The sequence below is a fragment of the Pantoea dispersa genome (assembly GCF_014155765.1).
GTDB lineage: Bacteria > Pseudomonadota > Gammaproteobacteria > Enterobacterales > Enterobacteriaceae > Pantoea > Pantoea dispersa.
Window position 1 is genome coordinate 57,672 of record NZ_SCKT01000005.1, and the last position, 90,334, is coordinate 148,005.

General features: G+C 58.2%; 86 protein-coding genes, 1 other RNA gene and 1 pseudogene (1 of these 88 running past the window's edge). 50 read left to right on the forward strand and 38 right to left on the reverse strand.

Annotated features, from left to right (window positions below):
• The 5 genes from H7K56_RS15195 to H7K56_RS15215 form a co-directional block, all read left to right on the forward strand.
• Nucleotides 1–178 carry the final stretch of an adenylosuccinate synthase gene (locus H7K56_RS15195; protein ID WP_104188201.1) on the forward strand. Its footprint begins 1,121 nt before the window's first position, so only the last 178 of its 1,299 coding nucleotides appear in the window; the start codon falls outside the window, past its left edge; its stop codon occupies nt 176–178.
• 195 nt (nt 179–373) lie between these two features.
• Nucleotides 374–817, forward strand: coding sequence for a nitric oxide-sensing transcriptional repressor NsrR (nsrR, locus tag H7K56_RS15200; protein ID WP_150360360.1), 444 nt, complete (start codon nt 374–376; stop codon nt 815–817).
• Nucleotides 818–833: 16 nt separating this feature from the next.
• On the forward strand, nt 834–3,272 hold the full coding sequence (rnr, locus tag H7K56_RS15205) for a ribonuclease R (RefSeq protein WP_021509757.1): 2,439 nt from the start codon (nt 834–836) through the stop codon (nt 3,270–3,272).
• Nucleotides 3,273–3,409: 137 nt separating this feature from the next.
• Nucleotides 3,410–4,144: a 23S rRNA (guanosine(2251)-2'-O)-methyltransferase RlmB gene (gene rlmB / locus H7K56_RS15210; RefSeq protein ID WP_021509756.1), complete on the forward strand. Its 735-nt coding sequence runs from the start codon at nt 3,410–3,412 to the stop codon at nt 4,142–4,144.
• A 95-nt stretch (nt 4,145–4,239) separates the two neighbouring features.
• Nucleotides 4,240–5,868, forward strand: a complete 1,629-nt coding sequence (locus tag H7K56_RS15215) for an isovaleryl-CoA dehydrogenase (RefSeq protein ID WP_058781121.1) — start codon at nt 4,240–4,242, stop codon at nt 5,866–5,868.
• Here the strand turns inward: H7K56_RS15215 and bsmA are convergent.
• Nucleotides 5,842–6,168, reverse strand: coding sequence for a biofilm peroxide resistance protein BsmA (gene bsmA, locus H7K56_RS15220; RefSeq protein ID WP_058781122.1), 327 nt, complete (start codon nt 6,166–6,168; stop codon nt 5,842–5,844). The two genes, H7K56_RS15215 and bsmA, sit on opposite strands and share 27 nt — an antisense overlap.
• 55 nt (nt 6,169–6,223) lie before the next feature.
• The gene (locus H7K56_RS15225) at nt 6,224–8,155 is read right to left on the reverse strand and encodes a methyl-accepting chemotaxis protein (protein WP_058781123.1); all 1,932 of its coding nucleotides are present in this window, start codon (nt 8,153–8,155) and stop codon (nt 6,224–6,226) included.
• Between the two features lie 159 nt (nt 8,156–8,314).
• Here H7K56_RS15225 and yjfP point away from each other — a divergent pair, with 159 nt between their 5' ends.
• On the forward strand, nt 8,315–9,064 hold the full coding sequence (gene yjfP / locus H7K56_RS15230; RefSeq protein WP_021509752.1) for an esterase: 750 nt from the start codon (nt 8,315–8,317) through the stop codon (nt 9,062–9,064).
• 51 nt (nt 9,065–9,115) lie between these two features.
• On the opposite strand, the gene H7K56_RS15235 is transcribed toward yjfP, so the two are convergent.
• Nucleotides 9,116–9,322, reverse strand: a complete 207-nt coding sequence (locus H7K56_RS15235) for a hypothetical protein (RefSeq protein ID WP_021509751.1) — start codon at nt 9,320–9,322, stop codon at nt 9,116–9,118.
• A gap of 386 nt (nt 9,323–9,708) precedes the next feature.
• Between H7K56_RS15235 and rpsF the strand changes: the two genes are divergently transcribed.
• From rpsF to rplI, 4 genes are read left to right on the forward strand one after another with little or no spacing between them, the layout of a single operon-like run.
• Entirely contained in the window at nt 9,709–10,104 is a 396-nt protein-coding gene (gene rpsF, locus H7K56_RS15240; protein WP_021509750.1) for a 30S ribosomal protein S6, read from the forward strand.
• Between the two features lie 6 nt (nt 10,105–10,110).
• On the forward strand, nt 10,111–10,428 hold the full coding sequence (priB, locus tag H7K56_RS15245) for a primosomal replication protein N (RefSeq protein ID WP_031280155.1): 318 nt from the start codon (nt 10,111–10,113) through the stop codon (nt 10,426–10,428).
• A 4-nt stretch (nt 10,429–10,432) separates the two neighbouring features.
• A complete protein-coding gene (gene rpsR / locus H7K56_RS15250; protein WP_000135199.1) occupies nt 10,433–10,660 on the forward strand; it encodes a 30S ribosomal protein S18 in 228 nt (75 codons plus the stop codon).
• Between the two features lie 39 nt (nt 10,661–10,699).
• Entirely contained in the window at nt 10,700–11,149 is a 450-nt protein-coding gene (rplI, locus tag H7K56_RS15255) for a 50S ribosomal protein L9 (RefSeq protein WP_021509748.1), read from the forward strand.
• 55 nt (nt 11,150–11,204) lie between these two features.
• On the opposite strand, the gene H7K56_RS15260 is transcribed toward rplI, so the two are convergent.
• Complete coding sequence (locus H7K56_RS15260; RefSeq protein WP_150360361.1) at nt 11,205–11,864, reverse strand: OapA family protein; 660 nt, start codon at nt 11,862–11,864, stop codon at nt 11,205–11,207.
• A gap of 184 nt (nt 11,865–12,048) precedes the next feature.
• Here H7K56_RS15260 and bamJ point away from each other — a divergent pair, with 184 nt between their 5' ends.
• On the forward strand, nt 12,049–12,669 hold the full coding sequence (bamJ, locus tag H7K56_RS15265) for a BamJ family beta-barrel-assembly machinery protein (RefSeq protein ID WP_150360362.1): 621 nt from the start codon (nt 12,049–12,051) through the stop codon (nt 12,667–12,669).
• A 35-nt stretch (nt 12,670–12,704) separates the two neighbouring features.
• Here bamJ and H7K56_RS15270 read toward each other — a convergent pair whose 3' ends face one another.
• Nucleotides 12,705–14,663, reverse strand: coding sequence for a bifunctional 2',3'-cyclic-nucleotide 2'-phosphodiesterase/3'-nucleotidase (locus H7K56_RS15270; protein ID WP_150360363.1), 1,959 nt, complete (start codon nt 14,661–14,663; stop codon nt 12,705–12,707).
• Between the two features lie 280 nt (nt 14,664–14,943).
• Here H7K56_RS15270 and cysQ point away from each other — a divergent pair, with 280 nt between their 5' ends.
• The gene (gene cysQ / locus H7K56_RS15275; protein ID WP_021509744.1) at nt 14,944–15,690 is read left to right on the forward strand and encodes a 3'(2'),5'-bisphosphate nucleotidase CysQ; all 747 of its coding nucleotides are present in this window, start codon (nt 14,944–14,946) and stop codon (nt 15,688–15,690) included.
• A gap of 31 nt (nt 15,691–15,721) precedes the next feature.
• On the opposite strand, the gene H7K56_RS15280 is transcribed toward cysQ, so the two are convergent.
• A complete protein-coding gene (locus H7K56_RS15280; protein WP_021509743.1) occupies nt 15,722–16,279 on the reverse strand; it encodes a YtfJ family protein in 558 nt (185 codons plus the stop codon).
• A gap of 313 nt (nt 16,280–16,592) precedes the next feature.
• Between H7K56_RS15280 and H7K56_RS15285 the strand changes: the two genes are divergently transcribed.
• Nucleotides 16,593–16,799: a stringent response modulator YtfK gene (locus H7K56_RS15285; RefSeq protein WP_031280153.1), complete on the forward strand. Its 207-nt coding sequence runs from the start codon at nt 16,593–16,595 to the stop codon at nt 16,797–16,799.
• A gap of 56 nt (nt 16,800–16,855) precedes the next feature.
• Here the strand turns inward: H7K56_RS15285 and paeA are convergent, their stop codons facing one another.
• Nucleotides 16,856–18,199, reverse strand: a complete 1,344-nt coding sequence (gene paeA / locus H7K56_RS15290; RefSeq protein ID WP_150360364.1) for a polyamine export protein PaeA — start codon at nt 18,197–18,199, stop codon at nt 16,856–16,858.
• 454 nt (nt 18,200–18,653) lie between these two features.
• Between paeA and tamA the strand changes: the two genes are divergently transcribed.
• The 3 genes from tamA to H7K56_RS15305 are packed head-to-tail and all read left to right on the forward strand — an operon-like array spanning nt 18,654 to nt 24,516.
• Nucleotides 18,654–20,393, forward strand: a complete 1,740-nt coding sequence (tamA, locus tag H7K56_RS15295) for an autotransporter assembly complex protein TamA (protein ID WP_058781125.1) — start codon at nt 18,654–18,656, stop codon at nt 20,391–20,393.
• Nucleotides 20,390–24,160: an autotransporter assembly complex protein TamB gene (tamB, locus tag H7K56_RS15300; protein WP_150360365.1), complete on the forward strand. Its 3,771-nt coding sequence runs from the start codon at nt 20,390–20,392 to the stop codon at nt 24,158–24,160. Before tamA ends, tamB begins: the two co-directional genes overlap by 4 nt.
• Nucleotides 24,161–24,162: 2 nt before the next feature.
• Entirely contained in the window at nt 24,163–24,516 is a 354-nt protein-coding gene (locus H7K56_RS15305; RefSeq protein ID WP_031280151.1) for a gamma-glutamylcyclotransferase family protein, read from the forward strand.
• Nucleotides 24,517–24,596: 80 nt separating this feature from the next.
• Here H7K56_RS15305 and ppa read toward each other — a convergent pair whose 3' ends face one another.
• From ppa to H7K56_RS15320, 3 genes are all read right to left on the reverse strand, one after another.
• Complete coding sequence (gene ppa, locus H7K56_RS15310; RefSeq protein ID WP_021509737.1) at nt 24,597–25,127, reverse strand: inorganic diphosphatase; 531 nt, start codon at nt 25,125–25,127, stop codon at nt 24,597–24,599.
• A 100-nt stretch (nt 25,128–25,227) separates the two neighbouring features.
• A complete protein-coding gene (locus H7K56_RS15315; RefSeq protein ID WP_021509736.1) occupies nt 25,228–25,677 on the reverse strand; it encodes a DUF441 domain-containing protein in 450 nt (149 codons plus the stop codon).
• A 67-nt stretch (nt 25,678–25,744) separates the two neighbouring features.
• Nucleotides 25,745–26,158 carry a lysozyme inhibitor LprI family protein gene (locus tag H7K56_RS15320; RefSeq protein WP_021509735.1) on the reverse strand — a complete coding sequence of 138 codons (414 nt, stop codon included), beginning with the start codon at nt 26,156–26,158 and terminating at the stop codon, nt 25,745–25,747.
• 172 nt (nt 26,159–26,330) lie between these two features.
• Here H7K56_RS15320 and H7K56_RS15325 point away from each other — a divergent pair, with 172 nt between their 5' ends.
• Complete coding sequence (locus H7K56_RS15325) at nt 26,331–27,890, forward strand: methyl-accepting chemotaxis protein (RefSeq protein WP_059012338.1); 1,560 nt, start codon at nt 26,331–26,333, stop codon at nt 27,888–27,890.
• Nucleotides 27,891–27,987: 97 nt separating this feature from the next.
• On the opposite strand, the gene H7K56_RS15330 is transcribed toward H7K56_RS15325, so the two are convergent.
• Nucleotides 27,988–28,278 carry a helix-turn-helix domain-containing protein gene (locus tag H7K56_RS15330; RefSeq protein ID WP_104188208.1) on the reverse strand — a complete coding sequence of 97 codons (291 nt, stop codon included), beginning with the start codon at nt 28,276–28,278 and terminating at the stop codon, nt 27,988–27,990.
• A 91-nt stretch (nt 28,279–28,369) separates the two neighbouring features.
• Between H7K56_RS15330 and H7K56_RS15335 the strand changes: the two genes are divergently transcribed.
• Complete coding sequence (locus H7K56_RS15335) at nt 28,370–28,633, forward strand: helix-turn-helix domain-containing protein (RefSeq protein ID WP_021509732.1); 264 nt, start codon at nt 28,370–28,372, stop codon at nt 28,631–28,633.
• Nucleotides 28,634–28,809: 176 nt separating this feature from the next.
• On the opposite strand, the gene fbp is transcribed toward H7K56_RS15335, so the two are convergent.
• Entirely contained in the window at nt 28,810–29,817 is a 1,008-nt protein-coding gene (gene fbp / locus H7K56_RS15340) for a class 1 fructose-bisphosphatase (RefSeq protein ID WP_150360366.1), read from the reverse strand.
• A 168-nt stretch (nt 29,818–29,985) separates the two neighbouring features.
• On the opposite strand from fbp, the gene mpl reads away from it, so the two are divergent.
• Nucleotides 29,986–31,341 carry a UDP-N-acetylmuramate:L-alanyl-gamma-D-glutamyl-meso-diaminopimelate ligase gene (gene mpl / locus H7K56_RS15345; RefSeq protein ID WP_058771333.1) on the forward strand — a complete coding sequence of 452 codons (1,356 nt, stop codon included), beginning with the start codon at nt 29,986–29,988 and terminating at the stop codon, nt 31,339–31,341.
• 223 nt (nt 31,342–31,564) lie between these two features.
• Here the strand turns inward: mpl and yjgA are convergent, their stop codons facing one another.
• On the reverse strand, nt 31,565–32,107 hold the full coding sequence (gene yjgA, locus H7K56_RS15350; RefSeq protein ID WP_058759857.1) for a ribosome biogenesis factor YjgA: 543 nt from the start codon (nt 32,105–32,107) through the stop codon (nt 31,565–31,567).
• 115 nt (nt 32,108–32,222) lie between these two features.
• Between yjgA and pmbA the strand changes: the two genes are divergently transcribed.
• From pmbA to H7K56_RS15405, 11 genes are all read left to right on the forward strand, one after another.
• A complete protein-coding gene (pmbA, locus tag H7K56_RS15355) occupies nt 32,223–33,563 on the forward strand; it encodes a metalloprotease PmbA (RefSeq protein WP_150360367.1) in 1,341 nt (446 codons plus the stop codon).
• 72 nt (nt 33,564–33,635) lie between these two features.
• On the forward strand, nt 33,636–34,022 hold the full coding sequence (gene cybC / locus H7K56_RS15360; RefSeq protein WP_021509728.1) for a cytochrome b562: 387 nt from the start codon (nt 33,636–33,638) through the stop codon (nt 34,020–34,022).
• A gap of 263 nt (nt 34,023–34,285) precedes the next feature.
• On the forward strand, nt 34,286–34,624 hold the full coding sequence (locus H7K56_RS15365; protein WP_150360368.1) for a glycine dehydrogenase: 339 nt from the start codon (nt 34,286–34,288) through the stop codon (nt 34,622–34,624).
• Between the two features lie 19 nt (nt 34,625–34,643).
• Complete coding sequence (locus tag H7K56_RS15370) at nt 34,644–35,000, forward strand: SFCGS family glycine-rich protein (RefSeq protein ID WP_021509727.1); 357 nt, start codon at nt 34,644–34,646, stop codon at nt 34,998–35,000.
• Nucleotides 35,001–35,002: 2 nt separating this feature from the next.
• Entirely contained in the window at nt 35,003–35,299 is a 297-nt protein-coding gene (locus H7K56_RS15375; RefSeq protein WP_021509726.1) for a DUF4312 family protein, read from the forward strand.
• 25 nt (nt 35,300–35,324) lie between these two features.
• Nucleotides 35,325–36,101: a DUF4311 domain-containing protein gene (locus tag H7K56_RS15380; RefSeq protein WP_021509725.1), complete on the forward strand. Its 777-nt coding sequence runs from the start codon at nt 35,325–35,327 to the stop codon at nt 36,099–36,101.
• Between the two features lie 12 nt (nt 36,102–36,113).
• Complete coding sequence (locus H7K56_RS15385; protein ID WP_021509724.1) at nt 36,114–36,761, forward strand: DUF4310 family protein; 648 nt, start codon at nt 36,114–36,116, stop codon at nt 36,759–36,761.
• 92 nt (nt 36,762–36,853) lie between these two features.
• Nucleotides 36,854–37,987 (forward strand): amidohydrolase/deacetylase family metallohydrolase, encoded by a 1,134-nt coding sequence (locus tag H7K56_RS15390; protein WP_150360369.1) that lies wholly within the window; start codon nt 36,854–36,856, stop codon nt 37,985–37,987.
• Nucleotides 37,971–39,092: a DgaE family pyridoxal phosphate-dependent ammonia lyase gene (locus tag H7K56_RS15395; protein ID WP_150360370.1), complete on the forward strand. Its 1,122-nt coding sequence runs from the start codon at nt 37,971–37,973 to the stop codon at nt 39,090–39,092. The genes H7K56_RS15390 and H7K56_RS15395 overlap by 17 nt, the downstream gene beginning before the upstream one ends.
• On the forward strand, nt 39,089–39,826 hold the full coding sequence (gene dagF, locus H7K56_RS15400) for a 2-dehydro-3-deoxy-phosphogluconate aldolase (RefSeq protein ID WP_132464118.1): 738 nt from the start codon (nt 39,089–39,091) through the stop codon (nt 39,824–39,826). Before H7K56_RS15395 ends, dagF begins: the two co-directional genes overlap by 4 nt.
• 24 nt (nt 39,827–39,850) lie before the next feature.
• A complete protein-coding gene (locus H7K56_RS15405; protein WP_021509720.1) occupies nt 39,851–41,761 on the forward strand; it encodes a BglG family transcription antiterminator in 1,911 nt (636 codons plus the stop codon).
• 245 nt (nt 41,762–42,006) lie between these two features.
• Here the strand turns inward: H7K56_RS15405 and H7K56_RS15410 are convergent, their stop codons facing one another.
• Nucleotides 42,007–42,906 (reverse strand): LysR family transcriptional regulator, encoded by a 900-nt coding sequence (locus H7K56_RS15410; protein WP_021509719.1) that lies wholly within the window; start codon nt 42,904–42,906, stop codon nt 42,007–42,009.
• Between the two features lie 129 nt (nt 42,907–43,035).
• Between H7K56_RS15410 and H7K56_RS15415 the strand changes: the two genes are divergently transcribed.
• Nucleotides 43,036–43,737, forward strand: coding sequence for a pirin family protein (locus H7K56_RS15415; RefSeq protein ID WP_031280148.1), 702 nt, complete (start codon nt 43,036–43,038; stop codon nt 43,735–43,737).
• 29 nt (nt 43,738–43,766) lie between these two features.
• On the opposite strand, the gene dolP is transcribed toward H7K56_RS15415, so the two are convergent.
• Genes dolP through H7K56_RS15435 form a run of 4 tightly spaced genes read right to left on the reverse strand, consistent with a single transcriptional unit; the run spans nt 43,767 to nt 47,348 of the window.
• Nucleotides 43,767–44,339 carry a division/outer membrane stress-associated lipid-binding lipoprotein gene (dolP, locus tag H7K56_RS15420; RefSeq protein ID WP_021509717.1) on the reverse strand — a complete coding sequence of 191 codons (573 nt, stop codon included), beginning with the start codon at nt 44,337–44,339 and terminating at the stop codon, nt 43,767–43,769.
• Nucleotides 44,340–44,353: 14 nt separating this feature from the next.
• A complete protein-coding gene (gene diaA / locus H7K56_RS15425) occupies nt 44,354–44,941 on the reverse strand; it encodes a DnaA initiator-associating protein DiaA (protein ID WP_021509716.1) in 588 nt (195 codons plus the stop codon).
• A gap of 14 nt (nt 44,942–44,955) precedes the next feature.
• The gene (locus H7K56_RS15430) at nt 44,956–45,351 is read right to left on the reverse strand and encodes a YraN family protein (protein ID WP_021509715.1); all 396 of its coding nucleotides are present in this window, start codon (nt 45,349–45,351) and stop codon (nt 44,956–44,958) included.
• Nucleotides 45,309–47,348 (reverse strand): penicillin-binding protein activator, encoded by a 2,040-nt coding sequence (locus tag H7K56_RS15435; RefSeq protein WP_150360371.1) that lies wholly within the window; start codon nt 47,346–47,348, stop codon nt 45,309–45,311. Before H7K56_RS15435 ends, H7K56_RS15430 begins: the two co-directional genes overlap by 43 nt.
• A gap of 62 nt (nt 47,349–47,410) precedes the next feature.
• Between H7K56_RS15435 and rsmI the strand changes: the two genes are divergently transcribed.
• From rsmI to mdtI, 4 genes are all read left to right on the forward strand, one after another.
• Nucleotides 47,411–48,274, forward strand: a complete 864-nt coding sequence (gene rsmI / locus H7K56_RS15440) for a 16S rRNA (cytidine(1402)-2'-O)-methyltransferase (protein ID WP_127834631.1) — start codon at nt 47,411–47,413, stop codon at nt 48,272–48,274.
• Nucleotides 48,275–48,307: 33 nt separating this feature from the next.
• An RNA gene (gene rnpB, locus H7K56_RS15445) (RNase P RNA component class A) lies at nt 48,308–48,684 on the forward strand.
• Nucleotides 48,685–49,314: 630 nt separating this feature from the next.
• Entirely contained in the window at nt 49,315–49,668 is a 354-nt protein-coding gene (gene mdtJ, locus H7K56_RS15450; protein WP_501673423.1) for a multidrug/spermidine efflux SMR transporter subunit MdtJ, read from the forward strand.
• Entirely contained in the window at nt 49,655–49,984 is a 330-nt protein-coding gene (gene mdtI, locus H7K56_RS15455) for a multidrug/spermidine efflux SMR transporter subunit MdtI (protein ID WP_150360372.1), read from the forward strand. The genes mdtJ and mdtI overlap by 14 nt, the downstream gene beginning before the upstream one ends.
• 70 nt (nt 49,985–50,054) lie before the next feature.
• Here the strand turns inward: mdtI and H7K56_RS15460 are convergent, their stop codons facing one another.
• The 9 genes from H7K56_RS15460 to exuR form a co-directional block, all read right to left on the reverse strand.
• A complete protein-coding gene (locus H7K56_RS15460; protein WP_150360373.1) occupies nt 50,055–51,029 on the reverse strand; it encodes a glutathione S-transferase family protein in 975 nt (324 codons plus the stop codon).
• 81 nt (nt 51,030–51,110) lie between these two features.
• Complete coding sequence (locus H7K56_RS15465; RefSeq protein ID WP_010618799.1) at nt 51,111–51,521, reverse strand: DoxX family protein; 411 nt, start codon at nt 51,519–51,521, stop codon at nt 51,111–51,113.
• A 206-nt stretch (nt 51,522–51,727) separates the two neighbouring features.
• Nucleotides 51,728–52,012 carry a YqjK-like family protein gene (locus H7K56_RS15470; protein WP_010618800.1) on the reverse strand — a complete coding sequence of 95 codons (285 nt, stop codon included), beginning with the start codon at nt 52,010–52,012 and terminating at the stop codon, nt 51,728–51,730.
• A complete protein-coding gene (locus H7K56_RS15475; protein WP_021312955.1) occupies nt 52,009–52,404 on the reverse strand; it encodes a phage holin family protein in 396 nt (131 codons plus the stop codon). Before H7K56_RS15475 ends, H7K56_RS15470 begins: the two co-directional genes overlap by 4 nt.
• Before the next feature lies 1 nt (nt 52,405).
• Nucleotides 52,406–52,711, reverse strand: coding sequence for an ElaB/YgaM/YqjD family protein (locus tag H7K56_RS15480; protein WP_021509708.1), 306 nt, complete (start codon nt 52,709–52,711; stop codon nt 52,406–52,408).
• Between the two features lie 34 nt (nt 52,712–52,745).
• Complete coding sequence (locus H7K56_RS15485; RefSeq protein ID WP_150360374.1) at nt 52,746–53,120, reverse strand: DUF1090 domain-containing protein; 375 nt, start codon at nt 53,118–53,120, stop codon at nt 52,746–52,748.
• A gap of 173 nt (nt 53,121–53,293) precedes the next feature.
• Entirely contained in the window at nt 53,294–53,662 is a 369-nt protein-coding gene (mzrA, locus tag H7K56_RS15490; RefSeq protein ID WP_031280145.1) for an EnvZ/OmpR regulon moderator MzrA, read from the reverse strand.
• On the reverse strand, nt 53,662–54,336 hold the full coding sequence (locus H7K56_RS15495; protein ID WP_021509705.1) for a DedA family protein: 675 nt from the start codon (nt 54,334–54,336) through the stop codon (nt 53,662–53,664). Before H7K56_RS15495 ends, mzrA begins: the two co-directional genes overlap by 1 nt.
• Nucleotides 54,337–54,671: 335 nt before the next feature.
• The gene (exuR, locus tag H7K56_RS15500) at nt 54,672–55,424 is read right to left on the reverse strand and encodes a transcriptional regulator ExuR (protein ID WP_150360375.1); all 753 of its coding nucleotides are present in this window, start codon (nt 55,422–55,424) and stop codon (nt 54,672–54,674) included.
• A 298-nt stretch (nt 55,425–55,722) separates the two neighbouring features.
• Here exuR and H7K56_RS15505 point away from each other — a divergent pair, with 298 nt between their 5' ends.
• Complete coding sequence (locus tag H7K56_RS15505) at nt 55,723–57,171, forward strand: tagaturonate reductase (RefSeq protein ID WP_150360376.1); 1,449 nt, start codon at nt 55,723–55,725, stop codon at nt 57,169–57,171.
• Nucleotides 57,172–57,175: 4 nt separating this feature from the next.
• Nucleotides 57,176–58,666: a UxaA family hydrolase gene (locus H7K56_RS15510; protein WP_150360377.1), complete on the forward strand. Its 1,491-nt coding sequence runs from the start codon at nt 57,176–57,178 to the stop codon at nt 58,664–58,666.
• Between the two features lie 46 nt (nt 58,667–58,712).
• On the opposite strand, the gene sstT is transcribed toward H7K56_RS15510, so the two are convergent.
• From sstT to H7K56_RS15525, 3 genes are all read right to left on the reverse strand, one after another.
• The gene (gene sstT, locus H7K56_RS15515) at nt 58,713–59,948 is read right to left on the reverse strand and encodes a serine/threonine transporter SstT (RefSeq protein ID WP_031280144.1); all 1,236 of its coding nucleotides are present in this window, start codon (nt 59,946–59,948) and stop codon (nt 58,713–58,715) included.
• Nucleotides 59,949–60,176: 228 nt separating this feature from the next.
• The gene (locus tag H7K56_RS15520) at nt 60,177–61,148 is read right to left on the reverse strand and encodes a TerC family protein (RefSeq protein ID WP_021509700.1); all 972 of its coding nucleotides are present in this window, start codon (nt 61,146–61,148) and stop codon (nt 60,177–60,179) included.
• Between the two features lie 255 nt (nt 61,149–61,403).
• A complete protein-coding gene (locus tag H7K56_RS15525) occupies nt 61,404–62,390 on the reverse strand; it encodes a Gfo/Idh/MocA family protein (protein ID WP_150360378.1) in 987 nt (328 codons plus the stop codon).
• Between the two features lie 137 nt (nt 62,391–62,527).
• Here H7K56_RS15525 and H7K56_RS15530 point away from each other — a divergent pair, with 137 nt between their 5' ends.
• On the forward strand, nt 62,528–64,216 hold the full coding sequence (locus tag H7K56_RS15530) for a chloride channel protein (protein WP_150360379.1): 1,689 nt from the start codon (nt 62,528–62,530) through the stop codon (nt 64,214–64,216).
• Here H7K56_RS15530 and H7K56_RS15535 read toward each other — a convergent pair.
• Nucleotides 64,213–64,713, reverse strand: coding sequence for a M48 family metallopeptidase (locus tag H7K56_RS15535; RefSeq protein ID WP_021509697.1), 501 nt, complete (start codon nt 64,711–64,713; stop codon nt 64,213–64,215). The two genes, H7K56_RS15530 and H7K56_RS15535, sit on opposite strands and share 4 nt — an antisense overlap.
• Nucleotides 64,714–64,794: 81 nt before the next feature.
• On the opposite strand from H7K56_RS15535, the gene rlmG reads away from it, so the two are divergent.
• Nucleotides 64,795–65,913, forward strand: a complete 1,119-nt coding sequence (rlmG, locus tag H7K56_RS15540) for a 23S rRNA (guanine(1835)-N(2))-methyltransferase RlmG (protein ID WP_021509696.1) — start codon at nt 64,795–64,797, stop codon at nt 65,911–65,913.
• Here rlmG and H7K56_RS15545 read toward each other — a convergent pair whose 3' ends face one another.
• The 4 genes from H7K56_RS15545 to H7K56_RS15560 form a co-directional block, all read right to left on the reverse strand.
• Complete coding sequence (locus H7K56_RS15545) at nt 65,914–67,920, reverse strand: NADPH-dependent 2,4-dienoyl-CoA reductase (RefSeq protein WP_150360380.1); 2,007 nt, start codon at nt 67,918–67,920, stop codon at nt 65,914–65,916. It lies immediately after the preceding gene.
• A 318-nt stretch (nt 67,921–68,238) separates the two neighbouring features.
• Nucleotides 68,239–68,862 (reverse strand): response regulator transcription factor, encoded by a 624-nt coding sequence (locus H7K56_RS15550; protein WP_021509694.1) that lies wholly within the window; start codon nt 68,860–68,862, stop codon nt 68,239–68,241.
• 99 nt (nt 68,863–68,961) lie between these two features.
• The gene (locus tag H7K56_RS15555) at nt 68,962–72,639 is read right to left on the reverse strand and encodes an ATP-binding protein (protein WP_150360381.1); all 3,678 of its coding nucleotides are present in this window, start codon (nt 72,637–72,639) and stop codon (nt 68,962–68,964) included.
• Nucleotides 72,640–72,666: 27 nt separating this feature from the next.
• Entirely contained in the window at nt 72,667–72,840 is a 174-nt protein-coding gene (locus H7K56_RS15560; RefSeq protein WP_158251405.1) for a hypothetical protein, read from the reverse strand.
• A 299-nt stretch (nt 72,841–73,139) separates the two neighbouring features.
• On the opposite strand from H7K56_RS15560, the gene H7K56_RS15565 reads away from it, so the two are divergent.
• The 4 genes from H7K56_RS15565 to H7K56_RS15580 all read left to right on the forward strand — a co-directional run bounded on the left by H7K56_RS15565 (nt 73,140) and on the right by H7K56_RS15580 (nt 77,215).
• Nucleotides 73,140–73,841 (forward strand): response regulator, encoded by a 702-nt coding sequence (locus H7K56_RS15565; protein WP_058759838.1) that lies wholly within the window; start codon nt 73,140–73,142, stop codon nt 73,839–73,841.
• A 169-nt stretch (nt 73,842–74,010) separates the two neighbouring features.
• Nucleotides 74,011–75,042 carry an L-idonate 5-dehydrogenase gene (idnD, locus tag H7K56_RS15570; RefSeq protein WP_058759837.1) on the forward strand — a complete coding sequence of 344 codons (1,032 nt, stop codon included), beginning with the start codon at nt 74,011–74,013 and terminating at the stop codon, nt 75,040–75,042.
• A 9-nt stretch (nt 75,043–75,051) separates the two neighbouring features.
• Nucleotides 75,052–75,816, forward strand: coding sequence for a gluconate 5-dehydrogenase (gene idnO / locus H7K56_RS15575; RefSeq protein WP_150360382.1), 765 nt, complete (start codon nt 75,052–75,054; stop codon nt 75,814–75,816).
• Between the two features lie 79 nt (nt 75,817–75,895).
• Complete coding sequence (locus tag H7K56_RS15580; protein WP_058771315.1) at nt 75,896–77,215, forward strand: gluconate:H+ symporter; 1,320 nt, start codon at nt 75,896–75,898, stop codon at nt 77,213–77,215.
• A 31-nt stretch (nt 77,216–77,246) separates the two neighbouring features.
• On the opposite strand, the gene H7K56_RS15585 is transcribed toward H7K56_RS15580, so the two are convergent.
• Nucleotides 77,247–77,957: a purine nucleoside phosphorylase YfiH/LACC1 family protein gene (locus tag H7K56_RS15585; RefSeq protein ID WP_150360383.1), complete on the reverse strand. Its 711-nt coding sequence runs from the start codon at nt 77,955–77,957 to the stop codon at nt 77,247–77,249.
• Nucleotides 77,958–78,066: 109 nt separating this feature from the next.
• Between H7K56_RS15585 and H7K56_RS15590 the strand changes: the two genes are divergently transcribed.
• From H7K56_RS15590 to H7K56_RS15605, 4 genes are all read left to right on the forward strand, one after another.
• Entirely contained in the window at nt 78,067–78,876 is an 810-nt protein-coding gene (locus H7K56_RS15590) for a 5'-nucleotidase, lipoprotein e(P4) family (protein WP_058771313.1), read from the forward strand.
• Between the two features lie 580 nt (nt 78,877–79,456).
• Nucleotides 79,457–80,098 (forward strand): carbonic anhydrase, encoded by a 642-nt coding sequence (locus H7K56_RS15595; RefSeq protein ID WP_104188443.1) that lies wholly within the window; start codon nt 79,457–79,459, stop codon nt 80,096–80,098.
• Between the two features lie 2 nt (nt 80,099–80,100).
• Nucleotides 80,101–81,570, forward strand: a complete 1,470-nt coding sequence (locus H7K56_RS15600) for a SulP family inorganic anion transporter (protein ID WP_136545726.1) — start codon at nt 80,101–80,103, stop codon at nt 81,568–81,570.
• A 292-nt stretch (nt 81,571–81,862) separates the two neighbouring features.
• The gene (locus H7K56_RS15605; RefSeq protein WP_150360384.1) at nt 81,863–83,287 is read left to right on the forward strand and encodes a GGDEF domain-containing protein; all 1,425 of its coding nucleotides are present in this window, start codon (nt 81,863–81,865) and stop codon (nt 83,285–83,287) included.
• Nucleotides 83,288–83,303: 16 nt separating this feature from the next.
• On the opposite strand, the gene ddlA is transcribed toward H7K56_RS15605, so the two are convergent.
• The gene (gene ddlA, locus H7K56_RS15610; protein WP_150360385.1) at nt 83,304–84,398 is read right to left on the reverse strand and encodes a D-alanine--D-alanine ligase; all 1,095 of its coding nucleotides are present in this window, start codon (nt 84,396–84,398) and stop codon (nt 83,304–83,306) included.
• A 269-nt stretch (nt 84,399–84,667) separates the two neighbouring features.
• Here ddlA and H7K56_RS15615 point away from each other — a divergent pair, with 269 nt between their 5' ends.
• From H7K56_RS15615 to H7K56_RS15625, 3 genes are read left to right on the forward strand one after another with little or no spacing between them, the layout of a single operon-like run.
• On the forward strand, nt 84,668–86,980 hold the full coding sequence (locus H7K56_RS15615) for a type I secretion system permease/ATPase (RefSeq protein WP_021509682.1): 2,313 nt from the start codon (nt 84,668–84,670) through the stop codon (nt 86,978–86,980).
• Nucleotides 86,977–88,218, forward strand: coding sequence for an HlyD family type I secretion periplasmic adaptor subunit (locus H7K56_RS15620; protein WP_021509681.1), 1,242 nt, complete (start codon nt 86,977–86,979; stop codon nt 88,216–88,218). Before H7K56_RS15615 ends, H7K56_RS15620 begins: the two co-directional genes overlap by 4 nt.
• A gap of 5 nt (nt 88,219–88,223) precedes the next feature.
• Entirely contained in the window at nt 88,224–90,077 is a 1,854-nt protein-coding gene (locus tag H7K56_RS15625; protein WP_059009840.1) for a TolC family protein, read from the forward strand.
• Here the strand turns inward: H7K56_RS15625 and H7K56_RS23405 are convergent.
• A pseudogene (locus tag H7K56_RS23405) lies at nt 90,074–90,334 on the reverse strand (MFS transporter); the annotation flags it as partial. The gene H7K56_RS15625 and the pseudogene H7K56_RS23405 overlap by 4 nt on opposite strands.

Below are 90,334 nucleotides of genomic sequence, written 5' to 3' on the forward strand. Positions count from 1 at the left end.
AACTCTGCCGGGCTGGAGTGAAAACACCTTTGGTGTTAAAACACTGGAAGGCCTGCCGCAGGCAGCACGTGATTACATCAAACGTGTTGAAGAAGTGACTGGCGTGCCGATTGATATTATTTCAACCGGTCCCGACCGTAGTGAGACCATGATTCTGCGCGATCCGTTCGACGCTTAATCACGTTTTGCAGGCCGGACACTGTCCGGCCTTCGTTTATCTGCTCTTTGACTCCGCTCACTTCATTTTTTCCTGCTGGTTTCGGGAGTTGCAGGAAAAAAGCGCTCCGGGTTTTCCACACTGGTTTATCATCAATGTTAATCGAAGCGCTCACGGGCGTTATAACAACAATATCGATGATTCACTGAGGTACATGTGCAGCTAACAAGTTTTACCGATTTCGGTCTGCGCGCCCTGATTTACATGGCGACATTGCCGCAAGGTCAGCAGACCAACATTACCGAAGTCACCGATACCTACGGGGTATCGCGTAACCATATGGTTAAGATCATCAATCAACTGAGCCGGGCCGGCTTTGTTGCCGCGACACGCGGTAAAAACGGCGGAATTCGTTTAGGCATGGACCCGGATAAAATCGTCATTGGCGATGTCGTGAGAAAAATGGAGCCTTTGCAGCTGGTAAACTGTAAAGAGTGTGCGATAAATCCCGCCTGTCGCCTGCGTAGTGCGCTGAATAATGCGGTCCAGCTATTCCTGCAGGAACTGGATAAATATACGCTCGCCGACCTGGTGCAAAACAACGATTCGCTTTACCACATCTTATTGTCCGAACCGCCGGTGGCAATTCCACATAAATGACATCGGAGGAACCGTAATGTCAAAAGATCCCTTTCAGGATAGAGAAGCTGAAAAGTACGAAAATCCTATTCCCAGTCGGGAATTTATCCTCGCGCTATTAGAAAAGCGTGAAAAGCCGGCGAGTCGCGAAGAGATCGCCGAAGAGTTAAACATCACCAGCGAAGATCAGCTTGAAGCGCTGCGTCGCCGCCTGCGCGCCATGGAGCGTGACGGCCAGCTGGTGTTCACCCGTCGCCAGTGCTACGCCCTGCCGGAGCGTCTGGATTTACTGCGCGGCAAAGTGATTGGCCATCGCGATGGCTACGGCTTCCTGCGCGTTGATGGTCAGAAAGATGACTTCTACCTCTCGGCGGAGCAGATGAAGTTCTGCCTGCACGGTGATGTCATCCTCGCCCAGCCGGGCGGCTCCGACCGCAAAGGGCGGCGTGAAGCGCGCGTGGTACGCGTGCTGGAACCGCGCAACAGCCAGATTGTTGGCCGCTACTTCACCGATGCCGGCACCGGCTTCGTGGTACCGGACGACAGCCGTCTGAGTTTTGACATTCTGATCCCGGCGGAAGAGACGCTGAATGCGCGCATGGGATCGGTGGTCGTGGTGGAAATCGTGCAGCGCGCGACGCGCCGCAGCAAAGCCATTGGCAAAATTACTGAAATTCTCGGCGACAACATGGGCACCGGTCTGGCCGTGGATATGGCGCTGCGCACCCATGAAATTCCCCACTCATGGCCGGAAGAAGTCGAGAAAGAGATTTCCAGACTGAAAGAGCAGGTACCGGAATCGGCGAAAAAAGGCCGCGTCGACCTGCGTGAACTGCCGCTGGTGACCATCGACGGTGAAGACGCGCGTGACTTCGATGACGCCGTTTACTGCGAGAAAAAACGCGGCGGCGGCTGGCGCCTGTGGGTGGCGATTGCCGACGTCAGCTATTACGTGCGTCCCGGCACCGCGCTGGATAACGAAGCGCAGCAGCGCGGCACCTCGGTCTACTTCCCGTCGCAGGTGATACCGATGCTGCCGGAGATCCTCTCGAACGGCCTGTGCTCACTCAATCCACAGGTGGATCGCCTGTGCATGGTGTGCGAGATGACCATCTCGGCCAGCGGTAAACTCACCGGCTTCAAACATTACGAAGCGGTGATGAACTCACATGCGCGTCTGACCTACAACAAAGTGTGGAGCATTCTGCAGGGCAACCCGGAGCTGCGTGAACAGTATGCGGCGCAGGTGAAGCACCTCGAAGAGCTGCACCGCATGTATGAGGTGCTGGAAACCGCCCGTGAACAGCGCGGTGGCATCTCGTTTGAAACCGACGAAGCCAAATTCATCTTCAACGCTGAGCGTCGCATTGAGCGCGTGGAGCGCACCGTACGTAACGATGCGCACAAGCTGATTGAAGAGTGCATGATTCTGGCCAACATCGCCTCCGCGCGTTTCGTTGAGAAACATCAGGAGCCGGCGCTGTTCCGCGATCACGATCGCCCGAGCGAAGACAGCATCACCAGCTTCCGTACCGTGCTGGGCGAGCTGGGTCTCAGCCTGCCGGGTGGGTCGAAACCGCAGCCGATCGATTATGCCGATCTGCTGACGCAGATTGCCGACCGTCCGGATGCTGAAATGCTGCAAACCATGCTGCTGCGTTCGATGAAGCAGGCGGTGTACGATCCGGAAAACCGCGGTCACTTTGGCCTGGCGCTGGCGTCGTATGCGCACTTTACCTCGCCGATCCGTCGCTATCCGGATCTGCTGCTGCACCGTGCCATCAAGTATCTGCTGGCCAAAGAGCAGGGCACGGTAAAAGGCAACACCACGCCAACTGGTGGTTATCACTACGATATGCAGCAGATGCTGCAGCTGGGTCAGCACTGTTCGATGACCGAACGCCGTGCCGACGAAGCGACGCGCGATGTGGCCGACTGGCTGAAGTGTGACTTTATGCAGGATCAGGTGGGTAACGTATTCAACGGCGTGATCTCCAGCGTGACCGGCTTTGGCTTCTTTGTTCGCCTCAACGATCTGTTCATTGATGGTCTGGTGCACGTCTCCACGCTGGACAATGATTACTACCGCTTCGATCCGGTGGGCCAGCGTCTGATTGGCGAATCCGGCGGTCGCACTTACCGTCTGGGTGATGCGGTGGAAGTGCGCGTTGACGCGGTGCACATGGATGAGCGCAAGATCGATTTCGCGCTGATCTCCAGCAAACGCGTACCGCGCGGTGAAGGGAAAACCGCGCGCGAGCGTGAGAAGCGTGGCGGCAAGCCACCGGCGAAGCGGCGTCGCGACGCGGGTCGCAAGGGCAACTTTGAGCCGGACGCCGCTTTCCGCGGTGAGAAGCAGCCGGCTGCGGCGAATAAAAGCGAGAAAAAAAGCAAAAAAGTCTCCGAAAAAACCCGTAAAATCGCCGCCGCAACCAAGGCGAAGCGCGCAGTGAAGAAGAAGGCCAGCGAAGCCTGATGGCCTCTTCACCCGCCAGCGGCCAGGTGCGTCAGCGCTGACGCACCTGGCTCAACCTGTTTCGCAGGCTGCGCCCCAACGCGCAGCCTGATTAATGTTCTGTATTCAACGATATACATCCAACCTTGAGCAAAGTAATGAGTGAAATAATTTTTGGCATTCACGCCGTGCAGGCGCTGCTGGAGCGTGATCCCCAGCGTTTTCAGGAAGTCTTTATCCTTAAAGGCCGCGATGACCGCCGCCTGCAGCCGCTGATCGCCGCACTGGAAGCTCAGGGAATTGTGATTCAGCTGGCCAACCGCCAGTGGCTCGACGGCCAGGTCGAAGGCGGCGTGCACCAGGGTATCGTGGCGCGCGTTAAGCCGGGTAAAAACTATCAGGAAGGCGATCTGCCGGATTTGCTGGCTTCACTGGATCAGCCGTTCCTGCTGATTCTGGATGGCGTCACCGATCCGCATAACCTGGGTGCCTGCCTGCGCAGCGCCGATGCGGCGGGTGTGCATGCGGTGATCGTGCCGAAAGACCGTTCGGCACCGCTTAACGCCACGGCGAAAAAAGTCGCCAGCGGGGCGGCGGAAAACGTGCCGCTGATTCGCGTCACCAATCTGGCGCGCACCATGCGTCTGCTGCAGGAGTACAACGTCTGGATCGTCGGCACGGCCGGTGAAGCAGACCACACGCTGTATCAGAGCAAAATGACCGGCGCGATGGCGCTGGTGATGGGTGCGGAAGGAGAAGGCATGCGCCGCCTGACGCGCGAACACTGCGATGAGCTGATCAGCATCCCGATGGCCGGCAGCGTCTCTTCCCTCAACGTTTCGGTGGCCACCGGCGTTTGTCTGTTCGAAGCGGTGCGTCAGCGCCAGGCGTGATCGCCGCCGCAAAACCTCAGCTGTACCAGGCATAACTGCACATCCTCTCCATACTTATAGCCACATCAGTACGGGCAACAGGAGAGGAGAGTGCCATGGCCTGGACCACTCACAGCGTATTCAATCAACCATCTCCGCTCAGCAACAGCAATCTCTTCACCGGCGACAGCGCGCTGTGCGAGGCGGTGGTGCGTGAAGGGGCCGGCTGGGACCGCGAATGGCTGGCGTCCGTTGGCCTGCAGCTCGGCAGCGCGGAGTCACTGGAATTAGGTCGCCTGGCCAATGCACAGCCGCCGGAGCTGCTGCGTTACGACGCGCGCGGTGAGCGGCTCGACGAGGTGCGCTTCCATCCTGCCTGGCATCTGCTGATGCAGGGCGTGTGCGCCAGCCGGTTACATAACCTGAGCTGGCAGCCTGACGTGCAGGGCAGCGCCATGGTGGCGCGCGCGGCGCGTTTCATTCTGCATGCGCAGGTGGAAGCCGGTTCGCTCTGCCCGGTAACCATGACTCACGCCGCGATCCCGCTGCTGCAAACCCATCTGCCCGCTCCCTACGCCGACTGGCACGATCGACTGCTGAGCGATCGGTATGATGCGCATCATCTGCCCGGCAGCCAGAAGCGCGGCCTGCTGATTGGCATGGGCATGACGGAGAAGCAGGGCGGCACCGATGTGCTGAGCAACACCACACGCGCCGAACCGCCTGGCACGCGTGCGCCGGGCGAACCCTGGCGCATCACCGGGCACAAGTGGTTCTTCTCGGTGCCGCAAAGCGACGCGCACCTGATTCTGGCGCAGACCGCCGCCGGGCTGAGCTGCTTCTTTCTGCCGCGCCTGCTGCCGGACGGCACGCGCAACGCCATTCGTCTTGAACGCCTGAAAGACAAGCTGGGCAACCGCGCCAATGCCAGTGCCGAAGTGGAGTTTCAGGATGCCTTCGGCTGGTTGCTGGGTGAGGAGGGCGATGGTGTGCGGCTGATCCTGAAAATGGGCGGTTTGACGCGCTTTGACTGCGCGCTCGGCAGCCATGGCCAGATGCGACGCGCGCTGGCGATTGCGCTGCATCACGCCGGTCAGCGCCAGGTGATGGGCAAAAGCCTTAGCGATCAGCCGCTGATGCGCGCGGTTCTGGCGCAGCAGGCACTGCAGCTGGAAGGACAAACCGCGCTGCTGCTGCGTCTGGCGCGCGCCTGGTCAACGCCGGCCAGCGCGCATGAACGGCTGTATGCACGCCTGTTCACCCCGGCGGCCAAGTTCGTGATCTGCAAAGCCGGTATGCCATTTGTGGCTGAAGCCATGGAGGTGCTGGGCGGCATTGGCTACTGCGAAGAGAGTGAACTGCCGCGCCTGTATCGCGAGATGCCGGTGAACAGCATCTGGGAGGGCTCGGGTAACGTGATGTGCCTGGATGTGCTGCGTGTACTGGGACGGCATGCAGAGGTGCTTAGCATGCTGCAGGATGAGTTTGATGCGGTGAAGGGCAGCAATCGCCACTTCGATCGCTGCTGGCGTCAGCTGCGGCTACAGCTTGGCAACCTGCGCGAAGAGCAGGCACGGCAGGTCAGCGACATGCTGATTCGGCTGGCGAGTGCCGCGGTGCTGCTGAAGGCGGCAGAACCGCCGCTGGCGGATAGCTGGTGCGCGCGTTATCTCTCATCGCGCCCGGCACAGGCGCTGAGTGATGATCTGAGTGCACGCTTACTGCAGCGCGCTACTGCCGCCTGAGGGCGCGCCGTACAGAATGGCGGTGGCATACCAGAAGCCAGGCATGGTGGTCTCATCGACCATCAGGATCTGATAGTAAACCGCACCGCTCTGATTGGCGCGTGCAGCGATCGCGCGCTGCACATCATCCGGCGAGCCGCGTGAATGGGCGCTGACGGTGCCAAGCTTCGGCAGGCCATAGCTTTGCGCGCGGGTGATCTCCTGCGCCTGAGTGGTGGGCGCTGGCGGGGGTTGTGGCGTGGTGTGCAGTGCGGCACAGCCGCTCAGCAGCAGGCCCAGCAGCAGAATAAGCGTACGCATGGTGGCTCCGGAAAACAGGCAGATGACTCAAGTGTAAGCCATCTGCCCCGGCTCATCAGTCGTTGAGACGGAAAATACTCACCAGCTGGGTCAGATGATGGCCTTTCTGACTCAGGTGCTGCGCCGTGTGCTCGGACTGGTTAATCATGTCGCTGCTCTGATGGGTCGCATGGCTGATGTGGTTCATTGCCAGATTGACCTGACCAATACCCGCAGCCTGCTCCTGGGCGGCGATATTGATTTCCCCCATCAGGGTTTTCACCTGTTCGATATGGCTGACAATATGGCTCATGGCGTCACGCGTTTGTTCCGAGAGCGCATGGCCGGCGGCCACTTTGTCGATCGAACTGGCGATCAGCCCGTCAATCTCCTTCGCCGCATTGGCGCTGCGCTGCGCCAGTGCACGCACTTCCGCAGCGACGACCGCGAAGCCTTTGCCGTGCTCACCGGCGCGCGCCGCCTCAACCGCAGCGTTGAGCGCCAGAATATTGGTCTGGAAGGCAATCGACTCGATCACGTGGGTAATGTCGGCGATGCTCTGTGAGGCAATACGAATCTCCGCCATGGTCTCTACCGAGCGCGCCACGGTGCTGCCGCCCTGGCTGACGGTGCTGGCGGCTTCACCGACCAGCGCCATCGCCTGACGCACGTTAGCGGCGGTTTGCGCCACGGTTGCGCCAAACTGCTCCATGCTGGCCGAGGTCTCTTCGACGCTGCTCGCCTGGCGGCCAATCTGCTCGCTGATGCTGGAACTGCTGGCCGCAATGGTGTCGGTGCCATCGCTGATCTCACGCGCGGCGGCGCGTACCTGGCCTACCACTTTCTCCAGGCCGTCGCCAATGCCGTTAATCGCGCTCACCAGCTGGCCGATCTCGTCGCGGCGCGCTGAGTCGAGGTGCGCCTGCAGATTACCCGCCGCATATTGCTCGGCCAGATGGATCACCTGCTGCAGCGGCCGGGTAATGGCGCGCCGGCTATACAGCACAAAGCCAATGGCAAAGGCGAGCACCAGCGCCAGGCCAATCAGCATGAACAGATTGCGGCTGTGGGTGATCGGTGCCAGCAGGCTGGCGCGGCTGACTTCACCGGCGATAATCCAGTTCCAGCCCGGCAGTTGCTGCCATGCCAGCAGGCGGGTTTCGCCCTGATGCGCGATCTCCAGCAGGCCGTGCGGCTGCGTCAGCATCTGCTGCTGTACGCTGCGATCCCAGTCCGGCAGCTTGCCTTCTGACTGACGGGCAAACAGATACTGGCCCTGTGCGCTGCCCGGCGTGCCGTTCAGCACGAAGAAGCTGCCGCTGTCGCCGAGACGTCGCGCCAGCACTTTATCCCGCATCAGCGCGTACTGTTTATCAATCTGCACGCCAACAAACAGAATGGCGATGACTGCGCCGCTGTCGTCCTGCACCGGCTGGTATTGGGTGATGTAGCGATGGCCGAACAGCGTCGCCAGGCCGCGATACACTTCGCCCTTATTCACGCTGCGCCACGCCGCACTGCTGCGATCAAGCTGGGTGCCCACCGCGCGGCTGCCATCCTCTTTCTTCAGTGAGGTCGCGATGCGAATGTAATCCTCGCCGTCGCGCACAAAAATGGTGGAGACTGCACCGGTACGATCGAGAAAATCGTCCACGGCGATCTGATCGAGGTTGAGGGTTTTCAGCCCGGCACGCAGCGTCGGCGTGCTGAACGATCCCACCTGAATGCGTGAGCTGTCGTCACGGCTGAATCGCTTAGGTAAAAAGCTCTGAAACAGCCGGGTATAGTTCGCCACTTCTTCCGATAAGGTCGCGTTAAACATCGTGGCCATTTCATTAATGCCGAGCACCTGGTTTTGCATATCGTCGACAGCCAGCTGCTCCAGCTGGCGCGCGGCGTTATGGCTGAGCGTTAACGTCAGGGCAAACAGCACGATTGCCACACTGAAAGACGTCAATACAGACAGCTTAATTCCGAGACTCATGGCGCTGAGAGAGAGACGCTTCATAAAGTACCTTTAATAAATAACTGGAGGGGTACAGGATCAACGGCAAAATGCGGCAAATGTTTAGGGCAGAAATTAATCGAAATAAATGTGATGTGGCTCGCGTTTTGGCCGGCAGCACGTACACTGAGACCAGTGATAATCATTCTCAACGGAGACGGTATGATTGAGTTGGCAACGGAGAACCTGGCGGGCATTGAGTGTATTCACGCGGCACCGGCCGGACAGCGGCTGGCGCGCTTACCCACCATCCTGTTTTATCACGGATTTACCTCGTCGAAAGAGGTGTACAGCTACTTTGCCGTGGCGCTGGCGCAGGCCGGTTTCCGTGTGGTGATGCCGGATGCAGAGATGCACGGCGCACGCTACAACGGCGATACCGACGCGCGCATGACGCACTTCTGGGAGATTTTGCGCCAGAACATTGATGAAGTGCCGCTGCTGGAAGCGGCGCTGCGCGACAACGATTGGGTGGCGGACGAGCGTTTCGCCATTGCCGGCGCCTCAATGGGCGGGATGACCGCGCTGGGCGCGATGGCGCGCTATCCACACCTGCACAGCGTTGCCTGCCTGATGGGCTCCGGTTACTTCATGCAGCTCAGTCAGACGCTGTTCCCGCCGCTGGTGGCGCACACGCCAGAGCAAAAAGCGGCGTTACAGGCGCGGCTGGCCCCGCTGGCAGCCTACGATCCCTGTCAGCAGCTGGCGCAGCTGGCTAACCGGCCGCTGCTGTTATGGCACGGTGAAGCGGATGAAGTCGTACCGTTTGCCGAAACGGTACGACTGGAGAAGGCGTTGCGCGAGGCGCAGCTCGACAGCCGGCTCACTTTTCTGGCGGAAAAGCAGATCGGGCACAAAATCACGCCGCCAGCGCTCACCGCGCTGGTCAGTTTCTTTAAACATCATTTGTAAACGGAACGGGCTGGCGGCGCGGAGCACGCCAGCCCGGGATAACAGGCCGGACTACAGTTGTGACGACAAGCGGTCGGCGGCGCTGGTGTTCGCGCTGACCGGGTTACCGCCTGGCGCATCCAGCCGGTTAACGTACACATAGCCTGAAGCCGCTTTGCTGCTGTTACTTCTCATCTGCAGCGCCTGGTCAGCGGAGCTGGCAAGAGCGGGGGTAGACAGGAAGAGACCCAGTAAAGTGGCGATAATGACAGCTTTCATAATCGACTCCTCACTCCAGGGATTTCACTCTCAGGCGCGCTGATTAAGCCAAACCGTTGCGCCTGTAAATAGTTTAGTGCTTCACCCGTGCGATGCCAGATCGTCGTGCTGAACGCCTCGTTCAGGGATTTTGAACAATCTCTGACTAACCTGCTGAATCTCAATCCTTAGCACAAAAGGTGTCCCCGCCTGGCACGACAGCGACAATTTGATGAATTGTGCGCTTGAGTTTCCCCGGCGAGGTCAGTATGATTACGCGTCAATTTTTCAGCTGCATTCAGAGGTGTGTTTCATCTTTTGGGTGATTCGCAACCTATAACGTTCCTTGCTTCCGTGGGCCGCAGCTGACCCTGACAGGAGGCTGAATAATCCGTAAGGAGCTATCGATGCGTCATTACGAAATCGTATTTATGGTCCATCCTGACCAGAGCGAGCAGGTTCCGGGCATGATCGAGCGTTACACTGGTGCTATCACTGGTGCACAGGGCACGATCCACCGTCTGGAAGACTGGGGTCGCCGTCAGCTGGCTTACCCGATCAACAAACTGCACAAAGCACACTACGTTCTGCTGAACGTAGAAGCACCGCAGGAAGTGATCGACGAGCTGGAAACTAACTTCCGCTTCAACGACGCCGTTATCCGCAGCATGGTTATGCGCGTTAAGCACGCGGTAACTGAAGCTTCTCCGATGGTTAAAGCGAAAGACGAGCGTCGTGAGCGCCGCGAAGACTTCGCTAACGAATCGGCAGAAGACTCAGATGCTGGGGATTCTGAAGAGTAATCCACGATGACGGCCAATCGGCTGCGCCTGTCTGGCACCGTGTGCAAGACGCCAGTTCGAAAAGTCAGTCCGTCAGGGATTCCTCACTGCCAGTTCGTGCTTGAGCATCGTTCTGTGCAGGAGGAAGCCGGGTTTCACCGGCAAGCCTGGTGTCAGATGCCGGTGATTATCAGCGGCAGCGCCCATCAGGCGATTACTCAACATATAACGGTCGGCACGCAACTCACACTCGAAGGTTTTATTAGCTGCCATCAGGCACGCAATGGCCAGAGCAAACTTGTGTTACATGCCGAGCAGATTGAATTGATAGATTCTGGAGACTAGCCAAATGGCACGTTATTTCCGTCGTCGCAAGTTCTGCCGTTTCACCGCGGAAGGCGTTCAAGAGATCGATTATAAAGATATCGCAACGCTGAAAAACTACATCACTGAAAGCGGCAAGATTGTTCCAAGCCGTATCACCGGTACTCGTGCAAAATACCAGCGTCAGCTGGCTCGTGCTATCAAGCGCGCGCGTTACCTGTCTCTGCTGCCGTACACTGATCGTCATCAGTAATCGGCAACTGTCCATTAACGACTTTAAGAGGATAAGGTAATGCAAGTTATTCTGCTTGATAAAGTAGCAAACCTGGGCAGCCTGGGTGATCAGGTTAACGTTAAAGCGGGCTACGCTCGTAACTTCCTGGTTCCACAGGGTAAAGCTGTTCCTGCTACAAAGAAAAACGTTGAGTTCTTCGAAGCGCGTCGCGCTGAACTGGAAGCCAAACTGGCTGACGTTCTGGCTGCTGCTAACGCACGTGCAGAGAAAATCAATGCACTGGGCACCGTTACTCTCGCGTCTAAAGCAGGCGACGAAGGTAAACTGTTCGGTTCCATCGGTACCCGCGACATCGCTGATGCAGTTACTGCAGCTGGCGTTGAAGTGGCGAAGAGCGAAGTTCGCCTGCCAAACGGCGTTCTGCGCACCACCGGTGAGCACGAAGTTGACTTCCAGGTTCACAGCGAAGTATTCGCGAAACTGGTTGTGAATGTAGTAGCTGAGTAATTTTTTACTTAGTTTGAAAGCGCCGGCCTTGTGCCGGCGTTTTTGTTTCTGTTACTTACTGCGCGCGGATAAAGCTGCCGTCCGGCTGGCGGGTAAACAGCACCGGGCCGTTACTGCTCTCGACCGTTAAGCCGGTCACCACGCCCTGCGCGTTCTGACGAATCTTCACCTGCTGACCACTCTGCAGTGCGCTCAGCGGCTGCCCATCGCCTTCCACCCGCGCCATGGCAAACACATCATTGACCGGAAGATTGTTGTCACGGAACAGCTGTGCCAGCGTCTGGCCCGAGGCCACGGTATAGCTGTGCCATTCGCCCTGGGCATCACTCTTTGGCGTCGTATTCTGCGGCGGCTGCGCATTGTTATCGTAGATTTCCGCCTGCATCGGCACCTCTTTGCCGCTGCTCTCCGCCGGACGTTCCACCGGATACTGCGGTGTGCTGGCAGGCCAGAGAAACGCCAGCAGCATCACCAGCAGGGCAATAACGATACCGCGTCGGTGCAGCGGCGGCAGCGGATCCATCCAGCGTACGTTATCCAGCAGATGCCAGATGCGCTGCAGCACAGCGGGTATACGCGACGGGGTTTCAGAAGCCATTCTTTCCTCCTCCTCGCTGGCGGTCGTGACGCGCCTGTCAGGCAGCCAGCGTTGCAACCGGGAAAATAAGGTACGCGGTGCGCGCGTCCTGCGACGTCGTGGGGCGATTTGGCCCATGGATGCTCTCTTGTTCTATAGTATGGGCAAAGCGGGCGCGAAGTGCCTGCCAGCATTGAAAAATTTGACCTGCATATTGTTTCTCTTTCCCCGGGAAATGTCATCCGCGGCGCGCGAGATTTTACGCCAGCCGCCTGCGCTGTTATGCTGCCGGTTCTATTTTCTCCGGGATTAAGGAAACAAGATGACGACCCCTTCATTTGACAGCGTCGAATCACAAGCAAGTTACGGTATCGGTTTACAGGTTGGTCAGCAGCTGCAAGAGTCTGGACTGCAGGGTCTGCAGCCAGAAGCGCTGCTTGCGGGCCTGCGCGACGCGCTGGAAGGGAACTCACCGGCAGTTCCGGTTGACGTGGTACACCGTGCGCTGCGTGAAGTCCACGAGCGTGCCGAAGGCGTACGTCGTGAGCGCGTCGAAGCCATGGCGGCCGAAGGTCAGCAGTTCCTCGAGCAGAATGCACAGCGTGAAGGCGTGAGCAGCACCGAATCCGGCCTGCAGTTCAGCGTCATCACCCAGGGCGATGGTCCGATCCCATCACGTCAGGATCGCGTACGCGTGCACTACACCGGTAAGCTGATTGACGGCACCGTGTTTGATAGCTCCGTTGCCCGTGGCGAACCGGCTGAATTCCCGGTCAGCGGCGTGATTGCCGGCTGGATTGAAGCGCTGACCCTGATGCCGGTAGGCTCGAAGTGGGAGTTGGTCATTCCGCACAATCTCGCTTACGGCGAGCGCGGCGCGGGTGCCTCTATCCCACCATTCAGCACCCTGATTTTCGAAGTCGAGCTGCTGGAAATCCTGTAATAAACAGCGGGCGCCATATCTGGCGCCCGCGGTCACTACTTCTTCTCTGCCTGCTTCTGTAGATCTACCTGCCAGATTGCAAAGCCCGTTTCATCACTGCCGACGGCTTTCATCGGATAATCAGCATACTTCTCAATAAACTGCGTGGCTTTTGCGCCCGGCGCGGTCTCAAAGCGAATATCCAGCGGCGTTGCGCTGGCGATCGGTGCCAGCCGCCAGTTGTGATCGGCCTGTGGCTGCACCGCGCCGTGGGCGCGGGTTTCGCTGCTGATGTAGGCGGCCACCACCGAGCGGTTCTCATCCGGCGAAGCAAACGCGACATACTGCTCGCCGGTACCGGCAAATTTGCCGCCCCAGGCACGGTAATTATTGGTGGCAACGAGGAAGGTCGCTTTGGGATCGATCGGTTTGCCCTGCCAGCGCAGATCCTGGATGCGTGATGCCGCCGGGTTAATCAGCTGGCATTCGGCGTCGTAGCGCGCCGGTTGCGTCACATCGATCTGATACTGCACGCCGTCGATCACATCAAAATTGTAGGTGCGGAAATCCCAGTTGATCAGCGACTGCGGCTGACGACGATGCACGTCGATCTGATTAAACTGCGCTGCCGAGCACTCCAGCCACTCTTTCACCTGCGCACCGCTGACTTTCATCACCACCAGCGTATTCGGGTAGAGATAGAGATCGGCGGCATTACGGAAGGTGAGATCGCCTTTTTCCACTTCAACGTAGCTGGCCGGATCGTTCTTACGGCCGCCGGCTTTAAACGGTGCCGCTGCCGAGAGCACCGGTAAGCGGCCCAGATCGGGATCGCCCTGAATGAAGCGTTCGACGTAAGCACGCTGCGCATTATTGACGATCTGCACGGTGGGATCGTCCTGCACCAGCGACAGGTAGCTGTACATCACATCCGCCGACTTGCCGATCGGTTTTGCTACAAATTCACGCGTGGCGCGATGATCGTCGGCCAGCACTTTCACCAGATCGGCATCTTCCGCCGCCAGCGATTTTTTCGCCACCGCATCGTAAACTGGCCGCGCTTCGGCTTTACCCCGGGTCACCTGCCAGTTGCCGCCGTCATTTTTCAGCACCAGGTCAACCACGCCGAGATGATCGCCCCACATGCCGGGCATCACCGCCGGTACGCCGTTAAGCGTGCCCTGAGCGATATCCGCGCCTTTAATCGCCGCAAACTCTTTGCCGGGAAACACCGCGTGCGCGTGGCCGAACATGATGGCGTTGATACCTGGCACCTGACTGAGGTAATACACCGAGTTTTCCGCCATGGCATGGTACGGCTCACTGCTCAGACCGGAGTGCGGAATAGCGATGATTATTTCAGCACCTTTTGCGCGCATTTCCGGCACATAGCGCTTCGCTGTCTCGGTGATGTCATCAACGCGCACTTTACCCTGCAGATTGTTGCGATCCCACACCATAATCTGCGGTGGTACGAAGCCGATATAGCCGATTTTCAGCGTATGCGGCTTGCCGTCGCGGTCTTTTACCGCAGTTTCTTTAATTAAATAGGGGGTAAACAGCGGTTTGCCACTGGTTTCATCGATAACGTTGGCGTTGATGTAGGGAAAACGTGCCCCGGCAATCGCCTGCTGCAGATAGGGCAGGCCGTAGTTAAATTCGTGGTTGCCCAGATTGCCCACCGCGTAATCCAGCGTATTAAGGGCTTTATACACCGGATGGATTTCTCCCGGCTGCAGGCCTTTGGCCGCCATGTAATCACCCAGCGGGCTGCCCTGAATAATGTCGCCGTTATCCACCAGCACGCTGTTTGCTACTTCGCCGCGCGCCTGCTGGATGAGCGTAGCGGTGCGCACCAGACCAAACTTTTCGGTCGGCGTGTCTTTGTAGTAATCGAAATCCATCATGTTGCTGTGCAGATCGGTGGTTTCCAGAATGCGTAAATCCACCGTGGCAGCCTGCACCGTGGCGGCTGCAACGCACAGGGCCAGTAACGACATGCTCGCTTTGAACATGGCTTGCTCCTTGTTCGCTTTAATGGGCCTCTCAAAATAATGTAAAACCATGACGAATTATCATTTCAATTTGTGATGGGGCTCGGGATTTTGCCTCTTTCCTGCGTAAGCTGACGGAGTGCCTGCCATTCAGCATTGCGCCATAGCCGTCACGAGCGAACTATGATATTGATAATCAAAGCGAATACGCTTAGCTGCGGCTGTCACAGCGCACCTGCTAAAATATCTGGAGACGGGCTGCCGGGGTTCAGCGGCAGCATCAGCCGAAATGAGGTGAACAATGTTAGATAAAATTTGCCAGCTGGCGCGCAGCGCGGGCGATGCCATTATGCAGGTCTACGATGGCGCACAACCGCTGGACGTGACGCGTAAATCGGATGATTCACCGGTCACGGCGGCCGATCTGGCGGCACATCAGGTTATCGTGCAGGGCTTAGCGGCGCTGACGCCTGACGTGCCGGTGCTGTCGGAAGAGGATCCACCCGGCTGGGATGTGCGTCAGCACTGGCAGCAATACTGGCTGGTCGATCCGCTCGACGGCACCAAAGAGTTCATTAAGCGTAACGGCGAGTTCACGGTCAATATCGCGCTGATTGAGCACGGCAAACCGGTGCTGGGCGTGGTGTACGCGCCGGCGCTGGGGGTGATGTATTCTGCGGCCGAAGGCAAAGCGTGGAAAGAAGAGGGCGGCCACACCACGCAGATCCACGTACGTGAAGCGCGACCGCTGCTGGTGGTAGTGAGCCGTTCGCACGCTGATAAAGACGAAGAGCTGAAAGAGTATCTGACCCAACTGGGCGAGCATCAGACCACCGCTATCGGCTCCTCGCTCAAGTTCTGCCTGGTGGCAGAGGGCAAGGCGCAGCTCTATCCGCGCTTCGGGCCGACCAATATCTGGGATACCGGTGCCGGCCATGCGGTAGCCATTGCCGCTGGCGCGCACGTGCATGACTGGCAGGGCAAAACCCTCGACTACGCGCCGCGCGAGTCGTTCCTGAATCCGGGCTTCCGCGTCTCGCTGTTCTGATACGCTGTGCGCGCCACCCGCTGTGGCGCGATCACGCCTGCAGCAGCTGATGGATCAGTTTCATCGCCTGCTGCACTTCATCCTGCGTCAGCGGACCGTCTTTGGCGTAACGCACATGGCCGGTGTTATCCAGAATCACAATCGCCGAACCGCCTTTCTCCAGCTGCCACGCCTTGCGCGCGTTGCCGTTGCTGTCGACAATGAACTGCGACCACGGATACTGCTGTTTATTGCTCTCAATGCTGCTGCGCACAAACATCCCGGTGCCGGGAATGGCATCATCGGTATTAACCACCGTGGTGGTCTGGTAGCGGTCGTGCGGCAGCTGGGCGGCTTTGATGGCTTCAATCAGCGCGGCGTTCTGTTCTTTGGCTGACGAGCGTCCGGCAATATGCAGGATGACCCGCACTTTGCCACTCAGCTGGGCGCTGTTCCAGGGCTGGTAGCGAAACTTCTCCTGCTGATACAGCAGTTCTCCTTTGTCGTTAACGCCGACTGCCGGTACGCGCTCGCCAACCTTAAACGCGTGGGCTGAGGCAAGGCTGGGCAGCAGCAGCGCTAGGGCTATCACGGAATGTGCCAAACGCATGGTAATGCTCCTTAGTGATCCGACCAGTTATTCATGTTTTTGCAATATTAGGCGTGGATGATGCGCCTGTCGCGATGAGATAGCAGCTTTGTAACCCATGCCACAATTCCTTAACCAATGAAGGTTTATACTGGATTTTGTGATCGTTATGACAGAGTTCTCTGTAATGATGTGTCAATTCAGTAAAAAATCCATTTTTTCGGAACACCGGCAAGGAATCATGTTCTATAGTTATGCCTCATTTGCGCTTCAAGGGCTCGTACCGAATTTGGCAACGGCGAAGCGTATTACATCTGTTCAGGAGTTAAACAGCATGAAGATCTTCCAGCGCTATAATCCGCTGCAAATTGCGAAATATGTAAAGACGCTATTTAAAGGAAGGTTGTACATCAAGGATGTTGGCGCGTTTGAGTTCGACAAAGGCAAAGTCATGTTGCCGCGCGTCAAGGATAAACAGCACCTTAGCGTGATGTCAGAAATCAACCGCCAGGTGCTGCGGCTGCAAGCCGAGTACAACTAAGCAAAAGAAAGGGCGCCGCTGGCGCCCTGAATCTTTCTGTAACCGCACGATCACTGCTACGCGGCAGGCCCTTCAGACTCATCCAGCGTACTCTTCGACACATTCAGCACCGGCGGGCGGTCATCAATGCGCGTCACCAGCAGCTGGTCGATGCGGTAGCTGTCGATATCCACCACCTCGAATTTGTAGCCGGAGAATTTGACGAAATCGGTGCGTTTGGGGATCTTACGCAGCATATACATCATGAAGCCGCCGATGGTCTCGTAGTTGCCGGACTGCGGGAACTCGTCAATATCCAGCACGCGCATCACGTCATCAATCGGCGTACCGCCTTCCACCAGCCAGGAATTCTCGTCACGCGCCACAATCTGCTCTTCCAGCCCCTGACCGACCAGATCGCCCATCAGCGTGGTCATCACGTCGTTAAGCGTGATAATCCCGACCACCAGCGCATATTCGTTCATGATCACCGCGAAGTCTTCGCCGGCGGTTTTAAAACTCTCCAGCGCCTCTGATAGCGTCAGCGTATCCGGCACAATCAGCGCCGAACGAATCTGCACGCCGCTGTTAAGCGTCATACTCTGGTTACCCAGCACGCGCAGCAGCAGCTCTTTGGAGTCGACGTAGCCCACGATATGGTCGATATCGCCGTCGCACACCAGAAACTTCGAATGCGGGTGTTGCGCGATTTTGGTTTTCAGGCTGGTTTCGTCTTCGTGCAGATCGAACCACACGATATTTTCACGCGAGGTCATGGACGAAGGCACGGTGCGTGATTCCAGCTCAAACACGTTCTCGATCAGCTCGTGCTCCTGCTTGCGCAGCACGCCGGCCAGCGCGCCCGCTTCTACCACCGCGTAAATGTCATCCGAGGTGATGTCATCTTTACGCACCATCGGCAGCTTAAAGATGCGAAAGAACACGTTGGCCAGGCCATTGAACAGCCATACCAGCGGGCGGAAAACCAGCAGGCAGAAGCGCATCGGATTGATGATGCGCAGCGCGATGGCTTCCGGCGCGATCATGCCGACGCGTTTTGGCGTCAGGTCGGCAAACAGAATAAACAGGCTGGTGACGATGGTGAAGGAGCAGATAAAGCTGAGCTGATCCGCCAGTTCCGGCTCCATAAAGCGGTAGAACAGGCTGCTGAAGGCGGGCGAAAACGCCGCATCGCCGACGATACCGCCGAGAATCGCCACGGCGTTGAGGCCAATCTGTACCACGGTGAAGAACATGCCAGGCTGTTCCTGCATCTTCAGCACGCGCTGCGCGTTGATGTTGCCTTCATCGGCCAGCAGTTTCAGTTTGATCTTGCGGGCAGCCGCCAGCGAGATCTCCGACAGAGAAAAAAATGAACTGATTACGATCAGTAAAAGAATGACAAGCAGGCTATCAAGCATAAAAGATCCGTTGGGTTAATCACTTGTCATTTTTGGCCTGGGCAGCGCGAAGAGGCGTACATCCGGTACTTACCCGTCAAACAGGGCTATCCGTGCCAAAAATGTCTGCGCCAGTTCGACAAAGTCACGTTAACGTCGGGGCAGAAATGCGTGCAGGCGAGGCCTGCTGGTCGCTGATTATAGCAGCAGCGCTATTGCTGCCGCCAGCGGCGTGATTGGCCGGCTCGGATTAATCCGAGTGGCAGCTGGCGGTGCGCAGAAGCGCGGCTTCGTTGTTGTATCGGTACGCACATTTACCGACAATAGCAGTCGATTTGGCTTAGCGGCCGTTTTTACGCAGCCGCTCGCAAAAAAGAGCGGCTATACTGATGGGTATGCAAGGTGTGGTGATACCCTTTCCACCAGAGTTAACGCCCCTGCGGAATAGGGGCAGGCATTATTAACAGGAGTACGCGTGCCGCGATTTCATGCTTATTGCTTGGCCAGCCTGCTGCTTGCCGCACCTGCTGTTGAGGCAGCCAAAGTGCGACTGCAGCTGGAAGGCCTGACCGGGGAGTTACAGAAAAACGTCAGGGCGCGCTTGTCCACTATCGGCAGTGACGAGGTGTCGAACGACGGCCGTTTCCAGGCGCGCGTGGCTGCCGCGATCAAAGAAGGCCTGCGCGCGCTCGGCTATTACGAGCCGCAGATCGACTTTGAATCACGCCCGGCACCGCCGCAGGGTGGCCGTCCGGTGCTGATTGCCCGCGTCACCGCCGGTGAGCCGGTGAAGATTGGCGGCAGCACCATTGTGGTGGAAGGTGCCGCGAAAGACGATCCTGATTATCAGGCGTGGGTGAAGCAGGGCAGGCCGAAAGTCGGCAGCCAGCTCAATCACGGCGACTACGATAAATTCAAAAACGGCTTCTCCAGCCTGGCGCTGCGTAATGGTTACTTCGACGGTGACTTTAAGCAGAGCCAGCTTGGTGTCTCGGTCGAACGGCGCTTAGCGTTCTGGGATATCGACTACGACAGCGGCCCGCGCTATCGCTTCGGCGATGTCAGCTTTGAAGGCTCGCAAATCAATGAAGCCTATCTGCGCAATCTGGTGCCGTTCAAAAAGGGCGATCCCTACAGCTCACGCGATTTGGCCGAACTCAATCGTCGCCTCTCCGCCACCGGCTGGTTTAATTCTGTCGTCGTGGCACCCGAGTTCGATAAAGGACGCCAGACCAAAGTGCTGCCGCTCAGCGCCGCCGTGTCGCCGCGCGTGGAGAACACCATCGAAGCCGGCGTCGGTTACTCGACGGACGTCGGACCGCGGCTGAAAGGCACGTGGAAAAAGCCGTGGATCAACGACAGCGGCCACAGCCTGACCTCCAGCGCCTATATCTCCGCGCCGGAGCAGCAGCTTGATCTCAGCTATAAAGTGCCGCTGCTGAAAAGTCCGCTGGAGCAGTACTACACCTTCTCCGGCGGCCTGAAACGCACCGATCTCAACGACACCAAATCGGACACCACCACGCTGGCGATGTCGCGTAACTGGGACAGCAGCTCCGGCTGGCAGCGCGCGGTTAACCTGCGCTGGAGTCTCGACCACTTTACTCAGGGCAGCGTCACCAACACCACCATGCTGCTCTATCCGGGCGTCAGCCTGAACCGCACCCGTTCGCGCGGCGGCCTGATGCCGACCTGGGGCGATTCACAGCGCTACTCGGTAGACGTGTCGGACACCACCTGGGGCTCGGACGTCGACTTCCTGATCCTGCAGGCGCAGAACGTATGGATCCGCACGCTGGGCGAGAAGCATCGCTTTGTGGCGCGCGGTAACCTTGGCTGGATTGAAACCAACAATTTCGAAAAAGTGCCGCCCGATCTGCGCTTCTTCGCCGGCGGTGACCGCAGCATTCGCGGCTACAAATACAAAGATATCTCGCCGCGCGATGACGAAGGCAAACTCACCGGTGCCTCAAAGCTGGCCACCGGCTCGCTCGAGTATCAGTACAACGTCTCCGGCAAATGGTGGGGCGCGGTATTCGTCGACTCCGGCGAAGCGGTCAACGACATCAAGCAGAGTAATGTTAAAACCGGTGCAGGCTTCGGCGTGCGCTGGTCTTCTCCGGTAGGGCCGATCAAGTTTGATATCGCGCGCCCGATTGGTGACGACAAGGAGCATGGATTGCAATTTTATGTAGGACTGGGGCCTGAACTATGAAGCTGTGGAAAAAGGTCCTAATCGGTATCGGTATTTTCCTGCTGGTGCTGTTGGCCAGCGTGGCGTTTCTGGTGGGCACCACGCCCGGATTGCATCTGTTGTTTAAAGGTGCCGATCGCTGGGTGCCGGGCCTGTCGATTAACAAGGTGGAAGGCGGCTGGCGCGATCTGACGCTGAGCGGCGTGAAGTACCAGATGCCGGGCGTCAGCGTGGATGCCGGGCGCTTCCATCTGGCGCTCAACCTCAACTGCCTGCTGCACTCCTCGGTGTGCGTGAACGATATCGCGCTGCAGGACGTCAGCGTGGTGGTCGACAGCAAAAAAATGACGCCCGCCAGTGCGCCGCCGCCGGAAGAGGAGAGCGGCAGCAGCAATCTCAGCACGCCATACCCGATTACCCTGAGCCGGGTCAGCCTGCATAACATCAACGTCAAAGTCGATGACACCGCCATTTCGCTGCTCGACTTCACCAGTGGCCTGCAGTGGCAGGATCGCGCGCTGACGCTCAATCCCACCCATATCCAGAGCCTGCTGATCGCGCTGCCGAAGGCGGCGAAAGTGGCGGACGAACAGGTGGTGCAGCCTAAAGTGCAGCAGCCGCAGCCGGATGAGAAACCGCTGGGCGAAACGCTGCAGGCGATGTTTGCCGAGCCGCTGCTGCCGGCACTGCCGGATTTCCAGCTGCCGCTCGATATCAACGTGCAGCAGCTGTTGGGTGAGCAGTTGCGCATCACCGGCGATACGGATGTGGCGATTACGCGTCTGCTGCTGAAAGCCAAAACTACCGACCGGCATATGCAGCTGGAGACCTTTGACGTCGACTCGCCGCAGGGGCAGATCAACGCCAGCGGCGATGCCCGGCTGGCGGATAACTGGCCGGTCAATTTTGTGCTCAACGGCTCGCTGAATCTCGATCCGATTAAAGGCGAGAAGATCAAACTGAACCTCGCCGGGGCAATGCGCGACGAGCTGAAGCTGGGCCTGAATCTTTCGGGGCCGGTGCGTGCCCAGCTGGACGCCGCCGCACAGCCAGCGGTCGCCGGTCTGCCGCTGTCGCTCAAACTCACCAGCCCGCAGCTGCGCTGGCCGCTGACCGGTCCGGTGCAGTATCAGGCGGATAATCTCGACTACCAGTTCAGCGGTAAAGCCACCGACTACGTGATGTCGCTGCGCACCGCGGTGAAGGGCGAAGCGGTGCCGCCAGCCACCATTACGCTGGACGGTAAAGGCAACGTGCAGCAGTTCAGCCTGGATAAACTTCGCGTGGCGGCGCTGCAGGGCAACATTGACCTTAGCGCGCTGGTGGACTGGAGCAAAGCCATCAGCTGGCGCAGCGAACTGACGCTGGCGGGCATCAATACCGCTAAACAGTATCCTGACTGGCCGGCGAAGCTCGACGGTAAAATCACCACGCGCGGCAGCCTGTACGGCGGTAGCTGGCAGCTTAGCGTGCCGCAGCTGGCGCTGAAGGGCAATGTGAAACAGAACGCGGTGAGCGCCGAAGGCTCGCTGACCGGCAACAGTTACAATCAGTGGAAAATCCCCGGCATTGACATCGCGCTGGGGCGCAACCATCTCGACGTGAAGGGCGAACTGGGCGACGCGCTAAATCTGGATGCCAGTGTCGATGCACCGCATCTGGATAACGCGCTGCCGGGCCTCGGCGGCGTAGCCAAAGGCACCATCAAAGCGCGCGGTACGCTGCAGGCGCCCCAGCTTCTGGCCGATCTTACCGCCAGCGGCCTGCGCTGGCAGCAGTTGCAGATCCGCCGTGTCACGCTGCAGAGCGATGTGAAATCCAGCGATCAGGTCGCCGGTAAACTGCAGCTGCGCGTGGAGCAGCTACAGCAGGACGCGCTTAAGATCGGCCTGCTGACGCTCAACGCCGACGGTAACGAGAAGCAGCATCAGCTGAAACTCAACGTGCAGGGCGAGCCGGTCTCCGGCCAGCTGGCGCTCAACGGCAGCTTTGACCGCCAGACGCAGCGCTGGCAGGGTAATCTCAACAATACGCGTTTTGACACGCCGGTGGGCGAATGGCGCCTGACGCGCGCGATGACGATTGACTACCTGAACAGCAAACAGAGCGCCACCATCGGGCCGCACTGCTGGCAAAACCCCAACGCGCAGCTGTGCGTGCCGGAGCCGATCGAGGCCGGTGCCAGCGGCCATGCGCACGTGGTGCTGAACCGCTTCGATCTGGCGATGATCAAGCCGTTCCTCACCGATGCCACCCAGCTGAACGGCGTATTCAGCGGTGATGCACGCGTGAACTGGACCGCCGACGGCGCGCTGCCGACCGGCACGGTATCGCTTAAAGGAAACGGCGTAAAAGTGGTGCAGGATGTGCAGGGGAATAACCTGCCGATCGCCTTCGACACGCTCAACCTGAATGCGGCGCTGCGTAATGGACGCGCGCAGCTCGACTGGCTGATTCACATCGTGAATAACGGTCAGCTGAGCGGCAACGTGCAGATCGCCGATCCGGAGAATCGCCGCCAGCTGTCAGGCAACATCGGCATCAGCAACATTTCGCTGGCGATGCTCAACCCGGCGCTGATGCAGGGCGAGAAGATCAAAGGCAACCTCAACAGCAATCTGCGTCTCGGCGGCACGTTGCAGCAGCCGCAGATCTTTGGTCAGCTGGGACTGAGCGATGTTGATGTGGACGGCAGCTTTATGCCAGTCGATCTCACCTCGGCCAATCTCAACCTGGTGTTTAACGGCATGAGTTCCACGCTCAACGGCCTGATCCAGACGCAGCAGGGTAACCTCAATCTGGGTGGCAACGCGGACTGGAGCCAGCTGGATAACTGGCGCGCGCGCGTTACTGCGCAGGGCAGCCGTATTCGCGTTACCGTTCCGCCGATGGTGCGGATGGACGTTTCGCCGGACCTGGCGTTTGAAGCCACACCGGCGGCGTTCAATCTTGACGGCAAGGTTGATATTCCGTGGGCGCGCATCACGGTGCAGGAAGTGCCGGAGAGCGCTACCGGCGTGTCGTCGGATGAGGTGATGCTGGATGAGAACCTCAAGCCGATTCAGCCGAAAACTGCCGCAATCCCGATCAACAGCAATCTGGTGATCCACGTCGGCAACGATGTGCGTCTCTCGGCCTTTGGCCTGAAAGCGCGCCTCAACGGCGATCTCAAACTGGTGCAGGATAAAACCGGCCTGGGCTTAAACGGACAAATCAATATTCCTTCCGGCCGTTTCCACGCGTATGGTCAGGATCTGATTGTGCGTAAAGGCGAGCTGCAGTTCGCCGGTCCGCCGGATCAGCCGTACGTCAACCTGGAGGCGATTCGTAACCCGGAAGCCACCGAGGATGATGTGACAGCCGGTCTGCGCGTCACCGGACTGGCCGACGAGCCGAAGGTGGAGGTCTTCTCCGACCCGGCAATGTCGCAGCAGGAGGCGCTGTCTTACCTGTTACGCGGTCAGGGACTCAGCAGCGATGGCGACAGCAACGCCTTAACCTCGGCGCTGGTTGGACTGGGGGTTGCACAAAGTGGTCAGGTTATGGGTAAAATCGGCGAGACCTTCGGCGTCAGTAACCTTGCGCTTGATACCACCGGTGTCGGCGACAGCCAGCAGGTGCAGGTGAGTGGTTATGTGCTGCCGGGTCTGCAGGTAAAATACGGTGTTGGCATATTTGATTCACTGGCGACGCTCACTTTGCGTTATCGCCTGATGCCCAAACTCTATTTGGAAGCCGTGTCGGGTCTCGATCAGGCACTGGATTTGCTCTATCAGTTTGAGTTTTAGCAATGCGAATAATTGTCTACGGCAGTTTACGGCGCAAACAGGGAAATAGTCATTGGATGACCAATGCGCAATGGCTCGGCGACCATCAGATTGAAGGGTTTGCGCTCTACAATCTCGGTCACTATCCGGGCGTGGTTGAGGGGGACGGCACGGTGTACTGCGAAGTGTATCGCATCGACGCCAGTACCCTCGGCGAGCTGGATGCCTTGCGCAGCAAGAACGGCGAGTATAAGCGCCAGCTGATCCAGACGCCCTACGGCAGCGCCTGGCTGTACGTGTATCAGCGTTCGATTGCCGGTCGCACCCGCATCGCGAGTGGCGACTGGTTACGGCGCGATGACGCCGCAGAAGCGTAAATAAAAACACCGCCCAGTGGGCGGTGTTTTTTTATCTGCCGATCGCCGTATATAGCGATGCGACAGCGCTGACAGAAAACTTACTTCTTCTGTGCGCGCTCGAAAGAGGAGATGATTTCAGCTTTAGCCGCTTCCGCGTTGTCCCAGCCGTCAACCTTCACCCATTTGCCTTTTTCCAGATCTTTGTAGTGCTCGAAGAAGTGGGTGATCTGCGCTTTCAGCAGTTCTGGCAGGTCGTTCACATCTTTAATGTGATCGTACTCTTTGCTCAGCTTGGTGTGCGGAACCGCTACCAGTTTGGCATCTTCACCTGATTCGTCGGTCATCTTCAGCACGCCCACTGGACGGCAGCGGATCACTGAACCTGGCTGCAGCGGATACGGGGTTGGCACCAGTACGTCAACCGGGTCACCATCCAGAGACAGCGTGTGGTTGATGTAACCGTAGTTGCACGGATAGAACATGGCGGTAGACATGAAACGGTCTACAAACAGGGCGCCAGACTCTTTGTCCACTTCATATTTGATCGGATCGGCGTTGGCCGGGATCTCGATGACGACATAGATATCTTCTGGCAGATCTTTACCTGCAGGCACCTGGTTCAAACTCATCTGGCTTTCCTTCATTAGTCGTAAGTTGAGTGACGGCTATTATAGCCAACTGACTCTGAAAGTATGCCCCCTTTTTGGCGTTTCGGAATGGTCCAGCAGGCTACTTCGTGGTGACAAACAGCGACACAATCCCTGCGGCGATTAGCGGCCCGACCGGCACGCCGCGAAAGAACGCCACACCAATCACCGTGCCAATCAGCAACCCGCCAATCACCGACGGCTGCACGCTCATTAAACTGACGCCGCGACCGCCGAGCCAGGCAACAAATACGCCAACGATAATCGCCACAATGGATTGCCAGTTAGCAAAGGATTTCAGCAGCGACGAGGCCGGCAGCGTGCCGCTTGCCAGCGGTGCCATGACGGCCACGGTGAGAATAATGATACCAATCTGGATGCCTTGCTTTTCGACGTAGGGAAAGAACTGTGCCAGCGGCGTGAGCTTAATCACCAGCAGGATGAGAATCGAAATGGTAACGGCGCTGTTGTGGACGAAGTAGCTCAGGATGGCGAGGCAGATAAGAATGAGGGTCGAGGCGTAGGCAGCCATGGTTTCTCCGTGAATAATGGGCGCGCTGACCGTGGCCAGCGCTAAGCGTGTTTAACGCCCCCATTTATCAACAATCATCGGGATTGGCGCAACTGCCTTTGTTGATTGATTGCAGCATCAGCGCCTGGTTGCGCACCAGACTGACGCCCTGCGCGCCCACTGACAGCGCCGCCATGGAGCCCTGACTGCTGAGGAAATAGCTGCGGCTGGCATCGGTCCAGCTATCACGGTAGGCCAGCCAGGCGCGCTGCGCATTGCGCAGTTTGTCTTTGGGCTCACCGGTTAATTTCTTCATCAGCTGGCTATATTGCGCATTCATCTCTTTGTCCCACGCCTTATTGGCCGTGCTGTAGCATTGCGACATGCCGGCGGTGCTGGACTCTTTATTCAGGCATTGATTGAGCTGCTGATCGATAGGGTTTTGCTGTGCCATTGCCACGCTGGACGCGAACAGACAGGCAAGCGGAAGCCATTTTTTCATCGTTACATTCCTTGCTTTTAGCGCTACGAACTTCAGGAAATCTGAAGCGTAGATGATCGTAATCAGGTTGACCATCAATCAAGGATAAAGTTTCCGCCGGTCACTGCCGATAATCTCTCCGTTTTAGGGCTACTGGATTCTCCCTTTTTTAAAGCGCACGGGAATTATCATGATCACACAGCTATCTATACGCACGGCTTTACTCTCTCTTCTGGCCTTTATGACGCTGCTGCTGCTGGCAGTGAGCGCTATGGGCATCTACGCCATCAATTCCGGCAACCAGTCACTTGACGCCATCAACCGTATTCAGGGCATTGAACTCAACAGCCTGTATCAGAGCAACGCCGATTTGATGCGTGCCCGCGCCAGCGCCGCGCTGGCGGTGCGCAAAATCGAAATCGGCCTGCTGGACGAGGGCGCGACCGTCACCAAACAGGCGCAGGCGGATGTCGCCAGCTCGCAACGCCATCTCACCGCGTTTATTGATGCCGGTACCGTTACCGCGCAGGGCAAAAGCCTCGCCGATGCGGTCGCGGCCGCGTTCAGCGCGTATCAGAAAGGTGCCATGGCACCCATGATGGATGCGCTGCAAAAGCAGTATACCGATGAGTATTACCAGGTGCTGGAAGGCAACCTGTCGCAGCTGGCGGCTAACTATTCAAAGGCAGTGAACGACTTCAGCCTGTATGCCGACGAAGTCTCTGCCGCACGTCTGGCGGCAGCGGCGCACAATGAACTGCAGATGAAGATCATGATTGGCGTCGCCGTCGCGCTGACCCTGTTGCTGATTGCACTGGCCTGGCTGCTGCTGCGCCGCGCGCTACTGCGTCCGCTGGATGGGGCGATCCAGCATCTGGAGCAGATTGCAGCCGGCGATCTGTCGCAGCCGCTGCCGGCAGCGGCCAATAACGAAATTGGCCGTCTGAACCAGGCGCTGACGGGAATGCAGCTGGCGCTGCGCAACTCGGTCAGCCAGGTGCGTGAAGCCAGCCTGCAGATTGACGTCGGCAGCCGCGAGCTGTCCGCGGGCACGGTGCATCTGTCGCAGCGCACTGAAGAGTCGGCGGCCTCGCTGGAGCAGACTGCCGCCAGCATGGAGCAGCTCACAGCCACCGTCCGGCTTAACGCCAGCAACGCGCAGCAGGCCAACCAGCTAGCCAGTAGCGTGTCCGATACCGCCGACCGCGGCGCGGAAGTGGTGTGCTACGTGATGGAGAAGATGCGTGAGATCACCCACAGTTCCGATCGGATCGCCGATATTCTCAGCGTGATCGACGGCATTGCGTTCCAGACCAACATCCTGGCGCTCAACGCCTCGGTGGAAGCGGCGCGTGCCGGTGAGCAGGGGCGCGGTTTTGCCGTGGTTGCCAACGAAGTGCGCACCCTGGCCGGGCGCAGCGCCAGCGCCGCCAAAGAGATTCGTGAGTTGATCAGCGAATCACAGACGCGGGTCAAAGAGGGCAGCGACATGGCCACGCGCGCCGGCGAAACCATGGATGAGATCTCCAGTGAAGTGATGCGGGTGACCGCGCTAATGAAAGAGATCTCCATCGCCTCGGAAGAGCAGAGCCGCGGTATTGAACAGGTTAACCAGGCGGTAACGCAGATGGATGAAGCCGCACAGCAAAACGCCGCGCTGGTGGAACAGGCCAGCGCCGCTACGCAGTCGCTGGAAGCGCAGTCGCAGCAGTTGCAGGCATCCATGGCACAGTTCCGCGTGGCGACAGCATAATCAGGGTGGGGTCAGGGATGACCGGTAACGCTGCCTGCGTTCGCCCTGATGGATGGCGACGCGGGAGAAGATAACGCGGTAATTTACGCGGTGCGTGTTATTGTGCACCGCTGTTCAGACCGGCGGGAAACGCCAGAATCATGGCGGCCAGCCGATCATCTTCCGCCAGAAAATAGGCTGCCGGCACTTCCAGCACCTGCGCCAGTAATTGCAGCGTTAATAAGTCCGGTTTATGCACGCCCAGTTCATAGCGATTAATACGCGCGCTGGCAGAAAACTCTTCGATCCCTGCGGCAATACCCAATCCTTTCTGCGACAAACCTTTCGCCAGACGCGCTTGTTTCAGGCGTCGACAAAAAGTGTCTTGCAGCGAGGAGGTCGGTTTCATGACTACGAGAATCGTAGATTTAGCGCTTGTCAGATACTACGAGTAACGTAGTATCGTTACGGGAATGGATAAGCGAACTAAGGAGAGTTGCGTGAATAATGCGAAGTCAGACTGGCATCCGGCCGATATCATTGCGGCGCTGCGTAAAAAGGGAACCTCAATGGCGGCGTTATCCCGACAGGCGGGATTATGTTCCACCACGTTAGCCAACGCGCTGGCGCGTCCGTGGCCGAAAGGGGAATTAATTATTGCCGAAGCAATTGGTATTTCGCCGGCTGAGATCTGGCCGAGTCGTTATTATGCGGAGAATGGTGAATTAATTAATCGTCAGGCAAGAATCAGAAATAAAAAATAAGTAAGCCTGGGCGCCGGCGTAATGCCGATTAAGTGGCAATTAATTTCTGTATGCCGGTGCGCATAAATGCGCACCCAACATAAACCGTGCCATCAACCTGTAGGGTCGCCATTAATGGCGACCGAAAATCATTTACTGGCAAACATCACACGCAGGCATTTTAAATGCCCGCTTACTTACGCCTGATGTTCGTCCGGTAACTCACGCATAAAGCGTTCAACGTCGTCGACCATCGCATCATTACCGCAGAAGAACGGGCAGCGCTGGTGCAGCGTTTCCGGCTGAATATCGAGGATACGGTTTTTACCGTCGCTGGCTTTACCGCCCGCCTGTTCGGCGAGGAAGGCCATCGGGTTGCACTCATACAGCAGGCGCAGCTTGCCTTTCGGGTGGCTGGCGGTGCTGGGATAGAGATAAATGCCGCCCTTCAGCAGGTTGCGGTGGAAATCCGCCACCAGTGAACCGATGTAGCGCGAGGTGTAAGGGCGCTTCGTTGAAACATCTTCTTCCTGGCAGAACTTCAGGTACTTTTTCACGCCCTGCGGGAAGCGGATGTAATTCCCTTCGTTGATCGAGTAGGTGTAGCCTTTTTCCGGGAAGGTCATGCGTTCGTGGCTCAGGCAGAACACGCCGAGCGACGGATCGTAAGTGAAGGCATGAACGCCCACGCCGGTGGTGTATACCATCATGGTTGAGGAACCGTACACCACGTAACCTGCGGCAACCTGCTTGTGGCCCGGTTGCATGAAATCGGCTTCAGTGATTGGTGTGCCTGGCTCGCTAATACGATGATAAATCGAGAAAATGGTGCCGACGGAAACGTTAACGTCGATGTTCGAAGAACCATCCAGCGGGTCCATTAATACTACGTACTTACCGTTCTCCGAACCTTCAAAGATGACAAACTCATCTTCTTCTTCGGAAGCAATCCCCGCGACCACACCGCGCGCCTTCAGTGCCGCTTTCAGCTTTTCGTTAGCGAACAGATCCAGCTTCATCTGCTGCTCACCCTGCACGTTCTCTACGCCGCTGGCACCAAGAATATCCACCAGACCCGCTTTGTTGATGTCGCGGTGGATGATTTTTGCGCCCAGCTTGATGGAGGAAATCAGCGCCGTCAGTTCACCTGTGGCGTGAGGAAAGTCGTGTTGCTTCTCGACGATGAATTCGCCTAACGTTTTCATAACACATTCCCTGAATCTACGATGGAGTGGCAGCAGCTGTAACAAGCTACCAACGTATGCGTACGCAGTTTAGCCGATTGAACTTCAAAAACCATAGTCCTAATCCGTTTCTTCCCTCCGGACTCGGCGTTACACTGTGCGCCGAACTTTTGAGTAATGGATCTTTTTATGCGCATTCACATCCTTGGGATTTGTGGCACTTTTATGGGCGGACTGGCGATGCTGGCCCGCTCGCTCGGACATGAAGTGACCGGTTCAGATGCCAATGTCTATCCGCCGATGAGCACACTGCTGCAACAGCAAGGCATTGAATTAACTGAAGGTTACGATGCCTCGCAGCTGGACCCGGCACCGGATCTGGTGATCATTGGCAACGCCATGACGCGTGGCAACCCGTGCGTGGAAGCGGTGCTGGAACGCAACATTCCTTACCTTTCCGGACCGCAATGGCTGCACGATTTCGTGCTGCGCGATCGCTGGGTACTGGCGGTGGCCGGTACCCATGGCAAAACCACCACAGCCGGCATGGCAGCGTGGATTCTCGAGGCCTGCGGCCTGGAACCAGGCTTTATTATTGGTGGGGTGCCGGGTAACTTCGACGTATCGGCAAAATTAGGAAAAAGTCCATTCTTCGTCATCGAGGCGGATGAGTACGACTGCGCGTTTTTCGACAAGCGTTCCAAGTTTGTACACTACTGCCCGCGCACCCTGATCCTCAACAATCTTGAGTTCGATCATGCCGACATCTTCGACGATCTGCGGGCGATCCAGAAGCAGTTCCACCATCTGGTGCGCATCGTGCCGGGTCAGGGCAAGATCCTGCTGCCGGAACACGATCACAATATTAAGCAGGTGATGGCGATGGGCTGCTGGAGCGAGCAGGAGAGCGTGGGCGACAACGGCCGCTGGCAGGCGAAGAAGCTGGTGCCGGATGCCTCGCGCTGGGAAGCCTGGCTCGACGGTGAGAAAGTGGCGGAAGTGAACTGGGCGCTGGTCGGCGAACACAATATGCACAACGGCCTGATGGCGATTGCCGCCGCACGTCACGTTGGCGTGAAGCCGTGCGATGCCGGAGAGGCGCTGAACAGCTTCATTAACGCGCGTCGTCGCCTCGAGCTACGCGGCGAAGTGAACGCGATTAAGGTGTATGACGATTTTGCCCATCACCCAACGGCGATTCTCGCTACGCTGGCGGCGCTGCGCAGTAAAGTCGGCGGCACCGCACGCATTCTGGCGGTGCTTGAGCCGCGCTCTAATACCATGAAGATGGGCGTGAGCAAGAACGAACTGGCCCCTTCGTTAGGGCGTGCCGATGAGGTGTTCCTGTTCCAGCCGCACCACATTCCGTGGCAGGTCGCCGACGTTGCGGACGCCTGCATTCAGCCGGCACACTGGAGCGCGGACATTGATACGCTGGTGGAGATGGTGGCTAAAGCGGCGCAACCGGGTGATTCGATTCTGGTGATGAGCAACGGCGGCTTTGGCGGGATTCATCAGAAACTGCTGGAGCGGTTAGGTAAGTAATGCGTGGCCGGTTCAGGCCGGCCTCTGGCAGATAAGGGGGCTACCCTCATCCCAGCCTTCTCCCGCAAGCGGGAGAAGGGGCCGCCCGGTGCGGACGTCACATTCAGCGCTCGTCCTCAGCTACCTCAGCACTCTGCTTCTAACCCGGCACTGTACTTTATATCCCCTCTCCCGCTTGCGGGAGAGGGTTAGGGTGAGGGCAGGGCAACCGTCCGCAGCGGACTTACGCTTCAGCCAGCTCGCGCAGGTACTGGAAAATCTGGCGGGCGGCTTTTGGCGGCTTACTGGCGGCTTTCTCTTTCTGCGCGTTGCGGATCATACTGCGCAGCTGCTGGCGGTCGGCGTGCGGATAGAGATTCAGCACTTCCGCCACCGCGTCATCACCCTGTTCGATCAGCCGATCGCGCAGCTGCTCCAGCTTGTGGAACAGCGCAACCTGCTGGTTGTGGCGGTTCTTCAGCTTATCCAGCGCCAGGCGGATTGGCTCTTCGTCGCGCTGACGCAGCATTTTACCAATCAGCTGCAGCTGGCGGCGGCGGCCTTCCTTCTTAATGCGCTGCGCCAGTTCAATGGCGTCACGCAGCTGTTCATCAAGCGGGATCTTATCCAGGGAGTTTTTCCCTAAATCCACTAACTCGGCGCCCAGGCGTTTCAGCTCCTCGGCGTCGCGTTTAATTTCACTTTTACTGACCCAGATAATCTCTTCGTCTTCTTCTTCCTGATTATCCGGCACATCGTCGAGCCAGTCTTCGGGCTGCTTCGTCATCTGTTGGCTCCCTAAAAAAAGAGGCTAATCCTACCAGTTTATCGGGCGACTGCGAAATTGTTCTCTGAGTCTGATAGACTCAATAAATTCATACTTAAGATTAGACGGCAGGTCGATGAACGTATCTACTCAGGTTGCAGAACAACGTAAAGTGTTGGAACAGGCTGTCGCGCAGGCGCTGGAACTGGTGCAAGCCAGCACCGACGGAGCAGAAGTGGCGGTCACCAAAACCACCGGAATCGGTGTCAGTACCCGCTACGGCGAAGTGGAAAACGTCGAATTCAACAGCGATGGCGCGCTTGGCATCACCGTCTATCACCAAAACCGCAAAGGCAGTGCTTCCTCGACCGATCTCAGCCCGGACGCGATTAAACGCACCGTGCAGGCGGCGATCGATATCGCGCGCTACACCTCGCCCGATCCCTGTGCTGCGCCGGCCGAGCGCGATCTGCTGGCGTTTGAGGCGCCGGATCTCGATCTCTATCACCCGTGGGAGATCGACGCCGATCGCGCCATTGAGCTGGCCGCGCAGGCCGAGCAGGCCGCACTGCAGGCTGATAAACGCATCACCAATACCGAGGGTGGCAGCTTTAACAGCCACGTCGGCATCAAAGTCTTTGGTAACAGCCATGGCATGCTGCAGAGCTACTGCTCGAGCCGGCATTCGCTGTCGAGCTGCGTCATTGCCGAGCACAACGGTGACATGGAGCGCGACTACGCCTATACCATTGGCCGCGCGATGGGCGATCTGCAAAGCGCCGACTGGGTGGGCGCGGAGTGCGCGCGCCGCGTGCTGGCACGTCTTTCGCCACGTAAGCTGCCGACCATGAAAGCGCCGGTGCTGTTTGCGCCGGAAGTGGCTACCGGCCTGTTCGGCCATCTGGTGGGCATGATCAGCGGCAGCAGCGTTTACCGTAAATCCACCTTCCTGCTCGACGCGCTGGGCCAGCAGATTCTGCCGTCGTGGCTTACGATTGAAGAGAAGCCGCACCTGCTGAAAGGGCTGGCCTCGACGCCGTTCGACAGCGAAGGCGTACGCACCGAAGCGCGCGAAATCGTGAAAGATGGCGTGCTGCAGAACTGGCTGCTGACCAGCTATTCGGCGCGTAAGCTCGGCCTGCAAAGCACCGGCCACGCGGGCGGCATTCATAACTGGCGCATCGCCGGTCAGGGCCACAGCTTTGACGATCTGGTGAAGCAGATGGGACGCGGTTTGATCGTTACCGAGATGATGGGTTCCAGCGTCAGCGCCATGACCGGTGACTACTCGCGCGGTGCGGCTGGCTTCTGGGTTGAAAACGGTGAAATTCAATACCCTGTGAGCGAGATCACAATTGCGGGCAACCTCAAAGATATGTGGCTCAATATGGTAACGGTCGGTAACGACATTGAAACGCGCAGCAATATACAATGCGGATCGGTGCTGCTGCCGGAGATGAAAATCGCCGGACAATAAAGACATCGCTTGATGAAAGCAGCCCACAGCGGCTGCTTTTTTTTCGCCTGATAATAATTAAAGGAAAACGTTATGCGTAAGCATGTGATTGCTATGTTGTCTTTGTCGTTGCTGTTCTCTTCAGCCAGCCTGTTCGCGGCTGACCTGGAGCAGGATATGGATACTCTGAAAGACGGGCTGAGTGTCGTTAAGAAAACCTCTGACGCGCAGGAAATGCACGCTGCACTGGGCAAGATGCGTGCCGCTGCGCAGGATGCAAAAAAATCCACGCCGGAAAAACTGGAAGGTCAGGGCGCTGACAGCGCACAGATCAAGGATTACCACGCCGGTCTGGACTCACTGATTGCCCAGATCGACGTTGTCGACCAGCTGGCGCAGGCTAACAAGCTGGACGAGGCGAAAACCGAAGCGAAGAAACTGGAAGATATCCGTAACGCCAACCATAAGAAATTCCGCTGATAAACCGGGCCAGCCTGCAGGCTGGCCTTATTCCTGCCGCGGCTTCGCGTCACTCCACCGTTTTTATCCCGCTTTTTACCTCATTTCACGCATTTCGTGAGCGATCTCGCATAGTTCGTGCATCGTGCGATCTGGCGCACAGTCGCCCGTGGGATTTCCACTTTGAGGTGGAAATGTTGCGTCTCCACACCGCCAGGCGGACAGCGTAATTTCTTCTCAACGCGAATTATCTGACATTGTCCGCTGTAAACAGGAGTAACAAGGTGAGGAGTGATGCTGTCCCGCTGAAACCGAGCACGCCGGAGGCAATCCAGGCGCTGGCGGATAAGGTGATGAATCAAATCGCGGCGCTGTATGCCGCGCACCACATTGCAGCCAATGCGGTGCAACAGCAAATGCTGGCCTCACATGTCCGCGCCATGGCGGCTCGCTCTCTCACCGGAGAGGCGCTGCCGGACGTCGAAGCCGAACTGTTTGAGGACATCTCGCCTGAGACCATGGCGCTGGCGCAGCAGGTGGTGGATCTGTTTGGCAATTTGCCTGTCAAAGAAGCCTGGCTGCTGTCGGTGCATATCGAAGTGGCGAAATCGAACGAAGCATGAATTGAGAGAGGAACGGAATATGGTAACGGTAGTGATTGGCGATCGTCTGGGTAAAGGGCAGAAAGTGGCAGCTGGCGTGGAAAAAGCCGGCGGTCGGGCAGTAGTGGTGCCGGGCGTGGCGGCGGATATGAAACTGGGCGACGTGATGAAAGCGGAAAACGCTGATTTCGGCATCTCCTTCTGCGGCAGCGGCGGCGCGGGTGCCATCACCGCACAGAACAAGTACGGCTACAAAGCCAAACACGGCATGCGTTCGGTTGACGAAGGGGTAACCGCCATCAACGAAGGCGCCACCGTGCTCGGTTTTGGCTTCATGGATAAAGAAGAGCTGGGTGAGCGTCTGGTTCAGGCCTGGAATAAAAAACACGGCAGCTAAGCATGAAACAACAGTATGAGACGCAGGTCACGGTGCAGGGCAAAGGCGACAGCAAAGCAAAAGCCTTCGCCGATGCGCTCAGCAAGGTGCAGCAGCAGGTGCTGCGCACCAGCCAGAAAATTCTGTTGCGCATTGAACCGCTCGATGTGCGGGTGCTGCGCGCGCAGGAGAGCGTGCGGAAGGAGAAATTTCTGTTTTTCTTCCTCGCGCGTGAACGGCGGAATTACAGCGTGGAGCTGGAAATTACCGTCAGCGTCACTGTGATCGACACCGAGAGCGTGACCTTCACAGCAACGTAAGAATAACGACAACAAGGGTAACAATATGTTTTTAATCATTTTGTTTAAGTCGTTGATCATAGGTGGATTAGTCGGCGTGGGCGTTGGAGCGGGCGCGGCGCGCATGTTCCACGCGCCTGTCACGCAGGGGATGGGTGCCTTCCGTACGCTGGGCGAGCTCAACTCCTGCGAGGGCGATCCGGCTTCGCACTTCTCCTTTGGTCTCGGCTTCTTCTTTAACGCCTGGGCATCCTCCGTTGCCGCGGGCTCCTTCACGCAGGATGTGGATCACCGCATTCTGCCGAACTGGGGCGCGGCCGCACTGATGGTAAAGAACCGCAACGTCGCGGAAACGCTGCATAACCCGAAACGCATGGCGATTGCCTGCGGCATCATCGGCATGATCGTGGTGGCCTTCCTGAACAGTACTGCTTCCGCCGTACCGGCTGCGCTGCAGGTGACCGCGGTAAAGGTGCTGGTGCCGGCGGCGAATCTGCTGGTGAACACGGTGATGCCGGTGATCTTCTGGCTGGCGGCGATAGATGCCGGTAAGAAATCGGGCTTCTGGGCAACCATTTTTGGTGGTCTGGCGCAGTTGATCATGGGTAATGCCGTGCCGGGTCTGGTGCTGGGCATTCTGATCGGTAAAGGCGTGGAAGAGAGCGGCTGGAACAAAGTCACCAAAGTGATGATGGCTGCGATTGTCCTGCTGTTTGTGCTGAGCGGCTTCTTCCGTGGCTTCGATGTGAAACTGCTGCAATCCTTCCAGCTCGGCATCCCTGGCTGGCTCGACATGATCCACAACAGTCTGAGCGGCAAATAAGGAGCCTTCAGCATGAACGAGAACGAAAACAAAGGGTTCTGGTACGCCGACTGGTCTTTCCCGCTGTTTGTCGGCCTGCTCTCCTCCGGCGTATTCGCCGGGACGCACATGTACTACCTGTACGGCATCGGTGCTTTTAACGAAGTGGCATTCGTTTCGATGCTGCGCTCCGGCATGGAAACCGGCGTGTACGGCGCGGTGGCGGCGTTTGGTGCCAGCTTCCTGTTTGCCCGCATTATTGAAGGCTCGCTGGTAGGGATTCTGGATATCGGCGGCGCGATTCAGACCGGCGTCGGCCTCGGTGTGCCAGCGCTGCTGCTTGGAGCCGGTATCGTGTTTCCGGTGGCGAACTTTGCCGCCTCGCTGGCAACCGGGCTGGTGATTGGCGTGGCGATTGGCTACGTGATTATCCTCGCGCGTAAATTCACCATCAACCAGAGCGATTCCACCTACGGCGCGGACGTAATGATGGGCGCCGGGAATGCCTCCGGTCGCTTCCTTGGTCCACTGATTATTCTGTCTGCTATGGCGGCGTCGATTCCGATCGGCCTCGGTTCGCTGGTCGGTGCGCTGCTGTTTTACCTGTGGAACAAGCCAATTACCGGCGGCGCAATTCTCGGTGCCATGGTGCTCGGCGCTATCTTCCCGGTTTCGCTGTAAGCGCGAAATGGCTGCACAATCCCGTAGCGGCGCGATTTATCGCGCAATAAATTGCGCCGCTACGGCATGTGCGCTCTGTAAATGGGGGTTTTATGTTTGATCTGATTCTGCGCCGCGCGCGTCTGTGTGATGAACAGCTGGTGGATATCGCGATTCACGCCGGCAAAATCGCGGCGGTCGGTAAGGTGGACGGCGCCGCGCAACAGGAGCGCGATCTCGGCGGCTGCTACTACGTCAGCGCCGGCTGGATTGACAGCCACGTACACTGCTATCCCAAATCACCGATTTACCACGACGAAGCCGACGCGATTGGCGTGGCGCAGGGTGTCACCACCGTGGTGGATGCGGGCAGCACCGGTGCCGATCACATCGACGACTTTTATCAGCTGACGCGCAGCGCGAAGACCGAAGTGCGCGCGCTGATCAACATCTCGCGCACCGGCATCGTCACGCAGAACGAACTGGCCGACATGGCGCAGATCGACGGCGAAGCGGTGGTGCAGGCGGTACAGCGTCGCCCGGACTTTATCGTCGGCCTGAAGGCACGCATGAGCAGCAGCGTGGTCGGCGACAACGGCATTCAGCCGCTGGTGCGCGCCAAAGCCATTCAGCAGGCGGCGGGCAATCTGCCGCTGATGGTGCACATCGGTAACAACCCGCCGGTGCTGGAAGAGATCGCCACGCTGCTCACTTCCGGCGACATCATCACTCACTGCTTCAACGGCAAGCCGAACCGCATTCTGTCACCGCAGGGCGAGCTGAAAGCGGCGGTTAAGCAGGCGATCGCGCGCGGCGTGAAGCTGGATATCGGCCACGGCAGCGCCAGCTTCAGTTTTGCGGTGGCGCGCGAGGCGATTGCCCAGGGCATTCTGCCGGACACCATCAGCTCCGATATCTATTGTCGCAACCGCATCAACGGCCCGGTGCACAGCCTGGCGCACGTGATGTCGAAATTTTTCTCCATCGGCATGACGCTGCCGCAGGTGATCGCCTGCGTCACCGTTAATGCCGCAGCGGGTCTGCGTCTGGCCGGTAAAGGTCATCTGACCGCCGGTTATGACGCCGATCTGACCATTTTTACCGTCAAAGAGGAAGCCAGCCCGTTCGTCGATGCTGAAGGCGAACGGGTCACAGGTGAGCAACATTTGCTGCCGCTGGCCGTGGTGATCGCGGGCCAGTGGCATCTGACTGAGGAAGGGAAAGCGCATCATGTCTTCGATTTATGAGAAATATGACCTGAAACAGGTGATCAACGCCTCCGGCCGTATGACCATTCTCGGCGTGTCGACGCCGTCCGCCGACGTGGTGGATACCGTCAGCTACGGCCTTAATCACTACTTTGAGATCAAAGATCTGGTCAACAAAACCGGTGCCTACATCGCGCGCCTGCTGGAAGTCGAAAACGCGGTGGTGGTGTCCTGCGCCTCGGCCGGTATTGCCCAGTGCGTAGCGGCGGTGATCGTCAAAGATAACGACTGGTTGCTGAATAACCTGCACGCCGCGCCGCTCAGCGTGCCGCACGACATTGTGGTGCCGAAAGGCCATAACGTGAACTACGGCGCGCCGGTGGGTAGCATGGTGGCGCTGGGCGGCGGACGCCTGATTGAGGCCGGTTACAGCAATGAGTGCTCGCCAGAACAGCTGGCGGCGGCCATCACGCCGACCACCGCGGCGCTGCTGTACGTCAAGTCGCATCACTGTGTGCAGAAAAGCCATCTCAGCGTCGAACAGGCGGCAGTAGTCGCGCGCAAACACGGTATTCCGCTGATTGTCGATGCGGCGGCCGAAGAGGATTTGCAGTGCTATTACCAGATGGGCGCCGACCTGGTGATCTACAGCGGTGCCAAAGCCATTGAAGGGCCAACCAGCGGCCTGGTGATTGGCCGCAGCCAGTACGTCGAGTGGGTGAAACGCCAGAGCAACGGCATTGGCCGCGCGATGAAAGTCGGCAAAGAGGGCATTCTCGGTCTGACTCAGGCGATTGAAAACTACCTGCTGCAGAGCAAAACCAGCGGTGCCGACATGGTGGCGAAGATGACGCCCTTTATCGATAACCTCAACACGCTGAACGGCGTCAGCGCACGCGTGGTGTGGGATGCCGCCGGTCGTGATATCGCCCGCGCTGAGATCAAATTTGATGAAGCGGTGACGGGCTGGCCAACCGGCGAGCTGGTGCAGGCGCTGAAAAACGGCGACATCGCCATCTATTTCCGCGGCTATAAAGCCAACGAAGGCATTATCGAAGCGGATGTGCGCAGCGTCAGCGCGGAACAGCTGCACATTATCTTTAGCCGCATCCAGGCGCTGCTCAGCGGAGGAAAACGCGCATGAATCTCAACCCCAATTTCTATCAGGGCCGTCTGTGCCTCAACGTGCTGGCTGGTTCAAAGCAGAATGCGCAGGCGATCTGGCAGGCGGCAGAAGGGCATGTGCTGGTCGGCGTTCTGTCGAAAAACTACGCCTCGAATGAGGCCGCGATTGCCGATATGCGCGAGTACGCGGCGCTGATTGATAATGCGCTGTCGGTCGGGCTGGGTGCGGGCGACCCGAATCAGTCGGCGATGGTCAGTGAAATCTCGGCGGAACTGCAGCCGCAGCACGTTAATCAGGTCTTTACCGGCGTGGCCACCAGCCGCGCGCTGCTCGGACAGCCACACACCATCGTGAACGGTCTGGTTTCACCAACCGGCACGCCGGGCAAGGTGAAAATCTCCACCGGTCCGCGCAGTTCGCAGGCGGCGGACGGCATTGTGCCGATCGCCACGGCGATCGCCATGCTGCAGGATATGGGCGGCAGTTCGGTGAAGTATTTCCCGATGGGCGGCCTGAACGCGGTGGAGGAGTATCGCGCGGTGGCGGACGCCTGTGCGCGCCATGATTTCTGGCTGGAGCCGACCGGCGGTATCGATCTCAGTAATTTCGAAGAGATTGTGCGGATTGCTCTGGAGGCCGGGGTCAGTAAAGTCATCCCGCACGTTTACAGCTCAATTATTGATAGCGTCAGCGGCGACACGCGCATTGACGATGTGCGTCAGCTTCTGGCAACGTGCAAGAAACTGCTGTAACAAATGAGTAACAGGTGAGGCTCCGTGAGATTTCCCAATCAGCGTTTAGCTCAACTCTTCGCGGCGCTGCAAAGCGAAACGCTGCCACAGGATGAGCTGGCGCGGCGTTTTTCCGTTTCAACGCGCACGGTGCGCACCGACATCACCGCGCTCAATGCGCTGCTGGAACAGCACGGCGCTCAGTTCGTGCTGGCGCGCGGCGCGGGCTATCAGCTAAAAATCGACGACGCGGTGCGCTTCGGCCGCCTGCAGCAGGAGAGTGCGGCACCGCTGCGGGTGCCGCGCACCTCGCAGGATCGGGTGCGCTATTTGCTGAGCCGCTTTCTCACCGCCGCGTATTCGCTCAAGCTGGAAGATCTGTCGGAAGAGTGGTTCGTCAGCCGCGCCACGCTGCAGAGCGATATGGCGGAAGTGCGCGAGTGGCTGGGCCGCTATCATCTCAACATCGAAACCAAGCCGCGCTACGGTATGAAACTGTTTGGCAGCGAGGCGGCGATTCGCACCTGCCTGACCGATCTGCTGTGGCAAATCGACCAGCAGACGCCGGACAGTCCGCTGCTGACGGTCGAGGCGCTGCACAGCGGCATGCTGGCGCAGCTGCAGCCGCTGCTGGCGCAGTGCTTCACGCAGCATGCCATCCGGCTGAGCGATGAAGGCGAGCGCTATCTGCTGATTTACTGCGCGGTGGCGGTGCGCCGCATCAGCGAAGGCTTCCCACTCAGCGATCCCGGCGCGGAGGATGTCGGCGAGGAGATACGCGAGGCGGCGCACGATCTGGTTAATCTGATGCGTCCGCTGGTGGGTAAAGGCATCTCGCAGGCCGAAGAGAACTGGCTGCGCGTTAACATTGCGGCGCGGCAGATTCAGGCGCTGGCCCCCAGCACCATCAACGCCGATGACGCGGATGCGCTGGTGGATTACCTGCTTAACTACATCAACACCCATTACAACTACCGGCTGCAGCAGGATGAGCAGCTGCGCGCCGATCTGCTCACGCACATCAAAACCATGATCACCCGCGTGCGCTATCAGATCCACATCCCTAATCCGCTGCTGAGTAACATCAAGCAGCACTATCCGATGGCCTACGATGTAACGCTGGCGGCCGTCACCAGCTGGGGCAAATACACGCCGTATACCATCAGCGAAAACGAGATTGGCTTTCTGGTACTGCACATCGGCGTCGGGCTGGAGCGACATTACGATGTCGGCTACCAGCGACACCCGCAGGTGTTGCTGGTCTGCGACAGCGGCAACTCCACGCTGCGCATGATCGAGGCGCTGCTGCTGCGCAAATATCCGCAGCTGGTGGTGACGGCGCGGCTGTCGCAGCGCGACTACGAAGTGCGTGCGCACATTGATGAAGATTTTGTTATTTCAACCGCGCGGCTCAGCGAGAAGAACAAGCCGGTAGTGATGATGTCGCCGTTCCCTACGGAGTTTCAGCTGGAACAGCTCGGCAAGCTGGTGCTGGTGGATCGCACCCGGCCTTACATGCTGGAGAAGTACTTCGACGCGCAGCATTTCATGGTGCTCGACCGGCCAATGAGCCAGTCGGCGCTGTTCCGCCTGCTGTGCGATCGGCTCGAAGCGGAGGGCTATGTCGATGCTGATTTTTATCCTTCGGTTGAAGAGCGTGAAGCGATTGTCAGTACCATGCTGGGCGAAGGGATTGCGCTACCACACTCGCTGGGATTACTGGCTAAAAAAACCGTGGTTTATACCGTGCTGGCACCGCACGGCGTGAGCTGGGGCGATGAGACGGCTTCGGTAATTTTTCTGCTGGCGATCAGTAAGAGCGAATACGAAGAGGCGATGGCGATTTACGATCTGTTTGTCACCTTCCTGCGCGAAAGGGCGGTGACAAGACTGCGCGACTGCGCTGATTTCGTCAGCTTTAAAGCGGTGGCGATGGATTGTCTGAGCCGGTTGTGATGGGGATGGGTGCGGTTTGTCCCTCACCCTAACCCTCTCCCGCAAGCGGGCGAGGGGACCGATCCAGCGGTGTGTGAGTTCAGGCGCTGATCCTCAGCGCCCGGTGGATTGACTGAATTCTGGCCCTCAAACCACGCCCGGACGACTCCTTCTTAGATTCCCTCTTAAAACCACGTTCGGACGGCTCCCTCTCCCGCGTGCGGGAGAGGGCTGGGGTGAGGGCGAAACGCCGCCAGCCCCCACAATCAGCCGCGTTTCGCCAGCAGTTTCGGAATCTCACGCAGGCACCAGGCTTTGGCTTCACCCATGCTATCGCGGCGCCACGCCATAATAATATCCACCTCACGGGTATACTCGGCGCTGACGACGCGCAGGCGGCCTTCGGCGATATCTTTCTCTACCATCGGATAGGGCATGGTCGCTACGCCGAGACCGGCCAGCAGCGCGCGGCGTTTATCATCCATGCTGCTTACCGTCAGGCGCTGCTGTTTGTCCAGCAGCTGCACCGTCAATACCGGACGTTCGCGCGCGGTGTCCGCCACGGCGATGCCGCGATACTTAACGCGCGTGACCTCGGACAGCGGCTCGGCTTCCTGATGAATCGGGTGATCCGGACTGGCAACATACACGCTCATAATGCTGTACAGCTTGCGCGTGTTGATTTCGGTGGAGGCGCGAAAATGCAAATCCGGCGCGATCACGATGTCGGCGCGCCCCTGTTCCAGTCGCTCCCACGCGCCCGCCAGCACTTCGGTGACCAGCGAAATCTGCGTATTGGCTTTTTCGGCCAGCTTCTCTACCAGCGGGAACAGCAGCTCGGTCGGGATCAGTGCTTCGGCCACGATGGTCAGATGGGTTTCCCAGCCGCGCGCCAGCGCTTCGGCATCGGTGGTGAGTTTATCGGCGGCTTCCAGCAGCACGCGGCCGCGTTCCAGCAGCATTCGCCCGACGTTGGTGAATTTGGTGCGATGGCCGGAGCGGTCAAACAGCACCACATCCAGCTCCTCTTCCAGCTTCTGCATGGTGTAGCTCAGCGCCGATGGCACGCGTCCCAGCTCGTCGGCCGCAGCGGCGAAGCTGCCGCGACGGTCAATAGCATCCATCACACGTAAAGCTTCCAGGGTTAACGCGCGCTCTTTAGCCATGCCGACTCTCTGTCAGTAAATTTGAATATGCCAGGCAGATTAACTGGCTAACAATCCGGCGTCCAGCCTTTTACCATTGACGTATAAAGCCTGTGGTGGATTCTCACCGCAGTGCGTCGGAGGTAAAGCATGATGACAACCCGCTGCGCGTCCGCATGTGGCCAGGCCGATTTCGGTTGGTTGCAGGCGCGCTATAGCTTCTCATTTGGCCACTATTTTGATCCCCAGCTGATGGGCTACGCCTCGCTGCGCGTGCTGAATCAGGAAGTGCTGGCACCTGGTGCGGCTTTTCAGCCGCGCACCTATCCGCAGGTGGATGTGCTCAACCTGGTGCTGCAGGGTGAAGCCGAATACCGCGACAGCGAAGGCAATCACCTGGTGGCGCGCGAGGGCGAAGCGATGCTGCTGTCGGCCCGCCAGGGCGTCAATTACAGCGAACACAATATCAGCAAGGATCGCCCACTGACGCGCATGCAGCTGTGGCTGGCCGCCTGTCCGGAACGGGAAAATCCGCTGCTGCAAAAACGCGCGCTGCCGCAGCAAACCCATGTGCTGATTGCGTCACCGGATGGCGCGGACGGCAGTTTGCAGCTGCGCCAGCAGGTGTGGGTACATCAGGTCACGCTGGCACCGGGCGAGCAGTACAGTCTGGCGCTGCACGGACCGCGCGCCTATTTACAGTCGATTCACGGTGCGCTTGAGGTACGGGCCAGCAGTGCGCATCAGGAACAGCTGCGCTGTGGTGATGGGGCGTTTGTCAGTGAAGAGGCGCAGATTACGCTGCAGGCGGAAACGCCGCTGCGCGCGCTGGTGATTGATATTCCGGTATAAAAAAGGCGGCCTGCTGGCCGCCTGTGGCATTATTTCAGAATGGTAAAGGCGGTGGTGACGTGCTTCACGCCGCTGACACGGCTGGCGATATCCGCTGCTGCCTTCGCTTCTTCCTGCGTTACCAGACCCAGCAGGAACACTTCCCCGTTCTCAGTGGTGACTTTCACGTTGGACGATTTCACCTGATCGCTGCCCAGCAGCTGCGAGCGGATTTTGGTGGTGATCCACGTATCCGATGAAGACGTGCCAAGGCTCACTTTCTGCCCGGTGCGAATCTCGTTATACACCTCTGTCGCGCCATCAACGCCCATGGCGATCTGTTTCGCCCGGCTGGCGAGATCGGCTGACGGTGCCTGACCGGTCAGCAGTACTTTGCCCTGATACGCGGTCACGACCACGCGCGCCTGATTTTTGATCTGCTCATCTTTTGCCAGCGCGTTAGTGACGCGCAGCTCCAGCGTGCCGTCATCAACCTGCGTGCCCACGGTACGCGGGTCGGTGGCGGTTTTGGTGGCGACCGCAGCGCCGCCGGCGACAACCGCCACGCAGCCCTGCAGCAGCATGGCGGTTAACAGAATGGCGATAGCGTTCAATGCTTTCATTTGAGCTCCTTCAGTCATTCCTGGTGTGGGAACAAGGTGTTATCAATCAAATCGCACAGGCAGTTCAGCGTCAGCATATGCATCTCCTGAATGCGTGCGCTGCGATGTGACGGAATGCGAATTTCCACATCGTGCGGACCGAGCAGGCCCGCCAGCTCACCGCCGTCATGGCCGGTCAGCGCGACGATAGTCATATCGCGGGTAACCGCAGCTTCCACCGCTTTAACAATATCGCGGGTGTTGCCACGGGTGGAGATGGCCAGCAGAACGTCGCCGGCCTGTCCAAGCGCACGAACCTGCTTGGCATAAATTTCGTCGTGCAGACGGTCGTTACCGATTGCCGTCAGCATCACATTGTCCGCACTCAGCGCCAGCGCCGGCAGGCTGGGACGCTCGGTCTCAAAACGGTTAATCATGCTGGCGGCAAAATGCTGGGCGTTAGCCGCGGAGGCGCCGTTACCGCAGCTGAGGATTTTGTTGCCGTTCAGCAGTGACTGCACCAGCGTCATCGCGGCGCGGGAAATCGCATCTGGCAGCGCTTCGGCTGCGGCGATTTGCGTCTGAATACTTTCGGTAAAACACGCTTTAATTCTGTCCTGCACAAGACCACCTGGTTCTATCCATCCGCACGAAAGGCATCGGCCAGCCACACCAGTTCGCGCCCGGTGATGGCGATGATGTCAAAACGGCAATTCACCGTATCAAAACTGCCGCCGCGTGCCAGCAACCACAGCGCAGCGGTACGCAGCAGCTTTTGTTGTTTCTGGCGCGTCACGCTGGCAGCCGCGCCGCCAAAACGTGCATCGCGCCGATAGCGCACTTCAACAAACACCCAGCAATCCGCGTCGCGCATAATCAGGTCGATTTCCCCGCTGCGGCAGCGCACATTGCTGGCTTCCCACTGCAGTCCGGCGCGCTCAAGGTAGCGACGCGCCTGCTGCTCCTGCTCAGCGCCGAGGCGCTGGCGGTTTACTGCACCGGAACGATTTGTCCCTGACGATACTGGTTCCATGCCAACTTCCTGTTGATCACGCAATCCGTGTCGGCGCTCAGCTTGCCGGTATTGCCATCAATGGCGAAGCCCGGTACCTGACGCATCTGGTTAAACTGGTTCGCCAGCGTCCAGGCATCAATGCCCATCGCATAGAGGCGTACCAGCGAATAGTCGTTGTTGAAACTGCGCGCCGCCTGCTGCATCAGGCCAGGATTGGCGCCGGACAGCAGCGGAATATCGCTGAACTGCAGGCCATCCATCTCCAGCCGGAAGTCCGGACCGGCACCGGCCTGCGCGCTGCGCGAGCTGGCATACAGGGCGATGTTATTGCGGCTGCTGGTGCGCATGGCAATCATCGGCTTGATCAGCTGCAGTTCGTCCTGAGTGGCAATAATGTAAACCGCATCAACGCTGCCGCTGCTGCTCTCAGGTGCCGGAGTGCTGGTCTGCGGTGCCGGAATCGTCAGACCGGCAACCGCCACGCCCTGCGGCTGGTCCGGCTGTACCGTCAGCGGCGTGCCGCTCAGTGCAATACCGGCGCCGCTGTTGATGCCCTGTTTCAGCTCGCCCACGCCGCCGAAACGCTGCTGCAGCACGGTTGTGCCGCCCAACTTCTGCCACTCCTGCGCAAACGCTTTGCCCACGCGGTCGCCATAGCTGCTGCGCGGCATCAGCAGCAACGGCTGGCGTTTGCCCTGATCCCAGATATGGTGCGCGGCATCGCGCGCTTCGTCTTCAGGAGAAAGCGCAAAATAGCAAATATTCGGATGGTTCTGGATCTGCTCTGGTTCGTTGAGCGCCAGCACGTTCAGCGGTGTCTGGCTGTTGGCGACCTGTTCCACGTTATTTTTCAGCAGCGGACCAACCACCAGGGTGGCACCATCCTGCTGCGCCTGCTGCATCACCTGAGCAATCGGGTGGCTGCTGGTGTCATACACTTTCACCTGGGCGCTGCTGGCAGGCTGCGCGACGGCTGGCTGTGCGGCGGGCTGCTGCGGCTGTGCGCTGTCTGACGGCGTGATGGCCGCGGCCGACGGACTGACCACCGCGTTGGCATCGCCATTGGCTGGCGTTGCCGTGCTGGCGGGCTGTTGCGTGGAGGCGCTGGCATCGCTGCTGGCCGGTGCGGCAGGGGCTGCCGGCGCAGTCAGCACACCGTTTTTCGCATCGTTAAAGCCTTTCTGGATGGCACTGGCGAACACCTGCGCCTGACCATTAAGCGGCAGCAGCAGCGCGATTGTGCTGGTCGAGGCTTTAGTGAAGTTCTGCACCTGGCTGAGCTGGGTCGGCAGGGTTTTCGCGCCGGGGTTTTGCGGATAGCGCGTCTGCCAGTCGCTAATGGCGGCTTTCAGCATCTGGGCATCCTGGCTGTTGGCGTGCCAGGTATTCAGCAGGTCAAGCCAGCCCTGCAGCGTATTTTCGTCGGCGTTGATCACCACGCTGTTGAGCTGATCCTGGGTAAGCTGGGTCAGCGCCTGCCAGGTGGCGTCAATATTGCTCTGGTGATCGGCGCCTTTCAGCAGCGGTTCCTGAGCAATATAGGCGCGCAGCAGCGCGAGCGACGGACGATTTTGCGCAGCGGCAATCTGCAGCGCGTAGTAGCGCACCTGCTGATCCTGCGACAGGTCAGCGGCTTTTATCTGTCCCAGCAACTGCTGAGCACCGTTGAAATCCTGCTGGGCAATTTGCAGCTGGGCGCGCAGCAGCAGCAGTTCCTGCTGTTGCACGTCAGAGAGCTGCTGTGGCAGCTGGCCGAGCTGATTTTGCGCCTGCGGATACTTTCCTTCCTTCAGCAGGGCACGGATGGCAAGTAATTGCCAGTCGGTCTTGCTATCATCGCTGCTTTGCTGCACCTGTTGCAGATAATAGTCAGAGCGGCCCGTGGCAGGACCCTGCACGTTTACGCTTGAGGTTTGCTGCGGTCCCTGGCCGCTACAGGCGGCCAGAATCAGGCCCGCGAGCAAAACAGGGACCAGGCGTCCTGCTTTATGACGTACGACTTTCGAAGGAAGCATACTGTATCCAGTGATGTTTTTTTCAAGATGCTCAATATTAAATCGGCAATTCGGATGAAACAATGAAACAACTCGATCGGGCAGAGATTTCTGCCAGCACGCTCTATATCGTTCCTACCCCGATCGGTAACCTGGGTGATATCACGCAGCGTGCGCTGACGGTGCTTGCGAGCGTCGATCTGGTCGCTGCGGAAGATACACGTCATACCGGGCTGTTGCTACAACATTTCGCCATCAATGCGCGACTGTTCGCACTTCACGACCATAACGAACAGCAGAAGGCCGACGTGCTGTTAGCGAAGCTGCAGGAGGGCCAGAGCATTGCGCTGGTTTCCGATGCGGGCACGCCGTTAATCAACGATCCGGGCTACCATCTGGTGCGTCGTTGCCGCGAGGCCGGGGTGCGCGTGGTGCCGTTGCCCGGTGCCTGCGCGGCGATCACAGCATTGAGCGCGGCGGGATTACCGTCCGATCGTTTCTGTTACGAAGGGTTTCTGCCGGCCAAAAGTAAAGGGCGTTGCGATGCGCTGCGTGCCCTGAGTGATGAGCCGCGCACGCTGATTTTCTACGAATCGACCCATCGCGTGCTGGATACGCTACAGGATATGGTCAGCGTATGGGGCGCGACGCGCTACGTGGTGCTGGCACGTGAGCTGACCAAAACCTGGGAGTCATTGTACGGTGCGCCGGTGGGTGAATTGCTGGCATGGGTGCAGGCGGATGAGAATCGCCGCAAGGGCGAGATGGTGCTGATTGTCGAAGGCCATAAAGCGGATGAAGAGACGCTGCCGGCAGAGGCGCTGCGCACGCTGGCGCTGCTGCAGGCTGAGCTGCCGCTGAAAAAGGCGGCAGCGCTGACGGCGGAAATTCATGGGGTTAAGAAAAACGCCCTGTACAAGTATGCGCTGGAGCAGCAAGAGGCGTGACAAACGCGGGCGGATCGCCTATTATCCCGCGCCGAAGCTGACCAGACAGTCGCCGCTTTGTCGTCGTCCCTTTCGGGGGAGACGGGCAGAGGGGAGGAAAGTCCGGGCTCCATAGGGCAGGGTGCCAGGTAACGCCTGGGGGGCGCAAGCCTACGACCAGTGCAACAGAGAGCAAACCGCCGATGGCCCAGTAATGGGATCAGGTAAGGGTGAAAGGGTGCGGTAAGAGCGCACCGCGCGGCTGGCAACAGTCCGTGGCACGGTAAACTCCACCCGGAGCAAGGCCAAATAGGGGTTCACATGGTACGGCCCGTACTGAACCCGGGTAGGCTGCTTGAGCCAGTGAGCGATTGCTGGCCTAGATGAATGACTGTCCACGACAGAACCCGGCTTATCGGTCAGTTTCGACTTTTTTATAAAGACGCCCGCAGGTGAGAATCTGCGGGCGTCTTGTTTTTGGGGGAGGGTGCGTGCTGCCCCTCATCCTAACCTTCTCCCGCAAGCGGGAGAAGGGACCGATTGTGCGTGGGATGAGTTGAGTATTCGGCCTCCAACACCACACTTAACTATTCCCTCTCCCCGTGGGAGAGGGTTAGGGTGAGGGCAGAAAACCGCACGTAGCCAGAAAATCGCACCTAACTATTCCCTCTCCCCGTGGGAGAGGGTTAGGGTGAGGGCAGAAAACCGCACGTAGCCAGATAAAACAGCACAAAACCCCCATTTCTCTGCGTAAAGAAACGCAAATCCGCAAAAACATTCTTTTCCCTGTGCCAGAATAGGCGCGTGTTCAACTACTGAGGACAATTTTTCATCCACACCGGGAAAAGCAACAACGTGGATAAGTTGTAAAATTATGGATAACCATTTCGTTACACTTTACGTATTAACCTCTTCACCCACCTGCGTTTTCTCCTGCTCACTAAGCGATCGGCACTGGCGCTTCGCGCTGTAGTTTTTTCTCTCCTTGTTAGCTTTTTATCTTTTTCAGCTATCACGCTGCTGTTTGCGCGTGGATGGCGTTTATTTCTCACAGGAGAGAAATCATGCTGTACTGGATTTTATTAGCGTTAGCGATTGCTGCCGAAATTACAGGCACCGTGTCAATGAAATGGGCCAGCGTCAATGGCGGCAGCGCCGGCTATATTTTTATGCTGTTGATGATCGCCCTGTCATACATCTTCCTCACCTTTGCCGTTAAACGTATTGCCCTTGGCGTGGCTTATGCCATGTGGGAAGGCGTCGGTATTCTGTTTATCACCCTGTTCAGCGTGATGCTGTTTGACGAGGCGCTGTCAGTGATGAAGGCGGCGGGTTTGATCACGCTGATCGCGGGTATCGCGCTGATCAAAGCAGGGACATTCAGCCGTAAGGAGCTGCGTCATGACCACGCTTAACGTCGTGCATCTGGCCTGGCTGGCACTGGCCATCGTGCTGGAAATTGTGGCGAACATCGCGCTGAAATACGCCAACGGCTTCCGCCGTCCGCTGTATGGCGTGATATCGCTGGTGGCTGTCCTGGCGGCATTCAGTGCCCTGTCGCAGGCAGTGAAGGGGATCGATCTCTCGGTGGCCTACGCTTTATGGGGCGGTTTCGGTCTGGTGGCGACCGTAGCGGCAGGCTGGATCCTGTTCGGACAACGCCTGAACACCCGCGGCTGGCTGGGCGTGGCACTGCTGCTGGCCGGGATGGTGTTGATCAAATTTGCCTGAGGCAGCGCAATACTGCCTGCCTTCCTTTCCCAATGGTGGGAGAGAAGGGCAGGCATGTGTAAGCCAGCCGTTAACCGCGGCCGTGCGGCTCATCCCAGTCAAAAGCCGGTCCCAGCGAAATAACGCCGTTCGGATTGATGGTCTTGTGGCTGCAGTAGTAGTGATGGCGGATGTGCGGCAGGTTTACCGTATCGGCAATGCCCGGCATCTGATAAATATCGCGCAGGAAGCCGTTCAGGTTACGGTAATCGCTGATGCGATGACGATCGCACTTAAAGTGGGTCACGTAGACCGGGTCAAAGCGCACCAGCGTGGTCCACAGGCGCAGATCGGCTTCGGTGAGGCGATCGCCGGTCAGATAGCGATGCTGACCCAGAATCTGCTCCAGCCGTGCCAGCGCATGGAACAGCGCGGTTACGGCTTCATCATAAGCCGACTGTGACGTGGCAAATCCGCTTTTGTAGACGCCGTTATTGACGGTGTCATAAATCCAGCCGTTGAGTTCGTCGATCTTGTCACGCAGCTCGGGCGGGTAGTAATCGCCGGCGCGAGCGCCCTGCGCGTCGAAGGCGCTGTTGAACATACGGATGATATCGGCGGATTCATTACTGACGATAGTGTGCTGCTTTTTATCCCACAGCACCGGCACGGTCACGCGCCCGCTGTACTGCGGATCGGCATGCAGATAGAGCTGATAGAGGAATTCGTTCTGATACAGCGAATCGCCGGTCGCGGCGGGGAAATCATCGTCGAAGGTCCAGCCGTTCTCCAGCATCAGCGGGTGCACCACTGATACCGAAATCATCTCTTCTAACCCCTTCAGCTGACGCATCAGCAGGGTGCGATGCGCCCACGGGCAGGCCAGCGAAACGTATAAATGATAACGATCGCGCTCGGCGGCAAAGCCGGCTTTCCCGGTTGGCCCGGCGCTGCCGTCTGCCGTGATCCAGTTACGCCAGACTGCTTCTGTGCGTTTGAAGCGGCCACCGGTTGACTTCGTATCGTACCAGGTGTCATGCCAGACACCGTCAATCAGTTGTCCCATAAGCCCCCCATAAAAAAAACGGGGCGAGGAAAATCCCCGCCCCTGCTATTCAGTATATGTGCTGTTGCACGGCTTGCGTGCTTAGCGTGCGGTTGCTGGCATAAAGCGCTGACGAATCAGGCGGTCAATGCTGTAGGCGCCCGGACCCACCAGACCCAGCACCAGGAAACCACCGGCGATGGACAGGTTTTTCATGAACATCAGCTGGTTAACGCCTTCCGCAAAGTTGCTGTGGAACAGGAACGCGGTCAGCAGCGTGAAGCCGGCGGTGAACAGCGCGGTGAAGCGCGTCAGGAAGCCGAACAGAATCGCCAGGCCGCCGCCCAGTTCCAGCAGAATCACCAGCGGCAGCAGGAAGCCGGGCACGCCCATCGCCTGCATGTACTGTGCGGTGCCCGCATAGGCGGTGATTTTGCCCCAGCCGGCAGTAATAAACAGGATGGTCATTAATACGCGTGCCAGCAGCAGGCCTGAGTCTTCGAATTTTTTCATCATTTACTCCAACAAGGTTTTTGGCGCAGGTTGTTGGCCTGCGGGGTTATTTTCCCTTTAAACCGCGTTAAACAGTTCGTCGGGCTGATGGAGGGAGATGATAGTCGCGCGCAGCAATAGTTGTAAGCGAGATAAACTGTCGATGTTATTCAGGAATTCTGAAGGAGGAAAACCGAACCTTTTCGATCCGGTTTAAAGTGGGGAAGTTAGCGTGGCGGCATCGCCGATTTGATCATGCGCCAGGTGCTCCACAGGCCGAGTCCGCGTTTGGCCCAGCGCATGATGCGGTTGGGGCTGCGGATCGACCAGATGGCGAGCGCGCTGCTGCCAATCGCCAGATAGCGGCGCAGGCTGAGAAACGTCAGCCAGCCGCGATCGTACTGCGCGGTGCTTTCCAGCCAGTCGCGGCGCGCAGCGCTGAGATCCAGCCGTTGCTGCTGTACCTGATTAAGCAATTCATGAATGCGTGCTTCACGTTCACGCTGACTCATGAGCGATGCTCCTCGAGTAAGGTGCGATCGGTGTCCAGCTCTTTGCGCGTATGGCGCAACAGCGTGGACTGCCGGGATTTACGCAACGTCCACAAACCAAAAATCAGCGCCAGCGCGAATAGCACGCCGGTGGTGATGGCAATCGCCATCAGCCGGTACTGCGCATCCACCGCCCAGATAATCAGCACCATCAGGCTCATCAATCCGAAAGCGGTAAACAGCATGGTCAGGCCTATCATGATCAGCATCTGGATCAGATTGGCTTTTTCCTCTTCCAGCTCGGCAACGGCCAGCCGCACGCGTGTCTCGACCATGCCAACCAGCGTTGTCACCACGCGCTGACCTACATTGAAGACCCCTTTGCCTGGGCCGTGGCTCTGATTCTCGCTCATATCAACGACGTGAAATCAGGATGCCGATCAGCACGCCGACTGCTGCGCCGATACCCACGCCGTGCCACGGATTTTCACGCACGTAGACGTCCGCTTTCTCCGCCGCTTCACGCGTGGTCTGCGCGATGCGTTCGCCGGATTCGCCCAGCCGCTCGCGTGAACTCTCAATGGCACCGCGTGCTTTGTGACGCAGTTTATCCAGCTCGCTTTTCGACTTATCAGCCGAGCTGCTCAGCACTTCTTCCAGGGTGTCGGCAAGGTTTTTCAGTTCCGCACGCAGATGTTCAGATGTGGTGTCTTTAGCCATGGTGTTCTCCATTACATCATTTATTTAAGTCCGATTAATAAGGCTCGGCCTGCAGCTTTTTCAGCTCCTGGCGTGCCTCTTCCAGCTTCCGTTCGCGCTTACCGATCTTCTCCTGGTCTTTGCCTTCCTGGCGATCATGCTGCAGTTCGCGCTCGCGCTCAGCCACTTTATGCTGCTGGGCTTCAATGCGTTCAGCGTGGGCGGATTTCAGTTTCTCGTCAGTGCAGTTGGCGCGGACTTCAGTCAGCGCGCGTTCCAGTCCGGTGACCCGGCGCTGGTTGTCGTGCTGTTTCGCCATCTCAATTTCGCGCTGAATATCCTGCTGTTTTTGCTGACACAGCGATTCCGCTGCCAGCAGTGAACCCGAGAGAGAGAAAAGAATCGCACCCAGCAGTAGTTGTTGTTTCATCAGGTTTTTACCTTCCATTGTTGACGACCTGTCGCAAACCGGACAGGAGGGGCATCCCAGCTTGTCGTCTGCTCGCGCTTACTTAAGAATAGACAGCAGACGAAAAAATTCAAAAAACACGCGGGGATAGCGAGGATTGAGGTGCCGCCGGGCGGTGAACCCGACGGCGGGGATCAGCTATAGGTGGGGCGATTAGCGTCCACCACCTGCTGTGACGCCTGCGGACCCGCCGCCACGACAAAGCCCTGTGGCAGCAGGCGGCGCAGTACTTTCTGCGCGGCCAGGCTCTGCTCTTCATTCTCAAAATGAATGACCAGCGCATCGCCTGCCGAGGTAATACTTTTAATCCGCACGCCCTGCGCCGAAAGCTGCTGATAGAGATAAAAGCCGTCCGGCAGATTGGTGCCACTGTGTGCCACGCGGATCTTCACCACCGTTTCATGCTGCATCAGTTTGGGCACAATGCCGATAGCCAGCAGCGCCAGCACACCAGCGCACAGCCAGGGGAGTAAACGCCTGGGGAAATTACGCAACCCTGTCATTACTGTGACTTCCCGTTCTGACCCGCCTGACGTTTACGCCACAGCACTACCAGTGAACCCACCAGACCGATGACCAGTAGCACCAGCGGCAACAGCATCAGGCAGAACATCAGCTCATCTTCATAGCGGCGGAAAATGGGTGTTTTCCCCAGCGCAAAGCCGAGCACGGTAAGAATCAGCACCCACAGGAAGCCACTCATCCAGTTAAAGAACTGGAAGCGGGCATTGCTCAGGCCGGAAAGGCCGGCAATGGTCGGCAGCAGGGTACGGACAAAGGCGATAAAGCGGCCAATCAGCAGCGCAGACAAGCCGTGGCGATGGAACAGACTGTGGGCGCGCTGATGATACTGCGCGGGCAGATGGGAGAGCCATTTCTGCACCGTCGGCGTATTGCCAAGCCAGCGGCCCTGAATGTAACTGACCCAGCAGCCAAGGCTGGCGCCGGTGGTCAGCACCAGCAGGGTGAGCGGGAAGCTCATGGTGCCTTTCGCGATCAGCACGCCGACCAGAATCAGCAGACTATCACCGGGCAGAAACGCGGCGGGCAGCAGGCCATTTTCGAGAAACAGAATCATGAACAACACGCCATAAATCGCCCACACCAGCGTGGGGTCGGAGAGCATTTCGTAATCCTGCTGCCACAGGGCATGCAGCAATGCTTGCAAAATATCCATCAATCATTCCTGAACATCATTGTTAAACGTGCCCGTGAGGGGCTTAGGCGCAGGCGGGTTAAGTTATACATTTTAGGTATGCCACCTGAGCAGGATTTCCGGATCCATCCAGAATTGATTGTTAAATCAGCGACTTTTTATAGCCCTGTCGCAAAGGGTAAGAAAAGGGCGATAACTGTAACAAAAATCGCGGGATTCAGACAGTGTAAAGTCGCGGTCGCACAGGAGTTTTACCTTTTGACGCAGATGGTCAAAAGGAGCTTTACACGAGCTGACACTATTGCAGATTAACTGACTTTTTAGCCTGAAAATGCAGCGTTTCTGCCATTGCGGCTTCAGGGCAGGATCACCGGATTTTCTGCGAACATGTAGCGGTCGACGTTGAATTCGAAATCATCGGCGGTGGCGTCGAACAGCATCTGTTTAGTATTTTCCAGATGCTGCCACATCGCCAGTTTGCTGGCGGCGGGATCTTTGCGCATCAGCGCTTTTAAAATCTGGTCGTGATCGTCGCACCAGCTGGTGATATGGCGCGCGTCAATGTGCTCGTGCAGCTTAAGCCAGTAAGGATTATGCAGCCGGTGCCGCCACATTTTCTCTACGATGGCGGCCAGCGCGCTGTTTTGGGTGGCCTGGGCAATGCGCACGTGAAACTCCATATCCCACGTTGAGTCGCGCGCGTAATCTTCCTGCCGGGCTTTTTCCTGAATCGCCAGCAGCGCCACGATGTCCTGTGGACGGATCTGCGTGGCGGCAAATTCGGCGACATTGCTCTCAATCAGCTGGCGCGCCTGCAGCAGTTCAAAGGGGCCATAGCTGGCAAACTCCAGCTGATCGGTGGCGCTGTCGCGCGGTTGTGGCTGGTCGCTGATCACATGAATGCCGGACCCTTTGCGCACCTCGACGTAGCCTTCCACCTCCAGCATGATGATCGCTTCCCGTACCACGGTGCGGCTCACCTGGTGCGCCTCCGCAATCATCCGCTCTGCCGGTAACTTTGCCCCCACGGCATAACTGCCCGCTTCGATGCGCTGCTTGAGTTCGCTGGCGAGTTGCTGGTAGAGGCGGCGGGATTCGTTCAGGTCCATGATTTTTCGGTTCTGTGAAAGACGGTAAGTTGTTATACCACTTACCCTGCGATGTCGCAAAGCGCTGAAGCTGTTATACCATCTGGCAAGTTAAGAACCTGCGCGCCTGCTCAGGTTTGATGTTTAATTGATAGAATATACATATGCTTAAGTCGATGAAAATAAGAGGCACGCCGGCTTTCGCCGTATGGCAATGATGGATAATGTGACGCAGTTGGCAAACAAATCTCCCTGTCGCTGAAATTGGTATGATAACTTTTGCGCATTAGCTGACCGATTTCATCTTCAAGGAAGCGACATGTTGCGACTCAACCGCCGCGATTTCCCCGGCGCACGCTATAGCGAACGCGTGATCCAGTTCGGCGAAGGCAACTTTTTACGTGCCTTTATCGACTGGCAGCTCGACTGGCTCAATGAACATCAGGGCACCGATGCCGGCGTGGTGGTGGTGCGACCGCGCAACCGGATGCAGACGGAGACGCTCAATCAGCAGGATGGCCTCTACACCACGCTGCTGCGCGGGCTGAATGACGCCGGGGAGCCGCTCAGCGAAACCCGGCTGATCCGCAGCCTTAATCGTGAAATCCAGCCTTATCAGCAGTTCGATGAATTCCTGGCTCTGGCACGCGCGCCGCAGATGCGTTTTGTGTTCTCCAACACCACCGAGGCCGGCATCGCGTATGCCGAACAGGATCGGCTGGAGGATCAACCCGCGTCGTCGTTTCCCGGCAAACTGACGCAGCTCTTGTGGGCGCGTTATCAGCACTTTGCCGGTGCCGCCGATAAAGGCTGGCTGATCGTGCCGTGTGAGCTGATCGACCATAACGGCGACACGCTGCGCGCGCTAGTGCTGCGTTATTGCCAGCAGTGGCAGCTGCCAGCGGCCTTTATGCAATGGGTGGCGCAGCACTGCGCCTTTTACAACACGCTGGTGGATCGCATTGTCAGCGGCTATCCGCCGGATGGGGCACAGATTGCAGCCCAACTGGGCTATGACGACCGCTATCTGGTGGCCGGGGAGCGCGACTACCAGCTGGTGCTTCAGGGACCAGATGCGCTGATGCACGAGCTGCAGCTGACGGCGCTGGCGCCAGCCGTCAGGCGGGTGGATGACATCACGCCCTACAAAGCGCAGAAGGTGGCGCTCCTCAACGGGGCGCACACTGCGCTGGTGCCGGTAGCGTTTCAGGCCGGGCTGGCGAGCGTGGGCGAGGCAATGAACGATGCGCAGCTGGCCGCTTTTGTCGACGCCCTGCTGCGCGAAGAGGTGATCCCGACGCTGGATTTGCCGCGCGCCGAGCTGCACGCCTATGCGGATGCGGTGCAACGCCGCTTTCGCAATCCGTTTATTCACCATGCGCTGCTGGCGATTGCGCTCAACGGCATGACCAAATTCCGTACGCGCCTGCTGCCGGCGCTGTTGCAGGCGCAGCAGCAGCGTGGCGACTGGCCGCCGCGCCTCACCTTTGCCTTTGCCGCGCTGCTGGCGTTTTATCGCGGCCAGCAGGATGACCGGCAGTGGCCGCTGCAGGATGACGCGCACTGGCTGCAGCGTTTTGCCCGGCTGTGGCCGGCGGTCCTCACCGATCAACTCACCCCGCAGCAGCTGGTGAGCGACGTACTGAGCGACGCGCAGCACTGGGGCGAAGATTTAACCCAGCGGCCCGGTCTGGTTACGGCGGTCAGCCAGCAGCTGCACAACATTCTCGTCCATGGCATGCGGACGGCCCTTAGCCAACTGAGATAACGCGATGCAACAGGCAATCAAAATACATTCACGCGACAACGTCGCCGTCGCGCTGCAGGATCTGGCGGCCGGCACCGAGGTTATCGTCGCAGAACAGCGGATTACGCTGCAGCAGGATATCGGACGCGGCCACAAGTTTGCGCTGCAACCGCTCAACAGTGGCGAGCAGGTGATTAAATATGGGTTGCCGATTGCCCATGCCACTCAGCCGATCGCCGTCGGCGAGCTGATTCACTCCAGCAACGCGCGCACCAATCTGAGCGATGTCGATGACTATCACTATCAGCCGGAACACCTTACGCTGCCACCGCAGGCGGCGGATCGTGAGGTACAGATCTATCGTCGCGCCACGGGTGAGGTTGGCATTCGTAACGAGCTGTGGATTTTGCCGACCGTCGGCTGCGTGAACGGCATCGCCCGGCAGATTGTGTCACGCTTCCTCCGGGAGAGTGACGACGCGGCCGGCATCGACGGCGTGCACCTGTTCAGCCATCCCTTCGGCTGTTCACAGCTGGGGCAGGATCACGAAAATACCCGCACCATGCTGCAAAATATGGTGCGTCATCCCAATGCCGGCGCGGTGCTGGTGATTGGACTCGGCTGCGAAAACAATCAGGTCGATATCTTTCGCGACACGCTGGGCAGCTTTGACAGCGAACGTGTGCAGTTTATGGAGTGTCAGCAGCAGGATGATGAAGTGGAAGCCGGCCTGCAGCGGTTGCATGCGCTGTACAACGTGATGCGTCACGACCGTCGCCAGCCGGGCAAACTGAGCGAGCTGAAGTTTGGTCTCGAATGCGGTGGCTCGGACGGCTTTTCCGGCATCACCGCCAATCCGCTGCTCGGCTGTTTCTCTGACCAGATGATCGCCAACGGCGGCACCACGGTGCTGACCGAAGTGCCGGAGATGTTTGGTGCCGAGCGCATCCTGATGAGCCGCTGCCATGATGCGGCGATTTTCGACAAAACGGTGGCGATGATTAACGACTTCAAGCGCTACTTTATCGATCATCAGCAGCCGATTTATGAAAATCCATCGCCGGGCAACAAGGCGGGCGGCATCACCACGCTGGAGGAGAAGTCGCTGGGCTGTACGCAAAAAGCCGGGCAGAGTCAGGTGGTGGATGTGCTGAAATACGGTGAGCGGCTGCGCACGCCGGGGCTCAATTTGCTCAGCGCGCCCGGTAACGATGCGGTCGCCACCAGCGCGCTGGCCGGAGCCGGCTGCCATATGGTGCTGTTTACCACCGGGCGCGGCACGCCGTACGGCGGCTTCGTGCCCACCGTGAAAATCGCCACCAACACGCCGCTGGCGGAGAAAAAGCCGCACTGGATTGATTTCAATGCCGGACGACTGCTGGAGGGTACCAGCATGGAGACGCTGCTGGCGGAGTTTGTTGAGACTATTGTGGCGATTGCGAACGGCCAGCCGGCGCGCAATGAAGCTAATGATTTCCGCGAGCTGGCAATCTTTAAGAGTGGCGTGACGCTTTAAAGCGGCAGCGGTTAAAGCGCGGCACCGGTGGGTGCCGCGGCACGGGTTAACCGGCGGTACGCGGCTGACGTTCCGCTTCCGCCTGACATACGGCGGCGGTAAACAGAATGTCGGTCGAGGAGTTGAGTGCGGTTTCGGCGGAATCCTGCAGTACGCCGATGATAAAACCGACCGCAACCACCTGCATCGCCAGATCGTTAGGAATGCCAAACATGTTGCAGGCAACCGGAATCAGCAGCAGTGAACCGCCCGCCACGCCGGACGCGCCACAGGCACACAGCGAGGCGACAAGGCTCAGCAGAATAGCGGTGGGCACGTCCACGGCAATACCCAGCGTGTGCACCGCAGCCAGCGTCAGTACGGTAATGGTGATTGACGCGCCCGCCATGCTGATGGTCGCGCCCAGCGGAATCGATACCGAATAGGTGTCTTCATCCAGATTCAGGCGTTTGGCCAGCGCCATGTTGACCGGAATATTCGCGGCCGAGCTGCGGGTAAAGAATGCCGTTACGCCGCTTTCGCGCAGGCAGGTAAACACCAGCGGATAAGGATTGCGGCGGATTTTCTGAAACACCAGCATCGGGTTGACCACCAGCGCCATAATCAGCATGCAGCCAATCAGCAACGTCAGCAGGTGGGCATATTGCCACAGCGCGCCGAAGCCGGTTGAGGCCAGAATCGATGCCACCAAACCAAAAATGCCCAGCGGCGCGCAGCGAATCACACAGCGCACCACCCAGGTCGCGGCATTCGACGCGTCATTCAGGAAGGCTTTGCTGCTCGGGCTGGCATGACGAAACGCCAGGCCAAGACCAATCGCCCACACCAGAATGCCAATGTAGTTGGCGTTCATCAGCGCTTCAATCGGATTAGCGACCATGCTCATCAGCAGGCCGTGCAGTACTTCGGTGATGCCGGACGGCGGGGTAATTTCGGTCGCGCCGACGTCCATCGACAGCGTCTGCGGGAACAGATGGCTGAAAATCACCGCGACCACCGCCGCGAAGAAGGTACTGAGCAGGTACAGCATGATGATCGGGCGAATATTGGTTTTTTGCCCCTGCTGATGGTTGGCAATGGAAGAGATCACCAGCACCAGTACCAGCAGCGGTGCCACGGCTTTCAGCGCGCGCACGAACAGTTCACCCAGCAGGCCCACGGCCAGCGCGGCATCGCGTGAAAGCCACGCCAGCGCCACGCCGGCAATCAGGCCGATCATGATTTGTTTTACCAGGCTTCCTGAGAACAGCGCACCCAGCGGTCGAAGAAGATTATTTAGCATATTACGGTCTTTTTATCGCGGTATGAGTGTTGTGCGCGGTTGCTCCGCGCCAAACGGTTTGCCCGGCGGAGTATAAGGAAAAGAGCCGACGAGAAAAGAGATAATTCTGCCGGTGCGCGCCAGATCGGTTTTTTGATCTGCTGATGACAGGAAGTGTGACAGAGATATGAAACGCGAAGGTTGGCGCTGGCGAAACAAAGCAGGGGCGATTAGCGCCCCTGCAGAAGATTATCGTGAGATGCCTTTCTGGTCGTTTCTGTGGTTTACCCAGGCGTTAATTAGCAGCGTACCGCCGAGAATTACGCCGACCACCGTCAGCGAGATCGCCACCGGAATGTGATAGAACTCGACGATCAGCATCTTGATACCGATAAACACCAGCACGATCGCCAGACCGTACTTCAGCATCGAGAAGCGCTCTGCCACGTTGGCCAGCAGGAAGTACATAGCGCGCAGGCCAAGGATGGCGAACAGGTTAGAGGTCAGCACGATGAACGGGTCGGTAGTGACGGCAAAAATAGCCGGAATACTGTCGACAGCGAAAATAACATCGCTCAGCTCCACCATAATCAGCACCAGCAGCAGCGGTGTGGCAAACAGCACGCCGTTTTTGCGGGTGAAGAACTTTTCGCCGTGCAGTTCATCGGTCATGCGCAGATGCTTACGCAGCCAGCGCACCACCGGCTTATCGCCGACGGCAGCGTCATCGCCCTCTTTCGCGAAGGCCATTTTGATGCCGGTAAACAGCAGGAAAGCGCCGAAGATATAGAGGATCCAGCTGAACTGTGTGACCAGCCAGCTGCCGGCAAAGATCATGATGGTACGCAGCACAATCGCGCCCAGCACGCCGTAAATCAGCACGCGGCGCTGAAGATTAGACGGAATGGCGAAGTAGCTGAACAGCATCAGCCAGACGAAGACGTTATCGACCGCCAGCGCTTTTTCCAGTACGTAACCCGTCAGGAAAGCCAGGGTTTGCGCGGTTGCGACTTCGCGCCCGGCGCTACCGTCGAGATACCACCAGAACGCGGCGGCAAACAGCAAAGAAACGGAGATCCACACCAGCGACCAGACGGCAGCCTGTTTGAATGACATGGTTTGTGCGCCGCGTCGTCCCTGTAAGAAGAGATCGATCGCCAGCATGATGAGCACGACGACAGCGAAGCTGCCCCAGAGTAACGGTGTGCCTACAGAGTGCATAGTCGTATCCTGTCCTGAAAATGAAAAAACGGCTGAGTCAGAAGACGTCAGCCGCTTTATAGAGCTGCAAGCAAACCTCGCCTTCCGGCAAGGTCTCACTTACAACACAGAATCAATTCCGGGTTGCCTGACGACCGGATGCGCTACGCATCGTAATGACGATCGGTCAGCTTACAAGTTACTCCCCTTTGCTGCCGCCAACATACGTGCAAGCGCGAGCAGATTCAATGGGGGAGCTGTAATATTTTGCAATATTTACACTTCTTTCCGATCCGCCGGAAACACCACGCCGGTCTGGCGACGAATCTCTGTCAGCAACCGAGCGGTAATGCGTGACACCTCCAGCGCAGGGTGCTCCACCTGGCGTGTTTCCACCAGCCGGGCAAAGGTCTCTGCTTCATACAGCATAGTATTGATGTGCTGTGGCTGCGTCAGGTTCTGGCTCTCGCCGCCGCGCGGAATCAGACGCAGCTGCTGGCACTCAGAAATTTTCTCTATCACCAGCGAGCCGGCTTCGCCCTGGATTTCGCTGGGAATCAGGGAATCACTGACTTTTGAGTGCAGCAGCGTGACGTCGAAATCGCCGTAGTCCATCACTACCACGCCGTGCGCATCGACGCCGCTTGCCAGCAGCGACGCCTCAGCTTTCACCTGCTGCGGCGCGCCCCACAGGGTAACGGCAGCGGCGAGACAGTAGTAGCCAATATCCATGATCGAACCGTTGGACCAGCGCGGGTTAAAGGTATTCGGGTTCTCACCGTCGAGATAGCGCTGATAGCGTGACGAGTACTGACAGTAGTTGAACAGCGCTTTGCGCAGTGTGCCCAGCTGCGGCAATGCCTGTTGCAGGCGCAGGAACGTCGGCAGACTGGCGGTTTTGAACGCCTCAAACAGCACCACCTGATGCTGACGCGCACAGGCAATCATCGCCTCAGCTTCACGCAGGTTAGAGGCCAGCGGTTTTTCGCAGATGACGTGTTTGCCGTGCGACATGAACAGCAGCGACTGCTCACAGTGCAGCGCATTGGGGCTGGCGATATACACCGCGTCGATTTCCGCACTTGCCGCCAGCGCCTCCAGTGAGGTAAAGGTCAGCGGACAGGGATAATCCGCGACAAAGGCGTCGGCCTGCTGCTGGCTGCGTGAATAGACGGCGCTCAGTTTCATTTTGCCGCTCTCGTGCGCGGCGTCGATAAACTGGCGGGTGATCCAGTTGGTTCCCACAATGGCAAAACGTATCACGGCTGGTTCTCCTGCACTCTGAAAGCGGCAGAGTAGCATGTTCCCTGGCGGCGCAGGCAGGCGAAATTTGATCCTGCGATCCGCATTCCAATATGATGATGCTAAACCCTTTTTTAACCGACATGCGGGGACGCCGGGTGAGCGGAAGCAAACACGCACTGAACTGGACCACACTGCTGATCGCCATTCCGGTGGGCCTGGTGGCCTCGCTGGTCACGCTGGCGTTTCGCGGCATCATCGATCTCATCAATCATCTGCTGTTTCACAGCGACAGCGAAATCACGGTCGCGATGCACGTCTGGCCGTGGATCTTCTGGCCGATGCTGGTGGGGGCGGGCGGGCTGCTGGCCGGCTGGTTCCTGCGCTACGCGGTGGCGATTGAGCAGCAGGAGACGGTGAAAACCGATTACCTTGAAGTGATTAACGCGCGGCTGGATGCGGTGCCCACCAAAACCTCGCTGTTTCGCGCGCTGTCGTCGATTGCCAGTATCGGCAGCGGGGCGTCGATTGGTAAAGAGGGGCCCATGGTGCAGCTGTCGGCGCTGAGCGGCAGCCTGCTGGGGCGCTGGCTGCCAGCGTCCCTCAATATGCGCAACAGCGACATCGTCGCGATGGCGGCCGCCGCCGGTCTGTCGTCGGTGTATCACGCCCCGCTGGCGTCGGCGATTTTTGTCGCGGAAATTGCGTTTGGTATCTCTGCGCTACAGCGGCTGATTCCGCTGATTATCGCCTCGGCTGTGGCGGTAATGACCATGTGGTCACTGGGCTTTCGCAGCGCGCTCTATCCGCTCTCCGACACGCTGTTTCAAATGGATCTCACCAGCCTGCTGATGACGGTAATCATTGGGTTTGCTGCGGGCGTGGCGGGCTGGCTATTGATCAAGCTGATTGCGCGCAGCAAAGCGTTGTTCAGCCACGTGCGCTCGCTGCCGCTCAGGCTGGGCGCAGGCGGCTTTGCGGTTGGCTTACTGGCGCTGATCTCCACCGATATTCTTGGTAACGGCTATGAAGTGATCGTGAAAATCATTGAAGGCAACTATCTGCTGGCCGGTTTGCTCGGCCTGCTGGTGCTGAAAATGCTGGCGACCACGCTCTCGGTTGGCTCAAACGCGGTAGGCGGCCTGTTCACGCCCTCATTATTGATTGGTGCGCTGCTCGGCGTGGCGCTGGCGCAGACTGGCGTGCTGCTGCATCTGCCGGTGGGCAATACGCTGCTGTATGCGGCGGTGGGCATGGCGGCGGTGCTGGCGGCGGTCAGTCAGGCGCCGCTGATGGCGATGCTGATGGTGCTGGAGATGACGCTCAACAGCAGCCTGCTGTTCCCTCTGATGATTGCCTCGGTGCTGGCGTCAATGCTGGTCTACCGGCTGCAGTCCGCCAGCACCTATCCGGTGGTAAGCCATCACCTTAATCGTTCAGAAGCGAAATATGATTTTGATAATATGCGGGTTGATCAGCTGATCATCCCCGGCGCGGCGCTGCAGCCGGCGGAATCGGTCGGGCAGGCGCTGGCGGTGAGTTCACTCAAGCGCGAGCGCTACGTCTACGTCATTAATCAGGCCGGTCAGTTTCTTGGCGTAGTATCAATTCATGATATTTCGCGCAAAGTGCTGGCACAGGAGATCACGCTGGATTCGCCGGTCAGCAGCGTGATGGATGATAATTTCCCCTGCATTTACCAGCACCAGAGCATGCGTGAAGGCTGGGAGGCATTTGCACGCGTGACGCTGGAGCGTTTACCGGTGCTGAATAATGCGCAGGAGCGTCGCTTCCTCGGCGCATTGACCAAAACCAGTCTGATTCAGAAAGCGCAGGAGTTTCTTTAGGCTGCGTTGCCGCGCAGCGCCTGTTCGGTCATCCACAGGCGCGCGTCGAACTCCAGCTGGTGGTAGTCCGGTTCCATGTGGCAGCACAGCTGATAAAAGGCTTTGCTGTGATCTTTCTCTTTCAGGTGCGCCAGTTCGTGCACCACGATCATGCGCAGAAAGGGTTCCGGCGCGAGGCGGAAAAAGGTCGAGATGCGAATTTCGGCCTTGGCTTTCAGGTTACCGCCCTGTACGCGGGAAATGGCGGTATGCAGGCCAAGTGCATGCTTCATCACTTTGATTTTATTATCCCAGATGACCTTGCTCACCGGCGGTGCGCTGCGCATATAGCGGTTTTTCAGCGCCTGCGTGTAGTCATAAAGCGCGCGGTCGCTGACGACGTCGTGCGTATCGGGATAGCGCTGCTGCAAAAAGGCGGCTAATCGCTGATTATCAATCAGCACTTGCACCTGTTCGAGGATGTTTTCAGGGTAACCCTGCAGATAGATTAATGACATTGGGATTCCCGACGAAAGACAGTATACTGCGCCCCCTTTTCAGGGCGAAAATCGCGCAAAGTGTACCACGCCGGAGATTCCATGAGCCAACTTGAACTGACCGATCGCACGCTGACGCTTCAGCGCTTCCCGCCGATGCGCGAAGAGAGCCCGCTACAGGCGTGGGACGCCGCAGATGAATATTTGCTGCAGCAGGCGCTGCCGGCAGGCCCGGTGCTGGTATTCAATGACAGCTTTGGCGCGCTGACCTGCGGGCTGAACAATCGGGAAATCTGGCACGTCAGCGACTCGTGGCTCAGCCAGCAGGCCGCCCGGCAGAATCTGCGTCTCAACGGTCTGGATGAAGCGTCGGTACACTTTCTTGATAGCCTGGCGCCGTTGCCGGCTGCCCCGGCGGCGGTACTGATTAAGCTGCCCAAAGCGCTGGCGCTGCTTGAGCACCAGCTGCGCGCGCTGCGGACGGTCGTCACGCCGGATACCCTGATTCTGGCGGCCGGTAAAGCCAAAGATATCCATAATTCCACGCTGCAGCTGTTTGAACGCATTCTTGGTGAGAGCAAAACCTCGCTGGCGTGGAAAAAAGCGCGTCTGATTTACAGCCATTTCAGCGCCCCGGCGCTGGCGGACGTGCCGGCGACCACCGTGTGGCCGCTCGACGAGACGCCGTATCACATCCACAATCACGCCAATGTGTTCGCCCGCGCCGCGCTGGATATTGGCGCGCGCTTCTTTCTGCAACACCTGCCGCACGATATTGAAGGCGAAATCGTCGATCTCGGCTGCGGTAACGGCGTGATCGGCCTGCAGGCACTGGAACAGAATCCGCAGGCCGAGGTGCTGTTCGTCGATGAATCTTACATGGCGGTGGCTTCCAGCCAGCTTAACGTTGAGCTGAACCGGCCACAGGATCTGGCACGCTGCCAGTTTCGGGTTAACAACGTGCTGAGCGGTTTTCCGTCGGACCGGCTGCACGCAGTGTTGTGTAATCCGCCGTTCCATCAGCAGCACGCGGTGACCGACCACCTGGCGTGGCAGATGCTGCGTGACGCCAAACGCTGCCTGCAGTATGGCGGCGAGCTGCGCATCGTCGGCAACCGCCACCTTGGCTATCATCAGAAAATGAAGAAGCTGTTTGGCAACTGCGAACTGGTGGCCTCTAACGCCAAATTTGTGGTACTGCGTTCGGTCAAGCTGCGTTAATCACAGGCTGAGCGCCAGTTCGGTGGCCTGAGCAATGGCGCGCCGTGCATCCAGCTCCTGCGCGACGTCGGCACCGCCGATCAGCCGCACGGCTTTGCCGCGTGCGGCCAGCGCCTGCGCCAGCGTACGCAGCGGTTCCTGACCGGCGCAAATCACGATGTTATCTACCGCCAGCGTCAGCGCTTCCCCCTGATGGCGCAGGTGCAGCCCGTCATCATCAATCTTCAGATACTCGACATCGCCCCACATCTGCACGCCGTGCGCCTGCAGGCTGGCGCGATGGATCCAGCCGGTGGTTTTCGCCAGTCCGGCGCCCGGTTTGCCGGATTTACGCTGCAGCAGCCAGATCTGGCGGTCGGCAGGAGCTGGCTGTGGACGCACTAAACCGCCGCGCGCCTGCAGGCTGCGATCGATGCCCCAGCTTTGGTAGAAGTCTTCCTCGCGATCGGCGTGCTGCAGCAGAAACTCCGCGGTGTCGAAACCAATGCCTCCGGCACCGATAATCGCCACGCGCTGGCCAACCGGTTTTTTGTCGCGTATCACCTCGAGATAGCTCAGTACGCTGGGGTGATCGATGCCCGGAATCGCCAGCTGGCGCGGTGTGATGCCGGTCGCGATGATAACTTCATCCGCCTGTTCCAGTTCGTCGGCGCTGACGCGATGATTCAGGCACAGCTCAACGCCTGCGGCTGCCAGCTGATGGCGGAAATAGCGCAGCGTTTCGCTGAACTCCGCCTTGCCGGGGATCTGACGGGCGATATTAAACTGGCCGCCAATCTGCGCATCGGCTTCGTACAGGGTGACGTGATGGCCGCGCTGCGCCGCCTGCAGCGCGAATGCCATACCGGCCGGACCGGCACCTACCACCGCCAGGCGTTTTGGCTGCGCGGCGGCGATGACCGGCATCAGCGTTTCATGACAGGCGCGCGGATTGACCAGGCAGGAAGTGACCTTGCCGGCAAAGATTTGATCGAGACAGGCCTGATTACAGGCGATGCAGGTATTGATGGCGTCGGGCTGGCCCGCCTGCGCTTTGCTGACAAACGCGGCATCGGCAAGAAATGGCCGCGCCATCGACACCATGTCGGCAATACCGTCGCGCACAATCTCTTCCGCCACCTGGGGATGATTAATACGGTTGGTGGCGATAACCGGTACGCTGACGTGCTGGCGCAGATGCTGCGTGACCCAGGCGAAACCGGCGCGCGGTACGCAGGTGGCAATGGTGGGAATGCGGGCTTCATGCCAGCCAATGCCGCTGTTGAACAGCGTCACGCCGCGCTGCTCCAGCGCCGTGGCAAGCTGCAGCGTCTCCTGCAGCGAGCTGCCGTTATTCACCAGGTCGAGCATCGACAGGCGAAAAATAATAATAAAGGCATCACCGACAGCGGCGCGCACCGCCTGCGTCACTTCCAGTGCAAAGCGCTGCCGCCGCGCCACATCACCGCCCCAGCCGTCGTCGCGCTGATTGGTATGGGCGACCAGAAACTGATTAATCAGGTAGCCTTCCGAACCCATGATTTCGACGCCGTCGTAACCGGCCTGCTGCGCCAGCCGGGCGCAGCGCGCGAAATCCGCGATGGTTTGTTCAATCTGCGCTTCGCTCAGTGCCTGCGGTGTAAACGGGTTGATGGGCGCCTGTAACGCCGAGGGCGCCACCAGATCGCGCTGATAGCTGTAACGTCCGGCGTGCAGGATCTGCAGCGCAATTTTGCCCCCCTGAGCATGTACCGCATCGGTTATCTGGCGGTGCCAGCCGCACTGGGTTTCGTCTGTGAGCATGGCTCCTCCCTGCGCCACCACACCCTGCGCATTGGGCGCGATGCCGCCGGTCACAATCAGCGCAACGCCTTCCCGGGCGCGCTCGGCGTAAAAGGCGGCGAGGCGCTGTGCGCCATCGGCATGCTCTTCCAGACCGGTGTGCATTGAGCCCATCAGGAAACGATTTTTCAGTTGCGTAAAGCCCAGATCCAGCGGGGCAAACAGATGCGGATAACGCTCAGTCATGATCACTTACTCAGTGAGTGGTCGGATGAGTGAACTCTAGCGGGAAAAGTGCGGGCTGGAAATTTGCGGCGCTCAGCCTGTGAGAAACATCAAAAAAAAGCAGGGCGGCAAGTCGCAGACGAAAGTATCGGACCACTTTCGCCAGGCACGGGAAGAAACCTGCGCGCCCTGTAATGGCATGAAGATTGGGCTAATAAATTAGCTCTGTGGTTATAAATTCCTGTATGACTCAATCTCTATAACAATCCCGGGTGAGGACGAGGTGATGATGCCATGCCTCAGTCGAATTAATCCGCAAGACTGGTCTTGATTTTGGCTTCAGCAGGCACCATTTCGCCGTGCCAGTTCGATAATATCGACCAGATTCTTTGATTCGAGCTTTTGAAAAATCTTAGTTTTATAAGTACTGATGGTTTTGTTATTTAATCCTAATTCACAGGCAATGATTTTATTGGATTTTCCCTGCGCCAGCTGACGTAAAATAAGCGTTTCCCGCTCGGTCAGGCGCGACAGCATATCCTGTTCATTAACATAGCGCTGGCGCCGGTCAAGAATATCGCCGGGCAAATAATTTACATTATTAAATACGCAGCCAATGGCGGCGATCAACGTCTGAATCGGATCGTATTTCGACACGAAGCCGTTAGCGCCCTGACTAAGCGATTGTATAAGCAGGTGATTGTTACTGCTCTGACTGAGCAGAATGACTTTCATCCAGGTTTTAGATTTTACGATATCGCGTAAAAAGGCGATGCCGTTTTTCTCTTTGAAATCAGGATCTAAAATCAGGATGTCGATGTGCTGATGAATAACATCGTCAATACCATCATTAATTGTGTTTGCTGTAGTGACACAATTAAAGCCATTCATTAATAATAAAGCCTGCACCCCAGCCGCAACAAGGCGATGCTCATCAACGATGAGAATTTTTGCATTAAACATAGATCTCCCTTTTACGACACCGATATGATGGCGCTGGCGGACATTATGTCTGGCGGCTTATCCCGGCGAACCGAGAAATGTCTTGATAAGATTATGTTTTTATAAAACCTGCTGATTTTTCAGCCGATATTGTTCAAAGATAATTAATGTTTCATTGACGGCGTTAATTTCGCACGCGATGGCGGCAATCAGCTGCGCGACATCGTGTCCTTCCTGCTGGTGTTTCTCCAGCTTGCGCCCCAGCTCCATCAGCGCGCTGGCATTAAGAATACTGGCACCGCCTTTCAGCTTATGGCCAAGCTGTGACAGCGCGTGAGTATCAGTGGTTTGCTGCAGTGCTGCCAGTAATTCATCGTGGCTGGTGCGAATGCTCTCCAGCAGGGTGATGCAGCTGGCGGGATCGCGCTCAGCCAGCTGCATCAGCAGCGGCGCAAAAGTCGGAACCGCCACAGGGGCCGGCAGCGCGGCGACGGGGATGTCAGCAGCAGGTTGCCCGGTCAAGCCGGCTGCAGCCTCGCTGTCAGGCACGTTTGGCGTGCGGCGCGGACAGTGGGTGATTTGCGCCAGCAACGTATCCAGATTCAGCGGTTTGAACAGACAGTCGTTCATGCCAGCCTGCAGGCAGCGCTGCATGATGTGCTGCTCGGCGGAGGCGGTCAGGCCGTATAGCGTGATCGGCGGCAGATGATGGTGGCGTTCATGCTGGCGCAGCGCCTGGGCAAATTCAAACCCGTTCATGCCGGGCATATTGCAGTCGGTAATGATTAAGTCAAAGCGCAGCGGATCCTGCTGCCACAGCTTCAGCGCTTCGACGGCGCTTTCGCTCACCACCACCTGATGGCCCGCCAGCTCCAGCTGTTTACCCAGCAGCAGGCGATTAGGCGCATGATCATCAATCACCAGCACCGACAGCTTGTCGGTGACCAGCGGCTGTGACAAATGCGGTTGGGTTTGATCGCGCGGTTCGCCGGCCGGCGCGCGGAAGTAGAAGGAGAACACCGATCCTTCACCTGGCGTACTCTCCACAATCAGTTCGCCATCCAGCAGCTCTGCCAGATTGCGGCAGATGCTCAGGCCAAGACCGGTGCCAATCTGCTGCTGCTGACGTTCACCGACCTGGACAAACGGCTCAAAGATAGCCTGCTGCTGCTCCTCAGTCATGCCGCAGCCGTCATCGCTCACTTCTATGACGAACTCACAACCTTCCTCTTCCTGGCCAATCCCCTGCATCAGCACCACGGTTACGCTGCCGCGATCGGTAAATTTAATGGCGTTACTCAACAGGTTAGACAGGATCTGGTTGATCATCAGCGGATCGGTCTGTACCCAGTAGGCCGCGATGTCCATTTCTACGCGCAGATCGATCCCTTTGCTTTCGGCCTTGTTGCGAAACAGCGTCACCGCCTGATCGATCACATCCGGCAGGTAGACGGTTTCCGGCGTGGGTTGATACTGACCAGATTCGATCTTCGACAGATCGAGAATATCGCCGATCAGCGACAGCAGCGCGCGCGCCGAGCTGTAGGCGACGCGAATATTCTCTGACAGCGTCTCACACGGCTGCGAGCGGGTTTCCAGCTCCAGCAAACCAATGATGGCGTGCAGCGGCGTGCGGATCTCATGGCTCATGCTGGCGAGAAACTCACTTTTGGAGCGGTTGGCTTTGTCTGCGGTGTCCTTGGCCAGCTGCAGCTCCTGCAACAGCGCGTTACGTTCGGTGACATCGACCCAGCCGCCGATCACCCCGGCAACTTCCCCCAGCCGATCGCGAAACGGCAGCGTCCAGTGGTACAGATGGAAGGCCTGCTGGCCAAACATCAGCTGGACGTCGCGCATTACCGCTTCACCATCCTGCAGCGTCTGCTGGTAACCATCTTCAATGGTATGAATGCTGGCGTTATTGGTGTTGAACACGTCCGACAGTCGTTTACCGATTACCTCGTCGCGTTTGATGTGCAAAAAGCGCAGATAGGCATTGTTACAGTCCACCAGCCGCGTTTGCTTATCGCGGATGTACATTGCCACCGGCGAGTCATTAAACAGCGTGTGGGTAAAATTGAGCTGATTTTTCAGCGCATTCTCTGCCTGCATACGCTGCTGAATCACTTTGCGCAGATGGTGGTTCCACAGCAGGATCAACAGAATCAATCCCAGCGATACCGAAACGATCAGCAGAATCGTTTGCTTGTAATTCTGCCACGAGCTGCTGAGAAACGGCGGTTCCGCCTGACGCCACTGCGCCATCAGCTTAAACAGGGTTTCCGGCGGGATGGCCAGCAGCGCTTTATCGAGAATGCTGATCAGCGTCTCATTGCCTGGCTCTACGCGCATCACAAAGCGCGCGGGGTCGGCGCCCAGCGTACCCTCGACGATCAGCCCGCTGCCAAAATGGTTGCGCAGATGGTAGTCGGCAAAAATTTTCGGCACGATCACCGCATCGACCTTGCGCGCCAGCAGCTGGCGCAGCGCATCCAGCGGACGATCGGTATCGCTCACCGACAGGTGCGGATAGTGCTCCTGCAGCCAGCTTTTCATCAGCGGATTTTTTAGCATCAGCGCCGAACCAAACGGAAAGGTGTCACGTGCCATGATGTTTCCCGGCTGCTGATTGCGGATGATCACCCAATGCGAAACCAGCCACGGACGTGTAATCAGAGCCGGTTGTGCTTCGAACTGTGGCTCCAGAATTTCCAGTGGAAACAGCTTTGGCAAAGGACGTCCGCCGGGGTGTTCATGACTGGCGTGCGCCACAAAATTCAGGCCGGTCTGGCTGGTGATCAGCTCCAGCACGTCCGGCGCCATGCCGCGAAACTGCTCTGCCGGCGTCCGGCTGCTGAGCGGTGCCTGCGCCAGCGGCAAGGTGGTCTCGATGTGAATGTTGTTTTGCAGCCACTGCTCTTCGTCGGCGGTGAGCGCCAGCGGATTGCGTTGCAGTACATGATGGGGATCGAGCTGCCAGCGTTTGGCAATCTGCATGCGGATAGACAGCGGAATCTGCGGCAGCGCCTGGTTGATGGCGTCGGCCAGCGCAGGATACAGCGGACTGATGCCGAAACCGACGTTGAGCGGAATCGTATGCTCATCGGCCAGAATAGTAAGCGCGTTGGCAAACAGATAGCGGTTGAGGTGCGTCAGCGTCGCCGCATTTCCCCAGACGCGCGCCGTCTGACCATAAACGGTGGCGGCAACGGCATCATAGTAGCCCGGGAAACGCACCAGCTGCGCGTTTTCGTATGTCTCTTCCAGGTACTGGCGCTGTAGCGGCGTGCCTGACCAGGCGACTTGCTCGGGCATGCCGTTATTGAGAAAAAGGTCGCTGTCGGTCTTTAGTCCCATCACGCTGTAATCCAGCATCCACGGGGCGCTGGCCAGCAGCGGCTGCGACTGTGACGACGGCTGGGCGACGTAAATCGCCAGCATATGCATTTCGCCTTTCAGCACCGCCTGCTGCGCGGCGCTATGGCTGGGGAAGTGATAAAGCTCAATGCTGGTCTCCAGCATGCTTTGTATCAGCGACAGGTAATCGGCGCTCAGGCCTTCGAAGCGGCGCGTATCGGTATCCATATATATCGGTGGCTGTGATTTACCGGCCACCGCGACTTTAATCACTTTATTTCGAAAGGCTGAAGAGATGGGCTCCGCCAGCTGCAGCGCGGGCTGTGCGGTATCGTAACGCGCTAAAAGCTGCAACGGTTTGATCTGCGCCTGCAGCGCGCCGCAAAAAAAAATAAACAGGACCACGCCCGCCAGACGGATGAAATTAACAGGATTAAACACCGTGCGTTCCTGAAGAAAATAAAGTCATTAATGCCGATAAGGGAAAAGGAGTATAAAGAGATTTTTCCCGCCTGCCTGATCTAATGCCGCATTAAGGATATTTTGCGACCATTCTCGAATGTTTAACTCATTATTAACATTTGCAGTTTTTTTTAGATATTGCTTTTGCTTTGATTTCAAAAATTTCAACGGTTTATCCATAAAATGACCTTTCAAGACAATTCTTATGTGGTCCTTTCGCAGAGTTACGTCAGAATTTTCGCAGTTTTTCCGGGGCCGCTAACCGCTGCTGGCCATTCATCCGGTAACACTACCTTTTAAATAGCGGTAATAAGTTAAACGCGTAAGCAAGATTCTAATTTTTGTTAACCTGGTGACGTTTGGTTTAAACCGTTGCAGGCGATTTTCTCTGCAGCGGTCAGCGCATACTTTCAGGTCATTTTCACTGGTGTGGTTATCAGTACTGGACAAAATTGAGACTGTAATAAAGGAATAAAAGAATGGTATATGCACATAATAAACAGGTGCGTGTCGCTGTCCTTGATGATCACCCGATGGTTCGTACCGTTTTCGAGTTATGCCTGAAACACGAACCCGATATTCATCTGGTCGGGACCTGGTCTTCAAGTAATGAATTGTTTAGTCAGCTGCGCAGCACTACGGTGGATGTGCTGGTGCTGGACTTTTTGCTGGGCGAGCGTGAACTGGATGGCCTGGCCCTGGTGAAACAGCTGCGAAATCACTATCCGCAGCAAAAGATTTTGATCTCATCGTCCATGGAGAGTCCGGCGATTGTCAAAATGGTGCTGAGCGCCGGCGTTAAAGGCTTTATTGGAAAAAGCCACAATATGCAGGAGATCGTCCAGGCGATTCGTCAGGTGGCGCAGGGGCGGCTATTCCTGTCGCAGGAAGTGGCGTACGAGGTGGAAAACCTCTACGTGATGAATGAAGACGCCATCAACGAAAACCTCGATCTCTCCAGCAAAGGCAATATGTACGAGAAGGTCAAAACCCTTAGTCCGCGCGAAGTAGAAGTGGTGCGCTGTTTTCTGGATGGGCTCAGCGTGTCGCAAATTGCCGTGAAGTTTAAACGCAGCCGCAAAACCGTGAGCGGACAAAAGCAGTCGGCGCTGAAAAAGCTCGGCCTGCGCTCGGATTCGGAATTGTTTAAATACAGCCACGACCTGATGTCGGGCAGCTAATCCCTGTTTAAGGCGGTCAGGAATGGCCGCCGTCTGTTTTTCCGCCTCTCTGCATCACGTTCCCGGTAACAGCCGTTTTGTAACATCGCTTTGAGTGATGTTCGTCACAGTTTCGCCGGCCGTATCCCGCTGTGATAGCCCCCATTGCTACAGCACTGAAGGGGCTACGATGAACATTGAAACGCAATCCTGCGTCATTACCGGCAAAAAACAGGTCAGCGTCGCACAGCAGCAGGTGCAGTGGGACGGCACCGGCACGCTGGTGCGCATCACGCGCGGCGGCATCTGCGGGTCCGATCTGCACTACTATCAGGAAGGTAAAGTCGGCAGCTTCGAAGTGAAGATGCCGATGATCCTCGGCCATGAAGTGATCGGCTACGTGGTGGAGAGCGACGATCCGCAGCTCCAGCCCAACCAGAAAGTGGCGGTCAATCCCTCAAAGCCGTGCGGCAGTTGTAAATACTGCCTGCGCGAGCAGCAAAATCAGTGCACCTCAATGCGCTTTTTCGGCAGCGCCATGTATCTGCCGCATGTGGATGGTGGCTTCACGCAATACAAAGTGGTCGATAGCGCGCAGTGCGTGCCGTTTCCGCAGGAAGCTGATGACAGCGTGATGGTGTTTGCTGAACCGCTGGCCGTGTGCATCCACGCCACGCAGCAGGCGGGCGATCTGAGCGGCAAAACCGTGTTCATTTCCGGCGTCGGGCCGATTGGCTGTCTGATTGCCGCCGCTGCCAAAGCCCGCGGAGCCGCGGAGATTATTTGCAGCGATATCAGCGAACGCTCGCTCAGCCTGGCGCAGCAAATGGGCGCGACCGGGGTGATCCACGCTGCTGACGGTGATTTCACGCCTTACCTTGCAGATAAAGGCTTCTTCGATGTCGCTTTCGAGGCTTCCGGCCATCCGTCTTCGCTGCAGCGCTGTCTCGACGTGGTATGCGCCAAAGGCACGCTGGTGCAGGTTGGCATGGGCGGTACCATTCCGGATTTTCCGCTGATGACGCTGATCGCCAAAGAGATCAATCTGGTCGGTTCTTTCCGTTTCACCCACGAATTCAACACGGCGGTTGACTGGCTGGCACGCGGCGTGGTCAATCCGCTGCCGCTGTTCAGCGGAGAATATGACTTACAGGATATCGACGCGGCGCTGCAGTTTGCCGGTGATAAAACCCGGGCGGCGAAAGTCCAGTTAACGTTTTAAGGAGTCAGTATGAGTCAGTTATTTTCCCTCGCGGGCAAGCGCGTGCTGCTCACCGGTTCGGCGCGCGGCATCGGTTTCCTGCTGGCGCGCGGTCTGGCCGAAGCGGGCGCGGAAGTGATCATCAACGCCACCACCGGGGACGGCGCAGAGCAGGGCGCAGCGAAACTGCGCGAGCTGGGTTATCACGCGCGGGCGAAGGCCTTCGACGTCACGCAGTCGGCGCAGGTTCAGCAGGCGGTGGAGGAGATTGAAAGTCAGTGGGGCGCGATTGATATCCTGGTGAACAATGCCGGCATTCAGCGCCGCCGGCCGTTTCTTGAGTTTCCCGAGCAGGACTGGAACGACGTGATTGCCGTCAACCAGACAGCAGTGTTTCTGGTGTCACAAACCGTGGCGAAAAGAATGGTGCAGCGTCAGCGCGGAAAAATCATCAACATCGGCTCAATGCAGAGCGAACTGGGGCGCGACACCATCACGCCGTATGCCGCCTCCAAGGGCGCGGTCACCATGCTGACGCGCGGCATGTGCGTGGAGCTGGCGCGCCACAATATTCAGGTTAACGCCATTGCGCCGGGCTATTTCGTCACCGAGATGACCCAGACGCTGGCTGACGATCCGGCCTTCACCGGCTGGCTGACTAAACGTACACCGGCCGCACGCTGGGGCAAGCCGGAAGAGCTGATTGGCGCGGCGGTGTTCCTGGCGTCGGGCGCATCTGATTTCGTCAATGGCCATCTGCTGTTTGTTGATGGTGGTATGCGCGTCGCCGTGTAATGCCGTGGCGCGGCTGGCGTAATTGCCGGCGCGCGCCTAAACCTTAAACACCCCTCTGTCTTCCTAAGGATAATAAAAAATGCCAATAACCATAATTGTGCTGGGTGTGATACTGCTGCTGGTTCTGATGATTGTCTTCAAGGTCAACGGCTTCATTGCGTTGGTGTTTGTCTCGGCGGTGGTAGGTATCGCCGAAGGCATGACGCCACTCAATGTGATGGCCTCGATTCAGAAAGGCATTGGTTCCACGCTTGGTGGCCTGGCGATGATCCTCGGCTTTGGTGCCATGCTCGGGCGGCTGGTGTCCGATACCGGCGCTGCCCAGCGGGTGGCCACCACGCTGATTGCCGCGTTCGGTAAACAGCGGCTGCAGTGGGCACTGGTGGTCACCGGACTGATCGTCGGTCTGGCGATGTTCTATGAAGTCGGTTTTGTGCTGCTGCTGCCGCTGGTGTTCACCATCGTGGCGGCAGCCGGACTGCCGCTGCTGTACGTCGGCGTGCCGATGGTGGCAGCGCTGTCGGTGACGCACTGCTTCCTGCCACCGCATCCCGGTCCAACCGCCATTGCCACCATCTTTGGTGCCAATCTCGGCACCACGCTGCTGTACGGCTTAATCATTACCATCCCGACGGTGATCATTGCCGGTCCGATCTTCTCAAAATTCCTCAAAAGCTTCGAAAAGTCGCCACCGGAAGGGCTGTATAACCCGAAAATTTTCACCGAAGAGGAGATGCCGGGCTTCTTTATCAGCATCTTTGCCGCGGTGATTCCGGTAGTACTGATGGCGATTGCGGCAGTCTGCGAACTGACGATGCCGAAAGAGAATGCGCTGCGCCAGTTCTTTGAATTTATCGGCAACCCGGCGGTGGCGCTGTTTATCGCCGTGGTAATTGCGGTATTTACCCTCGGTCTGCGCAACGGGCGCAAAATGGAGCAGGTGATGGATATGTGTGGCGATTCGATTGCCGCCATCGCCATGATCGTCTTTATCATTGCCGGCGGCGGCGCCTTTAAGCAGGTGCTGGTAGATAGCGGTGTCGGTAATTACATTGCCGATCTGATGAAAGGATCGTCGCTGTCACCGCTGCTGATGTGCTGGACGGTGGCGGCAATGCTGCGCATCGCGCTGGGATCGGCCACCGTCGCGGCGATCACCACCGCCGGCATCGTGACGCCGATCATTGCCGCCACCCATACCGATCCGGCGCTGATGGTGCTGGCCGTTGGTTCGGGTAGCGTGATCGCCTCGCACGTGAACGATCCGGGTTTCTGGCTGTTCAAAGGCTATTTCAACCTGAGCGTGGTTGAAACGCTGAAAACCTGGACGGTAATGGAAACGCTGATCTCCATCCTCGGCCTCGCCGGTGTGCTGGCGCTCAACGCCATCATTCACTAAGGCCCGCGCTTCACAGGGAGGTGAAGCGTGCTTACGCGCGGCGGCGAATCCACGAGAAACGTGACTGATAGCCGCTGTCAAAATGGGTGTTATAACGATAGCTCGATCCCGCCTCCGCCATGCAATAAGTACACACCGCCACGCGATCAATCTGCGCCGCCGGGATGCCGCGCTGTAACAGCAGGTCCTGCGCCAGCTGAGGCAAATCAAACCATACTCCCTGATGATGCCCCCGCGCCTGAGGTCGGATTGCCTGCGGATTATGCGGCTGTTGCTGTGACCAGCTTAGCGCCGGCAGGTCCGGGCGCTGCTGCATCTGTGCGATGCGATCAACGCCCAGCTCATAGCAGCACGGGCCGATTGCCGGACCGATCGCCACCAGCAGGGATGCCGGCGTCGCGCCACCCGCCAGCAGCTGATCGAGGGCACTGCTCAGCACGCCGCCGAGCGTACCCTGCAAGCCGGCATGTACCGCCGCCACCTGATGCGTTTTCACATCGGCAAACAGCACCGGCAGACAGTCAGCGGTGTAAACCGCAACCGGCTGATGATCGTCACTGATCACCCCATCGGATTCACAACTTTTCGGCGGCCGGTTTTGCCCGGCCAGCATCACTTTTGCGCTGTGCCGCTGCTGTCCGTACGCCGCAGCGGCCGGTGCCGGCTGACCGGCAGGCTGAAAGGCATACTCCAGCCAGCGTTGACTCTCCAGCAGCGCCGAGCGCGGCCCGCGATTATCCATAAGTGTCTCCTGTGACCTGACCCCGGTTTTCCTCTGCCCACAGCTTACGTTAACTGCTACATTTTTAAAGCTTTACAAAAACTGACCATAATCACTTAAGGACGACATGATGAAAAACACCTCCTGGCTGGCCGCGGCAGGCTTGATTGCCCTGACGCTCACCGGCTGTGCCCAACCGCAAAAGCAGCAGGCTCAGCAGCAACTTGGTCAGCAGTCGGTGCTGGCAGTCAACTGGTTCCAGCAGTCTGGCGAGTATCAGGCGCTGAGCTGGCAGGCGTTCAATACGGCACGCATGGCGTTTGATAACGCTCCTTCGCTCACCGGCAAACCCAAAGCGGTGATTGTTGATCTGGATGAAACCATGATCGATAACAGCGCCTACAGCGCGTGGCAGGCAAAAAACGGCCAGCCGTTCTCCGGTAAAACCTGGTCAGCGTGGACGCAGGCGCGCCAGGCGACCGCGGTGCCCGGTGCCGTCGAATTTGCCAACTATGTGAATAGCCACGGCGGCACCATGTTCTACGTCTCGAACCGCGATCAGAAAGACTACGCGGCTACGGTCGATAATCTCAACAAGCTGGGCTTCAGCGGCGTAAGCGACAAAACCGTGCGTCTCAGCACCGGTAACTCCAATAAACAGGCGCGTTTCGACGCAATTAAAAATGCCGGCTACAACGTGGTGCTGTATATCGGCGATAACCTGAATGACTTCGGCGGCGCCACCTGGCATCAGGGTAACGCGCAGCGCCAGCAGTTTGTCACGCTCAACCATCAGCGTTTTGGCACCCAGTTCATTGTGCTGCCAAATCCACTGTACGGCGACTGGGAGAGCGGCATGGCTGAAAACTACAATAAGTTAACCCCGGAACAGCAGCTGCAGGTGCGTGAATCCCGCATGAAAGCCTGGAACGGTAAATAATTCGTCAAGCGAAATAGCGCCTGCCCTGGCGGGCGCTTATCGCAGGCGGTTAGCGCCAGTGATATTTACGTTTCTTTGTAATTATTATTCTGCTTATCATTTTCCCGATCTCTTACTTAATCCTTCCGCCGTCTTCAGTGAAATATCATCGCGAATAACGTTAAAACCAGCGAATATCACTATTCATAAATTTAGTAATTAGGATTTTTCTCAGCGAGCAGAGTGTAATCCACCATACCAGCGTAAAGGCGCAAAAGTTTTACGTGTATATATTTGTCAGTTCATCCGAAATGCGTTTTAAAAACTAATTTTAATAAGCTGATTATATTGATTTTTAATCGAACCCTCCCTGATTGCGTCACTTGCATTAACTTACTTTACCATGACATTTGCTGACACTTATTTTACATAAGGTCGCTGCTTCTGCCTGACTGAAATATTCCTGGTGCAAATAAATTCATAAGCGTCTATAACCAATTTCTGTGAGAAAGCGCCGTATACACCTGCCACAGAACGCTAAAACCGTGCTGCGCCATGCATTTATTTGCCCGGAAGCGCTATTTGCGGATACAGAGAGAAGATAATTGTGACGACCCTTAAACCCTTATTAGCGAAAAATCGCAGTTGGGCACTCCAGCGCCGCGAGCGTAATCCAGATTACTTTGAACAATATCTGCATCAGCAGAAACCCCACTCCCTGTGGATTGGCTGTTCCGACAGTCGCGTACCGGCAGAAGTGCTGACCGGCTCGCATCCGGGCGAGCTATTCGTGCACCGCAATATCGCCAATATGGTACTACCCGATGATGACAACTTTATCAGCGTGCTGCAGTACGCGATTTTTTATCTCGGCGTCGAGCGCATTGTGCTGTGCGGTCACTACGGCTGCGGCGGCGTGCAGGCGGCGCTGGGTCTGCCTGCCAGCCCGTTAGCGCAGGAGGATTCGGCGCTCGCCAGGCGCATTGCCGCGCTGCGCCGCGCATTGCAGCACGGGCTGGTGGCCTATCACGCCAGTCCCGCGCAGGAAGAGGAGAGCAGCAAGCTTAACCGGCTGATTGAAGCCAATGTCATCGCCCAGTTTAGCCAGCTGGTGCGCTGCGAGCCGGTGCAACAGGCCTGGCAGGCCGGACAGCAACTGGATGTATTTGGCTGCGTTTATGACCTGCAGTCCGGCCATCTGAAAGAGTTAATCCAGCAATCGTCAGAGGAACCCTCATCATGAATCTGCAAACGCTTCGTCAGGATATTCCTGCTGGTCTGGTGGTGTTTCTGGTGGCGCTGCCACTGTGTCTGGGCATCGCGCAGGCCAGCGGTCTGCCGCCCTTTGCCGGTCTGCTCACCGGGGTGATCGGCGGTCTGCTGGTTACCGCGCTCAGTCCCTCGCGCTTTGCCGTGAGCGGCCCGGCGGCGGGGCTGGTGACTATTGTTGTGGCCTCAATCCAGACGCTCGGCAGCTTTTCCGCATTTCTTACCGCGCTGATTCTGGCTGGCGTGCTGCAGTGCATGCTCGGCCTGCTGCGCGCCGGTCGTTTTATCTCGCTGGTGCCGGGCAGCGTCATCAAAGGGATGCTGGCGGCAATTGGCCTGCTGTTGATTATGCAGCAGATTCCGGTGGCGCTGGGCGCAGCGAGCGATGCCGGTCTGCAGTCGCTGGTCAGCGGTGAGTTTTCGTTTTCGCTCAGCGCGATGCTGGTGGCCGGTAGCGGGCTGCTGATTCTGTGGCTGTGGACCACGCCCGCGATCAAGGCAGTTAAAGCGCTGAGCTGGATCCCCGGCCCGCTGGTGGCGGTGCTGTTTGGCTGCCTCGCCACGGTGTTGGGCGATCGCCTGTTTCCCAGCCTCGGCGAAGGCCTGCCGCGTATCGTACTGCCGGCGTTTGACAGTATGTCGGCGCTGGTGGCGGAGCTGGAAACCCCAGACTGGCTGGCGTGGCAGAATCCGTCGGTGTGGGTGGTAGCGATTACGCTGGCGCTGGTGGCCAGCCTTGAAACGCTGCTCAGCCAGGAGGCGCTGAAAAAACTGCGTCCGCAGCATCCGGCGCCGTCACCGAATAAAGAGATGTTCGCGCAGGGCATCGGTAACCTGACCGCTGGCTTGCTCGGCGCGATGCCCATTACCGCGGTGATTGTGCGCAGTTCGGTCAACGTCAGCGTGGGTGCCCAAACCAAACTGTCGATTCTGCTGCACGGCGTGCTGCTGCTGATTTGTGGCTTGTGGTTCAGCGCCCTGCTTAACGCGATTCCGCTCGCCAGCCTGGCGGCGGTGCTGCTGTATACCGGCTATAAGCTGGCAACGCCGCGCCTGTTCGTCGAACAGATTCGCATGGGCGCGCAGCAGTACGTGCCGTTTCTTGCCACCATCGGCGGCATCATTGTGTTTGGCATGCTGGCCGGGATTGGTATCGGTATCGCGACGCAGATTCTGTGCAGCATCTACCAAAGCCACCGCAACGCGCTGCAGCTTACCCGCTATGACGACCATTACGTGCTGCGCTTTCAGCAAAACCTGACCTTTATGCACAACCCGAAGTTGCAGGGGCTGCTGGCGGAGATCCCGGAAAATAGCGTGGTGATTGTCGATCACGATAACGCCGAGTATATGGATCCGGACGTGAAAGCGGTGCTGCAGGATTTCGGGGATAGCGCCGGTGAGCGCGGCATCCGGCTGAGCCAGTGGCCGGTGGCGGTGAAATAACGTTCCCGCGCGCACTCATGCAGTTTTTTTCGCCAGAATCGGATATCCCGGATATCCGATTTTTTTATTTATACGGCATAATTGCCGCTCACTGCGCCTGCCTGTTTCACATGCTGCCGGCGGGGCTGGTAGCTCGTCTCTGGCTTTCATGGCAGAGTGAGCGCCGCTCAGTCGCAGAGCAGGGCGACGAATACCGGGTTAATTAGCGAATTATCGCACGGATTTTTCAGGTTAAATGATTGCTGATGCCAGCGACGGATGGCAGCGATTTCAGGTTACAGGGTTCAGACGTATGCGCGTTAAGCTGTTTGAAGAGAATAATGTTAAAAAGAATGCTCTTTCGCTGTGTCTTATTACGCTGTTCTTCTGCTTTGTTGGCAGCCACCTGCGTATTCCCGAAGAGTTTTCCCTGTTCTGGCCGGTGAATGCTCTCATCGCCGGGTTGATGGTGCGCAACCCGTTTTTACACACCACCTCCAGTTATCTGGTGTGTTTTGCCGCCATGATTTTCAACGATACGGTTTTTTCCGGCTGGGCACTGCCAGCGGTGACGATTAATTTTGCCAATATCCTGTTTATTCTGGTGTCGGTCAGCATGCTGATTAAGCATCTGCAATCGCCGACCGCAAACAGCCAGGTGTTCAATGCCATGCGCATCTTTCCGGCGTGCCTGCTCGGCGCGGCAGCCTGCGCCACCTGGGGCGCATGGGCGCAGGATATCGATTTCAACGCGCGCTTTGTGGTGGCGTGGGCCGACTGGTTCAGCGAGCAGTTCTCTACCTCGCTGATGCTGCTCCCGGTGATGCTGACGCGTCCGCTGCGCAGCGTGCCGCTGCGGACGCTGGTACACCCGGCCAGGCTGCTGCCGCTGCTCGCCGTGGCGCTGTCGCTCACGGTGGGGGCGCTGATTGGTGGCGCGGGCAGTCTGACCTTCCCGGTACCGGCGCTGATCTGGTGTGCCATTGTTCTGCCGATTCCGATCACCAGCCTGGTGATTCTGTTCACCGGCATCACCGAGATCGTGCTGGTCTCGCACGGCGTGATGAATATTCAGGGCGATGATTCGCTGCTGCCCATCAGCCATCTCACTTCTGCACGGCTCGGCGTGGCCACCGTAGCGCTCAGCCCGCTGCTGGTGGCGGTGAGCATGGACGCCATTCGGCAGCTTAACCATCGCCTGGCATTGCGCGCCAATTATGATTTCCTCACCCAGCTACTTTCGCGCTCCGGCCTGTATGAGAACCTGCGCCAGCAGCCGTTTTCCCTGCAGCGTGAAGCCGGCGTGATTATGCTGGATGTCGACTACTTCAAAGCCATTAATGACAATTTCGGCCATGATGCCGGCGATGGCGTGCTGGAGGAAATTGCGCGCCGTATTCAGCACGTGGTCCGCAGTCGCGGCCTGGTGTGCCGCTTTGGCGGCGAAGAGTTCGTGGTGGTGGTATTTGATTACACCCACAGCCAGCTGTTTCAGCTGGCCGAAGTGATTCGTCAGGCAATGGTGAAAGAGAAGTTCTGGATTCAGGGCAACACCGTGACCGTGACGGTCAGCCTCGGCCTGGCGCGCGGCGGTGCGGTTAACGAACGTGAATGGCCGGGGGTGATCAACCGGCTGGTGTCAGCGGCGGATAAACACCTTTACGTTGCCAAGCGCAATGGCCGCAATCAGACCTCACCGGCAATCGCGCCGCGCAGCATGGCGCATGACGTGGCCTGAGCCACGCCATCGCAGGTTACACGCTGCTTTTCAGCTGGCTGGATTGCTGATGACGCTGCTGCGCCAGTTCAATCAGGCGGGTAATCAGATCGCTGTAACTCAGGCCGGCCGCCTGCCACAGTTTGGGATACATGCTGATGTTGGTGAAGCCGGGTAAGGTATTCACTTCGTTGACAATAATGTCGCCCGTTTCGGTGAGGAACACATCGACGCGCGCCATGCCAAAGCACTCCAGCGCCTGGAACGCGGTAATCGCTACAGCCCGAATGGCCTCGCTGGCTTCCGCACTGATGTCAGCCGGTACCACCACCTGCGCGCCGCTCTCGCTGATATATTTGGTGTCATACGAGTAGAAGGCGTCGTGCACCACAATTTCACCGCACGGGCTGGCTTCTGGCGCCTCGTTACCCAGCACCGCGCACTCAATCTCACGGCCACTGATGCCCTGTTCAATCAGGACCTTGCGGTCAAAGCGGAACGCCAGATCCAGCGCCGCGTCGAATTCATCCGGCTGCGTCACTTTGCTCACCCCAACGGATGATCCCTGATTGGCTGGCTTGATAAACAGCGGCAGGCCAAAGCGCGCAATCACCGCCTGCAGATCCAGCGCCGCGCGCTGCGTCTGGGTGACGCTCAGCCACGGCGCCACTTTCAGGCCGGCATCGCGCAGCAGGCGTTTGGTGAAATCTTTGTCCATGCTGACCGCGGAGCCCAGCACATCCGACCCGACAAACGGCAGATTGGCCATGCGCAGCAGCCCCTGCAGCGAGCCATCTTCGCCCAGCGTGCCGTGCACAATCGGGAAGATGACATCCAGCTGCGACAGCGGCTGCGCCTGCTGACGCGTAATCAGCTGTTCCGCGCGGCTGCCGGGCACCAGCGCTACATTTTCACCGGAGCGGTTCAGGGCAATCAGCGCCGGATTGTCGGCGTTGAGCAGAAAGCCTGAAGCGTCATTGAGATGCCACTCGCCCTGTTTGTCGATCCCCAGCAGCACCACGTCGTATTTGTTTTTATCGATCGCCTCAAGAATATTTTTGGCCGACTGTAACGACACTTCATGTTCGGCCGACTTGCCGCCAAATACGATACCTACCCGCTGTTTTGCCATTGCTCTTTGTCCGGTTGCAGTAAAGCGAGCAGCTAAGATAACACGCCCAGGACAGCGCTCAACAGCGCCGCGATTATTCTGCAATCGATCGGTCGCCAGACCGCATTCAGTCGGGCTTTCTCCGCTTTATTCACAAATATTCTCCACCGTTTGAGACAAGTCTTGGACGGCCTGAAAGCTGCCTTCTGTCAGAATTTTCCCAATTCAAAGAAAAGTCTGCGGTGGACGATGCGTCCACCGTTTTTTGTCAGGTTTACAGGAGTCGGGAAATGATGGACCAGAAGCAGAATGCCGTGGAGCAGGATGCGCGTTCTGTTGCTCGTATCGAAACCACCGTGGATGACACGCTGTTAAAAAGCGTGGCGTGGATTTGCAAACACTACAAACGCGAGAAGAGTGAAGAGGCGCTGGTCGCCGGCCTGCCGAAAGCGACGCTGCTGTCGCCGTCGCAGGCAATGACCGCTCTGGAGAACGCTGGCATTACTGGCGGCATGGTTGAACGCCGCCTGCAGGATCTGCCGGAGCAGCTGATGCCGATGATTCTGCTGCGGCAGAACGGCGGCGGCTGCATTGTGCTGTCGCGGCGCATTCACACCAATGAGGAGAATCAGCGCGAGCTGCGCTTCCAGCTGATTATGCCGGAGGTGAGTGATAAAGCGGTGGAGATGAGCCTGGCGGAGCTCAACGAGATTTACGCCGGCTTTGCGGTGATGGCGAAACCGGCGGCGGTACTGGATGAGCGCGCCAGCGAAATGCTGCCGGAGGTCAAAGGTCACTGGCTGTTCAGCACCCTGTGGCGCTACCGCCGTTACTACCGCAGCGCCGCCATTGCCGCCGTGCTGATCAACGTGCTGGCACTCTCCAGCATCTTCTTCACCATGAACGTCTACGATCGCGTGGTGCCGAACCAGGCGTTTGTTACGCTGTGGTCGCTGGCGATTGGCGTCACCATCGCCATGATCTTCGAAGCCATTACCCGCTTTGTGCGGGCGCATCTGCTGGACATGGCGGGCAAAAAGGCCGACCTGGTGCTGGGCAGCATGCTGTTCCGTCAGGCGTTGTCGATCCAGATGGAGCACAAACCGGCCTCATCAGGCACTTTCGCCAACCAGATCCGTGAATACGAATCGGTGCGCGATTTTGTTGCCTCGGCGACGCTGGCGGCGATTTCGGATCTGCCGTTTATCCTGATGTTCGTCGGCGTGATCTTCTTTATCAGCGGTCCGCTGGCGATTATTCCGTTGATGATGATCCCGCTGATCATCATCGTCAGCGCCGCGATTCAGTGGCCGCTGGCGCGCATCATGAAGGAGAACCTGCGCGATGCGTCGCTGAAACAGGGCGTGCTGATTGAGTCGGTTGAAGGCATGGAAACGCTGAAAGCCGTGGGTGGTGAGGCGCATATGCAGCGCCGCTGGGAGAACTTCAGCGCGCTGCAGTCGGCTAACTCAATGAAGTCAAAACGCTATTCGACGCTGGCAACCGGCGTGGTGACCTTTCTGCAGCAGTTTCAGACCGTGATGCTGGTGGTGGCCGGGGTTTATCTGATCAACGCCGGCACCTTCACCATGGGTGCGATGATCGCCACCGTGATGCTGGCCAGCCGCGCCACCGGCCCGCTGGGTCAGGTGATTGGTCTGGCGGTGCGTTATCAGCAGGCCAAAGCGGCGCTGACCTCGCTGAATAAGCTGATGGAGATGCCGGTCGATCGCGACAGCAGCAAAACTTATCTGACCGATCCGCCGCTGACCGGCGAGATCTCGCTGAGCAATGTCAGCTTCTCTTATCCGGCACCGCCGATGAAGCCCAATCCGGAAATCCTCAAAGACATCTCGCTGACTATCAAGGCCGGTGAGCGCGTGGCGATTCTTGGCCGCATCGGCAGTGGTAAATCGACGCTGTTACGCGTGATGGCGCGTCTGTATCAGCCGGTGAAAGGGCAGATCTCCGCCGACGGACTCGATGTTAACCAGATCGATCCGGCGGACTGGCGCAAAGCGGTGGGTTTCGTCAGCCAGGATGCGCGCCTGTTCTACGGCACGCTGCGCGAAAACGTGATGATTGGCCGACCGGATGCCACCGCGAACGAACTGCTGCGCGTGCTGAACCTCACCGGTCTCGATCACGTGGCGGCGCGCCATCCGAGCGGCATTAATCTGTCGGTCGGCGAGGGCGGTGAAGGGCTGTCGGGCGGCCAGCGCCAGCTGGTGTCATTAGCGCGAACTCTGCTGACGCGGCCCAAAGTGCTGCTGATGGATGAGCCGACCAGTGCGATGGACAGCATGACCGAAAGCCAGTTCCTTGCCCATCTGCGTCGCGCCAGCGAAGGCCACACGCTGATCGTCGTGACGCATCGTCCGTCAATTCTGGCGCTGGTCGACCGCATCATCGTGGTTGAGGAAGGAAAAATTGTCGCGGATGGCCCGAAAGAGCAGGTGCTGGCCGCGCTGGAAGGTAAAGGTAAAACCCGCCAGCCGCCGCGTCAGGCGGTAGAGCAGGCGGCGCGCGCACCCGCGCCGGCTAACGATGCTTCGGCAACGTCAGAGCCCGCCGTCGCCGCGGCAGAGGAGGCCGCAGTATGATCAAGTTAATGCCATGGCGCAGCCGCAGCAAAAATCTCTCCGCTGCGGATGCCGAATTCATGAATGATGTGCAGGCGTCCCTGCTGTCGCAAACCACGCCGGGATCGAAACTGGTGATGTGGATCATCATCGCGGTGATTGGCATCGGTCTCACCTGGGCAAACTATGCGCGGGTGGAGGAGATCACCAAAGGCGACGGAAAAGTGATTTCCCGCAGCCGCGAGCAGGTGATTCAGAGTCTGGAAGGCGGCATTCTCGCCGAAATGAACGTGCGTGAAGGCACGGTGGTCAACCGGGGCGACGTCCTGCTGAAAATCGATCCGACGCGTGCGCAATCAAGCTATCGCGAGGCGCTGAGCAAAGTGATTGGCCTGAAGGGCAGCATTGCGCGTCTGCGTGCCGAAGCCTACGCGCAGCCGCTGACGTTTGACGAGCAGGTGCAGAGCGATCCCGCCGTGGTTGCGCAGGAGACCAAAGCCTATGAATCACGCAAGCGCGCGCTGAACGACAGCATTAACTCACTGCAGCGCAGCTATGCCCTGTCGATGCGTGAAATTCGTCTGGCGGAGCCGCTGGCGGCGAAAGGATTGCTGTCTGAGGTTGAACTGCTGCGCATGCAGCGCCAGGCGAACGACATCCAGGCGCAGATTGTTGAGCGGCGTAACCGCTATCAGTCTGATGCCAACACCGAACTGGCGCGGCTGGAGCTGGAACTCAGCCAGGTAAGCGAAAACCTGATTGGCCGCGCGGACGTGGTCGAGCGCACCACCATTACCGCACCGGTGCGCGGCACGGTGAAAAACGTGCGCGTCAACACCATCGGCGGCGTGATTCAGCCCGGTGAGCACATCCTGGAAATTGTGCCGCTGGAAGAGCAACTGCTGGTGGAGGGGAAAATCCGTCCTTCTGATGTCGCCTTCCTGCGTCCGGGGCTGCCGGCCAAAGTGAAAATCACCGCCTACGACTTCGCCATCTACGGCGGACTGGATGGCCACGTGGAATACATCAGTCCGGATACGCTGAAAGACGATCAGAAAGCCGCTTCCGGCCGCCCGGATGACACCTATTACCGCGTGTTGATCCTCACTGATAAAAGCACGCTGCACGCAGGCAATAAAGATCTGCCGATCATTCCCGGCATGGTGGCCACGGTGGAAATCCGCACCGGCGAGAAAACCATCCTTGATTACCTGCTGAAGCCGGTACTTAAGGCGAAAGAAGCCTTCCGCGAGCGTTAATAACCATGAAAAATAATAATATGCACCGTCGCGCAGCGGCGCGACGCCTCTCTTTGCTTGCCGGTTGCATTACGGTCATGATGGCCCCGGCCATCAGCGTAATGGCCGATTCGACCAGTGAACTGATGATGTTTGCCGAGATGAGCGGACATCGCCCGGCCGCCCCCGCTGCGGCACCGGTACGCAGCGCGCCGGTACAGCGCGTGCCCGTTGCGCCAGTCCAGCGCTTTGCAACCGCGCCGGCACCGCAACCGATGTTTACGCAACCTCAGGCCGCGCCGGTTGCACCACCGGTCGCCGCGCCACGCGCTCAGCCGGCACCAGCGCCGGCACCTTCACCGGCCCCAGCGCCAGCAGCGCCGATTGCACCACCGCCGGTGCAGCCGGTACAGGGCGGCGGTTTTCTGACGGAGGAGCAGCGCCAGCCGGAACCCAGGCAGACGAATCCGCTGCTGAAATCGGTACGCACTTTCAACCCACAGCAGCCTGCGCCGGTGCCGGTGAATGAAGCAGAAGTAAAAGCACAGAGCGAGTTCAGTTATGTCAGTCCGCCAGTAGCGGAAACCAGAACCACTGCCGCCGATGCCGCCGTGGCGCGTTCACCGGTCAGCCTGAGCGGCGCAGTGGATGAAACCGTGGCTGAATCCGAGCTGCGGCAGAAATTCCTCTCGGCCGCGCGCATCACCTGGCGCATCAGCCCGGCGCTGAAATCGTCCGTGGCGCAGACCGATGCCGCCGCCGCCAGCGTGGATGAGGCGAAAGGGCAGCGCTGGCCGCAGCTGGATGTCAGCGCCAGCTCGGCGACCAAAGAGTTTGGTGGCGGGGTAAAAAGCGACGGTAGTCAGAGCAACGTGCCGGCGCTCGGCGTGTCGATGGCGACCAACCTGATTGATTTCGGTCAGACCAGCCGCACTATTGAAAGCCGCGAAGAGCGCGTGACCTCGGCGCAACAGGCGGCGCAGGCGCAGCGAGAAGAGCTGGCGATGCAGGTCAGCAACGCGCTGATTGAGTGGAACAAGCAGCAGCGGATCATTGCCATTAGCCAGCAGTACGTGGCGCGCATGACCGAACTGACCACCATGCTGAGCGGCATTGTGCAGTCAGATACCGGTCGTCGCAGCGAGCTGACGCAGGCCAAAGGCCGATTGCTGCAGGCGCAGAGTTATCTGGAGAATGCCGAGTCGCGCGCGCGCGATGTCGAAATCACGCTAAACCGCCTGATGGGCAATAGTCGCGTGACGCTGCCCGCCAGCGATCGCTGGGCGATGAATTTTGGCGATCTCAATCGTCAGCTGGCCAGCCTGGATTATCATCCGCTGATCCTGCGCGCCAATGCGGAAACGCGAGCGGGGTTTAAAGAAGCGGAGGCGATTAAAGCTTCCGGCCTGCCAAAACTCAACTGGACGGTAACCAAAAGCACGCGTGAAGATCAGCTCGGTCGCCAGCAGGCGTGGCAAACCGGCATCAACGTTAGCTGGGGCCTGTTCCGCGGCGGTTCAACCAACGCGCAGGAGATTGCGGCGATTAAACGCGCCGAAGCCAGCCGTCAGCAGGTACAGGAGCAGCGACGCGATCTGGAGAATCGCGTGCGCGCTGCCAGCCAGGATGCACATTCGATGGCCGATCGCGCCGCGCTGTATAAGAGTCTGATTGTCGAGTCTGACCGCATCCGCAAAGACTTTTTCGATCAGTGGTATCACCTCGGACGCCGCTCGCTGCTGGATGTTCTGAGCGCCGAAAGCGATCTGTATAACAATCAGGTAAGCGAAGTGAGCAATCGCTTTGACAGCTACGCGGCGATCATTCGCGGCTACTCCAGTGCCGGCATCCTCAGCCGCTGGCTCACCACCGGACGTTAAGCGTCAGCGCGCTGTGGCGGGTTAGCCGGTATCAGAAATAGCAGCGCAACCGGGATGGCAGCGAACAGCAGCAGGGCTGTGGCGGCGCTGCTGCTGTAGAGCTGCGCAAAGAGTATCGCCCCGACAATTTGCCCAATCGCCAGCGTCAGAAACGCCGCCGCCACGCCAGAGGCCGCATTCTGTGGCGTGGCGGCGGCACCCGCAACCAGCAGAATACCCGACAGCGTGACGTATCCCGCGCCGCACAGCGCCGCCGC

Coding starts and splice junctions, on each gene's coding strand:
- rnr (WP_021509757.1), top strand. CDS start 834: ATGTCAAAAGATCCCTTTCAGGATAGAGAAGCTGAAAAGTACGAAAAT.
- rlmB (WP_021509756.1), top strand. CDS start 3,410: ATGAGTGAAATAATTTTTGGCATTCACGCCGTGCAGGCGCTGCTGGAG.
- H7K56_RS15215 (WP_058781121.1), top strand. CDS start 4,240: ATGGCCTGGACCACTCACAGCGTATTCAATCAACCATCTCCGCTCAGC.
- bsmA (WP_058781122.1), bottom strand. CDS start 6,168: ATGCGTACGCTTATTCTGCTGCTGGGCCTGCTGCTGAGCGGCTGTGCC.
- H7K56_RS15225 (WP_058781123.1), bottom strand. CDS start 8,155: ATGAAGCGTCTCTCTCTCAGCGCCATGAGTCTCGGAATTAAGCTGTCT.
- yjfP (WP_021509752.1), top strand. CDS start 8,315: ATGATTGAGTTGGCAACGGAGAACCTGGCGGGCATTGAGTGTATTCAC.
- H7K56_RS15235 (WP_021509751.1), bottom strand. CDS start 9,322: ATGAAAGCTGTCATTATCGCCACTTTACTGGGTCTCTTCCTGTCTACC.
- rpsF (WP_021509750.1), top strand. CDS start 9,709: ATGCGTCATTACGAAATCGTATTTATGGTCCATCCTGACCAGAGCGAG.
- priB (WP_031280155.1), top strand. CDS start 10,111: ATGACGGCCAATCGGCTGCGCCTGTCTGGCACCGTGTGCAAGACGCCA.
- rpsR (WP_000135199.1), top strand. CDS start 10,433: ATGGCACGTTATTTCCGTCGTCGCAAGTTCTGCCGTTTCACCGCGGAA.
- rplI (WP_021509748.1), top strand. CDS start 10,700: ATGCAAGTTATTCTGCTTGATAAAGTAGCAAACCTGGGCAGCCTGGGT.
- H7K56_RS15260 (WP_150360361.1), bottom strand. CDS start 11,864: ATGGGCCAAATCGCCCCACGACGTCGCAGGACGCGCGCACCGCGTACC.
- bamJ (WP_150360362.1), top strand. CDS start 12,049: ATGACGACCCCTTCATTTGACAGCGTCGAATCACAAGCAAGTTACGGT.
- H7K56_RS15270 (WP_150360363.1), bottom strand. CDS start 14,663: ATGTTCAAAGCGAGCATGTCGTTACTGGCCCTGTGCGTTGCAGCCGCC.
- cysQ (WP_021509744.1), top strand. CDS start 14,944: ATGTTAGATAAAATTTGCCAGCTGGCGCGCAGCGCGGGCGATGCCATT.
- H7K56_RS15280 (WP_021509743.1), bottom strand. CDS start 16,279: ATGCGTTTGGCACATTCCGTGATAGCCCTAGCGCTGCTGCTGCCCAGC.
- H7K56_RS15285 (WP_031280153.1), top strand. CDS start 16,593: ATGAAGATCTTCCAGCGCTATAATCCGCTGCAAATTGCGAAATATGTA.
- paeA (WP_150360364.1), bottom strand. CDS start 18,199: ATGCTTGATAGCCTGCTTGTCATTCTTTTACTGATCGTAATCAGTTCA.
- tamB (WP_150360365.1), top strand. CDS start 20,390: ATGAAGCTGTGGAAAAAGGTCCTAATCGGTATCGGTATTTTCCTGCTG.
- H7K56_RS15305 (WP_031280151.1), top strand. CDS start 24,163: ATGCGAATAATTGTCTACGGCAGTTTACGGCGCAAACAGGGAAATAGT.
- ppa (WP_021509737.1), bottom strand. CDS start 25,127: ATGAGTTTGAACCAGGTGCCTGCAGGTAAAGATCTGCCAGAAGATATC.
- H7K56_RS15315 (WP_021509736.1), bottom strand. CDS start 25,677: ATGGCTGCCTACGCCTCGACCCTCATTCTTATCTGCCTCGCCATCCTG.
- H7K56_RS15320 (WP_021509735.1), bottom strand. CDS start 26,158: ATGAAAAAATGGCTTCCGCTTGCCTGTCTGTTCGCGTCCAGCGTGGCA.
- H7K56_RS15330 (WP_104188208.1), bottom strand. CDS start 28,278: ATGAAACCGACCTCCTCGCTGCAAGACACTTTTTGTCGACGCCTGAAA.
- fbp (WP_150360366.1), bottom strand. CDS start 29,817: ATGAAAACGTTAGGCGAATTCATCGTCGAGAAGCAACACGACTTTCCT.
- mpl (WP_058771333.1), top strand. CDS start 29,986: ATGCGCATTCACATCCTTGGGATTTGTGGCACTTTTATGGGCGGACTG.
- yjgA (WP_058759857.1), bottom strand. CDS start 32,107: ATGACGAAGCAGCCCGAAGACTGGCTCGACGATGTGCCGGATAATCAG.
- pmbA (WP_150360367.1), top strand. CDS start 32,223: ATGAACGTATCTACTCAGGTTGCAGAACAACGTAAAGTGTTGGAACAG.
- cybC (WP_021509728.1), top strand. CDS start 33,636: ATGCGTAAGCATGTGATTGCTATGTTGTCTTTGTCGTTGCTGTTCTCT.
- H7K56_RS15370 (WP_021509727.1), top strand. CDS start 34,644: ATGGTAACGGTAGTGATTGGCGATCGTCTGGGTAAAGGGCAGAAAGTG.
- H7K56_RS15375 (WP_021509726.1), top strand. CDS start 35,003: ATGAAACAACAGTATGAGACGCAGGTCACGGTGCAGGGCAAAGGCGAC.
- H7K56_RS15380 (WP_021509725.1), top strand. CDS start 35,325: ATGTTTTTAATCATTTTGTTTAAGTCGTTGATCATAGGTGGATTAGTC.
- H7K56_RS15385 (WP_021509724.1), top strand. CDS start 36,114: ATGAACGAGAACGAAAACAAAGGGTTCTGGTACGCCGACTGGTCTTTC.
- H7K56_RS15390 (WP_150360369.1), top strand. CDS start 36,854: ATGTTTGATCTGATTCTGCGCCGCGCGCGTCTGTGTGATGAACAGCTG.
- H7K56_RS15395 (WP_150360370.1), top strand. CDS start 37,971: ATGTCTTCGATTTATGAGAAATATGACCTGAAACAGGTGATCAACGCC.
- dagF (WP_132464118.1), top strand. CDS start 39,089: ATGAATCTCAACCCCAATTTCTATCAGGGCCGTCTGTGCCTCAACGTG.
- H7K56_RS15410 (WP_021509719.1), bottom strand. CDS start 42,906: ATGGCTAAAGAGCGCGCGTTAACCCTGGAAGCTTTACGTGTGATGGAT.
- H7K56_RS15415 (WP_031280148.1), top strand. CDS start 43,036: ATGATGACAACCCGCTGCGCGTCCGCATGTGGCCAGGCCGATTTCGGT.
- dolP (WP_021509717.1), bottom strand. CDS start 44,339: ATGAAAGCATTGAACGCTATCGCCATTCTGTTAACCGCCATGCTGCTG.
- H7K56_RS15430 (WP_021509715.1), bottom strand. CDS start 45,351: ATGGAACCAGTATCGTCAGGGACAAATCGTTCCGGTGCAGTAAACCGC.
- H7K56_RS15435 (WP_150360371.1), bottom strand. CDS start 47,348: ATGCTTCCTTCGAAAGTCGTACGTCATAAAGCAGGACGCCTGGTCCCT.
- rsmI (WP_127834631.1), top strand. CDS start 47,411: ATGAAACAACTCGATCGGGCAGAGATTTCTGCCAGCACGCTCTATATC.
- mdtI (WP_150360372.1), top strand. CDS start 49,655: ATGACCACGCTTAACGTCGTGCATCTGGCCTGGCTGGCACTGGCCATC.
- H7K56_RS15460 (WP_150360373.1), bottom strand. CDS start 51,029: ATGGGACAACTGATTGACGGTGTCTGGCATGACACCTGGTACGATACG.
- H7K56_RS15465 (WP_010618799.1), bottom strand. CDS start 51,521: ATGAAAAAATTCGAAGACTCAGGCCTGCTGCTGGCACGCGTATTAATG.
- H7K56_RS15470 (WP_010618800.1), bottom strand. CDS start 52,012: ATGAGTCAGCGTGAACGTGAAGCACGCATTCATGAATTGCTTAATCAG.
- H7K56_RS15475 (WP_021312955.1), bottom strand. CDS start 52,404: ATGAGCGAGAATCAGAGCCACGGCCCAGGCAAAGGGGTCTTCAATGTA.
- H7K56_RS15480 (WP_021509708.1), bottom strand. CDS start 52,711: ATGGCTAAAGACACCACATCTGAACATCTGCGTGCGGAACTGAAAAAC.
- H7K56_RS15485 (WP_150360374.1), bottom strand. CDS start 53,120: ATGAAACAACAACTACTGCTGGGTGCGATTCTTTTCTCTCTCTCGGGT.
- mzrA (WP_031280145.1), bottom strand. CDS start 53,662: ATGACAGGGTTGCGTAATTTCCCCAGGCGTTTACTCCCCTGGCTGTGC.
- H7K56_RS15495 (WP_021509705.1), bottom strand. CDS start 54,336: ATGGATATTTTGCAAGCATTGCTGCATGCCCTGTGGCAGCAGGATTAC.
- exuR (WP_150360375.1), bottom strand. CDS start 55,424: ATGGACCTGAACGAATCCCGCCGCCTCTACCAGCAACTCGCCAGCGAA.
- H7K56_RS15505 (WP_150360376.1), top strand. CDS start 55,723: ATGTTGCGACTCAACCGCCGCGATTTCCCCGGCGCACGCTATAGCGAA.
- H7K56_RS15510 (WP_150360377.1), top strand. CDS start 57,176: ATGCAACAGGCAATCAAAATACATTCACGCGACAACGTCGCCGTCGCG.
- sstT (WP_031280144.1), bottom strand. CDS start 59,948: ATGCTAAATAATCTTCTTCGACCGCTGGGTGCGCTGTTCTCAGGAAGC.
- H7K56_RS15520 (WP_021509700.1), bottom strand. CDS start 61,148: ATGCACTCTGTAGGCACACCGTTACTCTGGGGCAGCTTCGCTGTCGTC.
- H7K56_RS15535 (WP_021509697.1), bottom strand. CDS start 64,713: ATGTCATTAATCTATCTGCAGGGTTACCCTGAAAACATCCTCGAACAG.
- rlmG (WP_021509696.1), top strand. CDS start 64,795: ATGAGCCAACTTGAACTGACCGATCGCACGCTGACGCTTCAGCGCTTC.
- H7K56_RS15545 (WP_150360380.1), bottom strand. CDS start 67,920: ATGACTGAGCGTTATCCGCATCTGTTTGCCCCGCTGGATCTGGGCTTT.
- H7K56_RS15550 (WP_021509694.1), bottom strand. CDS start 68,862: ATGTTTAATGCAAAAATTCTCATCGTTGATGAGCATCGCCTTGTTGCG.
- H7K56_RS15560 (WP_158251405.1), bottom strand. CDS start 72,840: ATGGATAAACCGTTGAAATTTTTGAAATCAAAGCAAAAGCAATATCTA.
- H7K56_RS15565 (WP_058759838.1), top strand. CDS start 73,140: ATGGTATATGCACATAATAAACAGGTGCGTGTCGCTGTCCTTGATGAT.
- idnD (WP_058759837.1), top strand. CDS start 74,011: ATGAACATTGAAACGCAATCCTGCGTCATTACCGGCAAAAAACAGGTC.
- idnO (WP_150360382.1), top strand. CDS start 75,052: ATGAGTCAGTTATTTTCCCTCGCGGGCAAGCGCGTGCTGCTCACCGGT.
- H7K56_RS15580 (WP_058771315.1), top strand. CDS start 75,896: ATGCCAATAACCATAATTGTGCTGGGTGTGATACTGCTGCTGGTTCTG.
- H7K56_RS15585 (WP_150360383.1), bottom strand. CDS start 77,957: ATGGATAATCGCGGGCCGCGCTCGGCGCTGCTGGAGAGTCAACGCTGG.
- H7K56_RS15590 (WP_058771313.1), top strand. CDS start 78,067: ATGAAAAACACCTCCTGGCTGGCCGCGGCAGGCTTGATTGCCCTGACG.
- H7K56_RS15605 (WP_150360384.1), top strand. CDS start 81,863: ATGCGCGTTAAGCTGTTTGAAGAGAATAATGTTAAAAAGAATGCTCTT.
- ddlA (WP_150360385.1), bottom strand. CDS start 84,398: ATGGCAAAACAGCGGGTAGGTATCGTATTTGGCGGCAAGTCGGCCGAA.
- H7K56_RS15615 (WP_021509682.1), top strand. CDS start 84,668: ATGATGGACCAGAAGCAGAATGCCGTGGAGCAGGATGCGCGTTCTGTT.
- H7K56_RS15620 (WP_021509681.1), top strand. CDS start 86,977: ATGATCAAGTTAATGCCATGGCGCAGCCGCAGCAAAAATCTCTCCGCT.
- H7K56_RS15625 (WP_059009840.1), top strand. CDS start 88,224: ATGAAAAATAATAATATGCACCGTCGCGCAGCGGCGCGACGCCTCTCT.